This is a genomic window from Streptomyces sp. NPDC026589 (assembly GCF_040638385.1).
In the GTDB taxonomy this organism is placed as follows: Bacteria; Actinomycetota; Actinomycetes; order Streptomycetales; family Streptomycetaceae; genus Streptomyces.
In genome coordinates, this window is the sequence record NZ_JBEZYG010000029.1 from 1 (window position 1) to 115,343 (window position 115,343).

95 protein-coding genes, 1 rRNA gene, 5 pseudogenes and 1 riboswitch (1 of these 102 running past the window's edge) are annotated in these 115,343 nt (G+C 71.3%); of the genes and pseudogenes, 63 read left to right on the forward strand and 38 right to left on the reverse strand.

Going from position 1 to position 115,343, the window contains the following annotated elements; genetic code table 11:
* From rrf to AB0F29_RS35100, 11 genes are all read left to right on the forward strand, one after another.
* A 5S ribosomal RNA gene (gene rrf, locus AB0F29_RS35050) occupies positions 1-74 on the forward strand; the annotation flags it as partial.
* A gap of 161 nt (positions 75-235) precedes the next feature.
* Complete coding sequence (locus AB0F29_RS35055) at positions 236-844, forward strand: CDP-alcohol phosphatidyltransferase family protein (protein WP_018957757.1); 609 nt, start codon at positions 236-238, stop codon at positions 842-844.
* 112 nt (positions 845-956) lie between these two features.
* Complete coding sequence (locus AB0F29_RS35060) at positions 957-3,452, forward strand: mannose-1-phosphate guanyltransferase (RefSeq protein WP_361881041.1); 2,496 nt, start codon at positions 957-959, stop codon at positions 3,450-3,452.
* Positions 3,453-3,549: 97 nt separating this feature from the next.
* Positions 3,550-4,464 carry a DUF881 domain-containing protein gene (locus tag AB0F29_RS35065; protein WP_361881044.1) on the forward strand — a complete coding sequence of 305 codons (915 nt, stop codon included), beginning with the start codon at positions 3,550-3,552 and terminating at the stop codon, positions 4,462-4,464.
* The gene (locus tag AB0F29_RS35070) at positions 4,461-4,793 is read left to right on the forward strand and encodes a small basic family protein (protein WP_003970459.1); all 333 of its coding nucleotides are present in this window, start codon (positions 4,461-4,463) and stop codon (positions 4,791-4,793) included. The genes AB0F29_RS35065 and AB0F29_RS35070 overlap by 4 nt, the downstream gene beginning before the upstream one ends.
* Before the next feature lie 5 nt (positions 4,794-4,798).
* Complete coding sequence (locus AB0F29_RS35075) at positions 4,799-5,611, forward strand: DUF881 domain-containing protein (protein WP_361881047.1); 813 nt, start codon at positions 4,799-4,801, stop codon at positions 5,609-5,611.
* 190 nt (positions 5,612-5,801) lie between these two features.
* Positions 5,802-6,581, forward strand: a complete 780-nt coding sequence (locus AB0F29_RS35080; RefSeq protein WP_078625830.1) for an FHA domain-containing protein — start codon at positions 5,802-5,804, stop codon at positions 6,579-6,581.
* Positions 6,582-6,623: 42 nt separating this feature from the next.
* Entirely contained in the window at positions 6,624-7,367 is a 744-nt protein-coding gene (locus AB0F29_RS35085) for a MerR family transcriptional regulator (protein WP_361881050.1), read from the forward strand.
* Between the two features lie 53 nt (positions 7,368-7,420).
* Positions 7,421-7,894, forward strand: a complete 474-nt coding sequence (locus AB0F29_RS35090) for a bifunctional nuclease family protein (RefSeq protein WP_003970463.1) — start codon at positions 7,421-7,423, stop codon at positions 7,892-7,894.
* A 168-nt stretch (positions 7,895-8,062) separates the two neighbouring features.
* Entirely contained in the window at positions 8,063-8,689 is a 627-nt protein-coding gene (locus AB0F29_RS35095; RefSeq protein ID WP_361881053.1) for a MerR family transcriptional regulator, read from the forward strand.
* 112 nt (positions 8,690-8,801) lie between these two features.
* Entirely contained in the window at positions 8,802-10,259 is a 1,458-nt protein-coding gene (locus tag AB0F29_RS35100) for a DNA polymerase IV (RefSeq protein ID WP_361881055.1), read from the forward strand.
* Here AB0F29_RS35100 and AB0F29_RS35105 read toward each other — a convergent pair.
* On the reverse strand, positions 10,181-10,552 hold the full coding sequence (locus tag AB0F29_RS35105) for a PRC-barrel domain-containing protein (RefSeq protein ID WP_361881058.1): 372 nt from the start codon (positions 10,550-10,552) through the stop codon (positions 10,181-10,183). The two genes, AB0F29_RS35100 and AB0F29_RS35105, sit on opposite strands and share 79 nt — an antisense overlap.
* Before the next feature lie 132 nt (positions 10,553-10,684).
* A riboswitch (glycine riboswitch) is annotated at positions 10,685-10,782 on the forward strand.
* A 192-nt stretch (positions 10,783-10,974) separates the two neighbouring features.
* Between AB0F29_RS35105 and gcvP the strand changes: the two genes are divergently transcribed.
* Complete coding sequence (gcvP, locus tag AB0F29_RS35110; RefSeq protein WP_361881061.1) at positions 10,975-13,860, forward strand: aminomethyl-transferring glycine dehydrogenase; 2,886 nt, start codon at positions 10,975-10,977, stop codon at positions 13,858-13,860.
* 103 nt (positions 13,861-13,963) lie between these two features.
* On the opposite strand, the gene AB0F29_RS35115 is transcribed toward gcvP, so the two are convergent.
* On the reverse strand, positions 13,964-14,170 hold the full coding sequence (locus AB0F29_RS35115) for a DUF5999 family protein (RefSeq protein WP_361881281.1): 207 nt from the start codon (positions 14,168-14,170) through the stop codon (positions 13,964-13,966).
* A 331-nt stretch (positions 14,171-14,501) separates the two neighbouring features.
* Positions 14,502-15,086 (reverse strand): hypothetical protein, encoded by a 585-nt coding sequence (locus AB0F29_RS35120; RefSeq protein ID WP_361881065.1) that lies wholly within the window; start codon positions 15,084-15,086, stop codon positions 14,502-14,504.
* Positions 15,087-15,570: 484 nt separating this feature from the next.
* Between AB0F29_RS35120 and AB0F29_RS35125 the strand changes: the two genes are divergently transcribed.
* Both AB0F29_RS35125 and AB0F29_RS35130 read left to right on the forward strand, forming a co-directional pair.
* Positions 15,571-17,076 carry a glutamate--cysteine ligase gene (locus AB0F29_RS35125; protein WP_361881068.1) on the forward strand — a complete coding sequence of 502 codons (1,506 nt, stop codon included), beginning with the start codon at positions 15,571-15,573 and terminating at the stop codon, positions 17,074-17,076.
* A 253-nt stretch (positions 17,077-17,329) separates the two neighbouring features.
* Positions 17,330-18,109, forward strand: coding sequence for a CPBP family intramembrane glutamic endopeptidase (locus AB0F29_RS35130; RefSeq protein WP_361881071.1), 780 nt, complete (start codon positions 17,330-17,332; stop codon positions 18,107-18,109).
* Between the two features lie 84 nt (positions 18,110-18,193).
* Here the strand turns inward: AB0F29_RS35130 and AB0F29_RS35135 are convergent, their stop codons facing one another.
* Positions 18,194-19,015 (reverse strand): PhzF family phenazine biosynthesis protein, encoded by an 822-nt coding sequence (locus tag AB0F29_RS35135; RefSeq protein WP_361881074.1) that lies wholly within the window; start codon positions 19,013-19,015, stop codon positions 18,194-18,196.
* A gap of 202 nt (positions 19,016-19,217) precedes the next feature.
* Here AB0F29_RS35135 and AB0F29_RS35140 point away from each other — a divergent pair, with 202 nt between their 5' ends.
* Positions 19,218-19,781: a dihydrofolate reductase family protein gene (locus AB0F29_RS35140; RefSeq protein ID WP_361881077.1), complete on the forward strand. Its 564-nt coding sequence runs from the start codon at positions 19,218-19,220 to the stop codon at positions 19,779-19,781.
* Here AB0F29_RS35140 and AB0F29_RS35145 read toward each other — a convergent pair.
* Positions 19,753-21,126 carry an MFS transporter gene (locus AB0F29_RS35145; protein WP_361881079.1) on the reverse strand — a complete coding sequence of 458 codons (1,374 nt, stop codon included), beginning with the start codon at positions 21,124-21,126 and terminating at the stop codon, positions 19,753-19,755. The two genes, AB0F29_RS35140 and AB0F29_RS35145, sit on opposite strands and share 29 nt — an antisense overlap.
* Positions 21,127-21,581: 455 nt before the next feature.
* Positions 21,582-21,977 carry a RidA family protein gene (locus tag AB0F29_RS35150; protein WP_361881284.1) on the reverse strand — a complete coding sequence of 132 codons (396 nt, stop codon included), beginning with the start codon at positions 21,975-21,977 and terminating at the stop codon, positions 21,582-21,584.
* Between the two features lie 136 nt (positions 21,978-22,113).
* Between AB0F29_RS35150 and AB0F29_RS35155 the strand changes: the two genes are divergently transcribed.
* Positions 22,114-23,082, forward strand: coding sequence for a WYL domain-containing protein (locus tag AB0F29_RS35155; protein WP_361881082.1), 969 nt, complete (start codon positions 22,114-22,116; stop codon positions 23,080-23,082).
* Here AB0F29_RS35155 and AB0F29_RS35160 read toward each other — a convergent pair.
* The 6 genes and pseudogenes from AB0F29_RS35160 to AB0F29_RS35185 form a co-directional block, all read right to left on the reverse strand.
* Complete coding sequence (locus AB0F29_RS35160; RefSeq protein ID WP_361881085.1) at positions 23,054-23,605, reverse strand: FBP domain-containing protein; 552 nt, start codon at positions 23,603-23,605, stop codon at positions 23,054-23,056. The two genes, AB0F29_RS35155 and AB0F29_RS35160, sit on opposite strands and share 29 nt — an antisense overlap.
* A 124-nt stretch (positions 23,606-23,729) precedes the next feature.
* Positions 23,730-24,161: an RNHCP domain-containing protein gene (locus AB0F29_RS35165; RefSeq protein WP_026290488.1), complete on the reverse strand. Its 432-nt coding sequence runs from the start codon at positions 24,159-24,161 to the stop codon at positions 23,730-23,732.
* Positions 24,162-24,187: 26 nt separating this feature from the next.
* Positions 24,188-24,574, reverse strand: a complete 387-nt coding sequence (locus AB0F29_RS35170; protein ID WP_361881088.1) for an RNHCP domain-containing protein — start codon at positions 24,572-24,574, stop codon at positions 24,188-24,190.
* Between the two features lie 400 nt (positions 24,575-24,974).
* Positions 24,975-25,655, reverse strand: a pseudogene (locus AB0F29_RS35175) (pyridoxal-phosphate dependent enzyme).
* A 224-nt stretch (positions 25,656-25,879) separates the two neighbouring features.
* A complete protein-coding gene (locus AB0F29_RS35180) occupies positions 25,880-26,311 on the reverse strand; it encodes an SRPBCC family protein (protein ID WP_361881091.1) in 432 nt (143 codons plus the stop codon).
* Positions 26,312-26,373: 62 nt separating this feature from the next.
* Positions 26,374-26,586, reverse strand: a complete 213-nt coding sequence (locus AB0F29_RS35185) for a hypothetical protein (RefSeq protein WP_361881094.1) — start codon at positions 26,584-26,586, stop codon at positions 26,374-26,376.
* A 243-nt stretch (positions 26,587-26,829) separates the two neighbouring features.
* Between AB0F29_RS35185 and AB0F29_RS35190 the strand changes: the two genes are divergently transcribed.
* From AB0F29_RS35190 to AB0F29_RS35200, 3 genes are all read left to right on the forward strand, one after another.
* Positions 26,830-27,372 carry a Clp protease N-terminal domain-containing protein gene (locus AB0F29_RS35190; RefSeq protein ID WP_361881097.1) on the forward strand — a complete coding sequence of 181 codons (543 nt, stop codon included), beginning with the start codon at positions 26,830-26,832 and terminating at the stop codon, positions 27,370-27,372.
* A 111-nt stretch (positions 27,373-27,483) separates the two neighbouring features.
* Positions 27,484-28,515: an EamA family transporter gene (locus AB0F29_RS35195; RefSeq protein ID WP_361881099.1), complete on the forward strand. Its 1,032-nt coding sequence runs from the start codon at positions 27,484-27,486 to the stop codon at positions 28,513-28,515.
* Positions 28,516-28,674: 159 nt separating this feature from the next.
* Positions 28,675-29,634, forward strand: coding sequence for an EamA family transporter (locus AB0F29_RS35200; protein WP_361881102.1), 960 nt, complete (start codon positions 28,675-28,677; stop codon positions 29,632-29,634).
* Between the two features lie 88 nt (positions 29,635-29,722).
* Here the strand turns inward: AB0F29_RS35200 and AB0F29_RS35205 are convergent, their stop codons facing one another.
* Positions 29,723-30,418, reverse strand: coding sequence for a pyridoxamine 5'-phosphate oxidase family protein (locus AB0F29_RS35205; protein ID WP_361881105.1), 696 nt, complete (start codon positions 30,416-30,418; stop codon positions 29,723-29,725).
* Between the two features lie 35 nt (positions 30,419-30,453).
* Between AB0F29_RS35205 and AB0F29_RS35210 the strand changes: the two genes are divergently transcribed.
* Positions 30,454-31,785, forward strand: coding sequence for an aminotransferase class I/II-fold pyridoxal phosphate-dependent enzyme (locus tag AB0F29_RS35210; protein WP_361881108.1), 1,332 nt, complete (start codon positions 30,454-30,456; stop codon positions 31,783-31,785).
* Here the strand turns inward: AB0F29_RS35210 and AB0F29_RS35215 are convergent.
* A complete protein-coding gene (locus AB0F29_RS35215) occupies positions 31,772-32,893 on the reverse strand; it encodes a DMT family transporter (protein ID WP_361881111.1) in 1,122 nt (373 codons plus the stop codon). The genes AB0F29_RS35210 and AB0F29_RS35215 overlap by 14 nt on opposite strands.
* Positions 32,894-32,967: 74 nt before the next feature.
* Between AB0F29_RS35215 and AB0F29_RS35220 the strand changes: the two genes are divergently transcribed.
* Entirely contained in the window at positions 32,968-33,894 is a 927-nt protein-coding gene (locus AB0F29_RS35220) for a LysR family transcriptional regulator (protein WP_361881114.1), read from the forward strand.
* Positions 33,895-33,933: 39 nt separating this feature from the next.
* On the opposite strand, the gene AB0F29_RS35225 is transcribed toward AB0F29_RS35220, so the two are convergent.
* Entirely contained in the window at positions 33,934-34,404 is a 471-nt protein-coding gene (locus tag AB0F29_RS35225; RefSeq protein WP_361881117.1) for a pyridoxamine 5'-phosphate oxidase family protein, read from the reverse strand.
* Between the two features lie 183 nt (positions 34,405-34,587).
* Between AB0F29_RS35225 and AB0F29_RS35230 the strand changes: the two genes are divergently transcribed.
* A complete protein-coding gene (locus AB0F29_RS35230) occupies positions 34,588-35,268 on the forward strand; it encodes a cysteine hydrolase (RefSeq protein ID WP_361881120.1) in 681 nt (226 codons plus the stop codon).
* Here AB0F29_RS35230 and AB0F29_RS35235 read toward each other — a convergent pair.
* Positions 35,255-35,722, reverse strand: coding sequence for a Rieske (2Fe-2S) protein (locus tag AB0F29_RS35235; RefSeq protein WP_361881123.1), 468 nt, complete (start codon positions 35,720-35,722; stop codon positions 35,255-35,257). The genes AB0F29_RS35230 and AB0F29_RS35235 overlap by 14 nt on opposite strands.
* Before the next feature lie 186 nt (positions 35,723-35,908).
* On the opposite strand from AB0F29_RS35235, the gene AB0F29_RS35240 reads away from it, so the two are divergent.
* The 3 genes and pseudogenes from AB0F29_RS35240 (at position 35,909) to AB0F29_RS35250 (ending at position 41,555) form a co-directional block, all read left to right on the forward strand.
* Entirely contained in the window at positions 35,909-38,710 is a 2,802-nt protein-coding gene (locus tag AB0F29_RS35240) for an AAA family ATPase (protein ID WP_361881125.1), read from the forward strand.
* Positions 38,711-38,951: 241 nt separating this feature from the next.
* Positions 38,952-40,574 (forward strand): annotated as a pseudogene (locus AB0F29_RS35245) (S8 family serine peptidase); the annotation flags it as partial.
* Positions 40,575-40,928: 354 nt separating this feature from the next.
* Positions 40,929-41,555, forward strand: coding sequence for a TetR/AcrR family transcriptional regulator (locus tag AB0F29_RS35250; protein WP_026290493.1), 627 nt, complete (start codon positions 40,929-40,931; stop codon positions 41,553-41,555).
* 132 nt (positions 41,556-41,687) lie between these two features.
* Here the strand turns inward: AB0F29_RS35250 and AB0F29_RS35255 are convergent, their stop codons facing one another.
* Both AB0F29_RS35255 and AB0F29_RS35260 read right to left on the reverse strand, forming a co-directional pair.
* Positions 41,688-43,433, reverse strand: coding sequence for an ABC transporter ATP-binding protein (locus tag AB0F29_RS35255; RefSeq protein ID WP_361881128.1), 1,746 nt, complete (start codon positions 43,431-43,433; stop codon positions 41,688-41,690).
* Positions 43,430-45,190, reverse strand: coding sequence for an ABC transporter ATP-binding protein (locus AB0F29_RS35260; protein ID WP_361881131.1), 1,761 nt, complete (start codon positions 45,188-45,190; stop codon positions 43,430-43,432). The genes AB0F29_RS35255 and AB0F29_RS35260 overlap by 4 nt, the downstream gene beginning before the upstream one ends.
* A 114-nt stretch (positions 45,191-45,304) precedes the next feature.
* On the opposite strand from AB0F29_RS35260, the gene AB0F29_RS35265 reads away from it, so the two are divergent.
* The 4 genes from AB0F29_RS35265 to AB0F29_RS35280 all read left to right on the forward strand — a co-directional run bounded on the left by AB0F29_RS35265 (position 45,305) and on the right by AB0F29_RS35280 (position 49,182).
* Positions 45,305-46,360: an ABC transporter substrate-binding protein gene (locus tag AB0F29_RS35265; protein WP_361881134.1), complete on the forward strand. Its 1,056-nt coding sequence runs from the start codon at positions 45,305-45,307 to the stop codon at positions 46,358-46,360.
* Between the two features lie 9 nt (positions 46,361-46,369).
* Entirely contained in the window at positions 46,370-47,473 is a 1,104-nt protein-coding gene (locus AB0F29_RS35270; protein ID WP_361881137.1) for an iron ABC transporter permease, read from the forward strand.
* Positions 47,470-48,285 carry an ABC transporter ATP-binding protein gene (locus AB0F29_RS35275; RefSeq protein ID WP_361881140.1) on the forward strand — a complete coding sequence of 272 codons (816 nt, stop codon included), beginning with the start codon at positions 47,470-47,472 and terminating at the stop codon, positions 48,283-48,285. The genes AB0F29_RS35270 and AB0F29_RS35275 overlap by 4 nt, the downstream gene beginning before the upstream one ends.
* A gap of 402 nt (positions 48,286-48,687) precedes the next feature.
* Positions 48,688-49,182, forward strand: a complete 495-nt coding sequence (locus tag AB0F29_RS35280; RefSeq protein ID WP_361881143.1) for a response regulator transcription factor — start codon at positions 48,688-48,690, stop codon at positions 49,180-49,182.
* Between the two features lie 139 nt (positions 49,183-49,321).
* Here AB0F29_RS35280 and AB0F29_RS35285 read toward each other — a convergent pair whose 3' ends face one another.
* Positions 49,322-50,380, reverse strand: coding sequence for a methyltransferase (locus AB0F29_RS35285; RefSeq protein WP_361881146.1), 1,059 nt, complete (start codon positions 50,378-50,380; stop codon positions 49,322-49,324).
* A 4-nt stretch (positions 50,381-50,384) separates the two neighbouring features.
* Positions 50,385-51,956 (reverse strand): BBE domain-containing protein, encoded by a 1,572-nt coding sequence (locus tag AB0F29_RS35290; protein WP_361881149.1) that lies wholly within the window; start codon positions 51,954-51,956, stop codon positions 50,385-50,387.
* A 280-nt stretch (positions 51,957-52,236) separates the two neighbouring features.
* On the opposite strand from AB0F29_RS35290, the gene AB0F29_RS35295 reads away from it, so the two are divergent.
* The gene (locus AB0F29_RS35295) at positions 52,237-53,817 is read left to right on the forward strand and encodes an aminotransferase class III-fold pyridoxal phosphate-dependent enzyme (protein WP_361881152.1); all 1,581 of its coding nucleotides are present in this window, start codon (positions 52,237-52,239) and stop codon (positions 53,815-53,817) included.
* A gap of 95 nt (positions 53,818-53,912) precedes the next feature.
* Positions 53,913-54,941 carry a methyltransferase gene (locus AB0F29_RS35300; RefSeq protein ID WP_361881154.1) on the forward strand — a complete coding sequence of 343 codons (1,029 nt, stop codon included), beginning with the start codon at positions 53,913-53,915 and terminating at the stop codon, positions 54,939-54,941.
* Between the two features lie 144 nt (positions 54,942-55,085).
* Here AB0F29_RS35300 and AB0F29_RS35305 read toward each other — a convergent pair whose 3' ends face one another.
* The gene (locus AB0F29_RS35305) at positions 55,086-56,474 is read right to left on the reverse strand and encodes an aldehyde dehydrogenase family protein (protein ID WP_361881157.1); all 1,389 of its coding nucleotides are present in this window, start codon (positions 56,472-56,474) and stop codon (positions 55,086-55,088) included.
* A gap of 1 nt (position 56,475) precedes the next feature.
* Positions 56,476-57,585: a phenazine antibiotic biosynthesis protein gene (locus tag AB0F29_RS35310; RefSeq protein ID WP_361881160.1), complete on the reverse strand. Its 1,110-nt coding sequence runs from the start codon at positions 57,583-57,585 to the stop codon at positions 56,476-56,478.
* Between the two features lie 318 nt (positions 57,586-57,903).
* Here AB0F29_RS35310 and AB0F29_RS35315 point away from each other — a divergent pair, with 318 nt between their 5' ends.
* Positions 57,904-59,103: an NAD(P)/FAD-dependent oxidoreductase gene (locus AB0F29_RS35315; RefSeq protein ID WP_361881161.1), complete on the forward strand. Its 1,200-nt coding sequence runs from the start codon at positions 57,904-57,906 to the stop codon at positions 59,101-59,103.
* An 80-nt stretch (positions 59,104-59,183) separates the two neighbouring features.
* On the opposite strand, the gene AB0F29_RS35320 is transcribed toward AB0F29_RS35315, so the two are convergent.
* The 3 genes from AB0F29_RS35320 to AB0F29_RS35330 are packed head-to-tail and all read right to left on the reverse strand — an operon-like array spanning position 59,184 to position 62,371.
* Positions 59,184-60,458: an amidohydrolase family protein gene (locus tag AB0F29_RS35320; RefSeq protein WP_361881164.1), complete on the reverse strand. Its 1,275-nt coding sequence runs from the start codon at positions 60,456-60,458 to the stop codon at positions 59,184-59,186.
* Positions 60,459-60,461: 3 nt separating this feature from the next.
* Positions 60,462-62,147: an AMP-binding protein gene (locus AB0F29_RS35325; RefSeq protein WP_361881167.1), complete on the reverse strand. Its 1,686-nt coding sequence runs from the start codon at positions 62,145-62,147 to the stop codon at positions 60,462-60,464.
* Positions 62,144-62,371 carry an acyl carrier protein gene (locus tag AB0F29_RS35330; RefSeq protein WP_361881170.1) on the reverse strand — a complete coding sequence of 76 codons (228 nt, stop codon included), beginning with the start codon at positions 62,369-62,371 and terminating at the stop codon, positions 62,144-62,146. The genes AB0F29_RS35325 and AB0F29_RS35330 overlap by 4 nt, the downstream gene beginning before the upstream one ends.
* Positions 62,372-62,807: 436 nt before the next feature.
* Here AB0F29_RS35330 and AB0F29_RS35335 point away from each other — a divergent pair, with 436 nt between their 5' ends.
* The 14 genes from AB0F29_RS35335 to AB0F29_RS35400 all read left to right on the forward strand — a co-directional run bounded on the left by AB0F29_RS35335 (position 62,808) and on the right by AB0F29_RS35400 (position 85,121).
* A complete protein-coding gene (locus AB0F29_RS35335; RefSeq protein WP_361881173.1) occupies positions 62,808-64,082 on the forward strand; it encodes a DegT/DnrJ/EryC1/StrS family aminotransferase in 1,275 nt (424 codons plus the stop codon).
* Positions 64,079-65,260 carry an FAD-dependent oxidoreductase gene (locus AB0F29_RS35340; RefSeq protein WP_361881176.1) on the forward strand — a complete coding sequence of 394 codons (1,182 nt, stop codon included), beginning with the start codon at positions 64,079-64,081 and terminating at the stop codon, positions 65,258-65,260. The genes AB0F29_RS35335 and AB0F29_RS35340 overlap by 4 nt, the downstream gene beginning before the upstream one ends.
* 103 nt (positions 65,261-65,363) lie before the next feature.
* On the forward strand, positions 65,364-72,845 hold the full coding sequence (locus tag AB0F29_RS35345) for an amino acid adenylation domain-containing protein (protein WP_361881179.1): 7,482 nt from the start codon (positions 65,364-65,366) through the stop codon (positions 72,843-72,845).
* Positions 72,846-72,962: 117 nt separating this feature from the next.
* Complete coding sequence (locus tag AB0F29_RS35350) at positions 72,963-76,169, forward strand: amino acid adenylation domain-containing protein (RefSeq protein ID WP_361881182.1); 3,207 nt, start codon at positions 72,963-72,965, stop codon at positions 76,167-76,169.
* Positions 76,166-77,341, forward strand: coding sequence for an acyl-CoA dehydrogenase family protein (locus AB0F29_RS35355; protein WP_361881184.1), 1,176 nt, complete (start codon positions 76,166-76,168; stop codon positions 77,339-77,341). The genes AB0F29_RS35350 and AB0F29_RS35355 overlap by 4 nt, the downstream gene beginning before the upstream one ends.
* Positions 77,334-78,053: an alpha/beta fold hydrolase gene (locus AB0F29_RS35360; RefSeq protein WP_361881187.1), complete on the forward strand. Its 720-nt coding sequence runs from the start codon at positions 77,334-77,336 to the stop codon at positions 78,051-78,053. The genes AB0F29_RS35355 and AB0F29_RS35360 overlap by 8 nt, the downstream gene beginning before the upstream one ends.
* A 335-nt stretch (positions 78,054-78,388) precedes the next feature.
* Positions 78,389-78,523 (forward strand): hypothetical protein, encoded by a 135-nt coding sequence (locus AB0F29_RS35365; RefSeq protein WP_361881190.1) that lies wholly within the window; start codon positions 78,389-78,391, stop codon positions 78,521-78,523.
* A gap of 430 nt (positions 78,524-78,953) precedes the next feature.
* Positions 78,954-79,832 carry a HipA family kinase gene (locus AB0F29_RS35370; protein ID WP_361881193.1) on the forward strand — a complete coding sequence of 293 codons (879 nt, stop codon included), beginning with the start codon at positions 78,954-78,956 and terminating at the stop codon, positions 79,830-79,832.
* Complete coding sequence (locus AB0F29_RS35375) at positions 79,829-80,212, forward strand: DUF3037 domain-containing protein (protein WP_361881196.1); 384 nt, start codon at positions 79,829-79,831, stop codon at positions 80,210-80,212. The genes AB0F29_RS35370 and AB0F29_RS35375 overlap by 4 nt, the downstream gene beginning before the upstream one ends.
* 219 nt (positions 80,213-80,431) lie before the next feature.
* Entirely contained in the window at positions 80,432-81,193 is a 762-nt protein-coding gene (gene fabG / locus AB0F29_RS35380) for a 3-oxoacyl-ACP reductase FabG (protein WP_030582031.1), read from the forward strand.
* Positions 81,194-81,213: 20 nt separating this feature from the next.
* The gene (locus AB0F29_RS35385; protein ID WP_361881199.1) at positions 81,214-81,969 is read left to right on the forward strand and encodes an SDR family oxidoreductase; all 756 of its coding nucleotides are present in this window, start codon (positions 81,214-81,216) and stop codon (positions 81,967-81,969) included.
* A 118-nt stretch (positions 81,970-82,087) separates the two neighbouring features.
* Positions 82,088-83,668, forward strand: coding sequence for an ABC transporter substrate-binding protein (locus tag AB0F29_RS35390; RefSeq protein ID WP_361881201.1), 1,581 nt, complete (start codon positions 82,088-82,090; stop codon positions 83,666-83,668).
* 91 nt (positions 83,669-83,759) lie between these two features.
* Complete coding sequence (locus AB0F29_RS35395) at positions 83,760-84,443, forward strand: uracil-DNA glycosylase (protein WP_361881204.1); 684 nt, start codon at positions 83,760-83,762, stop codon at positions 84,441-84,443.
* A gap of 138 nt (positions 84,444-84,581) precedes the next feature.
* Positions 84,582-85,121 (forward strand): hypothetical protein, encoded by a 540-nt coding sequence (locus tag AB0F29_RS35400; RefSeq protein ID WP_361881206.1) that lies wholly within the window; start codon positions 84,582-84,584, stop codon positions 85,119-85,121.
* A gap of 29 nt (positions 85,122-85,150) precedes the next feature.
* On the opposite strand, the gene AB0F29_RS35405 is transcribed toward AB0F29_RS35400, so the two are convergent.
* Complete coding sequence (locus tag AB0F29_RS35405; protein ID WP_361881209.1) at positions 85,151-85,624, reverse strand: hypothetical protein; 474 nt, start codon at positions 85,622-85,624, stop codon at positions 85,151-85,153.
* A gap of 113 nt (positions 85,625-85,737) precedes the next feature.
* Positions 85,738-86,250, reverse strand: a complete 513-nt coding sequence (locus AB0F29_RS35410) for a DinB family protein (RefSeq protein WP_361881212.1) — start codon at positions 86,248-86,250, stop codon at positions 85,738-85,740.
* A 142-nt stretch (positions 86,251-86,392) separates the two neighbouring features.
* Here AB0F29_RS35410 and AB0F29_RS35415 point away from each other — a divergent pair, with 142 nt between their 5' ends.
* The gene (locus AB0F29_RS35415; protein ID WP_018957829.1) at positions 86,393-87,298 is read left to right on the forward strand and encodes a Gfo/Idh/MocA family oxidoreductase; all 906 of its coding nucleotides are present in this window, start codon (positions 86,393-86,395) and stop codon (positions 87,296-87,298) included.
* On the opposite strand, the gene lnt is transcribed toward AB0F29_RS35415, so the two are convergent.
* From lnt to AB0F29_RS35435, 4 genes are all read right to left on the reverse strand, one after another.
* Positions 87,222-88,985 carry an apolipoprotein N-acyltransferase gene (gene lnt / locus AB0F29_RS35420; RefSeq protein WP_361881215.1) on the reverse strand — a complete coding sequence of 588 codons (1,764 nt, stop codon included), beginning with the start codon at positions 88,983-88,985 and terminating at the stop codon, positions 87,222-87,224. The genes AB0F29_RS35415 and lnt overlap by 77 nt on opposite strands.
* 174 nt (positions 88,986-89,159) lie before the next feature.
* Entirely contained in the window at positions 89,160-89,672 is a 513-nt protein-coding gene (locus tag AB0F29_RS35425) for a nuclear transport factor 2 family protein (protein WP_361881218.1), read from the reverse strand.
* A gap of 287 nt (positions 89,673-89,959) precedes the next feature.
* Positions 89,960-90,829, reverse strand: a complete 870-nt coding sequence (locus AB0F29_RS35430; RefSeq protein ID WP_361881221.1) for a universal stress protein — start codon at positions 90,827-90,829, stop codon at positions 89,960-89,962.
* Between the two features lie 80 nt (positions 90,830-90,909).
* Positions 90,910-91,977 (reverse strand): ferric reductase-like transmembrane domain-containing protein, encoded by a 1,068-nt coding sequence (locus tag AB0F29_RS35435; RefSeq protein WP_361881224.1) that lies wholly within the window; start codon positions 91,975-91,977, stop codon positions 90,910-90,912.
* Positions 91,978-92,215: 238 nt separating this feature from the next.
* Between AB0F29_RS35435 and AB0F29_RS35440 the strand changes: the two genes are divergently transcribed.
* The gene (locus AB0F29_RS35440; protein WP_361881227.1) at positions 92,216-92,887 is read left to right on the forward strand and encodes a hypothetical protein; all 672 of its coding nucleotides are present in this window, start codon (positions 92,216-92,218) and stop codon (positions 92,885-92,887) included.
* Positions 92,888-93,171: 284 nt separating this feature from the next.
* Entirely contained in the window at positions 93,172-93,795 is a 624-nt protein-coding gene (locus AB0F29_RS35445) for a sigma-70 family RNA polymerase sigma factor (protein ID WP_361881230.1), read from the forward strand.
* Between the two features lie 31 nt (positions 93,796-93,826).
* Here AB0F29_RS35445 and AB0F29_RS35450 read toward each other — a convergent pair whose 3' ends face one another.
* From AB0F29_RS35450 to AB0F29_RS35465, 4 genes are read right to left on the reverse strand one after another with little or no spacing between them, the layout of a single operon-like run.
* Positions 93,827-95,125, reverse strand: a complete 1,299-nt coding sequence (locus tag AB0F29_RS35450; RefSeq protein WP_361881232.1) for an MFS transporter — start codon at positions 95,123-95,125, stop codon at positions 93,827-93,829.
* A 10-nt stretch (positions 95,126-95,135) separates the two neighbouring features.
* On the reverse strand, positions 95,136-96,359 hold the full coding sequence (locus AB0F29_RS35455; RefSeq protein WP_361881235.1) for an ATP-grasp domain-containing protein: 1,224 nt from the start codon (positions 96,357-96,359) through the stop codon (positions 95,136-95,138).
* Positions 96,356-97,486: a pyridoxal-phosphate dependent enzyme gene (locus AB0F29_RS35460; RefSeq protein ID WP_361881238.1), complete on the reverse strand. Its 1,131-nt coding sequence runs from the start codon at positions 97,484-97,486 to the stop codon at positions 96,356-96,358. Before AB0F29_RS35460 ends, AB0F29_RS35455 begins: the two co-directional genes overlap by 4 nt.
* Complete coding sequence (locus AB0F29_RS35465; protein ID WP_361881241.1) at positions 97,483-98,223, reverse strand: class I SAM-dependent methyltransferase; 741 nt, start codon at positions 98,221-98,223, stop codon at positions 97,483-97,485. The genes AB0F29_RS35460 and AB0F29_RS35465 overlap by 4 nt, the downstream gene beginning before the upstream one ends.
* Positions 98,224-98,622: 399 nt before the next feature.
* Between AB0F29_RS35465 and AB0F29_RS35470 the strand changes: the two genes are divergently transcribed.
* The 10 genes and pseudogenes from AB0F29_RS35470 to AB0F29_RS35515 form a co-directional block, all read left to right on the forward strand.
* Positions 98,623-102,873, forward strand: a complete 4,251-nt coding sequence (locus tag AB0F29_RS35470) for a bifunctional nitrate reductase/sulfite reductase flavoprotein subunit alpha (RefSeq protein ID WP_361881244.1) — start codon at positions 98,623-98,625, stop codon at positions 102,871-102,873.
* Positions 102,874-102,890: 17 nt separating this feature from the next.
* Positions 102,891-103,454 (forward strand): AAA family ATPase, encoded by a 564-nt coding sequence (locus tag AB0F29_RS35475; protein WP_361881247.1) that lies wholly within the window; start codon positions 102,891-102,893, stop codon positions 103,452-103,454.
* A gap of 171 nt (positions 103,455-103,625) precedes the next feature.
* The gene (locus tag AB0F29_RS35480; protein WP_361881250.1) at positions 103,626-103,862 is read left to right on the forward strand and encodes a hypothetical protein; all 237 of its coding nucleotides are present in this window, start codon (positions 103,626-103,628) and stop codon (positions 103,860-103,862) included.
* Positions 103,859-104,434 (forward strand): sigma-70 family RNA polymerase sigma factor, encoded by a 576-nt coding sequence (locus tag AB0F29_RS35485; RefSeq protein WP_361881253.1) that lies wholly within the window; start codon positions 103,859-103,861, stop codon positions 104,432-104,434. The genes AB0F29_RS35480 and AB0F29_RS35485 overlap by 4 nt, the downstream gene beginning before the upstream one ends.
* A complete protein-coding gene (locus AB0F29_RS35490) occupies positions 104,431-105,573 on the forward strand; it encodes a hypothetical protein (RefSeq protein ID WP_361881256.1) in 1,143 nt (380 codons plus the stop codon). Before AB0F29_RS35485 ends, AB0F29_RS35490 begins: the two co-directional genes overlap by 4 nt.
* A 164-nt stretch (positions 105,574-105,737) precedes the next feature.
* Entirely contained in the window at positions 105,738-105,875 is a 138-nt protein-coding gene (locus AB0F29_RS35495; RefSeq protein ID WP_361881259.1) for a hypothetical protein, read from the forward strand.
* A 317-nt stretch (positions 105,876-106,192) separates the two neighbouring features.
* Positions 106,193-106,405, forward strand: coding sequence for a hypothetical protein (locus AB0F29_RS35500; RefSeq protein WP_361881287.1), 213 nt, complete (start codon positions 106,193-106,195; stop codon positions 106,403-106,405).
* Positions 106,402-107,298, forward strand: a complete 897-nt coding sequence (locus AB0F29_RS35505) for a transposase (protein WP_361881262.1) — start codon at positions 106,402-106,404, stop codon at positions 107,296-107,298. Before AB0F29_RS35500 ends, AB0F29_RS35505 begins: the two co-directional genes overlap by 4 nt.
* A 213-nt stretch (positions 107,299-107,511) precedes the next feature.
* Positions 107,512-108,657: a helix-turn-helix transcriptional regulator gene (locus AB0F29_RS35510; protein ID WP_361881265.1), complete on the forward strand. Its 1,146-nt coding sequence runs from the start codon at positions 107,512-107,514 to the stop codon at positions 108,655-108,657.
* 81 nt (positions 108,658-108,738) lie between these two features.
* Positions 108,739-108,891: pseudogene (locus AB0F29_RS35515) on the forward strand (IS630 family transposase); the annotation flags it as partial.
* A 52-nt stretch (positions 108,892-108,943) separates the two neighbouring features.
* Here the strand turns inward: AB0F29_RS35515 and AB0F29_RS35520 are convergent.
* The 3 genes and pseudogenes from AB0F29_RS35520 to AB0F29_RS35530 all read right to left on the reverse strand — a co-directional run.
* A pseudogene (locus tag AB0F29_RS35520) lies at positions 108,944-109,090 on the reverse strand (transposase); the annotation flags it as partial.
* Between the two features lie 44 nt (positions 109,091-109,134).
* Positions 109,135-109,818: a 4'-phosphopantetheinyl transferase superfamily protein gene (locus AB0F29_RS35525; RefSeq protein ID WP_361881268.1), complete on the reverse strand. Its 684-nt coding sequence runs from the start codon at positions 109,816-109,818 to the stop codon at positions 109,135-109,137.
* Positions 109,763-110,671 (reverse strand): metallophosphoesterase, encoded by a 909-nt coding sequence (locus AB0F29_RS35530; protein ID WP_361881271.1) that lies wholly within the window; start codon positions 110,669-110,671, stop codon positions 109,763-109,765. Before AB0F29_RS35530 ends, AB0F29_RS35525 begins: the two co-directional genes overlap by 56 nt.
* 362 nt (positions 110,672-111,033) lie before the next feature.
* Between AB0F29_RS35530 and AB0F29_RS35535 the strand changes: the two genes are divergently transcribed.
* The 4 genes and pseudogenes from AB0F29_RS35535 to AB0F29_RS35550 form a co-directional block, all read left to right on the forward strand.
* Positions 111,034-111,666 (forward strand): NAD(P)H-dependent oxidoreductase, encoded by a 633-nt coding sequence (locus AB0F29_RS35535; RefSeq protein ID WP_361881274.1) that lies wholly within the window; start codon positions 111,034-111,036, stop codon positions 111,664-111,666.
* Between the two features lie 120 nt (positions 111,667-111,786).
* Positions 111,787-111,992, forward strand: a pseudogene (locus tag AB0F29_RS35540) (crotonyl-CoA carboxylase/reductase); the annotation flags it as partial.
* Between the two features lie 53 nt (positions 111,993-112,045).
* On the forward strand, positions 112,046-112,267 hold the full coding sequence (locus tag AB0F29_RS35545) for a hypothetical protein (protein WP_361881277.1): 222 nt from the start codon (positions 112,046-112,048) through the stop codon (positions 112,265-112,267).
* 362 nt (positions 112,268-112,629) lie between these two features.
* Positions 112,630-115,343, forward strand: part of the annotated coding region (locus tag AB0F29_RS35550; RefSeq protein ID WP_361881280.1) for a beta-ketoacyl synthase N-terminal-like domain-containing protein (this coding region is incomplete at its 3' end). 2,127 nt of the annotated region lie beyond the right edge of the window; 2,714 of its 4,841 annotated nt are in view.

Consider the following 115,343-nt stretch of genomic DNA (forward strand, 5'->3'; position numbering starts at 1 on the left):
ACCCGGAAGCTAAGCCTTTCAGCGCCGATGGTACTGCAGGGGGGACCCTGTGGGAGAGTAGGACGCCGCCGAACAATTTTTCCGGGAAAGCCCCGTGCCTTGTGGCACGGGGCTTTTCTGCGTTCCAGGACCTTGGGTGTGCCTTGTTCGACCTCCACCCCCGTGCACCGGACGGGGGAAGCTGAGGGTAGGGTCAGGGGGCATCATTGGCACATTCTTCACAGGAGGCCCCCGGGTGGAGGTCCAGGAGACTCGGGTCCAGACGGACAGGGTCCTCACCATCCCCAACATCCTCAGCATGGCTCGCCTTGTCGGGGTACCGCTCTTCCTGTGGCTGATTCTTCGCCCCGTGTTCGGAGGGCCCAACAGCGACAACTGGGCGCTCCTGGTGCTGATGCTCAGCGGCATCAGCGACTACCTCGACGGGAAGCTGGCCCGCAAGTGGAACCAGATCAGCAGCCTCGGCCGGCTCCTGGACCCGGCGGCTGACCGTCTCTACATCCTTTCCACCCTTGTAGGCCTCACCTGGCGTGAGATCCTGCCCCTCTGGGTCACCGCGGCGCTTCTCGCCCGGGAACTGATGCTCCTGGTGATGGTGGCCATCCTGCGACGCCACGGGTATCCGCCTCCGCAGGTCAACTTCCTCGGGAAAGCTGCAACCTTCAACCTGATGTACGCGTTCCCCTTGTTGCTGCTCAGCGACGGGAGTGGTTGGCTGGCCACACTGGCAGCTGTCTTCGGATGGGCGTTCGCAGGATGGGGTACAACGCTCTACTGGTGGGCAGGAATCCTCTATGTGGTTCAGGTCCGCCGGATCGTGAAGGCGGACGCAGTAGCCGATTGAGCTCGTTGATGCGGTGTCGCGCAGTGTGGCCGGCCCGCGGCAGATGGTGTGAATGATGCCCCGACGGGCGAACTCGGCTGACCGTCGTCTCTTTTAGGAGGACGTTTCCGACATGAAGGCCGTCGTGATGGCTGGCGGCGAAGGCACACGCCTTCGCCCCATGACCTCGAGCATGCCCAAGCCGCTCCTCCCCGTGGCCAACAGGCCGATCATGGAGCACGTCCTGCGGCTGCTCAAGCGGCATGGGCTCAGTGAAACCGTAGTGACCGTCCAGTTCCTCGCCTCCCTCGTCAAGAATTACTTCGGGGACGGCGAAGAGCTCGGGATGGAGCTCACCTACGCCAACGAGGAGAAGCCACTCGGCACCGCAGGCAGCGTGAAGAACGCGGAAGAGGCGTTGAAGGATGACACGTTCCTCGTCATTTCCGGTGACGCGCTCACCGACTTCGACCTCACCGACCTCATCGCGTTCCACAAGGAAAAGGGCGGACTCGTCACGGTCTGCCTGACCAGGGTTCCCAATCCCCTGGAATTCGGGATCACCATCGTGGACGAGAACGGTCAGGTCGAACGGTTCCTGGAGAAGCCGACCTGGGGACAGGTCTTCTCGGACACCGTGAACACGGGCATCTACGTCATGGAGCCCGAGGTGTTCGACTACGTCCAGGCCGACACCTCGGTCGACTGGTCCGGTGACGTCTTCCCTCAGCTGATGAAGGAGGGCAAGCCCATCTACGGCTATATCGCCGAGGGCTACTGGGAAGACGTAGGCACCCACGAAAGCTATGTGAAGGCCCAGGCGGACGTCCTGGAGCGCAAGGTCGACGTGGAGCTCGACGGCTTCGAGATCTCACCCGGCGTGTGGGTCGCCGAAGGGGCTGAGGTCCACCCCGACGCCGTGCTGCGCGGACCGCTGTACATCGGCGACTACGCCAAGGTCGAGGCGGACGTCGAGATCCGCGAACACACGGTCGTGGGGTCGAACGTCGTCGTCAAGACGGGCGCCTTCCTCCACAGGGCCGTGGTGCACGACAACGTCTACATCGGACAGCACAGCAACCTCCGGGGCTGCGTGGTCGGCAAGAACACCGACATCATGCGCGCGGCCCGGATCGAGGACGGCGCCGTCATCGGGGACGAATGCCTGGTCGGCGAGGAGTCGATCATCCAGGGCAACGTCCGGGTGTACCCGTTCAAGACGATCGAGGCCGGCGCGTTCGTCAACACCTCGGTGATCTGGGAGTCCCGAGGGCAGGCGCATCTCTTCGGGGCGCGCGGGGTCTCCGGTATCCTGAACGTCGAGATCACCCCCGAACTCGCCGTACGGCTGGCCGGCGCCTACGCCACGACCCTCAAGAAGGGCTCGACGGTCACGACCGCACGTGACCACTCCCGAGGCGCCCGCGCCCTCAAGCGAGCCGTCATCTCGGCCCTCCAGGCCAGCGCCATCGACGTCCGGGACCTGGAGAACGTCCCCCTGCCCGTGGCGCGCCAGCAGACCGCCCGGGGCAGCGCCGGCGGCATCATGATCCGTACGTCGCCCGGGGTGCCCGACTCGGTGGACATCATGTTCATCGACGAGCGGGGCGCGGACCTCTCGCAGGCGCAGCAGCGCAAGCTCGACCGGGTCTACGCGCGCCAGGAGTACCGCAGGGCCTTCCCCGGCGAGATCGGGGACCTGCACTTCCCGTCCAGCGTGTTCGACTCGTACACCGGGTCCCTCCTGCGGAACGTCGACGTCACAGGCATCGCGGACTCCGGACTCAAGGTCGTCGTCGACGCCTCCAACGGCAGCGCCGGGCTCGTCCTGCCCAGCCTGCTCGGGCGGCTCGGCGTGGACGCGCTGACGATCAACCCCGGACTCGACGAGGCGCGGCCCACCGAGTCCGTCGAGACCCGGCGGGCCGGTCTCGTGCGGCTCGGGGAGATCGTGTCCTCCGCACGGGCGGCCTTCGGCGTGCGGTTCGACCCGGTGGGCGAGAGGCTCTCCCTCGTCGATGAACTGGGCCGGATCATCGAGGACGACAGGGCGCTACTGGTCCTCCTGGATCTCGTCGCCGCCGAGCGGCGCAGCGGTCGTGTCGCCCTGCCCGTGACGACCACGCGCGTCGCCGAGCAGGTGGCGGCCTACCACGGCACCCAGGTGGAGTGGACGACCACCTCGCCCGACGATCTGACCCGGGTGGGCCGTGAAGAGGACACCATCTTCGGAGGAGACGGGCGCGGCGGGTTCATCGTTCCCGAATTCAGCAGCGTGTTCGACGGAAGCGCCGCCTTCGTCCGGCTCATCGGGCTCGTCGCGCGCACCCAGCTCACGCTGAGCCAGATCGATGCCCGGATTCCCCGGGCGCATGTTCTGCGCCGCGACCTGGCGACCCCGTGGGCCGTCAAGGGGCTCGTCATGCGCCGGGTCGTCGAAGCGGCCGGTGACCGCAGCGTGGACACCACGGACGGGGTCCGTGTGGTCGAGGCGGACGGGCGGTGGATCATGGTCCTTCCCGACCGGGCGGAGGCCGTCACCCATCTGTGGGCCGAAGGCCCGGACGACGCCTCGGCGCAGGCACTGCTCGACGAGTGGGCCGCGGTGGTGGACAGCGCCGGGGAGTGACGCGCTTGCGGTGCGCCGCGACGCCCCGGGCAGGGGGTCGCGGCGCACCGGTGGGGCCATTCGGCGGCAGCCGCGATGACGTGCGACGATGTGCGGCATGTCGCAGCAGTCCCCCGATCGGAGCACCGCCCCGCCGCCCGCACGCCCCGACGCCTCCATGTCGCTGCTGAACAACGTGATGGACCACAGCCTCGACGACGGGTACGCGGAGGCCTCCGCACGGCGCAGGGCCGACGGGAGCGCCGGCCTGCCCCGAACGCTCAAGTCGAAGCTCGGCCTGGCCGCCGGACTGGTGGTGGCCGCCCTGGTGGTCACCCTCGGCGCCGCCGAGGCGCGGATCTCCGCGCCGGTCGTCGCCAAGGAGCGCGAGGAGCTGATCGACCGCATCGACGCGGAGACAGAGGCAGCGGACACGTTGGAGTCCGAAGTCGACGCCCTCCGCCGCGATGTGAGCGAACGTCAGCGCAAGGCACTTGAGCAGCACGGTGGGGACCAGGGGCAGCTGGTGGCGCTGTTGGCCGGAGCGACGCCGGTCGAGGGCCCCGGCGTGAAACTGGTCGTCGACGACGCGAAGGACACCGACCAGGGCGGCGGCGGTCCGCGCGAGTCGACGGGCTTCGCCGACACCGGGCGGCTGCGCGACCGGGACATGCAGCGGGTCGTCAACGGCCTGTGGGAATCCGGGGCCGAGGCGATCGCCATCAACGGGCAGAGGCTGACGGCCCTGTCGGCGATCCGGGCCGCCGGCGACGCCATACTGGTCGACAACAGACCGCTCGTACCGCCGTACACGGTGCTCGCGGTGGGGGACGGCAAGAAGCTCGCGACCGCCTTCCAGGACACCGCCGACGGCCAGTACCTTCAGGCGCTCAAGGAGAGCTTCGACATCCGCACCAGCATCTCCGATCAGGCGAAGGTGCGGCTTCCGGCCGCGCCGAGCCTGATCGTCCGTACAGCAGAGCCGAAGGCCGCCGGCAGTGGTGCGGCAGACACAGGGAAGGGCACATCGTGATCGCCGTACTGGGCCTCGTCGTGGGAGTCGTGGTCGGACTGTTGGTCCGGCCCGAGGTGCCGGCGGTGGTCGAGCCCTATCTGCCGATCGCGGTGGTCGCCGCGCTCGACGCCGTCTTCGGCGGTCTGCGGGCCATGCTCGACGGCATCTTCGTCGACAAGGTCTTTGTGGTCTCCTTCCTCTCGAACGTCGTGGTGGCCGCGCTGATCGTCTTCCTCGGCGACAAACTGGGTGTCGGCGCTCAGCTCTCCACCGGTGTGGTGGTCGTGCTGGGCATTCGGATCTTCTCCAACGCCGCCGCGATCCGCCGGCACGTTTTCCGGGCTTGAGGCCGATGAACAACGACGAGAATCCCCGCAGCGAGCAGTCCGAGAGCGGCGCGTCCGCCGCCGTCCCCGACCCTCCCGCGCCGCCGCCCGCCACGGAGGTGTCCGGTCGGCAGAGGCTCAAGGCGGGCCTGTGGCCGCCGCGGTTGAGCCGGGCCCAACTGATCGTCGCGTTGCTGCTGTTCGGGCTCGGGCTGGGGCTCGCCATCCAGGTGCGGTCCACCAGCGACGACAGCGCGCTGCGCGGAGCCCGGCAGGAGGACCTGGTCCGCATCCTGGACGAGGTCGACGACCGGACCCAGCGTCTGGAGGACGAGAAGCAGCGTCTGGACGATCAGCGCACCGAGCTGGAGAACAGCTCCGACCAGGCCGAGGAGGCCCGGAAGCAGACCCTGGAGAAGGAGCGCCAGCTCGGCATCCTCGCGGGCACCGCGGCGGCGCAGGGCCCCGGCATCACGCTGACGATCACCGACCCCTCGGGGGCGGTCGCGCCCGACATGCTGCTCGACGCCATTCAGGAACTGCGAGCGGCGGGGGCCGAGGCGATCCAGGTCAACGGGGTGCGGGTGGTGGCCAACACCTATTTCTCCGGTGATGCCGGAAACGTCCAGGTGGACGGGGAGAAGATCGAGGCGCCGTACGAGTTCACGGTGATCGGCAAACCGCAGGATCTGGAGCCCGCCCTCAACATTCCCGGCGGTGTGGTCCAGACGCTGGAGAAGGAGCAGGCCACCGTGCTCGTGGAGCGGTCCGACGACATCGTCGTCGATGCCTTGCGACCGGCGCAGCGGCCTGACTACGCTCGGTCGTCATCCCCGTGAGCCGGGCGAGCGTGGGGGCCGGTGCAGCGGGTCGGACGGTTGCGGGGGGTCGGCGCACCGGATTGGTGGTGCGTGGTGGAAACTGTCGGGTGGATACGGACGTTGTGAAGATGTCCGGGTCGGCAGGTGTGTTCAATCAGGGTTCGTCCTGCCCCACGGGCGGGTCTATGTCGGTCAAGGGGAATCGCCCGTGAAGTTGTTTGCGAAGTTGTTCGGGAAGAGTGCACGCGAGGACAGCAACAGTGCTGCCCGCCACCGCGCGCCGCGCCACGGTCAGGGCGAGGAGCAGGAGGCGGAGCGTCCGCTCTTCCGCGACGAGGTGTCCGGCGCCCCGGGGGGTGACGGCGTGTCGTCTGTTGACCCTGCCGGTGCCGGACGCATAGGTTTCGGCGCACCATCAGCCTCGAGTACGGGTGGAGGGTTCACCCCGGAGGGCTCGTCGATGCCGGTCTGTACGAGGTGCGGTCACCGCAACGCGGAGGCCAGCAGGTTCTGTTCCAACTGCGGCGCGCCGCTGCGGGGCGGTGTTCCCGAGCGTCCCTCGGAGACGACGTCCACCATCTCCATCTCCGGCCTGGAGGCGTACGAGGCGGAGGCGACGGGTCAGACCGCTCTGCCCTCGCTCTCCCCGGAGGCCCAGGCCGCGGTCGACGCGCTGCCCGGGGGCTCGGCGCTGCTGGTCGTGCGGAGGGGCCCGAACTCCGGGAGCCGCTTCCTGCTCGACAGTGACCTGACCACGGCCGGCCGTCACCCGCAGAGCGACATCTTTCTCGATGACGTGACCGTGTCGCGGCGTCATGTGGAGTTCCGCAGGAGCCCGGACGGTAGCTTCACCGTGGGTGATGTCGGCAGCCTCAACGGCACCTACGTCAACCGTGAGCGCATCGATTCGGTCCAGCTGTCCAACGGCGACGAAGTCCAGATCGGAAAGTACCGCCTGGTCTTCTATGCGAGCCCGCGGGGCGTGTGACCAGCCCCCGGACTCCGTCCGGGGGGACCCCGAGGAAGGCCCATGCTGCGAACACCGACAGGCGGTGCCGGACACGGCACCGCCACCGCGGAAGCGCGCCCGATGAGCATCGGTACGGTGCTCATCCAGCTGCGCGACGAGTTTCCCGAAGTCACCATCTCCAAGATCCGGTTCCTGGAGGCCGAGGGGCTCGTCGAGCCGCAGCGCACTCCTTCCGGATACCGGAAGTTCGCCCCGCGTGATGTGGAGCGCCTGGCCCAGGTGCTCCGCATGCAGCGGGACCACTACCTGCCGCTGAAGGTCATCCGGGAGCACCTGGACGCCCTGGCCAGGGGGGAGCAGCCCGTGCTGCCCTCGCCCGGCGAGCGGCGGGACCTGGCCGACGGGGTGTGGGAGACCGGCCCCGGGACGGCGACCGCCGCCCGGGTCGGACGGGCCGAGCTGCTCGCGGCGGCCGAGGTCGACGAGGACCGGCTGGCCGAGTGGGAGTCCTACGGGCTGATCGTGCCCGCCCCCGAGGGCGGCTACGACGCCGAGATGGTGACGGTTGCCAAGCTGGTGGCGGACCTGGGGCGTTTCGGCCTGGAGCCGCGTCATCTTCGGGCCATGCGGGCCTCCGCCGACCGGGAGGCGGGGCTGGTGGAGCAGCTGGTCGCGCCCTTGCGCCGGCACCGTAATCCGCAGACCAGAGCCCATGCCGAGACCACCGCGAACGAGCTCGCCGAGCTGTCCGTACGGCTGCACGCCGCCCTCGTGCAGAGCGCTCTGCGCAGCCGTCTGCACTGACCTCGGCGGAGCCCGACTACCCAAACATGGCGAGCACGTCCTAGGGTTGCTGTGTGAACGAGCTCGACGTTGTCGGTGTCCGGGTGGAAATGCCCTCCAACCAACCGATCGTTCTCCTGCGTGAAGTGGGAGGCGACCGGTACCTCCCCATTTGGATCGGTCCTGGGGAGGCGACCGCGATTGCCTTCGCCCAGCAGGGCATGGCTCCCGCCAGGCCGCTGACCCATGACCTGTTCAAGGATGTGCTCGAGGCCTTGGGCCAGGAGCTCACCGAGGTCCGCATCACGGACCTCCGCGAAGGGGTCTTCTATGCGGAGCTCGTCTTCGCCAGCGGAGTCGAGGTGAGCGCCCGGCCCTCCGACGCCATAGCGCTCGCTCTGCGGACCGGCACGCCGATCTACGGCAGTGACGGCGTGCTGGACGATGCGGGTATCGCGATCCCCGACGAGCAGGAGGACGAGGTGGAGAAGTTCCGCGAGTTCCTCGATCAGATCTCTCCGGAGGACTTCGGTACGAACAGTCAGTGACCGTCCCGCAGGGGTGCTGTCAGCGCATCCGACAAGCCTTTCCCGGAAACGAGACACGGGAAACCACCCTCAGGGTGATTATCACTCGGCGTGCCGAGTGTGGCGATCGTTGACGCACCCCGAGTGACTGCCTACCTTCGAGTGGGCAGGTCAAGGACGGAGGTCGGCGTGAGAAGCAGCGGCGACGGTACGGCGGCGGGTGGGCCGTATCCGCAGCACGGCAGTGGAGCCGACCACGCCATCAGGCAGCCGGTTCAACCGGCAGCGGTGGCAGCGGGCGGCGTGGCAGCGGCGAGCGATGCCGGCGACATCGGCTATCGCGGACCGACGGCGTGCGCGGCGGCGGGAATCACCTACCGCCAGTTGGACTACTGGGCCCGTACGGGGCTGGTCGAGCCCAGTGTGCGCCCGGCCTACGGGTCGGGGACCCAGCGTCTCTACAGTTTCCGGGACGTGGTTCTCCTCAAGATCGTCAAGCGCTTCCTGGACACTGGGGTCGCTCTGCAGAACATCCGCACCACGGTCCAGCACCTGCGGGCCCGTGGTTTCCAGGATCTTGAGCGCATGACGCTGATGAGCGACGGAGCCACGGTCTACGAGTGCTCCTCGCCCGACGAGGTCGTCAGTCTGCTCCAGGGCGGCCAGGGTGTCTTCGGGATCGCCGTCGGCGTCGTCTGGCGGGACGTGGACGTGGCGCTCTCGCAGCTGCACGGCGAACGGGTCGACACCGGCGAGACGCTCGTCGGCCACAACCCCGCCGACGAGCTGGCGCGGCGCCGCAACCGCGCCGTCTGAGCACCCCGGAAGCGCAGCGGGGCGGGCAGCGCGAAGAGAACGACGGGACGGTCCGGCACCCACGGGGTGCCGGACCGTCCCGTTGTCAGTGCCGTAGGGCAGCATCGACGGTGTGAGACCCGCGCCCACCATCCTTCACCTGGACATGGACGCCTTCTACGCGTCGGCGGAGCAGGCGGCCAAGCCGAGCCTGCGCGGCAAGGCGGTCGTGGTGGGTGGCCTCGGACCGCGCGGAGTGGTCGCCACCGCCTCGTACGAGGCCCGGCGCCTGGGCGTGCACTCGGCGATGCCCACCGCACAGGCCCGGCGGCTCGCGCCGAACGCCGCCTACCTGGTGCCCCGCTTCTCGCTGTACCGGACGGTGAGCGACCAGGTGATGGAGCTCCTGGGGCGGCTGTCGCCCCTGGTGGAGCCGCTCAGCCTGGACGAGGCCTTCGTGGACCTGGAGGCCGGTGGGACGGCCGATGACGCGGCGTCGGCCCGTGCGACGGGTGAGGGGTTGCGGACGGCGATCCGCGCGGTGACCGGCCTCAGTGGATCCGTCGGGCTGGCCGGTTCCAAGATGCTCGCCAAGATCGCTTCCGAGGAGGCCAAGCCCGACGGGCTGCTGCTCATCGAGCCGGGCACCGAGCGCGAGCTGCTCGCCCCCATGTCCGTGCGCATCCTGCCGGGGGTAGGGCCGGCCACCGGCGACCACCTCAGACGCGCCGGGATGACCACCGTCCACGATCTGGCCGAGGCGGGCGAGGCGGAGCTCGTACGGCTGGTCGGCAAGGCCCACGGCCACGGGCTCTACCGGATGGCGCTGGGGCGCGACGACCGGCCGGTGGTCGCCGAGCGGGACGCCAAGTCCGTATCGGTGGAGGACACCTTCGACGTGGACCTGCACGACCGGGTGCGGGTGCGGGCCGAGGTGGAGCGGCTGGCCGTCCGGTGCGTGGAGCGGCTGCGCGCCGCCGACCGGTCGGGCCGCACGGTGGTGCTGAAGGTGCGCCGCTACGACTTCTCCACCCTGACCCGCTCCGAGACGCTCAGAGGCCCCACGGACGACCCCACAGTGGTCCGTGAGGCGGCGGGGCGGCTGCTGGAGTCCGTCGACACCACGGGGGGCGTACGGCTGCTGGGGGTCGGTGTGACGGGGCTGGCCGACTACACCCAGGAGGACCTGTTCGCCCAGGCCGCCGACGCCCGGGAGCTCGCTCAGCGGGCCCAGGAGGGGCACCGGGCGCCGGTGGAGGGCGACGAGGAGAACGTGGCGGCCGAGCCCGAGCCGGAGGGCGCGGAGCTGCTCGCCGCGCGGCGCTGGCCCGCCGGGCACGACGTGCACCACGAGGAGCACGGGCACGGCTGGGTGCAGGGGAGCGGCGTGGGCCGGGTCACCGTCCGGTTCGAGGAACCGTGGAGCGCACCCGGCCGGGTGCTGACGTTCCGCGTCGACGATCCGCTGCTGCGGCCCGCCGACCCGCTGCCGCTCGTCCGTGAAGCGGCCGACTACTCCTCCTGGCCCGCCAGCCTGCCGAAGTCCCGGTCGGGCGCCGACTCCGCCGGGGGCGGGGAGTCCAGCCCGTAATGGCGGTAGAGCTGCAGTTCCTGCTCGGGCGAGAGATGCCGGCCGACCCCGAAGTCCGGCGCGCCCTTGATCAACGCGCGGTCGAACGGGACGCGCAGCGCGTCCTCGACGAATTCGCTGGGTTCCAGGGGGACGAAGGCGTCCCTGCTGAACAGGCCGGTGCGGACGGCCGCCCATTCGGGCACCCCCGTCGCGTCGTCGAGATAGACCTCATCCACCGTTCCGATCTTGGCGCCCTGGCGATCGAATGCCTTGCGGCCGATCAGGCGGCGCGGATCGATATCGGTCTGCACAGTGCCTCCCACTGGTCGCAGCTGCTCAGGGTGGACGCTGTCGCTCCACCAGCACCACACAAGTGCAGATCCGTGGCGTCGGCCACTCGAGAACTCCGGCGCGGGGGCCGCTGGTAGGCTGACAGTGGCTGCTGACCCCGTGCGGGAGAGTCCTCCGGTGCAGAATCCGGAGGCGCCGAAGGAGCAACTCCTCCCCGGAATCTCTCAGGCCCCCGTACCGCACGGACGAGGTCACTCTGGAAAGCAGGGCGATTCCGTGCGGGCGCAGGCCCAGGCGGACTCGACCCTCACCGACGGTGAAAGTCGGCACGCCCCGGGCGCGCCGGTGAAGCTCTCAGGTTGAGATGACAGAGGGGGAGGCCGTACGGGCACCCGCGCCGTGGTGCCCCTCGCAGGTCGTGACAGACCAGGAGGCCTCCACCATGACCCCCCGTCGCACTTCGCTCTCCCAGCTGGAGCAGGGCATTCCGTTCGAGCAGCGTCACATAGGGCCCGACGCCGGAGCCCAGGCGAAGATGCTCGCCCAGGTCGGCTACGGCTCCCTCGACGAGCTCACCGCCGCCGCGGTGCCCGACGTGATCAAGAGCGCGGAGGCACTGAACCTTCCCTCGGCGCGCACCGAGGCGGAGGTCCTGGCCGAGCTGCGGTCGCTGGCCGACCGCAACGAGGTGCTGGCCCCGATGATCGGCCTCGGCTACTACGGCACCTTCACGCCGCCCGTCATCCTGCGCAACGTCATGGAGAACCCCGCCTGGTACACGGCCTACACGCCGTACCAGCCGGAGATCTCGCAGGGCCGCCTGGAGGCCCTCCTCAACTTCCAGACGATGGTCGCCGAGCTGACCGGGCTGCCCACCTCCGGCGCCTCGCTGCTCGACGAGGGCACCGCGGCCGCCGAGGCGATGGCCCTCGCCCGGCGCGTCGGCAAGGTCAAGAAGGGCGTCTTCCTGGTCGACGCCGACACCCTGCCGCAGACCGTCGCGGTGATCGAGACCCGCGCCGAGCCCACCGGCGTCGAGGTCGTCGTCGCGGACCTGAGCGACGGCATCCCCACCGAGATCGCCGAGCGCGGCGTCTTCGGCGTCCTGCTCCAGTACCCGGGCGCTTCCGGTGCCGTGCGCGCCGTCGAGCCCGTCATCGAGCAGGCCCACGAGCTCGGCGCGATCGTCACCGTCGCCGCCGACCTGCTGGCCCTCACGCTGCTCACCTCGCCCGGGGCGCTCGGCGCCGACATCGCGGTCGGCACGACCCAGCGCTTCGGCGTCCCGATGGGCTTCGGCGGTCCGCACGCCGGCTTCATGGCGGTCCGCGAGAAGTTCGCCCGCTCCCTGCCCGGCCGCCTCGTCGGCGTCTCCGTCGACGCCGACGGCAACAAGGCCTACCGCCTGGCCCTCCAGACCCGCGAGCAGCACATCCGCCGCGAGAAGGCCACCAGCAACATCTGTACCGCGCAGGTCCTGCTCGCCGTCATGGCCGGGATGTACGCGGTCTACCACGGCCCCGACGGGCTGCGGACGATCGCCCGGCGCACCCACCGCTTCGCCGCGATCCTGGCCGACGGCCTGCGGAGTGCCGGTGTCGACGTCGTGCACGGCGCGTTCTTCGACACCCTGACCGTGCGCGTCCCCGGCAGGGCCGCGGCCGTTGTCGCGGACGCCCGGGAGCGCGGGGTCAACCTCCGCCTCGTCGACGCGGACCAGGTCTCCATCGCCTGCGACGAGACCACCACCCGCGCGCAGATCTCCGCCGTCTGGGCCGCCTTCGGCGCCGAGGGCGACATCGAGGCGCTGGACGCGACGGTCGCCGACGCGCTGCCCGAGGGGCTGCTGCGCTCCGACGACATCCTGACCCACCCGGTCTTCCACCAGCACCGCTCCGAGACCGCGATGCTGCGCTACCTCCGTAAGCTCGCCGACCGCGACTACGCGCTGGACCGCGGCATGATCCCGCTCGGCTCCTGCACCATGAAGCTGAACGCGACCGCCGAGATGGAGTCGATCACCTGGCCCGAGTTCGGCGCGCTGCACCCGTTCGCCCCCGCGGACCAGGCGCAGGGCTTCCTCTCCCTCATCCGTGAGCTGGAGGAGCGCCTCGCCGAGGTCACCGGCTACGACGCGGTGTCCATCCAGCCCAACGCCGGCTCCCAGGGCGAGTTCGCGGGTCTGCTGGCCGTTCGCGCGTACCACCGGGCCAACGGGGACGACCAGCGCACCGTCTGCCTCATCCCTTCCTCCGCGCACGGCACCAACGCCGCCAGCGCCGTCATGGCCGGCATGAAGGTCGTCGTGGTGAAGACCGCCGACGACGGCGAGGTCGACATCGCGGACCTGCGCGCCAAGATCGAGCAGCACCGCGACGAGCTGGCCGTGCTCATGATCACCTACCCGTCCACGCACGGAGTGTTCGAGGAGCACGTCGCCGAGATCTGCGGCGAGGTGCACGACGCGGGCGGTCAGGTCTACGTCGACGGCGCCAACCTCAACGCGCTGGTCGGGCTCGCCAAGCCCGGCAAGTTCGGCGGCGACGTCTCGCACCTGAACCTGCACAAGACCTTCTGCATCCCGCACGGCGGCGGCGGCCCCGGCGTCGGCCCGGTCGGTGTCCGCGCGCACCTCGCCCCGTACCTCCCCAACCACCCCCTCCAGCCCGCCGCGGGCCCGGAGACCGGTGTGGGCCCGATCTCGGCCGCCCCGTGGGGTTCGGCGGGCATTCTGCCGATCTCGTGGGCGTACGTCCGTCTGATGGGCGGCGAGGGGCTCAAGCGGGCCACGCAGGTCGCCGTGCTGGCCGCGAACTACATCGCCAAGCGGCTGGAGCCGCACTTCCCGATCCTGTACAACGGTCCGGCCGGTCTGGTCGCGCACGAGTGCATCGTGGACCTGCGCCCGATCTCCAAGGCGACCGGCGTCTCCATCGACGACGTGGCCAAGCGTCTGATCGACTACGGCTTCCACTCGCCCACCATGTCGTTCCCGGTGGCCGGCACGTTGATGATCGAGCCGACCGAGAGCGAGAACCTCGCGGAGCTCGACCGGTTCTGCGACACCATGATCGCGATCCGGGCCGAGATCGAGAAGGTCGCCTCGGGGGAGTGGAGCCAGGACGACAACCCGCTGAGCAACGCCCCGCACACCGCGGCCGCGCTCGGTGGCGACTGGGACCACGGTTACAGCCGCGAGGAGGCCGTCTTCCCGGCCGGAGTGTCCGCCGCGGACAAGTACTGGCCGCCGGTGCGGCGCATCGACGGCGCCTTCGGCGACCGGAACCTGGTCTGCTCCTGCCCCCCGCTGGACGCGTACGACGACTGAGTCAGGCTGCGGTACGGCGTGCGCCGTGAGCGGTGCACGCCGGACATGCGTCGGGGCCGGTGCGGAGATCTCTCCGGGCCGGCCCCTGTTCGTCGGCCCGTCCTCAGGCGGCCTTCACCGCGCGGCCGGTTGCCAGGGTCCGGTGCGGGGCGATGATCTGTCCGTCGGGCAGCAGTTCGCCGGTGTCCTCGAAGAGCAGGACGCCGTTGCACAAGAGGCTCCACCCCTGTTCGGGGTGGTGGGCCGTCAGGCGGGCGGCCTCCCGGTCGGGTGAATCGGCGGTGGGGCAGGGTGGCTGGTGCTGGCACATGGATGGGTTCTTTCGCTGCGTCGAGTCGAGTGTCCTGCGGCTGGATGAGATGTTCATGGCCGCCCCCGTATCAGTCGGTCCGGTCCCAGTGTTGCCCTACGGGGAAGATTCCGCAGGGATTTGGTCGCAGCACCCGTACTCCTCTCATGACGCATCACCCGCGTGGACGGTTCACCGCAACCGCACTGTCCCTTTGGGTGGTTCGGGGTGGCCGGATGGGGCTAGTCCTTGGTGGGCAGCACAGCGCCCCCGCAGTGACCCCTGCCCCGCCCGGTGTTCGGGCGGGGCAGGGTGGGGTCGCTACGGGGGCGCTGTGCCGGGGTGGCGCCGGTCAGGCAGACCTGAGGAGCGGGCCGGGGGCCACGCGCAGCGAGATGACGGGCAGCAGATCGGCGACCCGGTGCGGGCGGTGGGCGGCGATGCCCGGCGGGGCCGGCGCCAGGGGCACCAGGACGTCCGTCGGCGCGAGCATCCCGCCCGCAGGATCGGCCTCGGTGTCGCCGTGCAGCCAGAGGGTGAGCATGTACAGCTCCGGGATGGACAGCAGCCGGGCCTGGCAGGCGGTGGACGACCCCTCCGCCTGCCGGAGGGCCAGCTCGGTCGAGGCGAGGTAGGGCCCCTCGAAGAAGTGTGAGAAGGCCCAGCCGTCGGGTGTGAGCACGGTGTCCGCCGCGGCGACCGCGCGGCCCTCGCTCCGGATCAGGAAACGCCAGGCCGCGAGGCGTGTCAGAGGTGCTGTCCTGGTGGGCGCGATCCGGTCCAGCACATGCACGGGAAGCGGTAGTTCGGGGCTCAGCGGTCCCTGGACGGACCGGAGAGCGGATGTTCGGGCCTCGCGGACGGCGGTGGGAGAACCGAGGGCCGCGAGAACACTGCGCAGCGCGGGCGCGGGAGCTGGGGGAACATGCAGCGGCATAGTGGGTCGCCTCTCACTTCGGAGACACGGTGGCGCTTGGGCGGGTGCAGACAGCGCTGTCGGCATGAGGGCCGGAGACGGCCGGTGACGGGCGAGTCGCATCAACTCTCTGCCTCGTTGAGCGGAGTTTATATGACGCGTGTTCACACAGTGTTTCCACTAGCGGTCGGAGGTATGTCGCGCAAGGCGTCATCCGGCCTTCGAATTGTGGTATTCCTGGTGATTTGAACTGCTGCCGGCGGCCTCGACCTGGCGTTCTTCCGGTGGAGCGGTCGGCTGGAACTCGTCGGTGTTTTCACCGCGCATACCCCGGCCGAAAATATGGGGAACCACATGCCTCCGGAATGTGCCCCCGGTCTCCTTCCATCAGACTATCGGGTATCGGAGGCCCGTGGGGGCGTTACGGATCACTCCCGCTGGGCATTATCGATCGTGACGCGAGCGGCCTGGGCCGCGGGCCGCCCACTGGAGGAGGGACCCCTCGATGGGGGAGAAGGTCGTGGCGGAAGCCTTTGACCTGTCCGATCGACAGGCGTACCGCGCCAAGCTCAACCAGTGCCTGGAGGGGCTGGGCAGACTCCTGGCGGAGCGGAGGTTCGACCGTCCACGGAACCTGATGGGGCTGGAGATAGAGCTGAATCTCGCGGGTTCCGACGGCATGCCCCGGATGATGAATCAGCAAGTGCTCCAGCGCATCGCGAGCCGGGATTTCCAGACCGAACTGGGGATGTTCAATCTCGAAGTGAATATCGTCCCGCACCGACTCGGCGGCCGGGTTTTCGATCAGCTCGCGGAGGAGTTGCGGACCGGCCTCGCCTATGCGCACCGCAAGGCGGGGGAGGTGGACGCGGGCATCGTGATGATCGGAATCCTGCCCACCCTGGGCGAGCATGACGTGGTGTCCGCCAATCTTTCGGACGTGGACCGTTACACCCTGCTCAACGATCAAATGGCGGCCGCCCGGGGGGAGGATTTCCTCCTGGATATCGAAGGCGTCGAGCGATTGGTCTGCACCTCGCCCTCCATTGCCCCCGAATCGGCCTGCACCTCGGTACAGCTGCACCTCCAGGTGACGCCCGCCCGGTTCGCCGACGTGTGGAACGCCGCCCAGGCGATCACCGGCGTCCAGATCGCGCTGGGCGCCAACTCTCCCTTCCTCTTCGGCAAGGAGCTGTGGCGGGAGTCCCGGCCGCCCCTGTTCCAGCAGGCCACCGACGTGCGGCCGCCGGAGCTCGCCAACCAGGGAGTGCGTCCCAGGACCTGGTTCGGGGAGCGGTGGATCGGCTCCGCCCACGAGCTCTTCGAGGAGAACCTGCGCTACTTCCCGCCGCTGCTGCCGATCTGCGCCGACGAGGCCCCCCTGAAGGTGCTGGACGAGGGCGGGGTGCCCGAGCTGGCCGAGCTGGTGCTGCACAACGGCACCGTCTACCGCTGGAACCGTCCGGTGTACGGGATCGCCGACGGCGTCCCCCATCTGCGGGTGGAGAACCGGGTGCTGCCCGCCGGGCCGACGGTCACCGATGTGATCGCCAACGCCGCCTTCTACTACGGGCTCGTACGGGCGCTCGCCGAGGAGTCCCGGCCGGTGTGGAGCAGGCTGCCGTTCGAGGCCGCCGAGGAGAATTTCACCGAGGCCTGTCGGCACGGCATCGAGGCCGAACTGCTCTGGCCGCGGTCGGGCCGCTCCGGCGGGCCGGCGAGGATCCCCGCCGTACAGCTGGTGCTGGAGGAACTGCTGCCGCTGGCCGCCGCGGGGCTGGACGCCTGGCACATCGAACCCGCCGACCGGGACCGCTACCTCGGGGTGATCGAGGAGCGCTGCAAGCGGCGCGTCAACGGGGCCTCCTGGCAGGTGGCCACGTACCGCCGGGCCCTGGGCGCCGGGCTGGGTCGGGACGCGGCGCTCGCGGCCACCACTCGCCGCTATGCCGAGCTGATGCACGCGGGGGAGCCGGTCCACACCTGGCCGGTGGGTTTCCCGGCGCCCTGAGACCCCCGGGAAGCCGGCGCCGCTGGCCCCGGTGCCCTTCCGCCGCGTGGCTGTCGGGCAAGCTCCCATGCCGGTGGCGCCCCTCGTTGAGGACGAAACAAGGAAAAGGGGACCGCACCATCAGCGAGGGTGGTCGTCCCCCGGCCTGTCGCGCATGATCTTCGTACCTCTATTCGAGACCCTGGTGCGGCGGTCGATGGGATGAGACGTGATTGCGGAACACAAGGCAGGTGTACAGGTGGAGGCCGGGCGAGTGGCTGATTCTTTTCCCCGAGAGGCCGTGTCGCGAAGGATCTCGCGGTCCGAGGTGCTGCTGGTCCTGGCGCTCTCGCTGGGCGCCAGCGCGGTGTCCTCCCTTATCAGTTTTGTCGGATCCCTGACGAAACCGGGGGGTTTGAAGGATCAGGCGGCGACGCTCAACGGCTCGTACGCTCCGGACCGCCCATGGCTTGATCTGTCATGGCAAATGTTCGGGATCGCCACGGCTCTGGTGCCGGTCGCGCTGGTCGCGCACCTGCTGATCCGGGAAGGAGCGGGGCTGCGGGCCATCGGATTCGACGTGACGAAACCCTGGTTCGACCTCGGCCGCGGAACCCTCGTCGCGGCCGGCATCGGCAGCGCCGGCCTCGCCTTCTACCTGGTGGCCCGCGCCACCGGATTCAACCTGACGGTCGTTCCCGAGTCCCTGCCCGAGGTCTGGTGGAAGTTCCCCGTACTGATCCTCTCGGCGATCCAGAACTCCGTGGTGGAGGAGGTCATCGTCGTCGGCTACCTGCTGCGCAGACTCGGACAGCTGGGCTGGACGCCGATGGCCGCGCTGGTGGCCAGCTCCGTGCTGCGCGGGTCGTACCACCTGTATCAGGGGATCGGCGGCTTCATCGGCAACGTGGTGATGGGCGTCGTGTTCGTGCTGCTGTACCGACGCTGGGGCCGGGTGGGCCCGCTGGTCGTCGCGCACGCACTCCTGGACATCGGGGCGTTCGTCGGATACGCCCTGCTTGCCGGCCGGGTCGACTGGCTGCCGACGCCGTGAGGACGGTGCCGTCAGGGCGGTGAGGGCTGGGCCGTCAGGGCGGTGAAGGGGTGCGCCGGAAGTGTCGGCGCACCCCGACGGCCGTCAGAGCGTGGTGAGCAGTTCGCCGTCGATCACCGTGACCGCCGTGCCGGTCAGCAGGGTGCGCTCGCCGCGCAACGCGGTGCGGACCAGCCCCGAGCGGGCGGACGCCTGGAGACCGGTGAGGTCGTCGCGGCCGAGGCGGGCCGACCAGAAGGGGGCCAGCGCGGTGTGGGCGCTGCCGGTGACCGGGTCCTCGTCGATGCCGACGCCCGGGAAGAAGCCGCGCGAGACGTAGTCGTATCCCCGGGCGGGGTCCTCGGCGGCGGCGGTGGCGATCACTCCGCGCCGGGAGTGGGCCGCCAGCGCGGCGAAGTCCGGGGCGAGCGCCCGTACGGCCGCCTCGTCGCGGAGCTCGATGAGCAGATCGCCGATGTGCTCGCCGGTGTCGTGCACCGAGACGGGGTCCGCCCCGAGGGCGTCGGCGAGGCCGTACGGCACCGGCTCCTCGGTCAGCGGGGAGGTGGGGAAGTCGAGGGTGAGGGCGCCGTCCTGCCGGGCGGTCGCGGTCAGGATCCCGCAGCGCGCGGCGAAGCGCACCGGGCCCGTGGCCAGACCCGTGGTGTGCAGGACGTGGGCGGTGGCGAGCGTCGCGTGCCCGCACATGTCCACCTCGGTGGCCGGAGTGAACCAGCGCAGCGCCCAGTCGGCCGTGCCGCCCGGCGGCAGCGGGTGGGCGAAGGCCGTCTCGGAGAGGTTGACCTCGGCGGCGATCTCTTGCAGACGTGCGTCGGCCGGGAACGTACCGCTGTCCAGCAGGAGTACGCCGGCGGGGTTTCCGGAGAAGGGGCGGTCGGTGAACGCGTCGACGATGCGAATCCTCATGCGACGACCGTAGATCGCCGGGGCGGAGGCGGGCCAAGGCCAATTCCGGGTGGCCGGCCCCTGACCGCCGTGTCGGAGCGTCCGTGCCGCCGACGGTTCTCGGCTCACCGATGACTCCCCGGGCCCGACGGAGTCACCAGAAGGAGAACGTGCGCGTCCAGCGCCGCAGCGTAAGCCTCCAGTGCACGGCAGAGAGAGTGGCATGCGCACCCTTGCGATCACGCAGAACATCACCGTCGACGGCTCGATCGAGATGATCACGGACTGGTTCGATCCCCAGGGGCAGGCGGGCGTGGACATGAGCGACGTCCTGGAGGAGAGCCATCGGCAGGACGACCGCGCCGACGCGCTGCTCCTGGGACGGCGGACGTTCGAGGACTTCCGCGGCTACTGGCCGCAGCAGACCGATGACTCCACGGGCATCACCGCCTACCTCGATCAGGTGCCCAAGTACGTCGTCTCCGGCACGCTCACCGACCCCGGGTGGCAGAACTCCACGGTGCTGACGGGCGACCCCGTCGAGGAGGTCCGCCGGCTCAAGGCCGAGGAGGGCGGCAAGGACATCGTCCTCACCGGCAGCATCATGCTGGCCCATGCGCTGATCGCGGCCGGATCGGTCGACGAGTACCGCCTCTTCGTCTACCCGGCCGTCCAGGGCCGCGGCCGGCGTCTCTTCCCCGAGGGTTACGAAGTCCCCCGGCTGCGGCTCCTGGAATCGAGGGCGTTCCGCAGCGGGATCACCCTGCAGCGGTACGCCCCGGCCTGACCCGGCCGGGAGCACCGCACGCCTGCGGGACCGGAAGCACCCGTCCCAGGCGAGCGAGCGGGGACACGGCCATCAGGACCGGCGACAGCATCATGCCCCCGGCCGACACCAGGAGGCCGGTGCGCAGACCCCACACCTGGGCGAGGAGGCCGCCGAGCAGCGAGCCGAGCGGGGCGAACCCCATCCCTGCGAAGGTGATCGTCGCGGCCGCGCGCCCCTGCATCCCGTCCGGTGTGACGGCCTGCCGCACCGACATGACCGTGACGTTCACCAGCTGGCTGAACGTCCCGAACACGAAGTTGACGGCAAGGAGCGCGAGCACCGTCGCGATCGAGGAGCCGTGCAGGGCCGGTACGCACAGCAACGCACCGTTGCCGAGCACCGCCGCGGACACGAGCACGGCACCGTGACCGAACCGGCCCGGCAGCCGTGCGGCCAGGACGGAGCCCAGGAGCGCGCCCGGACCGGTCGCCGCGAGGGCGAGGCCGACGGTGACGCCCGTCAGCCGAAGTTCGTGCGGGAGGAAGAGCAGGTAGACGGTCATCGTGGCCGCGAAGGAGAGCTGGAAGGCGGCAGAGGCGAGGCACACGGCCCGCAGCCAGGCGTTTTTGGCGACGAAGCGCAGGCCTTCCCCGATCCGGCGCCGGGCCGGGGAGGCGCGCTCCGGTACCGGTGCCAGACGCCCGGGTACGGCTTCGGGGCGGCGGATCCGCCGCAAGGACCCGAACGAAGCCACGAAGAACAGCGCGCCGGCGGCCGCGGCGGCCGGGGCCGACAACAGCGACACCAACGCGCCGCCGAGCGCGGGGCCGCCGATCTGCGCCGCAGACCGGCTGCCCTCCAACGCACTGTTGCCCCGCACGAGTTGATCGCGCCGCACCATCCGTACGAGGGACGCCTGGTACGCCACGTCGAAGAGGACCGACAGGGCTCCGACGGTGAACGCCACCATGAACAGCGCGGGCAGGCCGAGCAGTCCGAGGAGACCGGCCACGGCCGCCGCCCCCAGGGCCACGGCTCGGCCGGCGTCGGTGAGCACCATCACCGTACGAGCCAGCCACCGGTCCACCCAGGCACCCGCGAGGAGGGAGAGCAGCAGGATCGGCGCCTGCCCCACGGCGCGGAGGGCGCCCAACTGGCCCGCGCCCGCGTCGAGCGTCAGGACGGCGAAGAGCGGCAGCACGACGAGCGTCGTGTGTTCGCCGAGCTGGGAGGCCGTCTGACCTGCCCAGAGCCTGCGGAAGTCGGCGTCCCGCCAGGGACCGGACGGGCCGGCCCGGTCGGAATCCGGTACGCCGGAGGAAGGGGTGGGGGAGGAAGGAGAGGGGGAGGAGAGGGGCCGCACAGGAACCTCTGGGGTCGCCGGGCACGAGACCCGCGGCCCGGTGTACGGAAGCGTGCCCGGGCATCGGGCGGGAAAAGGGCTCGCTGTGCCGCGACCTCAAGGGCAGCACGCGATGACAGGCCGGTCCGGCTGTGACGTCAGCGCGCGCTCGGACGACCGACCATGTCTCTCCGCTCCTGGTGGGATCACTCCTGGCGAGTCATTCGCCGCCCGGAACGCTAGTGCTTGCCGAGCGGGGGCGAAAGGCAATTACGGGGGGCACGGGAGGCGGGTCCGGCCTCGGACGGGTGCGACCGGGCGGTGCCCCGCGGCGTCCGCGACGCAGAGCACCGGAGATCGGATCACCGCCCTGCCGTTCTCACCGCCCGTAACGCTCCCACCACCCTGCCGTTCTCACCGCCCGTAACGCTCCCGCCGGTTCGGGCGACGGAAACCGTGCGGGCGGTGAGGCCGCGTCATGCGACGGCGGTGCCCTCGAGCTCGACCAGCTGGCCGGGGACCGCCAGTCGCGTCACCCCGAGCAGAGTGCTGGCCGGCGCCACTTCGGCCGCGCCGAGCCGCCCCGCCAGCGCGCCGTAGTGCCGGAGGAGCAGATCGACGTCGGTCGTATAGACATTGAGGCGGACGAGGTTCGCGAGAGACATGCCCGCCTCGCTCAGCACGGCCTCCAGGTTGTCGATGCTCAGCGTCAACTGCGCCGCCATGTCACCGTCGTGCTGGGGCTTGCCGTCGTCGCTCATCGAGGTCTGCCCCGAGACGTACAGGGTCCGGGTCTGCCCGGAAACGACTTCACCCTGGTTGAACCCCAGCTCCACCGACCAGGTCACCGGGTTCACGGCCGTTCGTTCCAGTGCCACTTGAGCTCCATTCGATTCATGGGAGTACGGAGGCCCGTCGGCCCGGCGGTCGCCGGCCTCGACGTCGTACGGGGGGAGCCTTCCAACAAATGACGACACCCTTGGTCATGTATTTCGCTACCGTTCCCGTATGCGCGCCGACCGATTGGTCTCGTTGGTACTGCTGTTGCGTCAGCGCGGTCGGCTGACCGCCGACACGCTGGCCCGTGAGCTGGAGGTGTCCACCCGTACCGTGCTGCGCGACATCGAGGCACTGTCCGCGGCCGGAGTCCCGGTCTACGCCGAACGCGGCAGGCACGGCGGGTTCGCCCTGCTGCCCGGTTTCCGGACCGAGCTCACCGGGCTGAACCACGACGAGACCCTCGCCCTGCTGGCCGCCGGATCGGGACGCGGGGAGCAGATGTTCGGCCTCGGACCAGCGCTCGCCTCTGCCATGCGGAAGGTGGTCGACGCGCTGCCGGAAAGCCATCAGGCCGCCGCGAGCGACGCGGCCCAGCGGTTTCTCGTCGACCCGGAGTCCGACCTGCTCTCGCGTCGGCCGGTCGTTGACCAGGTACCGGGCACCACCATGGTCGAGGTCCGCCGGGCCGTGCTCTCCGGCCGCAAGCTGCGCATCCACTACGCGGCCACGGGCCGGGCGCCGCAGTGGCGCACGGTGGACCCGATCGGCCTGGTGACCGTACGGGACCGGGGCTACCTGCTGGCCACCAGATCAGGCGCGGACCGCACCTACCGGCTGTCACGGGTGCTGGCCGCCGAGGAACTGCCCGAACCGGCCCAGCGGCCGAACCGGGTCGACCTGGATCGGATCTGGCGGGACCGTTCCGCGCGATTCCTCGCCGGCGGCGACCACGTCACCGCGCTGGTGCGGGTGCATCCGGCGCGGCGGGAGGAACTGCTGGGAACCGTGCTGGCCGTCCGCGCGGAAGATCCCGAAACGGACGGCTGGCCGCGGCTGGAAGTCACCTTTCAGGACGCCCGGCACGCCGAATGGGCACTGTGGCGTCTCGGTACGGATGCGGAGGCCCTGGCTCCGCAGTCCCTGCGCAGCGCGCTGCGCGACGTCGCCGTCACGCTCGCCGGCCGCTACGGGACCTAGTCGGTGTCAGGCCGATCGAGGCCTGCCGCGGTTCAGCGACCGAACGGACGAAGGTGATCGTGCGTGAGCGCAAGCCTTCCCGGCGCGAGGCGATGATCTCGTCGACCGGACGGTCGAAGGCTTCGCGGACCGGCTTGCCGTGCACCTTCACCGCGCAGTCGAGGTCGGTGCACAGGAGGAGCCCGATCGCGTCGAGGCGTTCACGTTTGTCACGTGAGGGGCGTTGGGCGGTGAACAGCGAGACCTCGTTGAAGCGGCGGGCGAACCGGCACAGGTCGCACATCACCGCGCGCGAACCGCGCGCCGAGTCGTTCGGGGCCTGGCGCAGCAGCACTCCCCGCGCGCTGCCGTCGACCTCGGTGACGAGGTAGGCGAGGGTCGGGGCGCGCAGGTCTCTCCAGCCGAGGTAGTCGATCCGGTGCCATCGGACGTCGTCGAACCGGGCCGGCAGGCGGATCTTCTTCGCAGCCGGGTCCAGGTTCACGAGCGCGCCGCGCACCTCTTCCCTGGTCATGGGGCGCATGGCTTCTCCTTGCGGGTCGCACACGGGTGCGATCTGTAGCGGGACGGGGGGCGGGGGAACCCAGAGCGTCAAGGCGTGGGGGTGGTGGGCGCCGTGTGCCACGGCATCGCGCGGGACGGCCGGGTCACGGCGCGAGGCGCATGCGATGGGCGACGCCGGGGTCCCGCAGGGGTTTGAGCGCCAGGCGCACCAAGGCCAGCGCGTTGTCGTCACCGGCGATGCGATTGGCGCTGAGCTCGCCGCAGGACACGCACTGGTGGATGATCATCCACTCGCCGTCGGGCCTGACCGACATGCCCAGGGCTTCCATCCGGGCGCGGCAGTCCGCGGCCCGGTCGCCCGGCACCCGCCGGTCGACGTGCAGGCTGACCAGGCAGTTCGGGCAGTGATTGCGGTGCGTGGTGCCGGGGGCTTCCAGGGACACGTCCAGTCGGCAGCCCGCGCACCGGAAAGCGTCTCCCCGGTGCCCTCCCTGGCTGTGCAGGACGTCCTTGTACCGCTGCGGCCGCCGTGCGGCCCGGGCACGGCGACGGGTGTTCTTCGCTCGTCTCGGCATGGCCGGTCCTCTCCTCTCCTTCCGGTTCAGAGGTCGCCGAACGCTTCGAGCGGAAAGGGAGGTTGTGCCAGTGGCCGGACGGCCAACCGCATCAGGATGAGCTGGTTGTCGTCCGTGCGGGTGGGGTGGGAGGTCAGCTCGTCGCAGCGCACGCAACGGTGGATGACCACCCAGCCGCCCGTACGCGGCACGGCGACGGCGATCGGCGACATGCGGCCCCGGCAGTCACTGGAGCTGCCGTCGGCCGGGTCGACAACATGCCGGCACTGCAGGCACGAAGGGCAGTGATGGCGCCGTGCGCCGTCGCCTTCGCCGTCGTCGGCGGACACGGTCCGGCCGCACCACGCGCAGGAGAAAGCGCTGTTCAGGGCGGTGTGTGGAATGCTGGAGAGAGTTCTGTTGGTGCTGGACACCCGGGGTGCTCCTTGCTGGGAAGTCTGTGATGACAGCAAGAGCAGGCCGAGCGGCCTCGACGAAGACGCCCCCTCGTGCGACGCGACATGCGTGCGGAGGCAGGGGCTATTCAGTGCACCGGAGAGTCACGTCCGGACGCCGTCCGAGAGGGACGGCAGCAGAAAGACGGACTACTGGCTAGACGGTGCAGCGAGGCGCGCGCGGCGCGGGCCGGAACATAAAAATCTCTCTTTTCCAGGGCGCGGAAGCCCAGAACAGACCGAGGAACGCCGTCAGCGTATCCACAGCTCGGTCGGGGGGCCAGTGATTATTCCGGGCGCCGCATCACCGGCTGCCCGCACCGCAACCGCACGCGATCGATGAGCGCCCATCGCTTCAGGCCCGTTGCCGGAGCAACCGTCAAGGCTTGTGGAGGGGAGAACCGACCCAGCGACGGTATGCGTCCATGTCGACGCTGCCGCCGCGGACAACGGTGGCTACGTGCCGGTCGGCGAAGCGGTCACGGTCTTCGAGGATCGCCGCGACGCCGAGTGCGGCCGACGGCTCGACGACGAGGCCGGCGTGGTCGAGGAGCATCCTCATGCCGGCGATGATCGACGCCTCCCGGACAAGGACGGCGTCGTCGGCGACCAGGAGGAGGTCGTCCAGGACGGCCGGGATGGGATACCGCCCGGCGACGCCGTCGGCGACGGTGTCGGTCGAGTCGGTGGTGACGACGCGCCGTTGGCGCCACGAGCGTGTCAGTGCCGGTGCGCCCAGCGGCTGGACGCAGATCACCTCGACATCGGGCGCCAAGGTTTTCATGCCACTACGGTGACGTCGAGTCCCCGGCCGCGACCGGACCGGGCGAGGGCCTCGCCGAGGTTTGCCCACGCTCGCACACCACGGCTCGCAACCACCTCGGTGCCGCGGGCCTTGAAGCTGCGGACCGGCATTCGCCGTTTCGAGCTTGACGCTCAGAGCGCGTCCGAGGTGGGGCTCCAGCGGCTCGCAGCGGTACAGCGGAGTGTCGAGAAACATCGGGTCGATCAACCGGCGAGCCGCTCGGATCCGAGCGGTGTCGAGGCGCGTCTCCTGCACGACACAACAGCCCAGCGTCGCCGGCTGACACTCCACGAGCCGCTTTCGGTCCGTTCGGGCGGTCACTTCGGTCGCGGACGCGGCCGGGGCGGCGGTGGCCGGGGACGGGCACGGCGGGCGGAGAGAGGCCGAAACCGGGGTGCCGCGCGGGGTGATCTCCCGGGGTCCTTCGCGTGCCGCGCGGAATCGTTCCGCGTGGCCTTTCACGTGCCGCGTGGGCGCGGTCAGGAGGTGACGAGCCCGGCGAGCTTGCGCAGCGACTCCTGGAGCGCCGCCGTCGCGGAGTCCTTGAGCTTGCCGCCCATCAGTGAGACCGCCGCACCGGTGAACTCCCCGTCGATGCGCATCGTCGTGGCGTCGCCCTCCGGGGTCAGGGAGTACCGCATAGCCAGGTTGACCCCCATCGGGCCCTTGCCCCGGGTCGCCAGAAGGCGGCCCTCCTCCAGGCCGTCGACCGTCCAGATCACCTCGGCGGGGAAGCCCATGAGCTTCATGTTCTCCTCGTAGGTGGCCGCGAGTTCCAGCTCGGCCGGGCCGCCCCGGGGGAAGCTGGTGTGGGTGGCGTTCCACTCCCCGTACGACGAGAAGTCCGTCAGGCGGCCCCAGACCTTCTCGGCGGGCGCCTCGATGCGTGCCTCGGCGCTGACTTCAGCCATGCGACCACCCCTGGTTCGTCCGGTTTCGGTGTCGCGGAAGGTAGCGGGGGCCGCGTCAACATTCAATACTGATGAGTCGTCAAATCCGTATGGGGCTGACTGTTCCGCCAGATCACCGCGGAGTCGAACCTGTCCGAAGCGCGGGGGTGGGGGCCCTCGTCGTGACAGTGGAAGGCCGCCCAGAAGAGATCGGCGGGCAGGGCGTCGTCGGGTGCGTACACGCGGTAGACGTACTCCAGCCCGTCCTGGGCGAGCAGCGCGACCATCCAGAACACCCGTTCCTCCCCTCCCGCCCCCGCCGCGTCCGTGTGGCGTGAGGGACGTGCGCGCGGGGCCTGTGGTTGCCGCGGGGACGTGAGACGCAAGGCGGCGCGCGCTCCGGGCCGTCATGGTTGTGCCGTTCGGCACGATCTCATCCGCAAGGATGACGGACGGCCGCGGTGTCCCCAACTTCGGTGGGATGCCCAATGGGTCGCTCCGGGGATGTCTTTCGGCCGTGGGACTGATGGGGTAGAGGTGTGCAAAACCGGACGCCGCGCATGCCTGACCAGCCCGCACCGAACCACGACGAGAACGATGCCCGCTTCACCGTGGAACTGGCATCGGTGCTCAACGGTGCGCGCAGGCGCGCGCTGCGCGACGGTGACCGGCAGATCGACACCGCCCACCTCCTGCATTCGCTGATCGAAACGGACCCCGAGGTCCGCGAGGCCTTCGACGGTGGGCCCCCGTTGGCCAAGGTGCTCGGTTATCTCGTCCAGCGCAGCATCGGCTACGGGCTCCGCTGGCAGGGCTCCGTCGAGGACTCCGGCGCCGTTCCGGTGGTGCGCGACCCGGCGGTCGACGGCTGGTCGCCCTCGGCCCTCGCCGCGATGGAGGGCGCGCTGCACCGTGCGGCGTCGCGCGGCGAAGCACGCGCCGCCGGCCTCGATCTGCTCGCCGCCCTGGCGGCCGACACCGAGTGCCGTGCGGTGGAGGTGCTCGCCCGAGGGGGCGTGGACGCGCGGTGGCTGGCGGACCGGGTGGTCGTGCTCACGGCCGGGGCGGCGCGACACGCTTGAGCCGGCCCGTGACGGTGATCTCTCGCCCCCTTCCCGCGGCCGCGGCCGGAGGGCCGTCTCGACAGGTGTCATGGGGATGACGGTGCTGTCGACTGCTGCCATGATGTGCCGATGCAAGCGTCTTCGGGATTTCAGGGCAGAAGTGCCGGGCTGGGCCTCGCACTGGTCTCGGCCTTCGCCTTCGGCGGTTCGGGAGTGGCGGCCAAGCCGCTGATCGAGGCGGGGCTCGACCCGCTGCACGTGGTCTGGCTGCGTGTCGCGGGCGCCGCCGTCATCATGCTCCCGGTCGCCTGGCGACACCGGAATCTCGTACGGGAACGCCCCGCGCTGCTGGCCGGGTTCGGCCTGTTCGCGGTGGCCGGGGTCCAGGCCTTCTACTTCGCCTCCATCTCCCGTATCCCGGTCGGTGTGGCGCTCCTGGTGGAATACCTGGCGCCCGCGCTGGTCCTCGGCTGGGTCCGCTTCGTGCAGCGCAGGCCCGTCACCCGGGCCGCCGCGGTCGGTGTGGTGCTGGCGGTCGGCGGCCTGGCGTGTGTCGTCGAGGTCTGGTCCGGGCTCAAGTTCGACCTGCTCGGCCTGTTGCTCGCCCTCGGCGCGGCCTGCTGTCAGGTCGGCTACTTCGTTCTCTCCGACCACGGCGGGCAGGACGGCCGGGACGGCGAGGGCAACCACGCCGAGCCTCCGCACCCCGTCGGGGTCATCGCGTACGGACTGATCGTCGGCGCTGCCGTCCTCACCGTCGTCGCCCGCCCCTGGGGCATGGACTGGTCGCTGCTCGGCGGCAGCGCGGGCATGAACGGCAACGAGGTCCCCGCCTGGCTGCTGCTCGGCTGGATCGTGCTGCTCGCCACCGTGCTCGCGTACGTCACCGGGGTCGTCTCGGTCCGGCTGCTCTCGCCCCAGGTGGCCGGAGTCGTCGCCTGCCTCGAAGCGGTCATCGCGACCGGACTGGCCTGGGTGCTGCTCGGCGAGCACCTCTCCGCACCGCAGCTCATCGGCGGATGCGTGGTCCTGACCGGCGCGTTCATCGCCCAGTCCGCCGCACCGAAGCCCCCGACGGGTCCCGTCGCCTCCGGCGCCGGTGCCGGAGCGGTGGCCGGCGTCGCCGCGGGTGAGTTGTCCGGCGGCCGGGCCCCGCATTAGTGTGACGGCCATGCATCTGACTGTGCTGCCGCCCCCTGCCGCCTAGCGCGGGCGGCCACTCCTGACGAAGACCGGGCTCGGGCAGTCCCCGAGCGGTTCGTCGCTGCCCGCGTGCGGAGCCGAGCGACCTGCCACCCTGTCCTCCTCTGGAGAAGTCATATGTCCATCCCTGTTGCTTCCGCGCTGCCCGTCGGGCGGAGCATGCTGTATCTGGTCGTCGCCGGAGTCGCCTGGGGCACCGCCGGTGCGGCGGCGTCCCTGATCTTCCGGGTCAGCGATCTCGGCCCCCTCGCCCTGTCCTTCTGGCGCTGCGTGGGCGGTCTCCTCCTGCTGGCCGGGGCGCTCGCACTGCGCCCCCGCCGGACGCCCCGGAAGGCCGAACCCCGGCGTCGTCGGCTGCTGCGGATCCTCGGTACCGGCATCGGTCTCACCGTGTTCCAGACCGCGTACTTCGCGGCGGTCGAGGTCACCGGCCTTGCCGTCGGCACCGTCGTCACGCTCGGGGCCGGGCCCGTCCTGATCGCCGTCGGGGCGCGTCTGCTGCTGGGCGAACGCCTCGGCCGGGGCGGCCTCGTCGCCGTGACCGGCGCGCTGACCGGGCTCGTCGTGCTGGTGCTGGGCGGCGAGGGCGGCGACGTCGTGCCGGCCGGGGTGCTGCTCGCGCTCCTGTCCGCCTCCGGGTACGCGTTCATCACGCTGCTCACCCGCTGGCTCGGGCGGGACGGCGGCGGCGGTGACGCGCTGACCACCAGCGCCTGGGCATTCGGCATCGGAGCAGCGGGCCTGCTGCCCATGGCCATGGCCGAGGGGCTGGTGCCGCACACCGCCGAGACGGGGCAGGTGCTCTGGCTGCTGGTCTATGTCGCGGCGGTCCCCACGGCGCTCGCCTACGCGCTGTACTTCGCCGGGGCGGCCGCCGTCCGATCGGCCACCGTCTCCGTGATCATGCTCCTGGAGCCGGTGAGCGCGGCCGTCATCGCGGTGACCGTCCTGCGGGAGCGGCTGACGGCGGCCACGGTCCTCGGCACGCTGCTCCTGCTGACCGCCGTGGCCGGACTGGCCCTCGCGGAGGCGCGCGGCGCGGCGGCGGCCCGTCGGAGGGAGGGCCTGGCCGTGTGACGACCCTGCGCGGCGGCGCGGCGGGTGCAGGTCGCGGCGGCCGGGGCCGCCGCGACCTCGGTCGGCCGGCGTGCCGCCGCGGCCTCCGTCAGAGTGCGGACAGGTACTCCGGTACGGCGATGGCCGGATCCATGTCGTCCGCGGGGACCGGCGCCGCATAGCCCCGGGTGAGCGGCACGATGCCGGTCCAGTGGGGGAGGACGCTGTCCTCGGGCTCGTCGTTGGGCCCGCCGGTGCGGACCTTCGCGGACACTTCGTCCAGATCCAGCCGGATCACCGCTGTCGCGGCGAGTTCCTTGGCGTCGGCCGGCCGGGAGTCGCGGGAGCGGCCGGGCACGACCTGGTCCACGATCGCGTCCAGGGCGAGCCGACGCTCCTCGGGGTCGGTCACCGTCACGGCCGTGCCGTGCACCACCACCGAGCGGTAGTTCATCGAGTGGTGGAAGGCGGACCTGGCCAGCACGAGGGCGTCGACATGGGTGACCGTCAGGCAGACCGGCAGCCCCGGGTCGGCGCTCCTCGCCGACCGCAGCGGTCGTGAGCCCGTCGAACCGTGGACGTACAGCCGCTCTCCTATCCTGCCGAAGAGGGTCGGCAGGACGACCGGGGCGCCGTCACGCACGAAGCCCAGGTGACAGAGGCAGGCCTCGTCGAGGATGGAGTGGACCAGCTCGCGGTCGTAGGAGGCGCGCTCCTTGGACCGGGTGGGCACCGTGCGGTCGGTGGGCAGGTAGGGGGCGGCGACGCCGGAGCCCGTGTCGTCGGGCGTTGCGGTGTGCTGCATTGCTTACTCCATTGCACTAGTGCATACTGTTGTTTGTGCTAGGAGAGTATCGGATCAGTGGGCGGCGCGCAGCGGAGATCGCCGCCAGTGTGGAGCGCGGGGTCGGCTCCGGAGACCTTCCGCCGGGCCATGTGCTGCCCCCCATGCGGGAGTTGGCCGCGCGTCTGGAGGTCAACCCCAACACCGTGGCCGCCGCCTACCGGACGCTGCGCGAGCGCGGCGTGATCGAGACGGCGGGCCGGCGGGGGAGCCGGGTGCGTCCGGCCCCTGCCAACACGTCGCGCGGATCGCTGCGGATCGAAGCGCCCCCGGGCGTCCGGGACCTCGGCGAGGGCAACCCCGATCCGGAGCTGCTGCCCGACCTCGGGCCGGCGCTCGCGGCGGCCGCCGTGGCAGACGCGGAGAGCCATGGTCTGTACGGGCAGGCCGCGGTGGTCGCCGAGTTCGCCGCGTACGCCCGCGCCGATCTGGACGCCGACGGGGTGCCCGCCGGGCCGGTCGCCGTGACGTCCGGGGCGCTGGACGCGATCGAGCGGGTCCTCGCGGCGCACCTGAAACCGGGTGACGCGGTGGCGGTGGAGGACCCCGGCTGGGGCAGCGTGCTCGACCTCGTACCGGCGCTAGGGCTGCGCGCCGTGCCGGTCGGCGTGGACGACTCCGGTCCGCTGCCCGCGGATGTGGAGCGGGCGCTGCGGGCCGGGGCGCGGGCCCTGGTCGTCACCGACCGGGCGCAGAACCCGACCGGCGCGTCCCTGGACGCGCCGCGCGCCCGGGAGTTGCGCGCGGTCCTCGGACGCCACCCGGACGTGCTGCTGATCGAGGACGACCACGGGCACGCCATCGTCGACCTGCCGCTGCACCCACTGGCCGGGGTTACGGCCCACTGGGCGTTCATTCGTTCGGCGGCCAAGGCGTACGGCCCCGATCTGCGGGTCGCCACGCTCACCGGGGACGCCGTCACGGTCGACCGGGTGGCGGGACGCCAGCGGCTCGGGCCCGGCTGGGTCAGCCGGCTGCTCCAGCGTGCCGTGCTCCAGCTGTGGACCTCGGGAGCCGTCGACACCCGTGCGGTGTCCCGCTCCTACGGGGACCGCCGGGACGCGCTCATCCATGCGCTGGCGGAGCGCGGCGTGAGCGCCCGGGGCCGCAGCGGTATGAACGTGTGGGTGCCCGTGAGCGACGAGACCGGGGCCGTCGCCCGGCTGCTCCACGCGGGCTGGGCGGCGGCCCCGGGCGCACGCTTCCGGCTGGACACGCCCCAGGGGGTGCGGCTCACTGTCTCCCCGCTGACCGCGCCGGACATCGGCCCCCTGGCGGACGCGGTGGCCGCGGCCGCGGGTCCCGCACGGCCGGTCAGCTACGGCTGAGACCGGCCGCGTCCGCGTCGGGCGGCACAGCTCGGTGCGCCGCGGGCTCCGGTGGGGCGGCGATCGGAACGACCGCGGGCTCCGGTATGGCGGCGACGAGAGCTTCCGCGGGCTTTGGTGGGGCGGCCGGGCGGGCCCGGCTCTGGGTGAGGGCCGCCCCGACGAGGACGATCAGCGCCCCGACCGGGGTGTTCCAGCTCAGCTGTTCGCCGAGCAGTGCGACGCCTGCCGCCGTCGCGATCACCGGGATGAAGTACGTGACCATCTGGGCCGTCGTCGGACCGACTTCCTGGACCAGGCCGTACTGGAGCAGGACGGCGAGGCCCGTGCCCAGCGCGCCCAGGGCGAGCACCGAGACCGTCGGGAGCAGCGGAAAGGACGTCGGCGCCGAGGTGAACAGCGGGGTCACCACGGCCAGTTGCAACGTACCCAGGAAGAGCTGGCTGCCCGTCAGCGCCAGCGTCGACGACCCGGTTCCGGCCAGGGTGCGGCGTACGTAGATCCAGCCGACCGGATAGCAGAACGAGGCGAGCAGCGCCATGCCCGTACCCGGCAGGTCCAGGCCGGAGAAGCCCTGCCAGGCGCCCAGCACCGTGAGGACACCGAGGAAGCCGACGCCGAGACCGCCCACCCGGCGGCGGGTCGGGCGGTCCTCCGACAGGGCGATCACCGAGAGCGCCATGCCCCACAGCGGCGAGGTCGCGTTGCAGATCCCGGCCAGCGTCGAGGGGATCGTCAGCTCCGCGTAGGAGAAGAGCGAGAACGGCAGTGCGTTGAGGAGGAGCGCCGCGACCGCGAGGTGCCCCCAGGTCCGGGCGGAGCGCGGAAGGCGCTCCCGGCGCATCGCCATGGCGGCGACCAGCACCGCCGTACCGGCCAGCAGCCGACCGAAGGTGACCTGGAACGGGGCGTAGCCCTCGGTCCCGACCTTGATCAGCAGAAAGCTGAACCCCCAGATGAGCGAGAGCCCCGCGAACCGGATCCGCCAGTCGAGGGCGGGGCGCCACACGGCGGGCGCGATCGGGGCGTGCGCGGGAGGTGGCGGGGGAGGCGGCGGGGGAGGTGCTGACGCCGGGGCCGTGGCCCCCGGCTCGCAGGGAGCGCTCATGAGGTCAACCCTGACGAAGATGACGTCGTAGGACAAGCGAATCTTTCTGTGCTCGTTCGCGTAGCATTGCTTACATGTTGAACCTGGAGCGGCTGCGTACGCTGGACGCCCTCGCCCGGCACGGCTCGGTGAGCGGGGCGGCCGACGGGCTGCACGTCACGACGTCGGCGGTCTCGCAGCAACTGGCGAAGCTGGAGCGTGAGGTCGGGCAGCGGCTGCTCGCCAGATACGGCCGAGGCGTCCGGCTCACCGACGCCGGCCGGCTGCTCGCGGACCACGCCGCGCGGATCCTGTCGCAGGTGGAGCTGGCCCAATCCGACATCGAGGCACAGCGCGGCGAGGTCGTCGGCGAGGTGCGGATCTGCGCTTTCCCGACGGCGGCTCGCGGGCTGTTCCCCGCGATGCTCACCGCCCTGCGCGCGGACCACCCCGATCTCGCCGTCCGGACCCGGGAGCTGGAGCCCGAACAAGGCCTGCGCGCGGTGCTCCGCGGAGACGTCGACCTGGCCGTCGTGCTCGACTGGAGCAACAAGCGGCTGCCCGTGCCCGGCGGTCTGGCCAAGGCCGAACTCCTCGACGACGCGCCGGACATCGCCATGCCGGCCGGGCATCCGCTGGCGGACCGTGACGAGGTGGAGCTGGAGGAATTCGCGGACGACCCGTGGGTGTCCTGGCCCGAGGGCGAATTCTGTTACGAGTGGCTGATGTTCACGCTGCGCTCCCGTGGCATCGAGCCTCGCATCGCCCATCTGGCGGGTGAGCACCACACGCAACTCGCCCTGATCGCGGCCGGGTTCGGTGTCTGCGTGGCTCCTCGGCTGGGGCGCGGCCCGGTCCCCGAAGGCGTGCGGCTGGTGCCGGTGCGGCAGACCATGCGGCGGCACGTCCACGCCGTCTGGCGCACGGACGCGGACCGTCGGCCGTCGGTCCGCGCCGCGGTGAAGGCGCTGCGGGCGGCGGGGGCAGGTGTGGGGGTGGCTGTGGCGGCGGACGGCGGATGAGCCCCGGAAGTTGGGGGCGTCGGGGCCGCGGGCGGGAGCTCAGGCGAGATCGGCGAGCTTGCTGAAGTCCCAGGAGGTGATCGTCTCCGGGGTGAGCCGCAGCCAGGCGTGCCGTCCGTCATGCGGCATCTCCGTCATGCCGAAGTACTTCACGGGGAACAACCGCTCCGGCTCGACGAGTTCGGCGCAGGGCTCGCCCATGCGGGGCGCCTCGCCGACGAACTCCGCCCGACCGGTGAGCTCCACGCCGCGCAGCTCCTCGTACCCCTCGCCGTCGTCCACGACCACGGCGATCCTGGCGTCCCCGCGCAGCTGGGACCAGCGCAGGCTGCGTGTGATGGAGTACAGCCAGAGGGAGTCGCCGTCCCAGACGAACCACAGGGCCCCGACGTGCGGGGCGCCGTCGGGGCCGAGCGTCGCCACCCGGCAGGTGCGCTGTTCGCCGAGATAGGCGTCACGCTCCCCGGGCGTCATCATGATCCGACGGCCTCGTCGCTGGGTGTCGGTCATGGTCGCCCTCCTGGAATCTGACTGGACGTCAGAATCATGAATGTTCTTCCTTCGTGACGCAATGGCCGCTACTCTCACGCGCCCGGCCCGTCCACGGAAGCCCGTCCACGGAAGTTCGTCCGCAGAAGTCCCGCGGGAGCCCGTCCTCCCGGGCGCCGGTCACAGAGAAGGAGAGAAGCGCCCGTGCCGTCGAGGTCATCACAGGATCGGCTCACCGAACTGCTCGACCCCGCCACCACCGTTCTGCTGACCGTCGAGTGCCAGCAGGGCGTCGTGGGGCCGGACAGCGCCCTGCCCGAACTCGCCGCCGCAGCCCGCTCGTCGGGCGCGCTCGACAACATCGCCCGCCTCGTCGCCGCCGCCCACGGGAGCGGAGTCCAGGTGATGCACGCGGTCGCCGAGAGCCGGCCCGACGGTCGCGGCGGCAACCACAACGCCCGGCTCTTCCGTGCCGCAGCCCGGCTGCCCGTCCAGCAGCACACCGGCAGCACCGCCGTCCGGGTCGCGGCCCCCATCGAGGTGGCCGACGAGGACCTCGTCGTCCGCCGGCTGCACGGCCTCTCGCCGCTGGCCGGCACCGACGTCGACCCGCTGCTGCGCAACCTCGGCTGCCGGACGCTCGTCGTCACCGGCGTATCGGCCAACATCGCCATCCCCAACGCCGTCTTCGACGCGGTCAACCTCGGCTACACGGCCGTCGTCCCGGCCGACGCCATCGCGGGGGTGCCCGCCGAGTACACCCCCGCGATGGTCCGCAACACGCTCGCCCTCGTCGCCACCGTCGCCACCACGGACGCCGTACTCGGCGGCTGGAAGCGACCGCGCAGGCAGGGGGCGGGGCAGGGAGCGGCTACACCAGCCTGATCGAGTCGCCCTCGACGGTGATCTCACGGGCGGGCAGCGGTCGTGTGGCGGGCCCGCCGGTCGGGCTGCCCGTGGCGGCGTCGAACGTGGAGTCGTGACAGGGGCACGTGATCGTGCCGTCCGAGACGTCCTTGACCGCGCAGCCCTGATGGGTGCACGTGGACGAGAACGCCTTGAACTCGCCCGGCTGCGGCTGGGTCACCACGACCTTCTGCGCGGCGAAGACCACCCCGCCGCCCTCCGGGATGTCCGCGGTCGCGGCGAGCACCTCTCCACCCTTCCCGCCGCCGCTCCCGGGCTGCTCGACCGTGTCCGAGCCTCCCGAGCCTCCCGAACCCCCCGAACCGTCCGATCCGCCGCAGGCGGTGAGGGCGGCGGCCGCTCCGGCCGCTCCCACCGCGGCGACGACCGTGCGGCGTCCGAGGAGGCTCCGGCGTTCCTGCGTTGCGCTCATCGCGGCATTCCCTTCGTCGGTCTTCCCGTCGGTCTTCCCGGCTCGGTCACTTCGGTCAGGGGTACGTGCCCCGGGGACACGATGTTCACGCCGGGATCCCGCGATGTCGGGATGCCGCTGGACGGCCCCGTCGGCCGGGGGTAGTTTCGCCCACATCTGCCGCCGCCATCAGGGGAGTCCGCATTGGTGCTGGTCGGACGGACCGGAGAACTGCACGCCCTGCTCGACGCGATGGCCCACCCGCCGTCGGTCGCCCTGATCGAGGGGGAGGCGGGCGTCGGCAAGACCCGGCTGATCCGGGAGGCCGTCGGACACCCGGTGCCCGGCCCCGGCCGCCCGCCCGGCGCCCGGGTTCTCGCCGGGGCCTGCCCGCCGCTGCGCGAGCCCTTCCCGTACGGTCCCGTCTTCGACGTCCTGCGCACCCTGGAGGGCGCGGTCCCCGAGCGGCTCAACCCGGTCTGCGGAGCCCTGCGCCCCTACCTCCCCGAGCTCGCAGGTCAACTCCCACCCGATCCCGCCCCGTTGCTCGATCCGCAGGCGGCTGCCCACCGTCTCTTCCGGGCTGTGCGCGCTCTGCTCGCGGCGGTGTCCCCGGTGGTCCTCGTCGTGGAGGATCTGCACTGGGCCGACGACGGCACCCGGGACCTCCTCCGCTTCCTGGCCGACGACCCGCCGCCGGGCCTGTCCACCGTCCTCAGCTACCGCCGCGAGGACCTCAGGAGCGGGGCCCTGCCCCTGGGCCGGGCCTACCGGCACCCGCCGGGCGTCACCTCGGTGGTCCTCCCGCTGAGCCCGCTCGACGTCGCCGGAGTCAGGACCCTCACGGCGGCGCTGACCGGCCGTGACGTCCCCGCCGCCGTGGCGCGCCGGCTGCACGAACGCACGGCCGGCATCCCCTTCGTCCTCGAGTTCGTCCTGGAGGAACCGGACGAACTCGACGGTTCCCAGGGGGCGGTGCCCCTCCTCCTGCGCGACGCCATGGCCGAGCGGGTGGCGGGCCTCTCGGAGCCGGCGGCGGCCGCCGTGCACGCCGCCGCCGTTCTGAGGGTGCCCGCCGCCGAGGAGCTGATCGGCGCGGTGGCGGACCAGCACGGTGAAGAGGCGGCCGACGCCCTGCGCGAGGCCCTGCGCGCGGGCGTGCTCCACGACTGCGGGGAGGACCGCTACGGGTTCCGGCACGGCCTGGCCCAACAAGCCGTCTACGAGGGGCTTCTGAGGCCGGACCGACATCGGCTCCACCGGCGCGCCACCGCCGTGCTGGCCGCCCAGGAACCCCCGCCACTGGTCCAGCTCGCCCACCACACCCGCAAGGCGGGCGACCTGACCGCCTGGCGCACGTACGCCGAACAGGCCGCCGAATCCGCCCGGAAGCTCGGTGACGCGGCGCTCGCCGTCGAGCTCTACGAGGGGGTCCTGGACGACCCCCTCCTCCCGGAGGCGGACCGGGCACGGCTCGCGGTGCGCCTCAGCCGGGCGGCCCTCTTCGGGCTGGCCCACCGGCGCTCCAGCCGGCTGCTGCGCCGCGTCGTCTCCTCGGCCGCCTCGGCCGAACTGCCGGACGCCGTACGGGGGGAGATCCGGCTCAACCTGGGGCTGCTGCTCAACAACCAGGCGGGCCGGCACGAACAGGGCCGCCTGGACACCGAGCTGGCCGTGGACGAGCTGCGGACACGCCCCGAGCTGGCCGCCCGCGCCATGGCGGGCCTCGCCATGCCGGTGTGGGGTGAGCACCCCGTCGCCGTCCACGCGCACTGGGCCGAACGGGCCGAGGAGCTCGCCGCCCGGCACGGTGACCGCGCGCTGCGGATCGCGGTGCGGGGCAACCATCTGACGCTGCGGGTCTGCCTCGGCGACGGCGACACGGTGCGCGGGGAAGCCGAGAAGCTCCTCGCCGACGGGCGGAGCGCCGCCGAGCGGGTCGAACTTGCCCGGATGTGCGCCAACGCGGCTGACGCCTTCGCCTGGGTGGGCCGGTCCGCCGACGCCGAACGCTTCCGGGACGAGGGGGTGCGACTGGCGGAAGCGGCCGGAGCGCCCTTCCTCAGCGGCATCATCGAGGGCACCGCCCTGCGCATGGCCTGGATGCGCGGCGCCTGGCGCGGCCTCGCCGACCGGGCCCGTACGGTCCTGGCCGACGCGCCCGGCGTCTCGGGCATCGCGTCCGACGCCCACCTCGTCCTCGGGCTGCTCGCCGAGACCCACGGCGAGTGGGACGCGGCGCTGGAGAACCTGGACGCGGCGGCGCTCGGGGACCCCGTCAACGCGCCGGCGCCCGTACTCGCCGCCGCGTCGGCCGCCGCCATACGGATCCGGCTGGAGCGGGGCGAGAGCGACGAGGCGTGCACGGAAGCCGTGCGGGCGCTGGACCGGGTCCGCCGCAAGGGCGTCTGGGTCTGGGCCGCGGAGCTGGTTCCGGCGGCGCTGACGGCGTACCGCCGGGCGGACCGCGCCCCCGAAGCACATGCCGTGCTCGCCGAGTTCACCGCCGGGCTCGGTGACCTGGACGTGCCCGCCGCGCGCGCCGCGCTCGCCGCCTGCCGGGGCGACCACGCCCGCGCCGCCGAACAGTACGCGGCGCTCCCGGCCCCGTACCCGGCGGCGCTGTGCGCGGAGCGGGCCGCCGCAGGAGAGGTGGAGCGACTGCGCGAGGTGGCCGCGTGCTTCGAGGCGCTGGGTGCCGTACGGGACGCCGCGCGCTGCCGCAGCTCCCTGCGGGAGCGGGGCGCGGGAAATCCGCCCGGGCCCCGGCGGGGGCGCAGGGGATACGGCAACGAACTCTCCCCTCGCGAACGGGACGTCGCGCGCCTGGTGGCGACGGGGCACACCAACCGGGAGATCGCCGACGTGTTGTTCCTGTCGCCACGCACCGTGGAACAGCACGTCGCGAAGGTGCTCCGGAAGCTGGACGTCTCCGCCCGCGGAGAGGTGCGGGAGATCCACCCGGATGGCGGTCCGGATGATTCCGGGCGTACGGGGGCCATTGAATAGGTGGCGCTACGCAGTGCCGTACGGATTGTTCCGGCCCGGGCCGGACCGGAGAGTTGCCCCCGTCGTCGCACCGGGCACACACCCTGCCCCACGCCCCAGCCCGGAGCGGCGGCTCCTGTGTCACCCGTGCCGGGCCGCCCTCCCCAACTCTCGGAGGCCCGGCACGGTTCCCCATCACACGGAGCCAAGGGAGCAACCAGATCATGCGCACAACCAGCAGACCGCGCCTCGTCGGCGCACTGTGTACCGCGGCCGCCGCGGCCATGGCGCTCGGACTCGCCGGAACGGCCCCCGCCCACGGGGCGACCGCCCAGGCCCCGCCCGCCGAGGGCCGCGTCCTCGGCGCGGACCGGGCCGAGGCCATACCCGGCCGGTACATCGTGGCCCTCGACGACGCGCCCTCGATCGCCGCGGGCACGGCCGCCGCCGACCTGGTCGCGGAGCACGGTGGCACGGTGCGCACCGTGTACTCCACCGCCTTCAAGGGCTTCGCGCTGAAGGCGACCGCCGCCCAGGCGAAGAAGCTGGCGGCGGAGCCCGGCGTCCGCTACGTCCAGGCCGACGCCGAGGTCCGGGCCACCGGAACCCAGCCCAACCCGCCCTCCTGGGGCCTGGACCGGGTCGACGGCGTCAAGGACGCCTCGTACGCCTACCCCAACGAGGGCGAGGGCGTGACCGCGTACATCGTGGACACGGGCCTCTACCGCCAGCACACCGACTTCGAGGGCCGGGCGTCCTCGGGGTACGACTTCATCGACAACGACGCCGACTCCGCCGACTGCCAGGGACACGGCACTCACGTCGCCGGCACGGTCGGCGGCAAGAGCTACGGCGTCGCCAAGAAGGCGAAGCTCGTCGGCGTCCGGGTACTCAATTGCCAGGGCACCGGATCGACTTCGCAGATCGTCGCGGGCATGGACTGGGTCGTCCGGAACGCCCAGAAGCCGGCCGTCGCCAACCTGTCGCTCGGCGGCGGCGCCGACCGGGCCATGGACGACGCGGTCCAGGGCGCGATCAACGCCGGCATCCCGGTCGCGGTCGCCGCCGGCAACGACAACCGGGACGCCTGCAACACCAGCCCCGCACGGCTGCCCGCCGCCATCACCCTCGGCTCCACCGACAGCAACGACGGCCGCTCCAGCTTCTCCAACTACGGCCGCTGCCTGGACCTGTTCGCCCCCGGAGGCTCCATCGTCTCCACGCGCATGGGCGGCGGCACCCAGACCATGAGCGGTACGTCGATGGCCACCCCGCATGCCGCGGGCGCGGCGGCGATCCACCTCTCCGCCCACCCCGACGCCACCCCGCAGCAGGTACGGGACGCCCTGGTGAACAACGCCCTCTCCGGCGTCGTCACCAACCCCGGCTCCTCCTCCCCGAACAGGCTGCTGGACGTCACCGACCTCGGCGGCGGCCCGTCCGAACCCGGCAAGCCGGTCGCCGCGTTCACCGCCCAGTGCTCCACGACCACCCCGGCCTGCTCCTTCGACGCCTCCGGCTCCAGCGACCCGGACGGTGACATCGCCTCCTACGCCTGGGACTTCGGGACGCAAGCGAGGGTGAGGGCGCGAAGCCGTCCCACACCTACACCAAGGCCGGCACCTACGCCGTCAAGCTCACCGTCACCGACGCCGGCGGCGAGAGCGGCTCCCTGACCAAGCAGGTCACCGCCGGCACCACCGAGCCCTCGCCCGGCCAGGCCCCGTCCGCCTCCTTCACCCTCTCGTGCTGGTACGGCGACTGCTCCTTCGACGCCTCCGCCTCCAGCGACCCGGACGGCGACATCGCCTCGTACGCCTGGAGGTTCGGCGACGGCACGACCGGCTCCGGCGCCACCGTCACCCACCGCTACCCGTCCGTCCAGCGCACCTACACCGTGCAGCTGACCGTCACGGACCGGGGCGGCCGCACCGGCACGACCTCCCGCCAGGTCTCCTGCTTCGCCTTCACCGGCGGCCAGCCGCTCTGCTTCGCGGGCTGACAGCCGTACGCATGGAAAGCCGTGAGCCGCGGCGGGCCCGGAAGTCTCCCGGGCCCGCCGCGGCTCCGCCGTACGCCGGCGGTCCCCCGAGAAGGCCGAGGTTCCCTCCGGCGTCCGAGCCTGCGCGGACCGCGGTCCGGCTCGGCGCGGAAACCCGGCCCGGCCGTTGGGCTGCCGGTCGTCGCAGGCCGGGCCCCAGTGGCCTGTAACCGCCGTCGAGCACGTAGACTCCGTGAAATGAGTGTGCGCCGTATCACCCCTGGACGCCCGCGAACCAAACCCGCCGAGGAGCGGCGTGCCGACCTTTTGGACTCGGCCGAGAGGGTGTTCGTCGAGCGGGGCATCGACGCTGCCCGGATCGATGAGATCGCTGAGGGCGCGGGAATCGCGATCGGCACCTTCTACCTGTACTTCAGCTCCAAGCGCGAGATCATGCTCGCGGTACAGGCCCGCTTCATCGACCGGCTGGTCGAGCGGCAGAACGCGGCGGTGCGGAGCCTTCCCGCCGACGACTGGGTCGGCCGCGTGGACGCCTGGCTCAGTGACGCGGTCCGCGTCTACCTGGAACATGCCGAACTGCACGATGTGCTGTACGGCCACACCCCGATCAACGCGTCGACGGAGATCGAGGTCAGTCCCACGAACGCCCACGTCGAAGCGTTCCGGCAGCTCATCTCCGAGCGCCCCGACCCGCCGGCGGACGCCCCGGACCCCGCCATGGCGGCGCTCTTGATCTACAGCGCCTGGTACGGCGGCACCCACGCGCTGCTGCATCACGAGGCCGAGGACATCGACCGCCTGGCCGAGGGACTCATCGCCGACATCACCGACCTCGCCCACCGCTACCTGCGCGCCGAGGTCTGAGCCACCGGGTCCGAGCACCGCGAACCGATACCCGCCGCCGACGACCCCTGTGCGGGGGCCGACGGCAGCGGTGCGGTACGGGCGACGGATGGCCGGCGGGTTGTTCTCCGGGGATCCGTCACGTGTCGCCGGTCAGCCGCTCACCGGGGCGATGCGCCAGTGACGGGCCCGCTCGTACTGTGAGCTCAGCCGTGAGAACGCCCCACCGGCGCGCAGCAGTTCGTCCCTGGTGCCGGCCTCCACGACCCGGCCGTCATCGAGCGAGACCACGTGGTCCGCTGTGGCCAGGGTGGCGGGACGATGGGCGATCACGATCACCGTGCGGTCCGGGTCGTCGCCGAGGTTGGCGATGGCCCGGGTGACCGCGGCCTCGTTCTCCGGGTCGAGGGCGGAGCTGGCCTCGTCCACCAGGACGATCCGCGCCCGCTTGAGCATCGCCCGGGCGATCGCGACGCGCTGGCGTTCGCCGCCCGACAACTGCGCGCCGCCCTCGCCCACCCGGGTCTGCCAGCCGGCGGGAAGCCGCTCGATCACCTCGTCGAGCCGTGCCGCGGCGGCGGCCTCCCGCAACTCGTCCCAGGTCGCGTCCGGGCGTGCCAGGCGCAGGTTGTCCTCGATGGTGTCGTCGAACAGGTAGACGTCCTGGAAGACGATGGCGATCTCGTCGAGCAGGGTGCTCGGGTCGAGTTCGCGCACATCGACGCCCCCCACGCACACCTGGCCCGAGTCGACGTCGAAGAACCGGGCGATGAGCCGGGTCGCCGTCGTCTTCCCGGACCCCGAAGGACCGACCAGGGCGGTGGTGGTGCCCGGTCGGCAGCGCAGGGTCACGTTCTTCAGAGCGGGGGTGTCGCCGCCCGGGTAGGTGAAGGTGACGTCCCTGAGCTCGACGCCGGCCTCGGCGATCAGACGTACCGGCTCGGCCGGAACCGGCAGAGCCGGAGTGGACAGCAGCTCCTCGATGCGTCCGATCTGGTTCCGCAACGCCCGCAGCGCGCCGATGAGGTCGATGAGATTGCCGAGCGGCTCCAGGAAGCGGGCGGCGAGCACGAGCAGTACGATCGCCGTGGCGACCTCGATACGCCCGCTGAGCATCAGCTCGGCGGTCAGGGCGAGCACCGCGACGAACCCGGCCATGATCACGCCGGTGTAGACGAAGAACGGCTGCCGCGCACGGCGCATGCCGTCGCGGTAGGTCTCGCGGTGGTCCTCCAGCGCGGCACGCATCCGGGGTGTGCCCTCGGCGTGGCCCGCGGCGCGCAGCACCGGCTGGGCCTGACCCAGCTCGATCGCCCGACTGGCCACCCCGGCCGCCGCCTGCTCCAGCTCGCTCTCGGTGATCTCGGCGATGCGCGCGGCACGCTGCAGGGCCAGGTAGGCGACCAGCGCGATCGCGCACAGCAGCAGCGCCATCCGCCAGTCGACCGTGAACGTCACGACGACGACCGTCGCGGGCAGCAGTGTCGAGGTGATCACGGGCCCGCCGATGGTGACGGCCAGATGGGCGGCGCTGCCGACGTCCGCGGTCACGCCGCGCGCGAGCCGGGCCTTGTGCTCGGCGGTGAACCAGCCCAGCGTCAGCGTGCTCACATGGTGCATCAGCCGTCGGCGCAGTTGCGCCGCGAGCGCGCCCGCCGCCGCGAAGCCCACCGGGGTGGCGATGATGCTCAATGCCGCGTACAGGGCCGCGCCGATCCCGCCGAGCACCAACCACGGGGTGGCGGCGCCGACGTCCGGTTCGGGCCGCACGACCGCGTCCAGGATCGGGATGAGCAGAGCGAGCAGCAGACCCTGGAGGACCGCCTGCGCCGCGGTGAGCAGCCACAGGCGGGCCAGCAGCTTCGGATTCGGCCAGAGTCGGTACAGGCGGCGGATCACGCGAGCACTCCTTCCTGTGCCGCCCACAGCCGGGCGTACAGCCCGTCCCGGGCGAGCAGTTCGTCGTGGCGGCCCTGTTCGACGAGCCGTCCGTTGTCGAGTACGAGGATTTGGGCCGCGCCCGCGATGGTGTGCAGCCGGTGGGCGATCACGATCACCGTCTTGCCCACCGCCAGGTTGGACAGCGCCTCCTGGACCGCGGATTCGCTGTCGGCGTCCAACGCGGCCGTCGCCTCGTCGAGGACCACGATCGGCGCCCCGGACAGGATCGCCCGCGCGATCGTCAGCCGCTGGCGTTCACCGCCGGACAGACTGCCGCCGCCCGAGTCGAGCAGGGTGTCGTACCCGTCGGGCAGGCCCGCGATCACCTCGTGGATGTGCGCGGCCTCCGCAGCCGCGCGGACCTCGGCGTCGCTCGCGCCGGGGCGGCCGATGCGGATGTTCTCCGACACGCTGTCCCGCAGCAGGGCGACGTCCTGGAAGACCAGCGACATCGACGCCAGCAGTTTCGCGGACGGGATCGAGCGCACGTCCACCCCGCCGACCCTGATCGCCCCCTCCGACACCTCGTGGAAGCGGGGCAGCAGGCCGGCCAGGGTCGACTTGCCGGCTCCCGACGGGCCCACGATGGCGGTCACCCCGCCCGGCGGACAGACGGCGCTGATGTTCTCGACCGCGTTGGTCACCCCGTCGTACGAGAAGGAGACCCGGTCGAACTCGACGCCGTGGCCCTCGGGCGTCAGCGGAGTCTCGGGCTCGGGCAGCGGTGTGCGCGACAGCAGCTGCTCGATGTTGGACGCGCCCATCCGGCCCTTGCGCACGCCTTGGGCGGCGGTGACGGCGGGCAGGATGGAGTTGGGCAGCCCGATGGCGACGACCAGGAACGTCACCAGGTCCGCGACCCCGAGAGACCCGCGGTCGACGAGGAACAGACCCACGGCCGCCACGGCGGTGAGGACGGCCATCTCCGAGCCGAACAGCCGCGAGATCGCGGAGCTGTGGCGCACCTCGGCGACCCAGGCCGCGAACGCCTGGGTGTGCTCGTCCACGGCGTCGTCGTAGCGACGCAGGACACGGCCCCCGGTGCCGAACGTCTTGACCACCTGGATCCCGTCGGCGTACTCGACGCTGGCGGCGCTGATGCGCGCGTCGGCGGCGACCAGTCGGTTCATATGGCTCGTCATGGAGCGCATCGAGATGCGGAAGAAGACGCCCATCAGCAGGAGCACACCCAGCACGACGAAGGCCATGCGGACGTCGACGAAGAGCAGATAGCCGGTCGCGACGGCCGTGACGGTGGTCGCCCCGACCAGCTGTCCCAGTGCGTGCGCGATGACCTCGTGCATCTCCTCCAGGTCACCGGTCATCGCCCGCTTGACCTTGCCCGAGCCGGCCGAACGGAACCAGCCCAGCGGCAGCCTGCCGAGATGCGTCACGATCCGCACCCGTACGTCGTGCAGGATCTTCGCGTCGGCGTAGTGCCCCACCCGGGCGGACTGCACGAACAGCACGAGCCAGAGGCCCGCACCCGCGGCCCCGATGCCGACCCAGGTCCAGATGGCGCTGTGCGACGGAGTGGGGTCGTCGAGCATGAGCCGCGCGATCTCGGCCACGGCGATGTAGGGCACGATCCCCGCCGCCGCGCTCAGGCACGAAAGCACCGCACAGATGGCGAGATGGTTGCGGATCGGGGCGAGCAGACGCATTAACGCGCCGGGCCCGGCCAGCCCCGGAGTCTGTGATGTTGGTCGTTTCATTAGGGTACCCTAACATGGCGACTGAGCCTCATTCAATAAACATGCACGTCATCCCGGACGCAGCTCCGTCCGGGCTGTCACCCTCACGGCCTTCACCGAAGGGAACGCCCCGTCATGTTCCGATCGCACGTCGACCCCCCGTCACAGAGCCGCCGCTCCCGCGCTGCTCCCCACCACCCCCGCGCCGCTGTGGTCGGCGCAGTCGTCGCTCTCACGGCGGTCGGCGCCACCGGGTGCGCGGGCGCCGGAGCGGGCCCACGCCCGGACGACAAGGCGAGCCGCATCACCTTCGAGTCCTGTAGTCGCACCGTCCGGCTCGACCGGATCCCACAGCGGGTGGTGATCACCACGGACGCCATAGCCGACACCCTGTTCGCGCTCGGCGTCGGCGACCGGATCGTCGCGAAGACCCGCGGCGAATCCGCTCCCGCGCCCGAGCTGAAGAAGCGACTCGCCGCACTGCCGAGTCTCGGGACGCGGAATCCGAGCGTCGAGGCGCTGATCGTCGCCAAGCCCGATCTCCTGATCACCGATCAGGTCGAGAAGGTCTCCGGCAAGCAGGGCAGCCCGAGCATCGCGGAACTGGAGGAACTGGGGATCGCGACCTACGTGGTCGGCGGCGGTTGCGCCGCGGACCTGCGCTCGGACACCTCCGGACTGGACGCGCTCGACGCCGACCTGCATCAGCTCGGCACGATCTTCGGCGTGGAGGACCACGCGCACAAGCTGGTCGACGAGCTGCGCGGCGAACTCGACGCCGTACGCCGGAAGACCGCGAAGGAGCCCGAGCGCAAGGTCGCCGAGCTCTCCCAGGTCGCCGGTCAGCTCTACGTGACCAGCGGCGGTCTCGCCAACGACGTGCTCGAACGGGCCGGCGGGACGAACGTCTTCGCCGACCTGCCGGGCCAGTTCGCCCCGGTCAGCCCCGAACAGATCGTCGCGCGCGACCCCGAGGCCCTGGTCGTCGACAACTTCACCGCGACGGAGAAGGGCCGGAACGAGGCACTCGCGTTCCTGAAGCGCACGTTCCCCACCGTCGAAGCGGTCAAGAAGGAGCGCGTGCTCGTCATCGACGCGGCCAAGACCGGAGCACGCGGCAGTACGCGACCGGTGTCAGGCGTCACCGAGATCGCGGCCTTCCTGCACCCGATCCCGTCCCGCTCGCAGTAGGGGCCCGCGATGCACACGCAGAGATCCAGCACGCTTCTCACCGGCGCCGACGGGAGCCCGCGGGGCGGCCCCGGGCCGACTCCGATCCGCGGCGGCCGGCCCCTCTCCCTCCCCGTCGTCGTACCCCTGCTGCTCGCCCTCCTCCTCGTCACGGTCTGCGTGGCCGTGTCCGTGGGATCCGTCGGTGTGCCGTTGGGAACCGTCACCCGGGTCATCGCCCACCACCTGACCGGGCTCGGGGCGCCCCCCGGCGTCATGGACGACCAGATCGTGTGGAACCTGCGGATGCCGCGGGTCCTGCTGGCCGCCGCGGTCGGGGCGGGGCTCGCCGTCGTCGGTGTCACCCTCCAGGCGACCGTCCGCAATCCGCTCGCCGACCCCTATGTGCTCGGCGTCTCCGCGGGCGCCGGACTGATGGCCTCCATCGCCATCACCCTCGGATCGGTGGCGGTGGCCGGGCTCTCCACGTCGGCGGCGGCCTTCGTCGGCGCGCTCGTGGCGATGGCCGCGGTCCTCGGACTGTCGCGCCGCGCCGGCCGCGTCATCCCGAGCCGCCTGATCCTCGCCGGGGTCACCCTTTCCTACCTGTTCAGCGGAGTCACCAGCTTCGTCATCTTCCGGAGCGGCAACGAGCAGGCGGCGCACTCGGTGCTGTTCTGGCTGCTGGGCTCCCTCTCGGAGTCGTCGTGGTCGAACCTCGTGCTGCCGGCGGCGGCCGTACTGGTCGTCGGCGTCCATCTGCTGGCGCAGACCCGGACGCTCAACGCCCTGGCGGCCGGTGACGACGCGGCGCTCTCGCTCGGCGTCTCCGTGCACCGCGTCCGCATCCATCTCCTGGTCGTCGCCTCGCTCCTGACCGGCGTCCTGGTCGCGGTGTCGGGCGGGATCGGCTTCGTGGGGCTCATCGTTCCCCATCTCGTACGGCTGGTCGTGGGCCCGGACCACCGCCGGCTGCTTCCCGTCGCCATGCTCGTCGGCGCGGTCTACCTCGTCGTCGTCGACCTGCTCTGCCGCGTTCTCGTCCGCCCGGAGGAACTGCCCGTCGGGATCGTCACCGCCGTGCTCGGCGCGCCGGTCTTCCTGTGGCTGCTGCGACGTTCGGAGGCATCATGAGACTCGCCCTGTCCGGCGTCGGCGTCCGGATCGGCTCCGCCCCGATCGTCATGGAGTGCGACCTCGCCGTCGCCGACGGCGAACGCGTCGGCCTCGTCGGGCCCAACGGCAGCGGCAAGACCTCGCTGCTGCGTACGGTCTACCGCGCGCTCGACCCCTTCGCCGGCCGCGTCGCCCTGTCCGGGGACGACGTCACGGATCTCAGCCAGCGCGAGGTCGCCCGACGGGCCGCGCTCGTCGCCCAGGACAGCACCCCGGACTTCGACTTCACCGTGGAGGAAGTCGTGGCCATGGGGCGCGGGCCGTGGCTCGGGGCCTTCGAGTCGGCCACCGGGGGCGGGGACGCGAAGGTCACCGCCGCACTGGAGCGGGTCCGCCTGACGGAGCATCGCGCCCGCAGGCTCTCCACGCTGTCCGGCGGTGAGCGGCAGCGGGCCCTGGTGGCGCGTGCGCTGGCCCAGGAGAGCCCGCTGCTCCTCCTCGACGAACCGACCAACCACCTCGATGTGTACGCGGCGCTCGAACTCCTGGAGCTGGTAAGGGATCTGGGGCGTGCGACGCTGTGCGTGCTGCACGACCTCAATCTCGCGGCCGCCTACTGCGACCGGCTCTACGTCCTGCACCGGGGGCGGATCGTCGCGGACGGCCCGCCGGCGGAAGTACTCAGCCCCGAGCTCGTCCGGACGGTCTTCGGAGTCGCCTGCACCCATCTGACCCACCCGGTCACCGGCGGCCTGCTCCTCGCGTTCTCACCGCACCAGGGCGCCTCGGCCGCCCCGGTCGCCGCGCTCGGTGAGGGAGTGAATCGATGAGCAGCCTATGTACGGCGTCACTCCACCGGAGTTCCGGGCGGAATGCGGCAGTGACCATCGTCATGAACACACCGTGAGGTAGCTGCATAAGCACCTTTCACGACCCGTCACAGAGATGGCCGGGCGATCTGACAACAGGTCGTCACAGCGGTCTGTTCGGGATGCGCCGGCATCATGATTCCTCCTGTTGACGGCAGTCGAAACCGTGGTAACAATTCCCTCCAGGCTCCGGATCCCCTGTCGGTGAACATCATCGGACCGGCCTTCCGGGGCGCTCTCGGATTACCTCGGATTACGCGAAGTCATCGGCATCGTGAAGTGATTCTCATGAAGCCGTAAACCTGAAGCGCTCGTTCCCATGCGTTGTCCAAACGAAAGGCGAATCACCCGATGGTTGATCGTGTGAATGTCATACCGTTAACGGAACGCCAGGATGCAGACCAAGCCCAGGCGGCCATCGTCCAGATCGACGAAGTGCTGATCCTTCTCCAGGAGCTCGGTGACGTCGCACGCCGCGCACGCAAGGATCTGGTCTCGCCGCGGCACCGGGGCTCCCATGGCGTCCTGGCCCAGGCGACGCCCCCTGGAGCGCTACGCCCTCCGACGCGGTCCGAGGGCGATTCCACCGGCGAGGCCGGGGCCCGGGACAACCGGCCCGACGCCACCCAGAAGCCCCTGACGCTCACCCGGCGTCAGGAGGAAGTGCTCAATCTGCTGGCCCAGGGCCTGTCCAACCGCCGGATCGGCCGGGCCCTGCATATCACCGAGCAGACGGTGAAGGCCCATCTGCACATGGTTTACCACAAGCTCGGCGTCGCGGACCGTACGGAGGCCGTGGTCCTGGCCATGCGCCAGGGACTGGTCCAGCACCAGCGCCGGGAGGACACGCCCACCTGACCGGCTCGCACGCGGGGGCGCTCGCCGCCTCCGGAAGTGATCCGCCGTGACCGGTGAGAAGGCACGGGCGGTGAGAAGGCACGGGCGGTGGGAGGGCGCGGTCCCGGCCGGGCGAAGGCTCGGCCGGGACCGCTCGCCGTCAGACCGCGCTGTCGGGGACGGCCTCGATCAGCGACGCGTTCAACTCCTGGGCCAGCGGCGCGACCCGCACGACACGCAGCCCCGCCCGGGCGCAGAGCGTCGTGTACTCCGCCCTGGTGCGCTGCCGGCCGCCGATGGTGACCAGCATGTGCAGATCGGTCAGATACGGGTTCTCCAGGGCGGCGTGGTTGAGGCTGTCCGCGTCGGCGACATCGGGCAGCACCGGCTCGGCGATGAGCAGCTTGCCGTGGTCGGGCATGGCGGCCCGGACCCGGCTCAGGATCGTCGAGGCCCGTTCGTCGTCCCAGTTCAGCACCACGTTCTTGATGAGGTAGAGGTCGGCGCCCTTGGGCACCTCGGCGAAGAAGTCTCCCGCGACCGCGCGGCACCGCTTCTCCAGACCGGACGCGGTGACGGTCTCCCGCGCTCGCGCGGTCCCGGCCTCGGTCTCGTACACGGTGCCGGTCAGCCGCGGGTGCCGTCCGAGGAGCGCGGCGAGCAGCGTGCCGTCGCCGCCTCCGACATCGACCACCGTGCCGAAACGGCTCAGGTCGTAGGCCCCGGAGATCGCCTCGGCCATTTCCACCGGCAGATGGCGCTTGCTCATCGCCGCGTGGAACAGGGCGGCCAGTTCCGGTTTGCCCGACAGGTAGTCGTACACCGGCTCGCCGAAGTGCGTGTCGAATGCGGGCCTGCCCGTGCCCAACGACTCCCCCAGGTTCAGCCAGTTGCGCTGGAAGACGTCGTGAGTGAGGAAGGCGGCGAAGTCGAGCAGCGACGCCGGGGTGTCCCGGCGCAGCAGTGCCCCCGCCTCGGTGAGTGCGAAGCGTCCGGGCCGGGACTCGACACACAGGCCGAGGGAGGCCAGAGCGCGCAGCAGCCTGCCCAGCTGTTCGGCGGGCACTCCGCAGGCGGGCGCCAGTTCGTCGGTCCCGGCCTCGCCGTCGCCGATACGATCGGCCAGCTCCAGCCGCGCGGCAGCTCCTACGGCCTGGGTGGCCAGCGTCCCGAAGATCGCCGATATCACGGTGCGGCGGGCGTCGGCCTCGGTCGTCATGAACTCACCGTTCCTTCTGCGTCGTTGCCTGAGGGCTCGTGATGGACAAGGCGTGGTGGAAGATGTTCAACGGATCCCATTTCGCCTTCACTTCTTGCAGCACGGGATAATTCTCGCCGTAATACAGTTCATGCCAGGGAACGTTGGACGAGTTCCACTCCGGATCCGCCAGATCGATGTCCGCGTAATTGATGTAGGCACCCGTGTTGACATCGTTCGGCACCGGGACGCCGCCCGTCGAAGCGTGTATGTCCCGGTACAGTTCGCGGATCCACCGCATATGCCGGTCGTCCTCGGCGGGATCCTTCCAGGTGACCATGTAAAAGGTCTTCACCAGGGCGCCCCGCGGTATGGCCGTGGCGGTGGAGGGCACGGCATTGACCTTGCCGCCGTACGCGATGTACTCCACCGCCGCGTACGTGCCTCGGTAGTCGTCGCGGGTGAGGTGCCCGTGAAGAGTGGCGAGCTGTTCCGGGGAGTGCGGGGCGCGCAGATCCGCCGACTTGACCTTGCACCGGAGCCCGATGGCGGCCGGGCCGGTGTCGGGGACCGCCAGATACCGGCTCGCGGCCAGCCACGGCAGGGACGTGCGCCGGATGGCCGGAGCGGTGCCGACGCCGGCACCGAGCGCTTCGAGGAACGCGTCCATGCGGGCGTGGGCGCGCGGTGATTCCACGGGCAGATGGGCGTGCAGAGTGAGGTCCCCCGCCGAGCGATGCGGGCAGTCGAGCAGGGCGTACAGGTCGGCGTCGGGCGAGTCGACCGCGCTGTTCGCCAGCTGCCAGCGAAGGAAGTTGCCGGTGAGCCGGACGAAGTCTGTCTCGGTGAGCCCGCCCCATGGCCAGCGCGCCTCCGCGATGTGCAGAGCGCTCGGCGGGCGGGGCAGCAGGCCGGCCGGATCGGTTCCGTGCGCGTCCGGGGAACGCATCCAGTACCGGGTGACCACACCGAAGTTGCCGCCGCCGCCCCCGGTGTGCGCCCACCAGAGATCTCTGTTGGGGTCGCTCTCCTCGCGGGTCGCCACCACCGTCGACACGTTCCGGTCCTGGTCGACGACGACCACTTCGACCGCGTACAGGTGGTCGACGCTGAGCCCCAGCAACCGGGAGAGCGGTCCGTAACCGCCGCCGCTGATGTGCCCGCCCGCGCCCACGCCCATGCAGAAGCCGACGGGGATCGTGACTCCCCAGTGGTGGAAGAGGGCGTCGGTCATCTTCCCCACCGAAGCGCCCGCCTCGATGACGAAGGCGTTACGCTCGCGGTCGAAATCGACGCGGGACATGGGGGAGAGGTCCAGGACGATCCGCACGTCGGGTGCGGCGACGAAGTTCTCGCCGCAGTGCCCGCCCGAGCGGACGGCGATCCGCTTCCCGGTCTCGACCGCTTCACGGACCGCGTCCTCGACCTGTCGCGGCGAATGGGCCAGCCGGAAATAGTCGGGCTTCGCCAGGAACCGGTAGTTGTAGGCGTGGCGAAGATTCTCGTAGCGAAGGTCGTCGGGTGTGACGATCGTGGAAATCGGTGTCGGATGAGATAGCACATCTTCCTCATCACCGTAACTGTCGTCGCGTTTCATGGTCCTGTCCGTCATCTCCGCCGTTCGATCCGCGCGAGGGAGCGACCGTGAACCATGATGAGCCGTCCCGGAACGCGCCTCTGGTCGTTGGGTCACCGTACTCCGGCAGAGGAGCCCGTCATGGCGAACATAAACGAAGGTTCGAGCTGATTAGACCCGGCGATCTAGACCCGTTGCCGGTGCCGGACAGTCGCCTGTAAAGTCCGGGACCACCAAAACGGACAGGTGATTGCACGATCCCTGGCAGGATTCATCGGCAGTGATACGAAAGAGGCGTGGTATGAGCAGTGCAGCCAGTGATCCCGTCTTCGCGGACCGTCGGCTGAACGACTGGCTGAGCAGCGTGGGGCTCGGAATCGAGTATTCCCGGGCCGAGGCCAACACACTGTACTTCCGGGACGAAAGCGATCAGGAAGTAGCGGTGCTCGACCACGTGTGTGGATTCGGATCGCTGATATTCGGTCATAACAACCCGGACATCACGGAGCACGCGAAGTCCGTGCTGGACCAGCAGATTCCGGTGCATGCCCAGCTGTCCCGGCAGTCGCACGCGAACAAGATAGCCACCGTGTTGAACGCGATCGTGCGGCGGGAGGTGCCGGGCGGTGACAGCGGATACGCGGCGATATTCGCCAACAGTGGTGCCGAGGCCGTCGAGATCTGCGTGAAACACGCGGAACTGGAACGCCGTGCCCGGATCGTGAAGCTCACGGACGACATCGCCCGGCACATCGAGGAGGCGCGGGAAGCCGTCGGCGCGGGGCGGGCGACCGTCGTCGAGAACCCGTACGTTCCGGTCGGCCCCGGGCGCGACGACAGGGAGAAGCTCGAAGAGCTGATCGCGGAAATCGGCCGCAGGAACGCGGAGCTGGTCGCGCGGGGGCCGGTCCATCTGGCGCTGGAGAACGCCTTTCACGGCAAGCTCGTCGCCAGCGTGCAGCTCACCCAGAATCCGCACTGGCGCCTTCCCTTCACCGCCCTGTCCTCCTCGACCCGCTTTCTCCACCCGGACCGGCCGGAGGAGATGAAGGCGGCTGTCGAGGAGCTTCGCGAGAACCTGCTGGACATCGTGGTGGACGACGGTGCGGTGAACGTGGTGGAGCGGGAATTTCCCGCCATCGGGGCGTTCTTCGTCGAACCCGTCCAGGGCGCGAACGGCATGCGCCCCTTGTCCGAGGTTTCGGCCCGCGAGATCAGGGCGGTGTGCGACGCGATCGGGTGCCCTCTGATCGTCGACGAGATACACAGCGGCATGGGCCGGACGGGCGCCTTTCTCGCCAGTTCGCACATGGGCCTGCGGGGCGACTACTACACCCTGGCGAAGAGCATCGGCGGAGGAATCGTCAAGAACGCGGTGGCCCTCTTCCGCCAGGACCGATTCCGCCCGGAATTCGAGGTCATGCACAGCTCGACCTTCGCCAAGGACGGGCTCTCCGCGTCCATCGCTCTGAAGGTGCTGGAGATGCTGGAGGCCGACGACGGCCGGGCGTACCGGGTCGCCGCCGAACGGGGGAGCCGGCTCAAGGAGATGCTCGGCTCGGTCCGGTCCGACTTCCCGGAGGTCGTGGACACGGTCGCCGGCCTCGGCCTCATGGTCGCGCTGGAGTTCACGGACCAGACCCGGGCGTCGTGCGAGGTGCTGCGGGAGAAGGCCGGCGCGGGCATGCTCGGATACGTCGTCGCGGGCTACATCCTGCGGGAACACCGGATACGCGTCCTCCCGGTCGGGCCCGTGGGCAACTCGGTGCGGTTCGAGCCCTCGATCCATCTCACGGACGCGGACATCGCCCGTACGGAGTCCGCGCTGCGTGATGTCTGCACGATCCTCCGCGACCAGGACGGCCACCGTCTCCTGCCCTGATGGGGGTATGAGGGCGGGCCCGTCGACGGCCGGCGGGCACGTCGCCCGAGCGGCTCACGTTCACGATCGGTCGAACCGGCAGAGAGGTGTCCCCCATGAGCAGTGCGGTATCCGCCGAGTCATTGATGTCGGGACTGATGGAGCACGCGCTCAGTGCGGCATGCGCGGCGTCGGTGCGGGCGGCGGTGACCCTGGGCCTGCCCGAGGCGCTCGGCGACGAGGCGGCGACGTCCGACGAACTCGCCTCGGCGGTCGGCGTGCATCCGGCGGCCCTTCGGCGGCTTCTGCGGTCGCTGACGTCCTACGGTGTGTTCACCGAGACACCGGCGGGCTCGTTCGCCCACACCGACAAGTCGCGCGTCCTGCGCGAGGATTCACCGAACAGCGTCAAATACCTGGTGCTGTGGTGCACCGAGCCGTGGCTCTGGTCGCTGTGGGGAGATCTCGACGAGGCGGTCCGGACCGGAGGCGAGGTCTTCAGCAGGGCGCACGGCCGGAAGTTCTACGAGCAACTGCACATCGAGTGGCCGGAGTCCGCGCGGACGTTCGAGCGCGCCATGACGCAGCAGACCCGGGTGTCCGCCCTCGCCATCGCCGACATGCTCCCCCTCTCCGGCGCCGGCACGATCGCCGATGTCGGCGGAGGGCAGGGACTCGTCCTCGGTACGCTGCTGGAACGCCACCCGGAGGCAAGGGGGTTCCTCCTCGACCTCCCCGACGTGGTGGCGAACGCGGACCCGCGACTGCACCCGGGCGGTGAACTGGCCGACCGCGTCCGGTTGGTGCCGGGGGACTGCCTGAGGGAGATCTCCGCCGAGGCCGACGTCTACCTCTTCAAGAACATCCTGGGGGCGGACGACGACGCCTCGGTCCGGATTCTGCGCAACGCGGTGCGGGCGGCACCGCCCGGAGCCCGGATGGTCATCGTGGAGAACTTCGTCGACGACGGTCCCGGACAGCGGCTCGCCTCCGCACTGGACCTGCGGATGCTGCTGGTCATCGGGGGACAGAAGCACACCAGGGCCGGACTGCTGGGGATCGCGGAACGGGCCGGGCTGACCGTGCGGAACGTTCGCCCGGTCGACTCCTCCCTCCACATGATCGAGGCCACCGCCCCGGTGTAGCCGCGGTCGGGCCGCACCACCCGGGCGGTGCGGCCCCGCGAACAGCACGAGCACCCGTTCGGCCTCCGGCGCCTGCCGGAGGCCGAACGGGTGGGAACGACACGGGTGCGGGGGCGGCGAAGCGTAACGACGCCCCCCTGGTGGTCAATCGACGACGACCGCCTTGGTCCGCATGAGGAATTCACCGAGGTATCCCTCGTGGGGGAGGCCGGGAAGCGTCCAGGTGGTCGGACGGTCCCCGACCTGGATCTTGTCGATGGACGGGTCGGCGACCAGTGAGGTGATGAGCTCGTCGTCGTCCGTGAACACCGTGAGCGACAAGGTGTCGCGCAAGGCCGCCAGTGCGTCGCCGTCGCGTCGCCACGGCAGCACCCAGACACACGGGAAGCCCAACTCGATCCGGGCCTGCGGGGCGTCCGGACGGTCCAGGACGAACACCGCCGGGCGCAACACCGCGGAACCGTCGCCCAGTTCGTCGACGATCGTGTCCCCACCCAGCAGCGCCCGTGCGTCGCCCGCCTGGGTCCGGAGATAGGTCTCCATGGCGAGCGCGGCGGCGACCGGGCGCACCGGGAGCCTCGCGCGCTCGTCACCGGGCGGGAGCGAGGGAAGCCTCCCCAACCGGTCGGCGAGAGCCTTCGCGACGGGCTCCGGGTCGCCCTCCACGAACACCGCGGTCGCGTTCACACAACCGGTGCCGGCGTGCCCGGCGACGGACTTCGCGATGGTGTCCAGATGGTCCAGGGCGTTCACCCCGGCGGTGATGAGGATCTTGGACCGGCCGGGCCCGAACGGCATGACCAGGGTGCTGGACCCGTACTTGCGGGCCACCTCATCGGCGCCGAACGCGATGGCGACGTCCGCCTCGGCGACCAGCCGGTCGGCCGTCTCGTGGTCCGTGGGCAACAGGGCGACCTGATCATGGTCATAGCCCGCCTGGCGCAGGGCCGAGACCAGCCGGTGGGCGGTGAACGGCTCCCGTTGCGACGGCCGGACCGCCACGCGGTAGCCGAGCGCCAGGGCGTCGAGCCACGAGGTGTGCACCGCGAGGGAGTTGGCCGGCGCCTGCACCACCAGCACCTCGCCACGACGGGTCCACACCCCGCAACCGCCTCGCGCCCGCGGGTCGCGCCAGCTGTCCACCGCGCCGAGCGGACGGGCCTGGCGCACACTCTCGTGCGCGGTCTCCGCGTACGCGCCGACCTGCCGCGCCGTTTCCCGTACGGTGGCGATCGGCAGACCGGAGACGTCGGCCACGGTCCGGTGGTAGATCTCGGGGGAGACCCCGTTGACGGAGCCGCTCGCGAAGAGCCAGCCCGCACGGGTCAGGAGCTTTTTGCGCCGCTCCACCTCCGGCGGAGTGGCCCTGCGCAGCGCCGTGATGGTCCGTTGCGCGAACAGCCAGGGCACCAGACTCAGTTCGGCCACCGGGCTGCCCCGGACGTCATGGACGACTTCCCGGTTGCGGCTCCGGAAGGGCCCTCCGGTACCGAGTGCGGGGAGGTCCACCGGTGCGGCTGGAGCGTCTCGCACGTCAGTAGACCCCTTCGACCACGGCGGAGGCGCCGAACTCCCGGACCGGCTTGAAGTCGGCCACCGCGTCGCCCGGCAGGCCAAGGCGGTGCGGATGGCGGATCCCGGTGTCCCGGTCCAGGTTGTTGGGCAGGAACAGGTTCCGGGTGACGTGATGGGTGACGACCTGGCCGCGCTCCCCGTACGGCACGTTCTTCCCGGTGTCCGGATCGATCACCGAGAACATGGCGAACGGCGACGGCGGGTCAAAGACCGGTGCGTCGTCGGCCGGCGCCCCGGGCCGCTGCGGCATCGCGCAGAAGATCATCGTGCTGCCGAAGATGCTGACGAAGTCGATCTGCGGGAAGAGTTCGGTTCGGAACAGGTGCCGGGTGTCCTCGTCCATCGAGGTGCCGCCGTAGATCACGGTGTTGACCTTCTCGTTGATCAGGTCCACCAGGTGATCGCGGCGGCAGACGGCCTCCAGGAGCGGCGGCGTGATGACCATGACGCGGATGTCCTGGCTCCGCAGGATCCAGTCGATCTGGTCGACCAGGTGGGAGATGTAGGCCTTCGCCTCGTCGGCGGCGCCGCGGCCCATGACACGCTTCGCCCACCGGGGGTCGAAGTCCAGGGTGAAGAAGATGCTCCCGAAGCGGTGGGCGGTGTCCTGGGCGAGGACACCGGCCATGTGCGGACCGCCCGGCATGATCCCGAGCCAGTTGTCGCCCGCCGCGATGCCGTGCTCCACCAGTCTGTTGTAGTACCAGGCCCAGGACTGCTCCCGCACGTCGGGCAGCATGAACACCCGCTTCGGCGCCCCGGTCGTTCCCCCGCTCTCGGCCACCACGGGCGGTGCGGGCAGCTCCGCGATGTCTCCGTACCCCCTGGGGACCAGATCCTCGACGCGCGCGTCGCGCAGCTCGTCGACGACGTTGGGGAACAGGGAGAGATCCTCCACGGTCCGCACGTCCTTGCGCGGATCGAAGTCCAGCCTTTTACTCTGTTCCCGCCAGAAAGGCGATCCCGTCGCGGGATCGAAATGCCATGCCATGGCTTCCTGAATGAGTTCCTGGGTATCTGGCGGGCTGTCCCACGGAGTGTCGAGTGCGGATGCGGCACGTGAGGTCATCGTCCTGCTCCTCGGCATTTGTCTTTCGACGGTCGGCTGAGTGGAGGGGAAGAGTGCGTCCGCTCGAACTCGGGCACCCGGACCGCTGGTCGGGGCGCAGCCTCCGGAATCTCTTGTGAAGGTACAAGGCCGATACCCCTCCCGCCAGCCCCTTTTCCTCGTCCGATGGATCACCTGGTTTTACAACCGTGGATCTAGACTCATTGCCGCTCGCCCGGTGGCGTGATTAGTCTGCGGGGTGCTGTTCCGATTTCCGTAAAGATTGGCGAACAGCCTCCATCCGACGGGCCGTCACATGAGTGCGGGCAGGAGTGGAAGATGAGCGAGAGCCGCTACGACGTGATTGTCGTGGGTGCGCGGTGCGCGGGGTCGCCGACCGCGATGCTGTTGGCGAGGAGGGGGTACCGGGTCCTGGTCGTGGACCGGGCGACCTTTCCCAGCGACACGTTGTCGACTCACCTCGTGCACCCACCGGGCGTCGCCGCGCTGCGCAGGTGGGGCCTGCTCGACCGACTGGTGGCCACGGGCTGTCCGCCCATCCACACCTACGAGTTCGACTTCGGCCCGCTCGTCCTCCCCGGCGCTCCGGGTACGGCGGCCGACCCGTACGCGTACGCGCCGCGCAGGACCGTCCTGGACGCGATGCTGGTGGACGCGGCGGTGGAGGCGGGGGCCGAGGTGCGCGTGGGGTTCACCGTCTCCGGGCTGGTCTTCGACGACGCCGGCCGGGTGGTGGGCGTACGGGGGCGGGGGCCCCGGGGTCCGGAGGTGACCGAGCGCGCGCGGGTGGTGCTGGGGGCCGACGGTCTGCATTCGCTGGTCGCGCGCGCGGTGGACGCGCCGCGCTACGACGAGCATCCGAAACTGATGGTCGGTTACTACAGCTATTTCAGCGGGCTGGAGATGGAGGGGGTCTTCAAGGCCCATTCCCGTCCCTACCGGAGTTTCGGCGCATGGCCGACCCATGACGGCCTGACGCTGGTCGGCGGCTGCTGGCCGTTCGCGGAATTCGACGCCGTCCGGAAGGACATCGAGGGGAATTACTTCAAGAACTTCACGCTGGCACCGGCGTGGGCGGACCGTATACGCGAAGCGAAGCGTGAGGACCGGATCGTCGGTGCGGCGCTGCCGAACTTCTTCCGCAAGCCTTTCGGCCCCGGCTGGGCGCTGGTCGGCGACTCCGGCTACTGCAAGGACTTCTTCACCGCCCAGGGCATCAGCGACGCGTTCATCTCCGCCGAGCTGTGCGCCGCGTCCCTGGACGACGCGCTGTCCGGGCGAGTGTCGTTCGACGCGTCGATGGCCGCCTATCAATCCGCCCGCGACCGGCATGCGCGACCCGCCTACGACTTCACGCTCCAGGTCTCCACGCTGGACCCCCCCTCCGCGGACTTCGAGAAGGTCCTGGAGGGCATCGACGGAAACCGGCAGGGCATGGACGCCTTCGCCCGGGTGAACGCGGGGGTGACGTCGATGGAGCGGTTCTTCGCCGACTGGGGCCCTTCCCCCGCTGCCTGAGACGCGTACGCCGACGCACGGAAACCGTCCGCTGGATCGCGGACGGTTTCCGTGCGTCGGCGGGGCGGACGCCGGGCCGTTCAGGCGGCCCGTGCGGTGGCCGCGCCCGCGGCGGCGTTCCGGTACACCGGCTCCCCGGCCTTCCACACCCGCGCGATGCGGTCCGGATCGGCCAGCACGGTCATGTCGGCCAGGGGATCTCCGTCCACCGCCAGGAGATCGGCGTCGTGACCGGCGGCCAGCCGGCCGGACCGGGGCGCCCGGGGTCCCAGCGTGCCGGGGCCGTGGGCGGTGGCCGCCGTGATGGCCTCCAGCGGGCTCAGGCCCGCGGCGGTCAGATGGGCGAACTCGCTCGCGTGTCCGCCCCAGGAGAGCGGACCGCCGCGGTCGCTGGTGCCCAGATCGGTGCCGAGCGCGATGGTGACGCCGGCCCGGTGCGCGACAGCGATCGCCGCGAGGTGCCGATCGGCCATCACCGCGAAGCGGTCCCGCCAGGCGGGCGGCAGCGCGCCGGCGTTCTGCCGCAAGGCCTCGTAGATCGTGCGCGTCGGCACGAGCGTCATGCCCCGCTCGGCCATCAGGTCCGCGGTCTCCTCGTCGATCTCCGTACCGTGCTCGATCGTGTGGCATCCGGCGTTGATCGCGGCCAGGATGCCGGCCCGCCCGTGGCAGTGCGCCGCCACGACCCGGTCGGCCCGTGCCGCCTCGGTGACGATCGCGGTCAACTCCTCGTCCCGGTACTGTTGGTGCACCGGGTTGTCCACCTCGCTCAGGACGCCGCCCGAGGTACAGATCTTGATCAGTTCGGCTCCTGCCCGCAGTTGCAGACGCACCGCGCGCACGCACTCGTCCACCCCGTCGGCGATGCGCAGCGTGCCGCCGCTCCGGCAGGGGTCGGTCACCCATGGGTAGGGCAGGCGGTGTGCGTCGCTGTGGCCACCCGTCTGCCCGATGACCTGGTTGGCGCTGTAGATGTTCGGCCCGGTGAAGGTGCCTTCCCGGACGGCCTCGGCGAGGACGCAGCCATGGCCGCCCATGTCCCGCAGACTGGTGAAGCCCGCGCGCAGCGCCGTCTCGGCGTCCTTGACGCTGCGCGCGACGGCCAACGCCTGGGGAGTGAGCATCAGCTCCTCGGTGCTGACCCGGCCGCGGATCCCGGCGAAGTGCACATGGCAGTCCCACAGTCCGGGCAGCAGGGTCGCCACCCGGGTCGGTTGCAACGACCGGTACTCGTCGCCAAGTTGGGCTGTCGGCCCGGCGAAGCGGATACGGCCTTCCGTGTGCACGACGCTGCCGTGTGCGACGGGTGCGCCGGCGCCGGGGATGAGCAGGTCCGCGTCGATGCGCTCTGTCATGGGCTATGCCTCCAAGGCCGTACGCCGTGCGAGATCGGCGCGGAGCGCCTTCTTGTCGATCTTGCCGATGGCGGTGGTCGGCAGCTGGGCCACGACCTCCACCCGTTCGGGCAGTTTCCAGACGGCCAGCCCGAGCCCGCGCAGGAACCGGCGGAGCTCCAGCAGCGTGGGTTCCCGACCCGTCTCAGGGACGACGTACAGGCAGACGGTCTCGCCGTACAGCTCGTGAGGAGCGCCGACGGCGGCACTGGCGCGCACGCCGGGATGGCGCGCCACCGCCATCTCCAAGTCCTCGGCGGGGATCTTCTCGCCGCCGCGGTTGATGATGTCGCGCACCCGGCCGTTGACGACGAGGGCGCCCCCGGGCGTCCGGGTCGCCAGATCGCCGGTGCGGTAGAAGCCGTCCGGGGTGAACGCCTTCGCGGTGGCGGCCGGGTCCCGGTAGTACCCCGCGACGGTGTAGGGGCCCCGGGTGAGGAGTTCCCCCGTCCCGCCGTCCGGCACCGGGCGGCCGTGCTCGTCCACGATGAGCACCTCGTCCATCGGGGAGGCGGGGCGGCCCTGGGTCTCGACGATCACCGTCTCGCGGTCGTCGAGCGCCGTGTAGCAGAGCAGCCCCTCGCTCATGCCGTAGCACTGCTGCAGCGTCGCTCCCAGGACGGGGCCGATCCGGCGCGCCAGCTCGGGGGTCGGGCGGGCGCCCCCGGTCTGGAGCACTCGCAGGCTGCTGAGATCGGCGGCCGCCCGGTCGGCGGCTGCCAGCCACTGCATGGCCACCGTCGGTACGAGAGCGCAGTGCGTCACCCGTTCGCGTTCGATCTGGGCGAGGGCCTGCCGCGGGTCGGTGGTGTCGCCGAGTACGACCGTGCCGCCCTGGGCCAACGTACCGAGTACTCCCGGGCAGTTGAGGACGAAGCCGTGCGCGGCGGGCATCACCGCCAGGTAGACCGTGTCGTGCGAGACCCCCGCGATCCCGCAGGCCGTCCGCACCATGTACGCGTACCCCGCGTCGCCCCGGGGGATCACCTTCGGCGGGCCCGTGGTGCCGCCGGACAGCAGGAAGACGGCGGCGTCGGTCAGGGCGGACGGACGCGGAGGCCGGGCGCTCACGACGGCGGGGCCGACCGGTCCGTCCCAGGGCCCTGCCGGATCGCACAGGGCGGCGAGGTCGACGTCGTCGGCGCCGATGTCGCCGAGGGAGAGGACATGCCCGAGGAACTCGTGTTCCGTCCGCAGCCGCCGGGCCGACTCCACGGGGTTGGCCGCCCTGCCGCCGGCGCTCACCGCGATGGCCACCGGCCGGGCGGCGCGCACCACATGGCCCAGCTCGTAGTCGCCGAACCCGGGCAGGACCAGGACCGGCGGCGCTCCGATGTCGAGCAGGGCCAGGACCAGGACCACGAACTCCGCGCGGTTCGGCAGTTGCACCACCACCCGGTCCCCGGCACGGACGCCGAGCCCCTCCAGCCGCCGGCCGGCCGCGGTGACTGCCGTGTGCAGTTCGCCGTGGGTCAGCCGTGTCGTACCGCTCACCACGGCAAGCCGGTCGGGGTGGCGCAGCCGCGCCTCGCGCAGCAGATCGGCGATCCGCTCCTCGCGCCACAGCCCGGCCCGCAGATAGGCCTCGGCCCGTCGCCGGTCGATCACCGGGACGTCCTCGTCCAGCGGCCGCGCCCCGAGCGGGCTCATCGGGGGGCCTCCGCTATTCCGCGGGTCAATTGCTCCACCGTGTAGTCGTCCTTGTCCCACAGATCCATCCTGACTCCGAACCGTTCGCGCAATTGAATCTCCAGGTCGGTGGTCTCGACAGAGTTGAGACCGATGTCAGCGCGGATCCGGGTATACGGTTCGACCTCGCTCAACGTCTGCTCCGAAATTCCGATATCGAGCAGCAACTGCTTGATGACGTCCACGGACACGGCGGCCCCCTGATTTTCGATGCCGAGGATGAGAGGCGGTGGTGTTCCGCCGTTTGCGCGAAACTCCGTATGGAGCGCAGGCCGAGGCTAATCGACGCCCGTCGGCCTGACAACGGACTAGTACGCCGGTACTAGCGCCTCGTTCCGTTCCCGGCCCGGGCCACGGAGGTTGCCCATCGTTGGGGGAGAACCGGGGTGTGGAAGGCGTAGACCGGCCTTACATCAAGCGGTGTATTTCCGATTCCGGTGAGATTTGAGAGTGTTGCGCTTGTGCCGGACGAATATCGCAAGCCTGCGGTCCGATCTGGAGAGTGACCGCGGGAAATTCGACCCGTTGATCGGCGTACTGCCGATCCGGACTGGAGCCTATCGATGCCCGAATTCTCGGGTGACACGTGTTCAGGCAGTCGGGAAGTCATGGGGGTAGACGGTGCAACAGTCGTACGAAATTCCTTACCCGGAGCTGGGGTCCGTACTAGGGGAGCAGGAAATCGGCGTTCTGGCCCGTTTGCTCGAATCCGGTGAGAACCTGTCGGGGGGAAGATGCCGAGAGGAGTTCGAGCGGTGTTTCCGCGAGTACCTCGGAGTGCCGCACGCGCTCTCGGTGACCAGTGGGACCGTGGCGCTGGAGATCGGGATACGGCTGCTCGACCTGAATGAGGGCGACGAGGTCATCGCGACCCCGCAGACGTACAAGGCCAGTGTGCAACCGCTGTTGAACTACCCGGTGAAAGTGCGCTTCTGCGATGTCGAGCCGGACACCCTCAATATCGACCCCGACCACTTCGCATCGCTGATCACCGACCGGACCAAGGCACTGATCCTCGTGCACTACGGCGGGCTGCCCTGCGACATGGACGCCGTCATGGAGATCGCCCGCCGGCACGGGATCACCGTCATCGAGGACTGCGCGCACGCGCTCGGCGCGGAGTACCGGGGTCGCAAGCCGGGTGCGCTGGCCGACATCGGCTGCTTCAGCTTCCACTCCAGCAAGAACATCACCACCCTCGGAGAGGGCGGGATGATCACGCTGTTCGACCGGACGCTGGCGGAGCGGGCGGACCGCATCCGGTCCAACGACGCCGACGCCGTCTACCGCGAGCAGGCACGCGCCATCGGAGAGTCCACCAGCGCCCATCCATGGATGATGCACCCCGGTTTCGCCTTCACCCACGACTGCTCGAAGATCCGCTACGGCGGCACGAACGCCACCCTCGCGGAGCCGAACGCGGCGGTGGGCACCGTACAGCTGGCCAAACTCGACCAACTGGTCAGCAGACGGGCGGAGATCGCGGCCGCCTACGGCAAGGTCCTCGAACGGTACTCCGGGGTACGGGCGCACCGGGGGCCCGAGCCCGTGCGGCACGGACACCATCTGTACACGTTCTTCGCCGACCCGGCCGACGGCATCCTGCGCAACCGGCTGGTCTCCCGGCTCGACGCACTCGGTGTGCAGATGCAGCTGCGCTACTTCCCCCTCCACCTGCTCGCCGAATGGCGGGCCAGGGGGCACGCCGCCGGGGAGTGCCCGGTCGCCGAGCGCATGTGGTTCGAGCAGCAGGTCAACCTGCCCTGCCACCCGGGCATGACCGACCGGCAGGTCGAGCAGGTCGTGGCCCGGCTCGACACCGTCCTCGGCCAGGAGGCCCGGGGCATACCCATCGCGGAGCGAACGCCGCGGACGACGGAGGGCCGGACCCGGTGACCGAAGCAGAGCACTACGACATCGTCGTCATCGGCGGCGGCCCGGTCGGGCTCGCCTCCGCCTGGCACGCCGCCCGCCGCGGCGCGCGGGTCGCGGTCTTCGAGCAGTACGCGTTCGGCAACGAACAGTGCGGCACGAGCGGGGCGGAGCGGCACTGGCGGTTGCAGTACACCGAGCCGGATCTGTGCCGGCTGACCGGGGAGGCCCTGCCGCTCTGGCGCGAACTCGAACGGGCCACCGGGAGCCGGCTCCTGCACGCGTTCGGCAGCCTCTGGTTCGGTGACGTCGACGTCGCCACCAACGAGGGCAAGATCTCGGCGACCGCGCGGACCATGGACGACCTGTCCATCCCGTACGAGTGGCTCACCGCGGCCGACATCGAGCGCCGCTACGGCTTCACCCGCCTCCCCGGCCACTTCGAGGGGTTCGTCCAGCCCGACGGCGGAGCCGTCGACGTACGCGCCACGGTGGAGGGCCTGCTGCGGCTGACCGAGGCCGCGGGGTGTGTGCTGCGGGCACACGAGCCGGTGCTGGAACTGGTCCCCGACGGCGAGGGGGTGCGGTTGCGTACGTCACGGGGCTGGTGCAGGGCGGGCAAGGTGGTGGTGGCCAACGGCGCCTACGCCAACGACCTGCTCGAACCGCTGGGCGCCCGGCTCGATCTCAACGTGTTCGAGATGGCCCTGGTGACCCTGCGCCAGCGCGACCCCGGCGCGCGCTACCCGTTCTGGTTCGTCTTCCAGGAGCCGACCGAGGAGGACACCAACCTGTTCTACGGCTTCCCGCCCAACGTGTGGCAGGACACGGACAGGGTTCGCGTAGGCCCGGTGTTCGAGGTCAACGCGCTGGCCGATCCCGGGCAGGCGACCGGCGTCCCCGACCCGCGCCACGTGGCCCGGATGTGTGAGTGGGTCGAACGGCATCTGCCCTCGGTGGACCCGCGCCCCCTGGCGCGCGAGACCTGTCTCGCCGTGCTGCCCGCCGACCCCGAGCGGCAGTTCTTCCTCGGCACCGCCGAGGGCCGGTTCGACGGCGGGGAGAACGTGGTGGTGGCCACCGGCGGGTGGGGGTTCAAGTTCGTGCCGTTGCTGGGCCGAATCTGCGCCGACCTGTGCCTCGACGGCGCGACCGACTACCGCGTCGACCGCCTGATGCTGCCGGACGCCACCCGTCTTTAGGTCCTCCCGCTCTTCGAGCGATGGCGCGAACGCGACGGGGCGCCCCTGGGCGCGTCCGGCGATCCCGCATGGCCGATCCTTCCTCTGCAAAGGAGATTCCCCGGTGGTTTCCGAAGTTTTCGCCACGGGTGCCCATCACGACAGGACGTCCGTCGACATCGCCGTCGTCGGCATGGCGGGCCGCTTCCCCGGCGCCCCCGACATCGACGCCTACTGGCACAACCTGCGCTCCGGCGTCGAGTCGATCGAGCAGCTGACCGAGGACGACCTGCTGGCCGAGGGGCTCGCCAGGGAGGTCTTCGACGCGCCGGGCTATGTACCGACCGCACCGACGCTGGAGGGCATCGAGCTCTTCGACGCCGGGTTCTTCGGCTTCACGGCCCGGGAGGCCGCCCTGCTGGACCCACAGCAGAGGCTCTTCCTGGAGAGCGCGTGGCACGCGATGGAGCACGCCGGGATCGACCCCGCCCGGTGCGGGAGGGCCGCGGTGTTCGCGGGCGGCAACATGCCTGCCTACCTGATGTCCAACCTGCTGGGCGGGGCCCGGATCGTGCTCGACTCGGCCATGTTCGAGCTGCAGATCCACAACGACAAGGACTACCTGGCCAGCCGGACCGCCTACAAGCTCGGCCTGACCGGCCCCGCGGTGAACGTGCAGACGGCGTGCTCCACCTCACTGGTCGCGGTGCACCAGGCCACCGCGGCACTGCGCTCCGGCGACTGCGAGCTCGCGCTCGCCGGCGGGGTGTGCGTCCGGGTGCCCCACCGGGTCGGCTACCGCTACGAACAGCAGATGATCTACTCGCCGGACGGGCGGTGCCGCCCGTTCGACGCCGACGGCGCGGGCACGGTCTTCGGCAACGGGGCCGGCGTGGTCGTGCTCAAGCGGCTGGCCGACGCCCGCCGCGACGGCGACCGGGTCCTCGCCGTGCTCAAGGGATCCGCGGTGAACAACGACGGTGCGGACAAGGTCGGTTACACCTCACCGAGCGTACGCGGGCAGGAGGCGGTGGTCGCCGCCGCGATCGCCGACAGCGGGGTGCCCGCCCGGTCGATCACCGCGATCGAGGCGCACGGAACGGGTACCCACGTCGGCGACCCCATCGAGATCACGGCGCTCACCAGGGCGTTCGGACGGCACACCGAGGACAGGCAGTTCTGCGCCGTCGGTTCCGTCAAGTCGAACATCGGGCACCTGGAGTCGGCGGCGGGCATCGCCAGTTTCATCAAGGCCGTGCTGCAACTGCACCACCGGACGCTGGTTCCGAGCCTGCACTACGAACGGCCCAACCCGCGCATCGACTTCGCCGCCACTCCGTTCTTCGTCAACACGGAACTGCGCGACTGGCCCGAGGGGGAGTCCCCCCGCCGGATCGGGGTGAGCTCGTTCGGCATCGGCGGCACCAACGCCCACGTGGTGCTGGAGCAGGCGCCCGAACCGAGCCCCGGCCACCCCTCCGGCCGGCCCGAGCTGGTGGTGGTCTCGGCCAGGACCCCGGCAGCCCTGGACACGGCCGCCGAGGCACTCGCGCAGAAGCTCGCCGGACTCGACCGGCACCCGCTCGCCGATATCGCCCACACCCTCCAGACCGGTCGCGCGGCCATGCGCTACCGCCGGGCCGTGGTGGCCGCCGACACGGCCGAGGCGGCGGCCTTGCTCTCCGGGGCCGACCCGGGCAGGGTGCGGGGCGCGGACGCGGGCAACACCCCGGCGAAGACGGTCTTCCTCTTCCCCGGCCAAGGCTCCCAGTACGCCGGCATGAGCCGAGGGCTGTACGAGAGCGAACCGGTCTTCGCCGAGGCGATGGACGCCTGCGCCGCACTGCTGGCCGAGCCGCTCGGCATCGACCTGCGGACCGTGCTCTACCCCGACACACCCGGCGAGGACGGGCTCACCCACACCACCCTCGCGCAGCCGGCCCTCTTCGCCACCGAGTACGCGCTGGCCGTGCTCCTGCGGTCCTGGGGGGTCGAACCCGACGTCATGGTCGGGCACAGCATCGGCGAGTTCACCGCGGCGGTGCTCGCCGGAGTGCTGTCCCTGGCCGACGCGGCACATCTGGTCGCCCTGCGGGGCCGCCTCATGCAGGACCTGCCGACCGGGGCCATGGTCTCCATCGCCGCCGCCGCGGCCGACATCGAGCCGTTCCTGCCGACCGGGGTGTCCATCGCCGCCCTCAACGCACCCACGCTCTGTGTGGCCTCCGGCCCCCACGAAGCGGTGGCGGAGCTCGGCGTGATCCTGGCGGGCAAGGAGATCACGGTCCGCCCGCTCCACACCTCGCACGCCTTCCACTCCTCGATGATGGACCCGGTCGTGGAGCCGTTCACCCGGGCCGTGGCCGGCACGGCGCTCGCCGCACCCCGCCTGCCGTTCGTCTCCTGCGTCACCGGGGAGGCCATCAGCGCCGAGCAGGCCACGGACCCCGCGTACTGGGGCACACATCTGCGCCGCCCCGTGCGCTTCGCCGACGCGGTGCGCACCGCGATCGGCGACGGCCCCGCCGTCCTGGTCGAGGTGGGCCCGGGCAACACCCTGAGCGTCCTGGCCCGCGCCGGCACGGGGGCCGCGGGGCCCCGGGCCGCGGCCGTCACCACGATGCGCAGGCCCGACGAGACCGCCGACGACGGCCAGGTCCTGCGGACCGCGGTCGGGGACGTGTGGCTCTTCGGCGGCGCGGTGGACTGGCCCGCCCAGCACGAGGGACCGCGCACCCGGGTGGAGTTGCCCGGCTACCCCTTCCAGCGCGACCGCCACTGGATCGAGCCGCGCGGCACGGCGACGGGCGCGCCCCTCGCCCTGGGCATCGCCGACCACGAGGAGCCCGAGGCGGAGCAGCCCGCCAGGGCGAATCGGCCGAGCACCCTGGTGACCCCCTACGTGGAGCCGGCGGACGAACTGGAGCGCACCATCGCCGGGATCTGGGAGGAGATGTTCGGCATCGCGCCGATCGGCACCACGGACGACTTCTTCGAACTCGGCGGCCACTCGCTCCTCGCCATCCAGGTGCTCAACCGGCTCCACGCCACCTCCGGGGCGACGGTGGAGCTGGGCAAGCTGCTGGCCACCCCCACCATCGGAGGCATGGCCGAACAACTGCGCGAGGCCGGTGCGGTCGGGGCAGAGGACCGGCTCGCCACCGTCGTCCCCCGGCCGGACCGGCGGTACGAGCCGTTCCCGCTCACCGAGATGCAGCAGGCCCAGTGGATCGGCCGGCTGTCCAGCTTCGACATGGGCGGCGTGGCCCCCCATCTCTACTTCGAGTTCGACAGCCGCACCATCGAGACCGACCGGCTGGAGCAGGCCTGGCAGCGGGTCGTGGAGCGGCACGACATGCTGCGCATGGTGGTCCTGCCCGACGGCCGGCAACAGGTCCTGGCGGACACGGCGCCGTACCGCTTCGAGGTGCTCGACCTGCGTGAGGCCGAGCCGTCGGAGACCGAGCGCCAACTGGCCTCGATACGCGACCGGATGAGCGCCGAGGTGCGCCCCGCGGACGTCTGGCCGCTCTGGGAGGTACGCGTCAGCCTGCTGCCCGACCACCAGGTCCGGGTCCACATCGGCTTCGACCTGCTGGTCGCCGACGTCTCCTCGTTCTTCTACCAACTTCTCCCGCAGTGGCGCGAGTTCTACAACGAGCCCGGACAGGACCCCGCCCCGCTCACCCTCTCCTTCCGGGACTACGTGCTCGCGGAGGAGGAGCTGCGGCGGACACCGAGGTACGAGCGTTCGCTGGAGTACTGGCGCAAGCGGGTCCGCGAGCTCCCCGCCGCACCCGAACTCCCCACGGTGCAGGCCGCCGGGGACGGCGAACGCCTGGGATTCGTCCGCCGGCACGCCCGGCTGGACGCCGAGCTGTGGGGCCGGATCAAGGCGAAGGCCGGCGAGTTCGGCGTCACCCCGTCCAGCGCGATGCTCGCGGCGTTCGCCGTCACCATCGGCACCTGGAGCAAGACCCAGCGCTTCACCCTGAACTTCACGGCCGTCAACCGGCTCCCCGTCCACGAGGACGTCGACGACCTGGTGGGCGAGTTCGCCTCCTTCGACCTGCTGGAGGTGGACGCGGTCTCGGCACCCGACTTCGCCGAGCTGGTGCGCGAACTGCAACGGCAGAGCTGGGCGGACTTCGACCACCGCTACGTCAGCGGCGTACGCATCCTGCGCGAGCGGGCCCGGGCGCGCGGCGGCGCGGGCGACGTCATGCCCGTCGTGTTCACCAGTGCGCTCGGCGGCGACGTCGACGGCAAGCCCGCGCCGTCGCCGGTGGACTGGCTCGGTGAGCAGAGCTACTTCATCTCGCAGACCCCGCAGGTGACGATCGACCACTTCCTGCTGGAGTTCGGGGGCAATCTGGAGCTGGCGTGGCACGCCGTCGACGGGATCTTCCCTGAGGGGCTCATGGAGGAGATGTTCCAGGCCTACCAGGACTTCGTGGTGGGACTGGCGGAGAGCGACGGCTGGCAGCGTCCCCCGGTGCTCGACCTGCCCGCCGGGCAGCTCGCGGCCCGGAACGCGGCCAACGACACCGCCGGCGAGCTGCCCGCCGACGTCCTGCCCGCCCGGGTCCTGGCCCGCGCCGACTCCACCGAACCGGCCGTGATCACCGGGGACCGTACGCTCGACTTCGCCGAACTCGCGGGCCGTGCCGTCGCGTTGGCCCAGGAGCTGACCGAGGGCGGTTTCGGCCAGGGAGCCGTGGTCGGCATCGGACTGGCCAAGGGATGGCGGCAGATCGTGGCGGCACTCGCGGCCTCCGCGGCCGGCTGTACGTATGTACCCCTCGACCCCGGCCTCCCGGAGCCCCGACGCCGCTGGCTGGTCGAGCAGGCCGGAATCGGCTGTGTACTGGCCGAACCGGACACGGCCGCGCACTGGCCGAACGCGCCCCGGGTGCTGCCGGTTCCTGAGGACGCGCCGTGGGACCCGGCGGCCGCGTCGGCGTGGACCTGCCCCGCCCGGCCGGACGACACCGCCTACGTCATCTACACCTCGGGCTCCACCGGAACACCCAAGGGCGTGGCGGTCAGCCACCGCGCCGCCCTGAACACCCTGGTGGACATCGAGGAGCGGTACGGCATCCGGCCGGGCGACCGCGTCCTGGCGCTGTCCTCGCTCAGCTTCGACCTCTCCGTCTTCGACGTCTTCGGGATGCTCGCGGCAGGCGGTGCCGTCGTGCTGCCCGCGGATGCGGACCGCCGCGCCCCGGACCGCTGGACCGAGTTGTGCCGGCTCCACGGGGTCACGGTGTGGAACTCGGTGCCCGCCCTGATGCAGATGCTCGTCGAGCACCTGGAGAGCCGGGGCCCGGCCGACGGCCCGGGCCACCTCCCCGACCTGCGGCTGACCCTGCTCAGCGGCGACTGGATACCGCTGTCCCTGCCGGACCGGCTCCGGGCGGTGGCTCCCGCGACCGAGGTGATCAGCCTGGGCGGCGCGACCGAGGCCGCCGTCTGGTCCATCGCCCACCCGATCGGCGAGGTCGCGCCCGACTGGCCGTCCATCCCCTACGGCCGTCCCCTGCGCAACCAGCGCTTCCACGTCCTCAACGACCGGCTGCGGCCCGCGCCGGTGTGGGTGCCGGGCCAACTGCACATCGCCGGGGCCGGACTGGCCGAAGGGTACTGGCGGGACGAGCGGCGCACCGCCGAGTCGTTCATCGTCCACCCGGAGACGGGGGAACGGCTGTACCGCACCGGCGACCTCGGGCGGTATCTGCCCGACGGCACCATCGAGTTCCTCGGCCGCGACGACTTCCAGGTCAAGATCGGCGGCTACCGCATCGAACTGGGCGAGATCGAGCACGCTCTGAGCGGCCACCCCGACGTCCTCAGCGCCGTCGTGTCCGCACCCGGGGAACGCACCCGGCAACGGCTGGTCGCCCATGTCGTCCCGGCCCACCCCGGGCTGCGGGACGCCCCGGACTTCGCCGACCGGTTGCGGGCCCACCTCGCCGCGACCCTGCCCTCCTACCTGACCCCGTCCGACATCGTCCTCATCGACGCGATGCCGCTGAGCGCCAACGGCAAGGTCGACCGCTCGGCCCTGCCCGACCCCCGGCACCCGGGCGAGGCGACCGCGAGCACTCCGGAGGACGAGGAGGAGCCGGCGACAGGGGCGCTGGGCACCCTGCTGGTCCTGGCCGCCGATCTCCTCGGCGTGGAGCGGCCCCGGGCGCGGGACAACTTCTTCGAGCTCGGCGGCGACTCCATCATGGGGGTGCAACTCGTGGGGAGGGCCAACGCCGAGGGCATCCCGATCACCCCGCAGAACCTCTTCGAGACCTCCAGCTTCATCGAACTTGCCGGGGCCGTACCCGCCGGGACGGGCGTCGGCGACATGGGCGCGGCCGTGCCGCTCACCCCGCACCAGGCAGTGGCACGGGCCCAGGCCGGATCGGTGCTGCTGGACGTACCGGACGCGTTCGACCCCGTGCTGGCCGGCCGCGCGCTGACCGCGCTGGCCGACCGCCATCCGGCCCTCGGCGCCCGGGTGCGGACCGAGGACGGCCGGCCGTTCGTGGTACGGGCCGACCGGGGCGAGGACCAAGAGGTCCCGGAGATCGACCTCGGCGCACTGCCCGACGACGTACGGGCCGAGGCGGTGACGCAGATGCTCGACGAGATGGCCGGGGAGCTGGACATCGAGGCCGGGCCGACGGTCAAGCCCGCGGTGTTCCGCCTCGGCGAACGGGGCAGCGTGTTGGCCTGCACGGTGGCGCAGGGGCTGATGGACGACGCCTCCGTCCTCCTGCTCTGCCGCGAACTGATCCAGGCGTACGACCGGTTGGCCGCCGATCAGCCCGTGGTGTGGAGCGCGGGCGCGGGTTCTCCGCAGGCGTGGAACCAGGGCCTGCGCCGGGAGCCGGCGCACCCGGCGGGGCTCGACGCGCTCCCCGGGGCGCCGCGGGCGCTGCCCCGGCAACGGACCGTCGAACTGGACGCCGCACGTACGGCGGAGCTGTTCACCGCCGCCGCGGCCAGTTACCACCTGGACCCGACCGAGGTGCTGGTGGCGGCGGCGTCCGCCGCACTGGGCAGGGCCCTGGACGAACCGCCGCAGCTGCTGGTCGAGCGTTCGCTGCGGGCCGACCTGGCCGCCAGCGACGAACCGGCCGGCCGCCTGGTCGGCCGGGTGACCGAGCTGCGGACCATGGAGCCGACGGCGGCTCGGACCCCCCTCGCCGAAGTCCTCACCTCGGTGAAGAGGCGGCTGCGGACGACGGACCCGCTCCCGGTCCGGGGGGCGACGGTCGCGGTCAGGGAGGTGGTGACCTGGGATCGCGGCGATGAAGCGATCACGGTCCCCGCGGACTTCACCGGGGTGTCCGGGCTCGCCGGCTGGCACGAGGGGGCGGAAGGGCAGCTGAGCGCGGCCGTGGTGGACGGCGCCCTGCGCGTCCGCTGGCTCCTGGGCGCCTCCGTGTCCGAGGACGGGGCGACCCGCCTGGCCGAGGCCTTCGAGACGGTGCTCGGGGAGATCGCCGAGCACTGCGGCGCGGCGGCGGGGACCTACGAACCGTCCGACTTCCCGCTGTCCGGCCTCTCCGAGGACGAACTGGACGCGTTCCTCGACGAACTGCGGTGACCGGTGACCGGTGACGGCGGCAAACAGCCTGGCACGCCTGACGACGGCGAACGGGCCGAGGAAGCCGCGACGGCGGGCAGAGGGCTGCGATGACTGACGACTGCGGACGGGGCTGTGATGACTGACAACGGTGAACGGGGCGGCGAGATGACGGACAACGGTGCTACCGAGCGACCTGCGCGCGATATCGCGGACATCTACGAACTCTCACCGATCCAGCAGGGCCTGCTCTACGAGCAACTGGCCCAGCCGGGACTCGGCGTCTACGTGGAACAGCTGCAACTGGAGTTCGCCGGGACGCTGCACCCCGAGAGCTTCGAGCGGGCCTGGCAGCTGGTGGTCGACCGGCACCCGATCCTGCGCACCTCCTTCCACTGGCGCAGGAACGGAAAAGTGGTGCAGGTCGTGCACGGCTCCGCCCGGCTGCCGCTGGAGACGCTGGACTGGCGCGATCTCGACGAACCCGCGCAACAGGAGCGGCTGCGGGCGTCGCTGGAGGCCGAGCGGAAGGAAGGGTTCGACCTCGGCGACGCGCCGTTGATGCGCGGCACACTGATCCGGCGCGGCGCGGAACGGTGGACGTTCTCCTGGCGGTTCTCGCACCTGCTGATGGACGGCTGGTCGTTCACACTGGCCATTCAGGACTTCCTCGGCCACTACCGGGCGCTGTGCCGCGGCGGGCGGCCGACCGTCTCCCCGGGGCGGCCGTACCGCGACTACCTCTCCTGGTGGCGCGACCGGGACCCCGAGGCGGCGCGGGAATTCTGGCGCAAGAAGCTGGCCGGCCACCAGCCGGTGGAGGACGTGCACCTGGGCGGGACCGAGGTGCCCGCCGGGGAGCCGGTCCACGCCCACGTCGAACGGATCCTGGGCGACCTGGCGCCGCGGCTCACCGCACTGGCCCGCGCGGAACAGCTGACACTCGCCACGCTCGCCCAGGGAGCCTGGTTCGTGGTCCTCGGCCGCTTCCTCGGCGTCACGGACCTCACCTGTGGCATCACCATGGCGCACCGGCCCCCCGACCTGGTCGGCTCGCAGGACATTCTCGGACCGATGATCGCCACCCTTCCGCTCCGCAGGACGCTGGACCCCACGGCCCGTCTGCGGCCCTGGCTGCGGGAGTTCGGCCGAAACGTCGTCGAGGCGAGCGGGCACAGTGCCGTGCCCCTGTCCGAGATGCCGGAGCTGCTCGGCCGGGACCCCGCGATCCCGGTCCTGCAGAGCAGCGTCTCGTACGAGAACGTACCGATGCCGGACTTCGACCTGGCCGACGTCGGCGCGCGGATGACCGAACTGGTCTACGACGGCAGGCCCCACTTCCCGATCACCATGGTGATCATGCCCGGCGATGCCATGCCGCTGCGGATCGTCCACGACCGCCGGAAGGTGTCCGACGCGGTGGCGGAGCGTTTCGCCGACGACGTCGTCGCGGTGCTGACCCAGCTGACCGAACGTCCCGACGTCACGCTGGGGGAGCTGGCCCTCCCCAGCACTCCGGAACCCGTGACCACCCCCCTCACCGAACCGGACGACGTCACCCTGCACGAGACGTTCCGGCGCCATGCCCGGCTGCGCCCGGACGCGGTCGCCGTACGCGACGGGAGCCGCACGCTCACCTACCGGGAGCTGGACACCTACTCCGACCGGGTCGCCGCCGCCCTGCGCGAGCGGTGCCCGGACGTGAGCCGTGTGGGCCTGTGTCTGACCCGCTCCACCGAGCTGGTGGCCGCCATGATCGGCGTGCTCAAGGCGGGCGCCGCCTACGTCCCCCTGGACCCGGAGTACCCGGCGGACCGGCTGGCCGAGGTCCTGGCCGACTCGGCCGCGGAACTGGTCCTCACCGACGGCGCGACGGACCACGCGCTCACCGTGGCCGAGGCCCGGACGGTCACCCTCGCCGAAGTGGACCGGCAGGCGGCCGGCAGCGCCCCGCCGACAGCCGCGGACCCGGACGCACCGGCCTACCTCCTCCACACCTCGGGATCGACCGGACGGCCCAAGGGCGTCCCCATCACCCACCGCAACGTGCAGAGCCTGCTGGCGGCCGGCCGTGAGGTCTTCGGCTTCACGGCCGAGGACGTGTGGACCTTCGCCCACTCCTTCGCCTTCGACTACTCGGTGTGGGAGATCTGGGGCGCCCTGGGCAACGGCGCCACGCTGGTCGTGGTGGACCGCGAGACCGGACGCGACCCGCGCGCCCTGGCCCGGCTGATCGCCGAGGAGCGGGTGACGGTGCTCAGCGAGACGCCCTCGCTCTTCGAGCACCTGGTGCCCGAGCTGGCCGGGGACACCGCGCTACGCAGGGTCTTCCTCGGCGGCGACCGGCTGGAACCCGCGATCCTGCGGCCCTGGTTCGCCCGGTTCGGCGACCGGGACATCGAGTTGTACAACCTCTACGGGGTCACCGAGGCCACCGTGGTCTCCACCTACCACCTGGTGCGCGAGGAAGAGGCGGACGCCGGCCAGCCGATCCCGATCGGCCGCGCGCTGCCCAACCAGCGGGTGTACCTGCTCGACGCCTACGACCGCCCGGTACCGGTGGGCGCCACCGGCCAGTTGTGCGTGGCCGGGCACGCGGTCGCCTCCGGATACCACGACCGGGACCGGCTCACCGCGGAGCGCTTCGGCGTGGACGCAGCGACGGCCCTGCCCTCGACCGGCCCCCTGTACCGCACCGGCGACCTCGCCACCGCCACCTCCGAGGGCGAGTTCCGCTTCCTCGGCCGCGCCGACGCACAGGTCAAGGTGCGCGGCTTCCGGGTCGAACCGGGCGAGATCGAGGCCGCGCTGCGCGGGGTGCCGGGAGTCGGATCGGCAACCGTGTCCGTGTCCGGCTCCGGTGCGGCACAGCGCCTCGTGGCGTACGCCGTGCCCGAGCGCCCGGACGAGGCCCTCGCCGCCGGGCCCCTGCTCACCGACGTGGTACGGGAGACGCTGCGCGCCCGACTGCCCGAGCACATGGTCCCGGCCGCCGTGTACTGGATGGACCGGATTCCCACCACCCCCGGCGGCAAGGTGGACGCCGCCGCCCTCCCCGTACCGGACACCGGGGGGCGCGACCGGCACACCGCTCCGGGGACCGACGCCGAGCGGCTGGTCGCCGGGCTGCTCTCCGAACTGCTCCAGGTCCCCGACGTGGGCGCGGACGACGAGCTGGGCGACCTGGGCCTGCACTCGCTCGGAGCGATGCGGCTGGTCGCCCGGCTGCGCGGTGAGTACGCGCTCGACCTGGCGGTGAGCGAGCTGCTGGCCGCCCGTACGGTGGCGGAGCTGGCGAGCACGGTGGACGTCGCCCGCGGGGCCGTGCCCGGGGAGGAGCGGTGAAAGCGACACCCGTGCCGCACGCCGCGGACCACCCCGACAGCCCGGAGAACCAGCGGTGGCGGGAGAAGGTCCGGCGGTTCGCCGAGGAGGAGATCGCCCCGCTCTCCGCCACGATGGACAGGAAGGCGGCCCTGGACGCCACCCTGCGCGAGCGCCTCTTCGCCGAAGGCCTGATGGCGGTGGAGATCCCGCGCGGCTACGGCGGCGCGGGCGGCACCCTCTGCCGCCTGATCCTCACCATCGAGGAGGTGGCGCGAGTGGACCCGGGAGTCGCCGTCGGGATCCACGTGCACAACGTCCTCGTCGCGGGAACGCTGCTGCGCCACGCCACGGGCGATCAACGCAGGCAGTATCTGCCGCAGTTGGCCACCGGAAGGATCGGGGCCTTCGCCCTGTCCGAGGAGCGGGCGGGCAGCGACGCGTTCGCCCTGAGCACGGTCGCCGTCAAGGAGGGCGCGGGCTATCTGCTGAGCGGACGCAAGCGGTGGACCAGTAACGCGCGCAACGCCGATCTGCTGCTTGTCTTCGCCCTGGTCGACGGCAGCGGCCCCACGGCGTTCCTGGTCCCCGCCGACGCACCAGGGGTGTCCCTGGACGCCCGGGTGGAGCAGCTGGGGGTGCGGGCGGCGGCCACCTCGGACGTGATCCTCGACCGGGTCCCGGTCCGTGCCGCCCAGCGCGTCGGCCCGCCCGGCGGCGGCCAGACGGTGGCGATGGCCGGCCTGGACCTCGGGCGGCTCGGCATCGCCGCACAGATGGTCGGGCTCGCCCAGGGAGCCCTGGACGTGGCTGTCGGCTACAGCCTGTCGCGCGAGCAGTTCGGCAGCCGGATCGCCGACTACCAGGGCGTTCAGTTCCCGCTGGCCGACGTGGCCAGCAGGCTGGCGGCGGCCCGGGCCCTGCTGTACCACGCGGCCGACCACCAGGGTCGGGGCGCCGACCCGGTAGAGACGATGCGGCTGTCGGCCATGGCGAAGTACGTCGCGTCCGAGGTGGCCGAAAAAGCGGCCTCGGTTGCCCTGGAGACCCTCGGCGGGAACGGGTACACCGACGCGTACCCCGTCGAACGTCTCTACCGGGACGCCAAGGCGGGCAAGATCTACGAGGGCACCTCCAACGTGCTGCTCCGAACCATCGCCTCGATCATGATCGGGGTGAGCGCGGGTGACTGAACCGCTGCGCCTGTTGTGCTTCCCCTACGCGGGCGGCAACGCCCGGACGTACATCCGATGGCAACGGCACCTGGGACCGGACATCGAGGTCTGCCCCATGCAACTGCCCGGTCACGGCGAGCGGATCGGCGAGACTCCCCGCCACCGGTGGGAAGACCTGCTGGCGGATCTCCGGACTCGTCTCCCCGGCCTGGCGGACCGTCCGATCGCCTTGTTCGGACACAGCCTCGGCGCCCTGCTCGCGTTCGAGTGCGCCCGCATCCTCGTGGCCGAGCACGGCGTCCAGCCGGTCCGGCTGCTGGTGTCGGGACACCGGGCTCCCCACCTTCCCCTTCGTGAGAAGGCGTTGCGCCACCTGCCGGACCCGGAGTTCCTGGCGAGGCTCGGCGAACGCTCCCGCACGCTGCGCGCGCTGACCGACCCCGAGTTCCGCAAGCTCCTTCTGCCGGTGCTGCGGGCCGACTTCACCGCTTCCGAAACCTACGCGTATGCGGAGGGACAACGGCTGACCTGCCCGGTGACCGCGCTGGGCGGCGACCGGGACGAGGACGCGAGCCTTCCGGAGATCGCCGACTGGCGCCGCCACACCACGGGCCCGTTCGACCTGGCCGTCCTCGGGGGCGACCACTTCTTCATAGACGACGCCTGGCAGGAAGCGGTGGCCACGGTCGGCGACCGGCTGCGCCCACCCCTCGGCGGTACGCGGGGGTGAGGCCCGGAGGCGTCCGGCTCGGTCACCGCCGGGCCGGCGATAAGGCGCCCGTCTCGGCAGCAGGACACAGCCATGCCGGGCCCGGCGGCCCTCTTGCAGGACCGCGAAAAGGATGACGGGGGCTGGTCGGGCGGCCTCCTGACTGTGCGAATGTGGCAAGGTGCCGGGGGTTTCGTGTGCCGGATCTTGGTCGGCACGGAGTGCACCTCTGACCGTCGGCCCGTGGCGGCGGCGAGTCGGCGGGGCTCCGGGACCGGCTTGCCGCCGCGTCGGCGGGAAGAACGGCAAGGGCTGGGACGACTACCTCCCGCGCAGCGGACACTACGGTTGCCCGCATGCCTGTCGAAGAGAACGCCGGCCCCGCCCGCGTCGAGGCGGCCTGGCGGAACATCACCGCATGGCTCGCCGAACACGCTCCCCTCTCGCACGCCTCACTCCTGCCGCCCGCGTCCGAGTGCCCGGCGTCGTAGCGGGTGTCATCGAGCAGGTGTTCACTGCCGTCGTCGGTCTGGGCCGCAACGGTCTGGATCCACTCGCCGCCACCGTTCGCACCAGCGGGGTTCATCCCCCCGTTCACCTTGGGCGTGCCGGGGGAGGGGTAAGGGGAAGAAAACGGGAACTCGTCGCAGGAGAGCGCTTCAGGGGAGCCTTCGGTGATCTCCGGGTGCAGGGCCGTCCAGGGGTGGCGATCACTCTCGGTTACTATGCTCACTTCATGCCGGAGGTCGGCAGTAAGGGGCGGGGCGCCATCGACGGTCTGCTGGGGAAGGGCGGGGTATCGGCTCGCCAGCCGAAACCCCCCAGATTCTCCCCAGCGCCGTCGACCGGCGACTCCCGCCTCTACGCCCCACAGTGACCCTCCGTTGTTTGTAAGGCTGAAGAGATGGGTGGCCTGGGAAAGTGTTGCAAGAAGTCGTAGCGACCCGCTATGTCACACCCCTGCGGGAGGGTGGATCACTCCCAGGGATCGTCGAGGCCGACGACCTGGGCACGTACGTCATGAAGTTCACCGGGGCGGGGCAGGGCCGCAAGACGCTCGTCGCGGAGATCATCTGCGGGGAACTGGGCCGCCGGCTGGGGCTGCGGGTGCCGGAGCTGGTGACCATCGAGCTCGACCCCGTCATCGGACTCGCCGAGCCCGACGAGGAGGTGCAGGAGCTGCTCCGCGCGAGCGGCGGACTGAACCTCGGGATGGACTACCTGCCGGGCTCGTTCGGGTTCGATCCGCTCGCCTACGAGGTCGGGGCTGCCGAGGCCGGCCGGATCGTCTGGTTCGACGCGCTGATCAACAACGTCGACCGCTCCTGGCGCAACCCGAACCTGCTCGTCTGGCACGGTGACCTCTGGCTCATCGACCACGGCGCGACCATGATCTGGCACCACAACTGGCCCGGCGCCCAGGCCTCCGCGGGCAAGCCGTACAACGCCTCGGACCATGTCCTGGCGCCCTTCGGGCCGGACATCGCGGCCGCGTCCGCCGAGCTCGCCCCGCTGGTCACCGAGGAGCTGCTCACCGAGGTGGCCGCCGACGTGCCGGACGTCTGGCTGGCCGACGAGCCCGGCTTCGCCTCCGCCGACGAGGTGCGCCGGGCCTACATCGCACCGCTGCTCGCGCGGGCCGCCGGCATCCACGGGCGGATCACGCTGGACGCGCCGGCCTCGACCCGGCCCTCCCAGGCGCCGGGCTGGCTCACCGAGCGGCTGCCGCCCCGGCCGAAGCGGGCCGCCGACGACCGCGCCGCGGCGTCCGCCCGTGCCGGCGAGGAGGGTGGCCGATGACGCGTCGCGATGTCTTCGAGTACGCGCTCCTGCGCGTCGTGCCCCGCGTCGAGCGGGGGGAGTGCTTCAACGCCGGGGTGCTCGTCTACTGCCGGGCACACTCGTTCGTGGCCGCCCGTACGCACCTCGACGAGGCGAAGCTGAAGGCTCTGGACCCGGGCGCCGACGTCATCGGGGTGCGGGCCGCCCTGCGCGCCGTCGAGGGAGTCTGCGGCGGCGGTGAGGGGGCCGGTCAGGCGGCGGGCGACGACGCCGGGCGACGGTTCCGCTGGCTGATCGCCCCGCGCTCCACGGTCGTCCAGCCCGGCGCCGTGCACAGCGGCCTGACCACCGACCCGGCCGGTGAGGTGGAACGGCTGCTCGACCTCCTCGTGCGCTGATCCACGCCCCGGTGGGACCCTGACGGCACAGCGGCGGGCGCTTCCGCCCGGTGTGACGTACGGCCCGCCGGGGCGTGCGCCGTTGACACCGGGTGCCAGGGCTTCTAGCGTCTCGTCTGCTGAAGGTACTAAGCGGTTGCTCAGCAATCGGGGGCCTTACTGTCAGGGAAACGCCCCGATCCCCGCTGAGCCCCGATCCAAGGGCGAGGAGAGCCAAGCATGTCCACCACCGAGCAGCGCGTCGCCATCGTGACGGGAGCGGCGCGGGGCATCGGCGCCGCCACCGCCGTACGTCTCGCGGCCGAGGGCCGTTCCGTCGCCGTACTCGACCTCGACGAGGCGGCCTGCAAGGACACCGTCGAGAAGATCACCGCCGCCGGGGGCACCGCGCTCGCCGTCGGCTGCGACGTGTCGGACGCCGGTCAGGTGGAAGCCGCCGTCGCGCGGGTCGCCGCCGAGCTGGGCGCGCCGACGATCCTCGTGAACAACGCGGGCGTGCTCCGCGACAACCTGCTGTTCAAGATGAGCGAGTCCGACTGGGACCTCGTGATGAACGTGCACCTCAAGGGTGCGTTCCTGATGGCGAAGGCCGTCCAGGCCCACATGGTCGAGGCCAAGTTCGGCCGGATCGTCTCGCTCTCCTCCTCCTCGGCCCTCGGTAACCGGGGCCAGGCCAACTACTCCGCGGTCAAGGCGGGGCTCCAGGGCCTCACCAAGACGCTCGCCAAGGAGCTCGGCAAGTTCGGCGTCACCGCCAACGCCGTCGCGCCCGGCTTCATCGTCACGGAGATGACCGCGCAGACGGCCGCCCGCGTCGGCATGGGCTTCGAGGAGTTCCAGGCGGCGGCCGCCACCCAGATCCCGGTCCAGCGCGTCGGCCGTCCCGAGGACGTCGCGAACGCCATCGCCTTCTTCGCGGGCGACGACGCGGGCTTCGTCTCCGGCCAGGTCATGTACGTGGCCGGCGGACCCCTCAACTGACCCGAAGGGCAGCGGACATCATGACGGTGCAGGACAGCGGAAAGGTCGCCCTCATCACGGGCGCGAGCCGGGGCATCGGCTACGGGATCGCCGAGGCGCTCGTCGCCCGCGGCGACCGGGTGGCCATCACCGGGCGGGGTGAGGACGCCCTGAAGGAGGCCGTCGAGCGGCTCGGCTCCGACCGGGCGATCGGCATCGCGGGCAAGGCGCACGACGAGGCGCACCAGGCCGTCGCGGTCGAGCGCACGATGGAGGCCTTCGGCCGCGTCGACTACCTGGTGAACAACGCCGGGACGAATCCGGTCTTCGGCCCCATGGCGGAGCTCGACCTGAACGTCGCCCGCAAGGTCTACGAGACCAATGTGATCTCGGCGCTGGGCTTCGCCCAGCAGACCTGGAAGGCCTGGCAGAAGGAGAACGGCGGGGCGATCGTGAACATCGCCTCGGTCGCCGGGGTCTCCGCCTCGCCGTTCATCGGCGCGTACGGCATGAGCAAGGCGGCGATGGTCAACCTGACCCTCCAGCTCGCCCACGAGTTCGCCCCGGTCGTCCGCGTCAACGCCATCGCCCCGGCCGTGGTCAAGACCAGGTTCGCCGAGGCCCTCTACGAGGGCCGCGAAGCGGAGGCGGCCGCCGCCTACCCGCTGGGCCGGCTCGGCGTACCCGAGGACATCGGGGGCGCGGCGGCCTTCCTGACCTCCGCCCAGTCCGACTGGATCACCGGCCAGACCCTCGTGGTCGACGGGGGAATTTTCCTCAACGCCGGCGTGGGCTGAGAGCGGCCTGGGACGGTTTGGCCCTGATTGGGTCAAGTGCCCCGCCGGGCCAGCGGATTGACCCGGTGGGGCGCTGCGGTATGGTCTGCCGACCCATGGCTGATCGAGGAGCGTGCACGTGTTCTACCGGGCCAGTCTGCAGGCTGCTGCAGCCCTAGCTTCCCTTTCTCTGCTGGCCGGCTGCGGTCTCCTTTCCGACAGTGGATCGGAAGCCGACCAGAAGATAACCGTCGGGACGACCAGCTCCCCGTCCACACTGGATCCCGCGGCAGCCTGGGACGGGTCCTGGGAGCTGATGCGGAACGTCTACCAGACTCTGGTGAGCTTCCCCTCCGGCAGCACGATGCCGGAGCCGGACGCGGCGGACTCCTGCAAGTTCACCGACGCCACGAGCATGGCGTACCGGTGCACGCTCAGGAAGAACCTCACGTTCTCCAATGGCGAGAAGCTCGACGCCGAGGCCGTGAAGTACTCCATCGACCGCATCGTGGACATCCACTTCAAGGGCGGCCCGGCCGGGATGCTCGACTCCCTGGACCGGATCGAGACCAAGGGCGACGACACGGTCATCTTCCACCTGAACAAGTCCGACGCCACGTTCCCGTTCATCCTGGCCACGCCCGCCATGTCCCTCGTCGCCCCCGGCGACTACCGCAAGGACAAGATCCGCGACGACGGCAAGGTCACCGGTTCCGGCCCCTACCTCCTGGAGTCCTACAAGGGCCGGGCCACCGCCGAGCTGAAGAAGAACCCGGACTACAAGGGCTTCGCCGACCGGAAGAACGACGCGGTCACCATCCGCTACTTCGAGAAGTCCGCCGACATGGTGAGCGCGCTCAAGGCGGACGAGATCGACGCCACCTACCGGGGCCTGACCGCCGAGGAGGTCGTCAGCCTGGAGGACAACAAGGACGACAACGCCGGCCTCCAGATCGTCGAGAGCACCGGCTCGGACATCCGCTTCCTGGTCTTCAACCCGAAGGACCCGGCCGCCGCGAACCCCGCCGTCCGCAAGGCCATCGCCCACGTCGTGGACCGCGACGCCCTGGTCGCCAAGGTCTACCGGGGAACCGCCGAGCCCCTCTACTCCATGGTCCCCAAGGGTATCGCCGGACACACCACGAGCTTCTTCGACACCTTCGGCGACCCGGACGTCAAGAAGGCGAAGAACATCCTCACCGAGGCCGGTATCACCGAGCCCGTGAAGATGAAGTTCTGGTACACCACCGACCGGTACGGCTCGTCCACGGAGCCCGAGTTCGAGGAGCTCAAGCGGCAGCTGGAGGCCTCCGGGCTGTTCGAGATCACGCTGCAGGGCGAGCCCTGGACGACCTTCCAGGAAGGCTTCAACAAGGGCGACTACCCGGTCTTCGGCCGCGGCTGGTACCCGGACTTCCCGGACCCCGACAACTTCATCGCGCCCTTCGTGGGCAAGGAGAGCGTCACCGGCACCCCGTACATCAACAAGGAGATCACCCAGCAGCTGATCCCCGCCTCACGGCAGGAGAGCGACCGGGGCGCGGTCAGCAAGCAGTTCGAGCGGGCCCAGGAGATCCTCGTCGAGGACGTCCGGCTGCTGCCGCTGTGGCAGGCCAAGCTGTACGTCGCCTCGGGCGAGGACATCGGCGGCACCGAGCGCGCACTCGACCCGCAGACCGTGATGCAGCTGTGGGAGCTGTACCGCAAGGCCAGCTGGTAGGCGCTGTCCGGAGGGGCTTCCGGGACCGGATGTCAGTGGCGCCCGGTAGGTTCTGGGATCAAGAACCTGTTGCTCACCGGAGGTTGTGGACGTGACCGATATCGACCTGCTGCCCGAGTCCTGGCGCGCCGTCCTCGGCGAAGAACTTGAGAAGCCGTACGTCAAGGAACTGGCGGACTTCGTCGAGGAGGAGCGGGCCAAGGGTCCCGTGTATCCGCCGCGCGAGCAGGTCTTCGCCGCACTGGACGCCACTCCGTACGAGAAGGTGAAGGTCCTCGTCCTCGGCCAGGACCCGTATCACGGCGAGGGCCAGGGACACGGGCTCTGCTTCTCCGTGCGCCCCGGTGTCAGGACGCCGCCGTCCCTGCGCAACATCTACAAGGAGATGCAGCAGGAGCTCGGCCTGCCGATTCCGGACAACGGCTATCTGATGCCCTGGGCGGAGCAGGGCGTCCTCCTGCTCAACGCCGTGCTCACCGTCCGGGGCGGCGAGGCCAACTCCCACAAGAACAAGGGCTGGGAGAAGATCACCGACGCGGTGATCCGCGCCGTCGCCGACCGGCCCGACCCGGCGGTCTTCGTGCTCTGGGGCAACTACGCGCAGAAGAAGCTGCCCCTGATCGACGAGGAGCGCCACGTGGTGGTGAAGGGCGCGCACCCCTCGCCGCTCTCCGCCAAGAAGTTCTTCGGCTCCCGCCCCTTCACGCGGATAAACGAGGCGGTGGCCGCCCAGGGGCACCAGCCGATCGACTGGCGGATCCCCGAACTCGGCTGACGGGCCCCGACCGACGGGCCCCGGCTGACGGGCCCCGTCCGACGGGCGTTGACGCCCGTGTCTGACCGGTTATGCGGAAGCCCGGCGTTAGCGTCGGACCGACGGCAACCGGCTGGACCGGCGACGGAGGAGACCGCAGTGGTGGAGCAGCAGGAGGCGTCCGACGACGCCGTCATGACCAGGATCGGCCAGGCGATCATGCTGCTCCACGGAGGTGACCGGGAGGAGGCCCGCAACCGCTTCGGCGCGCTCTGGTCGGAGCTCGGAGCGGACGGCGACGCCCTGCACCGCTGCACCCTCGCGCACTACATGGCCGACACCCAGGACGACCCCGGCGACGAGCTGGCCTGGGATCTCCGCGCTCTGACGGCCGCCGATGGGCTGAGAACCGCCGAGGGGCCGGGCGACCAGCCGGGTGGAGGGGCCGGGCCGGGCGGCGGCGAGGGGCGTGGCGGGGCCCGGCCATCCGAACACCGCGACACCCCGGCCGTCCGGGCGTTCTACCCCTCGCTGCACCTCAACCTCGCGGCGGACTACCTCAAACTCCAGCGCCCCGACTCGGCCCGCATCCACCTCCAGCGGGCCCGCGCCGCGGCCGATTCGCTCCCGGACGACGGGTACGGCGGCGGAGTCCGCGCCGCCATCCACCGCCTGGAGCTGCGCATGCGGGAGCAGTGACCCCGGGCGCCCGCGCTGAGGCGGGAGCGTCAGCGGCCGTACGTCTCCGAGCAGCTGCGGGACTCCGGACTGCCCGCGGGCCAGCCGCCGTACCCCCGGCCGAGCGCGCAGACGTCCGCCCCGACGCCGGGGACGCGCGGCAGGGCGGGCACGGTGACGGACGGGACGCCCGGGACCCGGCGCGGCGTCCGGGACTCCGGCGGCTCCGGGCGCTCCCGAGGACGGGAGATCCCCGTCGGTGCGGTGCGCCGGGCCCGCGGTGGGGAGCCGGCGGCCGGGGGCGCGGGGGAGGACGGCAGGGCCGCCGAGGGGCTTGGATCCGGCACCGCCTCCAACGCCTCACGGGCGGGCGGCTGCATGATCTGCGGGGCCACGTCCTGGACCGGCCCGGTGGCGCCGGGAGTCGGCGGGGGAACGGCCCGGGGCTCCACCGAGACGCAGCCGGAGACGGCCGCGACCGTCAGTCCGACCAGGAGCTTCGTGGCGATTCTGGTTCTCTGCACGGGACAACTCTGCGGTCCCCCGGGGCATCAGGGGGCCCGGTGCACGGGGAATGGCCCGCACGAGTGACCCGGTCAGCACGGTGCCCGGACCGCGCTCGCCGGGGACGCGGCCGTCAGTCGCCGGTGGCGCCGTCCACGCGCTCGCGCACCAGGTCGGCGTGGCCGTTGTGCCGTGCGTACTCCTCGATCATGTGCGTGTAGATCCAGCGCAGGTTGAACGGCTTGCCCGCCGAGCCGACGCCCTTGGAGAAGTCGTCCAGGTCGTACGCGGCGGCGTTCTTACGGGCCGCCGCGACCTCCGCCCGCCAGGCGGCATCCGCCTCGGCCCAGGTGTCCGACTCCGTCACATGCCACTCACCGTCGGGGTCCTCCTCGGTGCAGAAGAGGTCCGGCAGCTCCTCGCCGGCCAGCACCGCACGGAACCAGCCGCGCTCCACCTCGGCCATGTGCCGCAGGAGCCCGAGCAACGTGAAGGCGGACGGCGGCACCGAGGCCTCGCGCACCTGGGCGTCGGTCAGCCCCGCACACTTCATGGCCATGGTCGCGCGGTGGTAGTCGAGCCAGCCCTCCAGCATGGGGCGTTCGGCGGCGTCGAGAGCGGGTTCGGAGCGTTCCGGAAAAGTCATGGGGGCCATAGTGACTCATGATCATGGCCCTGGCCAGGGAATTCGCGAGCGGACCGGAAGGAGGGCGAAGGGCGGCGGCGACGTATGCTGCCGGGGCGCGAACTGCCGCGCACCGCGGCGCGACACGGCGACAGGAGACCTCGTGAAGATCGGTTGCATCGGGCTCGGCGACATCGCGCGGAAGGCGTACCTGCCGGTGCTCAGCGCCGTACCGGGGGTCGAACTGCATTTGCAGACCCGCACCCCCGCCACGCTCCACGCGGTCGGCGACACCCACCGCGTTCCGGCCGGGGGACGCCACACGACCCTCGACTCCCTCCTCGCCGCCGGGCTGGACGCGGCGTTCGTGCACGCCCCGACCGCCGTGCACCCGCAGATCGTGGAACGGCTCCTCGAAGCCGGTGTCGCCACCTATGTCGACAAGCCGATCGCCTATGAGTACGCCGACTCCGAGCGGCTGGTGAACCTCGCCGAGGAACGCGGCGTCAGCCTCGCCGTCGGTTTCAACCGCCGCCTCGCCCCGGGCTACGCGCAGTGCGCGGAGCACCCGCGCGAGCTGATCCTCATGCAGAAGAACCGGGTCGGACTGCCCGAGGACCCCCGGACGATGGTCCTCGACGACTTCATCCACGTCGTCGACACCCTGCGCTTCCTGGTCCCGGGCACCGTCGACCACACCACCGTGCGGGCCCGGATCGTGGACGGGCTGATGCACCACGTGGTGCTCCAGCTGTCCGGCGACGGATTCACCGCGATCGGCATGATGAACCGGCTGAACGGGTCCACCGAGGAGATCCTCGAAGTCTCCGGCCAGGACTCCAAGCGACAGGTCCTCAACCTCGCGGACATCGTCGACCACAAGGGGCAGCCCAGCGTGCGGCGGCGCGGCGACTGGGTCCCCGTGGCCCGGCAGCGCGGCATCGAAGCCTGCGTGCACGCCTTCCTCGACGCCGTGCGCCGGGGCGAAACGCTCAGTGCCCGGGACGCCCTGGCGACCCATGAGCTGTGCGAGCGGGTGGTCCGGGAGGCCCTGGAGCAGGCCTCCTGAGCGCCCGCAGCCCCTCGACGGCGCACAGCACGGCCAGCGCCGCCAGCGCCCCGTACACCGGCCAGTCGCCGAGCCGGACGTAGAGTGTGCTCCCGCGCGCCAGCGGCAGGTCGAACACTTCCGCCGCGCTCGCGTCCGTGCCGAGCGGGCGGCCCACCCGCTCCCCCCGGGGCCCGTACGCCGCACTGATCCCGGTGAGCGTCGAGTGGACCATCGGGCGGCCGTTCTCGGCGGCCCGCAGCGCCCCCAGCGAGGCGTGCTGGGCCGGGGCCCAACTGTCCTGGAACGTCGAGGTGGCGGACTGGGCGACGATCACCTGCGCCCCGTCGCGCACCAGCCCGCGGCTCATGTCGGGGAACGCCGTCTCGAAGCAGACCAGGGGGCCGATCCGCAGCCCCCGCGCCCCTTCCGGCAGGGTCATCACCACTTGGCGGTCGCCGCGCAGCCGGTCCTCGCCCGCCGCCTTGCCCACGGAGGTCGCCCACCCCAGCAGGGAGCGGGCCGGAACGTACTCGCCGAAGGGGACCAGACGCATCTTGTCGTAGCGGTCCCCGGTCGGCCCGTCCGGGCCCACGAGCACCGCCGACTTGAAGATTCCCGACCGCCCCGAGCCGTCCGTCTGCCGCGCGTCCACATTGACCAGCAGATCCGCGCCGACCAGGCGGGACAGCCCGGCCAGCCGCCGCGCGGTCTCCGGGCGCTCCCAGGCGCCCGCCCCGATGCTGCTCTCGCCCCACACGACCAGGTCGACGTTCCGGCCCCGCAGCGAACGGGTCAGCTCCTCGCCCCGGTCGAAGCGGCGCGCGACGCTTCCCGGTCCCTCCACGACGCCCGGCTGCACGACGGCGATCCTGACCGTGCCCGTGCCCGTGCCCGTGTTCGTGGGCCGCGGCGCCCAGGCCCACATCGCCGCGACGGACAGGGCGCACACCACCAGCAGGACGCCGGCGGCCGTACGGGCCGCGCGGTCGGCGACCAGCAGGGCCGCGCCGGTGTTCACCGCGAGCACCAGCAGACTCACGAGCCATACCCCGCCCACCGAGGCGACCCGCAGGGCGGGGGCGACCTCCCACTGGCTCGCACCGAGGAGCCCCCAGGGCCCGCCGAGCCCCTCCCAGGACCGGACCAGCTCGATCGTCAGCCACCCGGAGGGCAAGACGACCACGGCGGCGACCGCACGCGACACGGAAGGGGACCCGCCGAGCAGCCGGGACACCAGCAGCCCCCAGGGCGCCCAGAGCAGCCCCAGCAGGGCCGCCAGCAGCACGATGAAGACGTGGAGGCTCGGGATCAGCCAGTGGTGCACCGCGATGACGAAGCCGATGCCGCCGATCCAGCCGTCCAGCGCGGCCCTGCGGGGTGAGGGCGCGGTGCGGATCAGCAGCAGCCAGGGGACCAGCGCCCCGTAGGCGAACCACCAGAGTCCGGGCGCGGGAAAGGCGAGCGCGGGCAGTGCCCCGGCGAGCAGCGCCGCCGCGCCCCGGACCCAGGGGGACGAGAGCGCCCCCGCACCGGTGGAGCCCCGGCCGCCGGCCGCCGGACCGTCACCGGAGGCGCCGTCCGCGCCGGTACCGCCTTCGGCAGCCGCGCCCGCACCGGACGCGCCCGCACCGGACGCGCCCGCACCGGACGCGCCCTCGCCGGCCGCGTTCCGGCCGGCCGGGAGACGCCCGCCCCGGATTCGCATGCCGTGCCCTCCTCGGTCGTGCGCGGGCGGGCGGTCGCCGTCACCGCGTCAACCCCTGGATACCCAGTGTGGGGGAGGTGATCCCCGCCGGACACAGGACGCGGGCCGAGCGGGGGCACGGCGGGCGGGCCCGGCGCCCTTCGGGCGGCGGCGACGGCAGTGCGACGGCGAGGCCTACGCGCCCGGCGCCCGGCGCCACTTCTCATGGACGGTGACCGTACGGATCAGCCAGCCCGGTTCGGCGCGGTGCAGCTCGAAGGTGTAGCGGCCGCCGGTCACGAAGTCGGGCGTGGCGACCCCGGACTGCCCGGAATCCGTCCGGCCCGGCGCGCCCGCCTCCGGCCCGCCCGACGTCTTCGGGGCCAGGCACATCGGGTTGAGGTAGTCGGCCCGCACCTCGGCCCGGTCGCCCGTGTAGCCGCCCAGGTCCTCCAGGTCGATCCGGCGGTTGACGATCAGGTGCTGACGTACGGGGAAGAGGCGCATCGTCTCCTCCAGCCACCGGGCGATCTCGTCGGCCGGGCCCTCCACGCCCCCGGCGCTCCGGTAGTCGGCGCGGCCGTCCGGGGCGAACAGGGCGCCGTAGTCCGACCAGGCCCCGTCGTCGACGGCCACCGCGTACCCGGTGATCACCGCATCGATGGCAAGCCGGTCCAGCACGGTCGCGAGTGCCACACGCTGTGTCATCGGGCAAGTCTCGGTCACGCCGCCCGCCAGGCCAAGGGGCCCGCGCCGACGGGCCGGGTCCGGCGACCCGTCGGGGCCACGCCCCGTAGTCACACTTCCGTCTGCCCCACGGGGCCATGCGCGCACTCTCGCCGCACCGTGCACCCGCCTGCGTACGTCCAGTACGAGGACCCGCCCCCGGCGCGCCGGGAGCACGCACCTGACCCCGCAGGGCCGTCCTCCGGGCGACGACGGGAGTTCGACGACAGGACCTGGGGAGAACGGCTGGACCGAGCAGGGGAACCGGCTCAGCAGGGCACGACGGCGACCGGTCCCAGCGCGTGCGTGACCGCCGTCTGCGCCACCGGGGACAGCCCAAGACCGAGCGACTCGCCGCCCTTGCGACGGCCGACCACCGTCAGAGCCGCCGTCGCCGACGCGGTCACCAGGGTGCGCGAGGCCGAACCGTTGACCGGCTCCCGGACGATCTCCACCTGCGGGTACTTCTCGTGCCACCCCGAGGTCAGCTCGGCCAGGGTCCGCGCGGCCGAGCCGGCCGCCTCCTGCCGGTCCAGGACGGGGCCGCCCGCGAGCATCGAGGAGAACATCGTCCACCCGTGCACGATCCGCAGCCGGGCGCCCGGCCGGGAGGCCGCGGTGGCGAAGGCGAACTCCAGGACGGCCTCGCTGCTCTCGTCGGCCGCCACCCCCGCCACGATGTCGGTGAAGGCCCCCGCGTCCCCGGGTCGGCTCTCGTCCCCCTCCGGGCGGTCCTCCTGCACGACCACGACGGGACAGCTCGCCATCGAAGCGGTGGCGAGGCTGTTGGAACCGACCATCAGCGAGCGGAAGCCGCCGAGCCCGCGCGAGCCGACCACGATCATCGACGCGTCCCGGCCGAGCGAGACCAGGGCCGCCGACGGGAAGTCCAGCGGGGCCAGCGTCGAGGGCCGCAGCTCCGGAGCGATGAGCGCGCTCCGGCGCACGGACTCGGCCAGGAGGGCCTCCGCCTCGCGCCGTCCGGTCTCCTCGTCGACCTGCCGGGTGAGCGGGCGGACGTGGACGATCAGCAGGGGCAGCTCCCGCCGCACGGCTTCGTGGGTGGCCCAGTCGAGCGCCTGCCGACTGTGCGCGGAGCCGTCGACTGCGGCGATCACGGGAAGATCGTTGGTGGTCATGCCTCCGAGCGTACGTCGCCGGGCGGACGGCTCTCACCCGTGGTGGCGGACAGCGCGCACGCCCGGCGGCGGACGGCCTCTCAGTCGTGGTTGTGAGTGGAGGTGGCGTCTTTCGGGGGCGTGCTGCGCCCGCCGTCGCTGCCGCTGGCCACGACGGCGACGAGAGCCGCCAGGACCGCCACCACGGCGAGCCGGCCACCCACGCGCAGGGCCCACCCGGTGCGGGCCGCGGTGGTCGCTCCCGGCCGGCCGGGCAGCTTCTCGGAGCGGCGGGCGGGCCGCATCAGACGCAGGAGCAGCAGCGCGGCGATCGGGAGCTGGAGCAGCCAGACACTCGTGCGGAACCAGCCGTCGTACCAGACGTTGGTCCCGTACAGGAGGGTGTGCCAGACGCTGAGGACGTAGACGACGATCACGCAGCGGTGCAGTACCCGCCAGGTCTTCTGGCCGATGCGGTGGCGTACGTAGAAGATCAGGCCGAGGGGGATCGCGAGGTAGAGGGCCGCCTGGCCGATGGGGATGGCGATCTTGCCGGTCCCCGAGTCGTAGCCGCCGGGGACGAGGGCCTCCACGAAGGCGGTGGCGACCGCCGAGTTCCAGGACGCGGTGTCGTGCCGGACCAGCTCGGCCCCGAACAGCAGGGCGTGGGCCGCGATCAGGGCGATGGTGTTGAGACTCGTGGTGCGGTGCAGACGTTCCAGTCGGGGGCCCGACAGCGGCAGGCGGCCCGGTCGCGGCCCGGACAGCATCAGCCCGAGGATGACGGTCCCCCAGGCCCAGAGCAGGGCGGACCAGCCGAACGCCTGGCTGAGGAAGTACATCCAGAAGCCGCCCGCGTCGGCCATGAACGGCATCACGGTGACCGTGGACGAGGTCTTGTTGCGGATGCGTATGTAGAGCAGGACGAAGATCGCCGCGGTGATGAGGAGCGCCACCAGACCGTCGGGCCACGAGGCCCGCAGGTCGGAGCGGAGCGTCGGCCGTCTCAGCTCTCCCGGCCGTCGGGCGGCGGGGACCCGGCCGTCGTCCGGTGCGGCGCTTCCGGTCGCCGCGGCCGCGGTTACAGGTCGGTCCTCGGTGGCCGGCGCGGTGCTTCCGGGCGTCTCGGCGGCCGCTGCCGGTTCGGGGGTGGGGGGCGGGTTCATCATGCGGCCTCTTCGGGGCGGGGGGCATTGGGCGGCGGGGGCGGATGCGGTGGCCCCGGGCCACGAGGCTTACGCAGACGCGTTGTTGGAGCAGTCGGACGCTCGGAGGGGAAAGTTCCCGTCCTTCGTGTGTGATATGGATCACGTGCGGTGGCTGGTGGGGCAAACGCGGCGAACTCCCGTTGTTTCGGCATCTGGTGCTCTTCTCTCCGGGGCGGGTGCGACTGGCACGATGGCTGCCATGGGAGCCGGAACCGCACTCCGACTCGGACGCACCGCGCTGTTCGCGGTGGTGTGCGTCGCCGTGTCCGGACTCGGCCACGCGCTGATGTCCGGCGCGCCCCTGCCCCTGCTCGTCCAGGCCGCCGCGCTGCTGCCGGTGTGCGGTGCGGGGTGGTGGCTCGCCGCACGCGAGCGGAGCGCCCCGGTGACCGTGACGGCCCATGTGCTGGGCCAGTTGGGGCTGCACGCACTCTTCGCCCGCGCCGGATCCTGGCTGCCGTCCGGCCTCGGCGCGCACCACTCGGGCGGCGGGCGCCGTGCGTCGGACGCGATGAACCACGCCGCTCACGAGGTCCCGATCGGCGGCCCGTCGGACCTGATGGGGCTTCTGGCCGCCTTCGACGGGGCGGCGTTCACCCTCGGCATGGCCGCCGCCCACGCGATGGCCGGGCTGATCTGCGGCTGGTGGCTGTGGCGCGGCGAGGTGGCCCTCGCCCGGCTGGGCCGCTGTCTGGTGCTGTTCGTCCGGGCACCGCTGCGGACGGCCTGGCGTCTGTGGTCCGCGACGCCCCCCGCGCCCGCGCCGCCCGCCCGACGGCGCGTCCGCCGCCGGCCCCGCCGCCCCCGGGACCTTCTCGCCCTGCACGCCATCTCCCGACGCGGGCCACCGCACTCCCTCCCCTTCCTCTGACCTCCATCCGCCCTCCGGCCGCTGAGCGCCGGAGGCGGTACGGGTGTGCGCCGCGCACACCCGTGACAGGCATGCCGGTTCACCGGGCCGCCCCCGACGGGGCCCGGGACCGGTCGCCGGAGCCGGGCGACCGCTGCCGCGGCTCCGCAAGGACGCGAAGGACTGCTGTGACACTTCCTGCTCCCGCGCTACCGGCCACCGTGCTACCGGCCCCCGCGCCACCGGCCGTCGCAAGGCTCGCTGCCGCCGCGCCGCCGCCCGCATCCCGGCCGCCGGTCATCCGGGTGTCCGCCACCCGCCCGCCCCGCTCCCGGGTCCCGGCCGCCCGGCAGAACGACGGGCAGATCACCGACTGGGCGCTCGCCGCGGGCGGCGGGGACCGGGAGGCCGCCGACCTCTTCGTCCGGGCCACCTACGAGGACGTCCGCAGATTCGTCGCCTATCTCAGCTCCGACGTCCCCGGGGCCGACGACCTGGCTCAGGAGACCTACCTCCGGGCGATGAGCGGACTGGCCCGGTTCGGAGGGCGTTCCTGCGCCCGGACCTGGCTGATGTCGATCGCGCGACGCGTCGTCATCGACCGGCACCGCGCCGCCGCCGTACGCCCCCGGACCGCCGACACCGCGGACTGGCAGACCGCCGCGGAGCGCGCCCAGCCCCGTCACCCCGCCGGATTCGAGGAGTCCGTCGCGGTGCTGGACGCCCTGCGCCGACTGGAACCGGCACGCCGTCAGGCCTTCGTCCTCACCCAACTGCTGGGCGCGTCCTACGAGGAGGCGGCCGCCGCCGCAGGCTGCCCGATCGGCACGGTGCGCTCCCGCGTGGCCCGGGCACGCCGCGAACTCGCCGGGCAGTGGCGCGAGGCGTCGGCCCCGGAGCACCGGCGACCGCTCCCCGCAACGGCCTGACCGTCCCGGCACCGGGCCTCCGCAACGCGCTTCAGCCGACGCCCGCCCGCGATCCCTCGGGGGCCCGGGCGGTGCGCCGCCGGCGGAGCAGGAACACCGGCAGCAGCAGGCACTGGAGGCAGACCACCGCCCAGAACCCCCGCGCCGAGCCCGCCGACTCCGCCGCCCCGTACAACTGTCCGCCCAACACCCCGCTGGCGAACGCGCCGATGCCCGCCGCCAGCCGCTGACGCCCGAACACGCTCGCCGGAGCCGCCGACGAACGGGCCAGCGCCTCCAGGTCGTTCTTGAGGAAGAGCACGATCTCCCCGAGACACAGCAGCGCCCCGCCCACCGCGATCCCCGCGTGCCCGCCGGCCCCGATCGCCGCCATGCCCGCCGCCATCGCGCCGAACCCCCACCGCACGGCGGCCGGGTAGCTCAGTGCGGCGACCCGCTCCGCCAGCAACGGCTGGCCGACGACGAGGAGGGCCGCGTACCCCGTCAGGACGGCCCCGTAGAAGGCGGCCGACGTCCGGGGGACCGCGTACAGCGCCAGATAGTGCTGGAAGAACATGAACGCGTACACGCTCAGCACGGTCACCAGGAACGGGGAAGGCCCGGGGTGCGGTGCACCGGACTCCGGGGCCCGACCGGCGGCGGGCGCCGCGGAGGACCCGTCGGACGACCCGTCCTCGGAGGGCCGGTCCGCCGCGCCCGCCGGCAGCAGCGCGTGCCCGGCCCCCACGAGCGCGAACAGCACGGTGACGCAGGAGAACAGCACCCCGGGGGAGCCCATGACGAGCGGCGCGGCGGCCGGAGGGCCCAGTGCCATCCCCGCGTTGAACGCCGAACCGCTCGCCGACAGCAGCCGGGGACGCCGCGCCGTCGACGCCCCCTCCACCAGATACGCCTTGTTCGCCGGGAGGTACAGCGCCGCGCCCGCCGATACCAGCAGCAGCGCCCCGACCGCCAGGACCGGACTCGTCAGCCCGGGGACGAACGCGGCGAACCCCGCCGTACGCAGCCCCAGCGCCAGCAGCATCGCGCGCCGCAGTCCGATCCGCCCGGTCACCGGCCCCGCCACCACGCCACCGGCGAACTGGATCAACGAGGCGACGGCCAGCACGATGCCGACCGTGCCGAGTCCGAGGCCGAGTCGCTGGTGCAGCAGCACCGACATGTAGGGCAGGACGGCGAAGCTGCCCAGCGTGATCAGGAACGAGCCCCCCAGCAGGAACCGCTGCGGGCCGGTGAGCGGAAGGCGCCCCCTCCGCCCGGGGGCGGCCCGGCCCGGCCGCCCCCGGTCCGCGCCGACCCCCGGAACCCCGTCCGTCCGGCGGCGGCTCACCTTCCCGGGCTCACGGCGCCCCGGCGACGACCGGGCGGACCCGGACGGCCGCGCTCCACGCCCGGTGCTGGGCCAGCTCCGCCGTCCGCGCCTTCGCCAGCACCATGCCCGTACAGCCCCGCTGATCGCCGACGTGGAGCACGCTCTCGCCGGGCTCGCGGACCGGGAACCACTCCACCGCCCCGGGGAACGCCCCGAGTTCGTCGAGGCCGTGCCAGCCCTTCAGCACGCCGGGCCGCTCCGCGTACACCAGGACGAAGCCGTACGCGGGCCCTGCGACGTCGAGCGGGGCGTCCAGCAGCGCCGGGCGACGGCCGAGCGCCTCGTCCATCATGGCCGTGTAGACGTTGGTCCGCAGTGTCCGGCACAGCACCTCGCCGACCAGCGCGCCGCCGATCCTGCGGTTGATCTCCACCAGTTCGGGCCCGTCGGCCGTCAGGACGAACTCCACATGGGCGAAGCCGCGGGTGTGTCCCGCCGCCGCGAGGACCCGGCCCACCCACGCCTCGATCCCGGCCCGCTCCTCCTCCGGCAGCGCCACCGGGAACGCCGCCGCCTCCTCCCGTACCACCGCCGCCCGGGACGTCTGGCGGCTCAGCACCCCGAGCAGCCGGGTGGTCCCGTCCCAGCCGACGGTCTCCGCGCTGTACAGCGGACCGGCGAGGAACGCCTCGGCGAAGAGCTCGCCGGTCAGAGGCTGTCGCGCCGCCTCCGCCAGCGCCCGGTGCAGGGCCTCCTCGTCGTGCACGATCCACACGGAGCGCGAGGAGGTGCCCGCCGAGTCCTTCAGGACCGCGGGCAGCCCCACTGCCCGCAGCACCTCCCCGGCGCCTTCGGGACCCGGCGGGACGGATACGGCCGTACTCCGGCTCAGCCCGCGCGCGTGCAGCGTCTCCCGGACCCGGCGCTTGTCCCGCAGCAGCCGTACGGCCCCGGGGTCGGCGCCCGGGAGCCCCAGTTCGGCGGCCAGTTCGGCGGCCGGCAGGCTCCAGGTGTCCGTCGTGTTGATCAGCCCGGCAAGGCCGGGCACGGCGGCCAGAGCCCGGCGGGTGGCCTCCGGATCCATCGTGTCGACGTCCACGACGTCCAGCGCGTCCGGCGGCAGGACCGCCAGCTCGTGCCGGTAGACCGAACGGTCGCCGGTCAGCAGGCACAGCCGGTGCCCCGCTCCGGCTGCGGCCTCCGCCATCCTGCCCAGGCCGAAGGACAGGGACTCCAGTGCGGCGATCGTCATGGCAGCAGCTCCACGGTCGGTACGGGGGAGGGGGCGTCGCCCTCGACGGTCCTGGCGGCCTCCGGCGCGGCGCGCCCGGCCCACTCCATCACCGACCACGGCGGTCGCAGGTCGGCCGGCGACGCGATGGTCCGGGGCCGCAGCCCGGCCGGGTCCAGGGCCTCGGCATGCCGGGTGAACACCCGCTCCGCGTACCGGTGCCCGGTGTCGGCGCCCAGCACCAGATGCAGCCGGCCGGGATCGCGGGCTGCCTCCCAGGACGCGGCCAGATGGGCCGCCCCGGTGGACAGGCCGGCGAACACCGCGTGCTCCCGCAGCAGCCCGACCGCGCCCGCCATCGCATGGCGGAAGTCCAGCCAGTGAACGGTGTCGTACAGCTCGTGGCGGACGTTCCCGAACGGTATCGAGCTGCCGATGCCCGCGATGATCGCCTCCGGATCCTCGAACTGCTCGCTCCCGAACGTCACGCTGCCGAACGGCTGGATGCCCACCAGCCGCACCGGCCGCCCCGACTCCTGCAGCGCGCGGGCCAGTCCACCGGTCGACGCACCCGTGCCCACCGCGCCGACCACGGTCAGCGGACCCTCGGGCAGCGCCCCGGTGAGCAGCTCCGCGAACTCCCGGTACCCCTCGTGGTGGACCTGGTCGTGGTACTGCCGCATCCAGTGGAAGTCCGGCCGCTCGGCCAGCAGCCGGCGCACATGGCGCACCCGCAGCTCCTGGTCCAGGCGCAGGCTCCGCGAGGGCGGCATCGCGTCGACCGTCGCGCCGAGGATCTCCAACTGCGCCCGCATGGTGGCGTCCACGGTGGTGGACGCGACGATGTGGCAGCGCAGCCCGTAGCGGTGGCAGGCCATGGCGAGCGCCAGCGCGTAGATCCCGCTGGAGCTGTCGACCAGGGTCTGCCCGGGGACCACCCGGCCCCGGCGCAGCAGCGAGCGGACCGCGCCGAGCGCCGCGTACACCTTCATCGTCTCGAAGCGGGCGAGGACGACGTCGCCGGTCAGCCGGATCAGGTCCGGGGTCTTCACCGCGTCGGTGATGTGCTCGTGGACCGTCGCGACGGCCGGGCGCGTGGAGGCGTCCGGCCCCGCGGCGCGCGGACGGGCGTCCGCCCCGGCCCTCACTTGCGCCGCCCGCGCACGATCAGCCGGTCCGAGCGCTGGTCGTAGCCGGACGCGTCGAACCCGCCGAAGCACTCCACGTCGGTGAAGCCCGCGCTCTCGAAGAGGGCGTGCAGCTCGGCCGCCGAGTAGAGCCAGGAGGTGATGGACGCCGTCCGCGCGGTCGTGCCGCGCACCAGCGTCCAGTCCGTGCGCAGCCGCCGCCAGCTGTCGAGCACGGTGTCACGCTGGACGACATAGGCGCCGTCGGGCAGGTCGACCGCCTTCGGCCGCCCGATCCAGCCCGCCAGCACCTCCTTGCCCATCACGTCCACCAGGAGCTGCCCGCCCGGGGCGAGGCTCTCGTGGGCGTTGCGCAGCACCCGGAGGTTGTCCTCCGCCTCGTCGAAGTAGCCGAAGGACGTGAAGACGTTGAGCACGACGTCGAAGGCGCCCGGCTGCCGGTACGCGAGCATGTCGGCGCGCTCCAGCCGGACCTCGGCGCCCGCCGCGTCGCAGGCGGCCCGTGCGCTCTCCAGCATGGAGGGCGACAGATCGACCCCCGTCACCTCGTACCCGCGCTCCGCAAGCGGCACCACGAAGAGACCCGGCCCGCAGCACAGGTCCAGGACTCTCGTGCCCGGCGGGAAGTCCAGCAGGGGAGAGGACGCGACCAGGGCGGCAGCGGAATCGGCCCGCGCCGCCGGGAACATCGTCGGGGCGAAATCGGACCAGAGCGCGTCGTCCTCGTACCAGTGCATGCCTCGCGGCCTCCTCCCGGGCCCGGGGCCCGTGGGTGTCCTGCTGCCGTCGCCCCGGCAGCCGTGTCACGTCACCGGCCGCCGCTTCCGTCACCGGGCGGGCCTCCCGCGCCCGGCGTCTCTCCAGTAGTCGGCCGCCCCGGCCGGGAAGTTCCCCGCGATCACCGGGCGAGGTCGCCGGGACCACCGCCCGGCACCGCCCGACCCACACCGCCCGCCACCGTGCGACGCCGGGGCCGCGGCCCCGGGCCTCACCGGCGGCCCCCGGGCGGTGTGCAGGGGACGTAACCGCCGTTGTTCGCCCGGTGTCATCCCCGGGTAACGGGCCCTTCCTAGATTCGGGGGTGACCGCAGCCCGCCCCCGCGTCCCTCCGGGAACGCCGCCCCCGAAGGGCCCCCATGACCGTGCCGCCCCCGCCGCCGGACGCTCCCGCCACCGACCGGGTGCGCACGGTCTGCTCGTACTGCGGTGTCGGCTGCGGGATCGTCCTCGACATCGCCGCAGGCCCCGACGGCCGCCGCACCGTCGTGAAGGCCTCGGGGGACAAGGAGCACCCGTCGAACGCCGGCCGGCTGTGCACCAAGGGCGCCACCGGCGCGGACCTCCTCGCCGCCCCCGGACGGCTGACCACCGCCCTGGCCCGCCCCGACCGCAGCGAGCAGCCCGCCCCGCTCGGCCGGGACGCCGCCATCGAGGAGACGGCGCGCCGGCTGCGGTCCGTGCTGGACACCCACGGCCCCGACGCGGTGGCCCTCTACGTCTCCGGCCAGATGACGCTGGAGGCGCAGTACCTCGCCAACAAGCTGGCCAAGGGCTTCATCGGGACCAACACCATCGAGTCCAACTCCCGGCTCTGCATGGCGAGCGCGGGCAGCGGCTACAAGCTGTCCCTCGGCGCGGACGGGCCGCCCGGCTCCTACGAGGACTTCGCCCACGCCGACGTCTTCCTCGTCACCGGCGCCAACATGGCCGACTGCCACCCGATCCTCTTCCTGCGGATGATGGAGCGCGTCAAGGCGGGCGCGAAGCTGATCGTCGTCGACCCCCGGCGCAACGCCACCGCCGCCAAGGCCGACCTGTACCTCCGGATCAGACCCGGCACCGACCTGGCCCTCCTCAACGGGCTGCTGCACCTCCTCGTCGAGAACGGGCACACCGACCCCGATTTCATCGCCGAGCACACCGAGGGCTGGGAGACGATGCCCGCCTTCCTCCGCGACTACCCGCCCGCCGCCGTGGCGGAGATCACCGGCATCCCCGAGGACGACATCCGGCAGGCGGCCCGCTGGATCGGCGAGGCGGGCGACTGGATGAGCTGCTGGACGATGGGCCTCAACCAGTCCACGCACGGCACCTGGAACACCAACGCGATCGTCAACCTGCACCTGGCGACCGGAGCGATCTGCCGCCCCGGCAGCGGCCCGTTCTCGCTCACCGGCCAGCCCAACGCCATGGGCGGGCGCGAGATGGGCTACATGGGCCCCGGACTGCCCGGCCAGCGATCGGTCCTGGTCGACGAGGAGCGCGCCTTCACGGAGGATCTGTGGGGCGTTCCGCCCGGCACCCTGCGCGCGGACGGCGCGGGCAGCGGCACGATCGACATGTTCCGGCGCATGGCCGAGGGAGAGATCAAGGCCTGCTGGATCATCTGCACCAACCCGGTCGCCTCGGTCGCCAACCGCCGGACCGTCATCGAGGGTCTGGAGGCCGCCGAATTCGTGGTCACCCAGGACGTGTTCGCCGACACCGAGACCAACGCGTACGCCGATGTCGTCCTGCCCGCCGCCCTCTGGGCCGAGTCCGAGGGGGTGATGATCAACTCGGAGCGCACCCTCACCCTCTCCCGCCGCGCCACCGACCCGCCCGGAGAGGCCTGGCCGGACTGGCGGATCATCGCCGCGGTGGCCTGCGCCATGGGGTACGAGGACGCTTTCGGCTACACGAGCGCCGAGGAGGTCTTCGCCGAGATCACCCGGGCGTCGAACCCGCGCACCGGCTACGACCTGCGCGGAGTGACGTACGAGCGGCTGCGCGGGACGCCCGTGCAGTGGCCCAGCGCCGATGCCGACGGCCCGGCCCGCAACCCCGTGCGCTACGTCAACGACGGCGTCAGCCAGGAGCTGACCGTGCGGCCCGACGGAACCGTGCCGAGGCTCGCCTTCCCCACACCGAGCGGCCGCGCCGTCTTCCACGCCCGCCCGCACCTGCCGCCGGCCGAGATGCCCGACGAGGACTACCCGTTCGTCCTCAACACCGGGCGGCTCCAGCATCAGTGGCACACCCTCACCAAGACCGCGAAGATCACCAAGCTGAACCGGCTGGACCCCGGCCCGTTCGTGGAGATCCACCCCGACGACGCCGCCGCCCTGGGCCTCGGCGAGGCCGACGGAGTCGAGGTCGCCTCGCGGCGCGGCCGCGCGGTGCTCCCGGCCCGGATCACCGACCGGGTGCGGGCGGGGGAGTGCTTCGCCCCGTTCCACTGGAACGACCTGTTCGGCGAGTACCTCGGTGTGAACGCCGTGACCAACGACGCGGTCGACCCGATCTCGTTCCAGCCCGAGCTGAAGGTGTGCGCGGTCCGGCTGGCGAAGGTCGCCGCACCCGCGCCGCGCCGCGAACCCGCCACGGCGCGACGGCCCTCGCCCACCGGTGGCCCCGGTCTCCAGTTCGTGGGCGGCGCGCCGGGCCCGGTAAACACCTCGGCCCCGGAGAACACCTCGGGCCTGGTGGGCGCGCTGGGCCTGGTGGACACCGCCCCACCCGTCCTCACGGAGACGGAGCGCCGCTATCTGGCCGGATTCCTCGCGGGCCTCGGCGCCCGGCCGGAGGGCACCCCGGTGCTTCCGGCGGGCGCTCCGTTCGCCCCGGACCACGCGCTGTGGGTCAACGGAGTGCTGGCCGGCACGTACTCCCGGCTCGCGGGGACGCCGGAGCCCGCCCCGGACGAGCCGGGCCGGCCGGTCGTCGTGCTGTGGGCCTCGCAGACCGGCAACGCCGAGGAGGCCGCCGCGACGGCCGCCCGGACCCTGGCCGCCGAGGGGTACCGCACCACGCTCCTCGGCATGGACGACGGGACGCCCGACGCCCTGCGGAGCCCGGCCGACCTCCTCGTCGTCACCAGCACCTTCGGCGACGGCGACGCCCCCGACAACGGCTCCGGCTTCTGGGAGGCGCTGAACGCCCCCGGGGCCCCGGGCCTGCCGGGCGTCCGTTACGCCGTACTCGCGCTCGGCGACTCCAGCTACGACGACTTCTGCGGCCACGGCCGCCGCCTGGACGAACGCCTCGGGGAACTGGGCGCGGAGCGGCTGGTCCCGCGCACCGACTGCGAACCGGAGTACGAACAGCCCTTCGGCCAGTGGCTCAAGGAGGTCCGGGCCGCGCTGGAGGCGACGACGACACCGGAAGGGACGGCGGAGCCGGCGGCGGCCGCACCGCCCGTCTCCGCCGCACCGCCCGCCGTCTCCGCCGCACCGCCCGCCTCCGCGGCGGCGGAGGCGCCGGCCGGGGCGGCCCCCGCCCGTCCCTCCAGGCCCGCGCCCGTCACCGCCCTCCTCACCGGGAACCGCCTCCTGAGCCTGCCCGGCGCGACGAAGGAGGTCCGTGCCTTCACGATCGACACGCGCGGCGCCGACACCCCCCTGACGTACACGGCCGGGGACGCGCTGGGCGTACAGCCCCTCAACTCGCCGGACCTGGTGGCCGAATGGCTCGCCGTCACCGGACTCGACCCCGCCGCCGATGTGGATGTCCCCGGGCACGGCCCGGTCGCCCTGGAGACGGCCCTGCACCGCCACCTGGACATCGCCCGCATCACCCCGGGCCTGCTGCGCCTGGTCGCCGACCACACGGGGGACCGGTCGCTGAAGAAGCTGCTGCGCCCCGACAACAAGGGCGAGAGGGACCGGTGGATCTGGGGGAGGCAGGCCGTCGACGTCCTCGCCGAACACCCGGTACGCGCCACGGCCGCCGCCTGGGCCGAGGTGCTCGGGCCGCTGAGGCCCCGGCTGTACTCCATCGCCTCCAGCCCGCTCGTGGACCCCCACCGGATGCGGCTGACCGTCTCGGTGATCCGCTACGAGAGCCACCGCGGCCGGATGCGCAAGGGCGTGGCCTCCACGTTCCTCGCCGACGCCGCACCGGAGAGCCCGCTGTCCGTGTTCGTCCAGCGCAACGAACGCTTCCGCCCGCCCGCCGATCCGGCCACCCCGATGATCATGGTCGGACCCGGTACCGGAGTCGCCCCGTTCCTGGGCTTCCTGGAGGAACGCCGGGCGCTCGGCCACCCCGGCCCCAACTGGCTGTTCTTCGGCGAGCAGCACCGCGCCACGGACTTCTACTACCGCGACGAACTCGACGGGCTGAGCCGCTCGGGCACCCTGACCCGGCTGGACACCGCCTTCTCCCGCGACCAGCGGGCCAAGGTCTACGTCCAGGACCGGATGCGCGAGCACGGAGCCCAGCTCTGGTCCTGGCTCCGCGACGGCGCCCACCTCTATGTCTGCGGCGACGCCTCCCGCATGGCCAAGGACGTCGACCGGGCCCTGCGCGACATCGCCGTCGCCCACGGGGGACTCGAACCCGAAGGGGCGGCCGCGCAGGTCAAGCAGCTAGCCTCGGACCGCAGATACGTGCGTGACGTGTACTGAACGAGGGAGCGCGGCCCATGGGGTGGACAGAAGTACCGGTGGACACCGAGCCGGCGGCGGGCGCCGTCCTGCTGATCGGCATTCCCGGCAGCGGCAAGAGCACCGTGGCCGCGGCTCTCGCCGCCCGCTTCGCCGCCTCCGCCCACATCGAGGTGGACGCCCTCCAGGCACTCATCGTCTCCGGCGGCCGGTGGCCCTCGCCCGACCGGGACGAGGAGGCGGACCGCCAGATCTTCCTCCGGGCCCGCAACGCCTGCCTGCTGGCGGACAGTTTCGTCGCCGCGGGCTTCCTCCCGGTCATCGACGACGTCGTCGTACGCCGTGCCCACCTCGACTTCTACCGCGCCACGCTCACCGGCGCACCGCTCCACTGCGTGATCCTGGCACCCGGCGCCGCGAAGGCCATGGAGCGCAACCTCGCCCGGGACAAGACGCTGACGACGGACTGGTCCCCGCTGGACGACGTCATGCGCGCAGAACTGGCCGGGGAGAAGATCTGGATCGACAGCGCGGAGCTGACCGTGGACGGGACGGTCGACGCGGTCCTGTCCGCCACCGGCCTGACGCCGCCGGGGCCCTGACACCTCAGCGGCCCGGCCCACCGTCCAGGCACCGAGGAGTGCCGACCCCGCTCCGCTCCCGAAAGAACTCCGGCCGGAAAGTTCACGATCACGAGCCTGATCGCCCCTCAGCTCATGACGGCCTCGCGGCCGGTACCCATGAAGAAGAGGAGGCCCCGAATGGAATCGGCCATGACAGTGATCGTATCGATCGTCATCGTCAAAACCTTCGCGCTGACGGCGCTCTGGCTACGGCTGCGCCGACGGGCGCAGAGTGAACGGGAACGGCACCACTATCTGCTGGAGATGACCGGCAAGTTGCCCACGGGGGGAACGGTGGAACTGGGCGACCGCGGCGACACCGGGCACTACCTGTGCGTGCGGGTCGACGGCTCCCCGGTCGACGGCGAGAAGGGCCGTACGGCATGAGCACCCAGGACCCGGCCGAGGGGGCTGACCGGTCGGCGGCCGTACCCGCTCCGCCTACCCCGTTCGATCGGGGCGACCTCGACCGGCTGCGGACGGACGCGGAGTTCGCCTCCTTCTATCGCGACGTACTGAGCTCGCTGGTCGGCTTCCTGATCAACCAAGGGGCGTGCGTGCGGGACGCCGCGGACATCGCACAGGAGAGCATGACCGACGCCTACCGGTGCTGGGGCGACATCGAGTATCCGAAGGCGTGGGTCCACAAGGCCGCCTCCCGTGCGCTGGTGCGCAAGGTCGCCCAGATCGAAGAGCTCGTCGAGGATGTTCCCGAGCCCACCTCGCTGCTGCCCCGTCCCGACGCCATCGCCGAGTGGGAAGTGCGGCATGACGCGCTGCTCATCCTGCGCGGCCTTCCCCCGAGACAACGCCAGGTCATGGCCTGGACCTTGAACGGCTTCACGCCCACCGACATCGCGCACCATCTCGGCCTGTCGGCCGAGACGGTGCGCGCCAACCTCAAGAAGGCCCGTCGAGCGGCAGTCGCCCGTATCAAGGAACGTGAGGAGGGCCAGTGACCCGCCACCCCGCACACGACCCTGACGGGCAGGAACCGCACCAGCGGCTCGACCGGGTCCAGGCCGCTCTGACCCGTGCTCTCGACGGCGTCCTCGATATCGAAGCCGGTCTACGGGAGATCCTCATTCTCTCCCACCACGACACCGCCGTCGACGGCCTCGACGGCGTGCTGGACGCCGAGGCCGGACTCGCCGCCATCCTGCCTCCCGCCGCAGCTGCCAGCCCCTCCCGCGGACCACACGACGGTATGCGGACGGAGGCGCTTCTGCGCACGATCGGGCCGGAGGACCGCATGGTCCTGCGCAACGAGTCCGAGGTCAGGACGGTCAGCCAAGCCCTTGCCCGCACCCGCAGGGTCGCGCTGGCGCTGGAGGACAACCCGCCCTACGACACCTACCTCGCTCGCACGCTCGCTCTCGACCTCGCTCGCGCCATCACCGACGACCTCGCCCATGATCTCGTCCTGGCCCGTGGCCTGGCTCGCGACCTCAGCATCACCGCCGCCGGCGACCTCGATCTCAGCCGTGCCACCGCTGTCGTCGCCTGCCTCGGGGAAGCCTGCGGACTCGGCTCCCGTGCGGACTGCCTCGTCGCTCGCACCAGCGCCGGGGACCTGACCTCCGCCCTGGACCTCGCTCACCTCCGTGCCGCCGGCCTCGTCCGCGCCCTGGACCGCCACCGAGGAATCTCCCTGACCTTCCGTCTCAACGTCGCCGGCGACCTCGATCTGGCCCTGGACATCGCCCATGGTCGCGCCATCGACCTGGTCCGTCTCCTCAGCTTCGAACCCGGCACCGACCGGAGCCCCGCCCACCGTGAGCTCGTCGCCCAGGTCGTGGGCATCCACACCGCTGAGATGTGCCGAACCATCGGCCGGGTGCTCGGCCGCAAGCCTCCCACGCTCGACGGGGACTCTCTGCACGCGCTGCTGGACGACTTTGTCACCGCTGACCTCAGAGGCGCCGACCTGGCCGGTATCGACCTCACAGGGGTGCACTGGTCGGAACTCGGCACCCGGTGGCCCGCGGGCCTGGACGTCCAAGCCCTCAAAGCGCGCTCGGAGGAAACGTTCCCCGGCAGCGGTATCTGGGTCGTCCGCTCCGGCACCGCGACCCTTCACGACCTCGCCGACCGGTAGCCGGACGGCCCCGGCGTTGTCAGACCCCCGCCGTACGGTGGGGCCATCTATCCGCGCTGCTGGCTGCTGCGCTGCTGGATCGCCCCGCCCGGCTGCTCCCGGGCGGGGCGCACGACGCCTACGGGGTGGTGCCCGCCGACTCACCCGCGTGCGGGCCGGCCTCGATGCGTCAGCCCGTGGTCAAGGCCAACCACCCCGGCCTGCACACGAAGGTCAAGAAGCTGCCCTGGCGCGATATCCCGCTGGGTGACCGTGCTGTCGCGATCTACCTGCTGCCAGTTCAGGCCAACGCGTACCGTTAACCGACCACTTCAAGCCATGACGGCCTCAACCCCCCTGCTGTGCTTGCGCAATTGAAAGTTTAAACGGAGCCTGATCCCTGTATGCCTCGATTGTTGAGGTATCCATGCAGGCCAGGAGGGTGGGTGTGGGCTAGGAAACGGCCACCGTGATCATAAACGTTTATGACGACGATCAAGGACCAGGTGGCCGTCGAGGCCATGATGGCCGAGCGGGCCTGGACAGCGGGGCGTTCGGGTCGCTGATGGCGGCGGTGGCCGTCTGCTTCCCGCGCCGGGACTCGCGGATGCTGGGCAGGACGATGACACGGGGGATGCTGATGGAGTTGGAACGGCGTAACTGCTGGACGCTCGCACAGGCTCTGGGCCATGACGGGCCGTACCGGCTGCAGCGCTTTCTCTCGCGCGGCGCCTGGAACCATGACCTGGCCCGCGAACATTTCGCCGCCTGGACGGCAGGTAACTCGCCGGCCTTGAGGCCGTGTTGGTCGTCGACGAGACGGGCGATGAGAACTCTTCCACCGACTGCGTGAGTGCATCCCTTCAGTACTCCGGTGCGCTGGGCGGGGTGGGTCTGTGCCGGCTCGCAGTCCATCTCGTTTACGCCTCCGCGCACGGTCACGCATTCATCGACCGTCAGCTGTACCTGCCGGGGGCCTGGGCCGAAGACGAGGAACACCGGCTGCTGCGGCACGTGCCCGACGGGATCACCTTCGCCACCAAGCCGCAGCAGGCCGCCGCGATGCTGCACCGTGCCCGTGAACTGAGCCTTGCCGCCCGCTGGTTCACCGGCGACGAGGTCTACGGCAGTCTGGAGTTGCGCCGCACCGCCCGCACCCTGGGCTTCGACTACGCCCTGGCCCTCAAGGCCGAACACCGCGCCACCACCGCGGTCGGCCGCTTCGCGGCCACACAGCTGGCCGCGAAGATCCCGGCCAGGGCCTGGATGCGCCTGCGCGCGGGCAACGGCACCAAGGGCGACCGGCACGACGACTGGGCATTGATCGACGTCCTGCCCGACGACACACCCCCGGGCCAGGACGCAGCCACCACCGAACACGCCTTCCTCCTCGTACGCCGCCACCGCTACACCCGCGAACTGGCCCTCTACCGCTGCCACTCGGCCGCCCCTGTCAGCCTCACGACCCTCGTGAACATCACCTGCACGCCCGCGCCCGCACCACCGACGGAGCCGGCCACGGCCTGGAACTCGCCCCGGCCAGTGGCCGCGAACTCCTGGCCATCCTGCGGATCACCGCACTTCCGCAACCCCGACGCGACCAGGGCCACATCCTGCACTGGTCCGCCTGGCGCCGCCATCACCAGCACCAGGCCACCGAGGCCCACCGCCGGTGGAACATCATCACCGCCGCGGCAGCCACGTGACCCGAGCCCATGGATCAAGACTTACAGCTGCCGTGACTGAGAAGGATTTCACATGCTGAAAATGTCATTTCGGGCCGATTCTGCGCGCATATTTCCCAATGCTGGAACATGCGCAAAATGTCAACTCATCCGACAGGCGATAGCTCTCTGGCTGAATGGCTGGTCCGACCGCAGTCTGCATCTTGCTGAAGAGTCTGTTGCCGAGACAGCCGCTGACTCTTCATGCGACTGTGACCTGCTTGCTAGAATGTGGTTGGCTTTCCTGCTGACAACGAGGGGAGAATTCGATCGCATAACGAAACTTCTCTATCATCCAGAGAACCCGAATAGCAGTCTCTTCGGCCCGGTGATCTCCCCGGCCGGACTCTCGCTAGCTCGGTCACACCTGGCTTTCATGGCCGGAGACCTGGACGCAGGAGCGGCCCTGAGTGACCAGGTGCTAGCGCAATCCGAGGGTAACCGTGAAATTCGTATCGCGAGTCACCTCATTCTGGCATTGATCGCCTTGCGGCGTGCAGAAGTGAATGCGGCTTCATCGCACATGCAGATGATAGCCGACGACGCATTCATGGGGCGTCTCACCGTACTGGCGGGGCCGTGCGCATGGGTAAACGTGCAGATACGCGAAGCCCAAAGGGGAGCCGAGGGCGTCGTACCAGTCATCGAGGAACTCGTTGACTTCGGCCCGGTCAGCAGGAACGTACTTCTGTCGCAGTCGGCTGCCGCCCCCTGGATCGTGCGGCTGGCGCTGAAGTTCGACCAGAAGTCAACGGCGCACAAAGCAGTGAAGCTGGCTCGGAAACTGGCTGAAATGAACCCGCAGCACCATGCGTTGGCCGCTTCAGCCCTCCACGCGCAAAGTCTATTCGAGCGAAATTTGGCCGATCTGCGGCTCGCTGCGAAGACGCAGGTCCACCCCTGGGCGCGAGCTTCGACTTTAGAGGACATCGGAAAGTTCTTGGCCCGTGAGCGGTCGCAACAGGGCCAGGCCATAAGAATATTCGAGCAGAGCGCCGACGCCTATATTAAGGTGGGAGCCCCGCGCGATGCCTTGCGAATCAAGAAGAGGCTGTGGGATCTCGGGGTTAGGCACCACCAATCCCGTTGGCGCGCAACCCCACCGACGGTGATCGCGAATCTCACCGAGACGGAAGCTAAGGTGGCTCAATTGGTAGCACAAGGAATGACCAACACCCAGACGGCTAAAAACCTTTTTATATCTCCTCATACTGTGGCCTACCATCTGAAGAAAATATTCTGCAAGTTGCAGATCTCCTCACGCGTGGAATTGGCCAGGGACTGGACCAGTATTGAGGGTTTTCAGGGTGGCCTCCGGACGGGTGTCGGCGGGACCGTAGGCAACGGACAAGGCTCCTTTGCCGTCGAGAGAGGTGTCTAGTGCGGTGACCGCATAGGTGCACCGGGTTGCTCGTTGTGCTGGTTGGAAGTGACGACGCTTCCGTCCAGCAGGGGAGGCGGGATGGCACCACCGGTCAGGGTCCGGAGGCTGACGGAGCAGGAGGGACAGAAGCTCCAGCAGATCGTGCGGCGGGGCAGTACGAGCTCAGTGCGCTTCCGGCGGGCGATGATGCTGCTGGCCTCGGCCGGCGGCAGCGCGGTCCCGGTGATCGCGTTCCTCGATCGCCCAGCGCGTCCCGGCGATCCGCACCACTTCTTGAACGGTGGCAGTTCTCGGTGCGAACGGCGGTGCCGGAGTGCTGGCGCTGAACTCCAGCGGAGGTAGTGCCCTTCTTGACGAACCCGGTGTCGTCGATGACGAGGACACCGTCGTGGGCCACCGGGGCGAGAGGACCGCGTACGTAGTCGCGCATCCGGCGGCGCTGTTCCACCCGGCCAAAGCGATGGCCGATGTACTTCACAAGTGGTGTACGACGACGGCCGTCGAGAGCATGTCCTGGTTGGCGGTCCAGCGGCCGTCGAAGGCCTCGATGCGATGTCCGTCGACCAGCGGGCCCGGGACCAGAAGCCGTGCCCGGAAGGTCCCGGAAGCTTCCGCGGTGGCTGCTGGGGCGATCTCTATGCCGGCCTCCAGGAAGTCGAGCGGCTTTCCGGTCAGGGGGAACCACGCCTTGTAGACGGACTCCTTGGCGCTGAACAACAGCCGGTCCCAGTGGACAGAGGGGTGGCTGCGGGCGAGATTCCGTACTCTGGTCTGCTCAGACGGCAGCGCCACCGCTTCCAGGACACCGTCGGGGAGACGGTCGTGACGTTCAGCGTCGATGCCCAGCGAAGCCAGCTCTTCGGCGCGCGCCAGCGCGGCCGCGCAGTAGCCCTCGCAGTGCGTCATGCTGCCGACCAGCCCGTCGGGCCAGCGCGGTGCGCCACGCCGACCGGGCAGAACCGGCTGCGGCGTCGTGCCGAGCTTCTCCATGGCGAGCCGTGCGCAGCCCCGAACGGCGGTGAACTCGCGGCGCCGTTTCTCCACGGCCGGCGCTATGACCGCTTCTTCCTCGGGGTAGAGGATGACGCCGTCGCCGAGGGCGTCACCGCCCAGCGCCTCCACGACCGCGACCGACCCCGGGAGCAACTCCTCGAACACGTGCTTGGTCCTCCCTCGGAAGAATGTGACGCAGCCTTCCGGGCGGCTGTGCGCGCGGGCCCCATTCTCGGGGGTAGCCCAGCGACACCTCTTCGAAGCGGACGCCTTCGTGGTGGGTGGTCCGCGGAATGTGCAGATGGCCGTAGACCATGCATGCGACCCGGAAACGGCGGTGCCAGTCGGCGGTGAGGCGGGTGCCGCACCACATGGCGAACTCCGGGTAGCGCAGGACTCGCGTGGGATGCCGGTCCAGCGGATAGTGGTTCACCAGCACCACGGGGAGATCGCCGGGGATCTCCTCCAGCCTGCGTTGGGTCGCAGCCACCCGGGCCCGGCACCACGCCTCGCGGCTGGGATAGGGATCGGGGTGTAGCAGGTGCTCGTCGGAGCACACGACCCCGGTGCTGTGCGCGTACGCGAGTCCCTCCTCCTTGGTCGTGCAGCCATCAGGGAGGAACGAGTAGTCGTAGAGAAGGAAGAGCGGTGCGATGGCTGCGGGTCCGTCCGGGCCGGCCCAGACGGGGTAGGGGTCCTCGGGTGTGGTCACACCCATGTCCCGGCACATGGCGACAAGGTGCTCGTACCGTTCCACGCCGCGCAGGGTGATCGTGTCTCTCTGGTGGGTCCACAGCTCGTGGTTGCCGGGTGCCCAGATCACCTTGCGGAAGCGGTCGGCCAGTAGTTCAAGGGTCCAGCGGATGTCGGCGACGGTTTCGGCGACGTCACCGGCGACCAGCAGCCAGTCCTCGTCCGACGTGGGCCGCATCTTCTCCACGAGGGCGCGGTTCTCGGCGTAGCCGACATGCAGGTCGCTGATGGCGAGCAGGCGTCCATGGCCGTCCGTCGACTCCACCTTCACCCCTTCCGACAGTCGAATGGCATCACGAAAGACATTGGCCCACCGCAGGACACCCGACCCTGAGCTGTACCTGGCCGATCACTTCCCGCGGAATGCGCTGCTCGAGCCAGCCGTAGTCCAGGGGCGCCATCAATACAGCGGCGGGCTCAGGCCAAGCTCGGTACTGGGAGAGCCTGTCGAGCTGTGCATGCCAAACCTACATGCCATCTTCATGGGTCTCATGTCTTCGGTCAGGAGCTACCAGATCAGGGGATGCCTCGCGAAGACCGCACTGTCTAGCGTCGTGCAGGTCTGCTCTCAATTTCGCGGACCAACTGCGGTCTTGACGAACCGCCCAGCAAATTTCAGGGGTCATTGTGTCTTCTCTTCTTCACATCGATGCGAGCATCCGCCATGAGGGTTCCACGTCGCGTCAGCTGACCTCGGACTTTGCGATCCAGTGGCGGCAAAACCACCCTGACGCCGGCTACGTCTACCGCGACCTGGCTGCCCAGCCCATCCCCCACCTCACCCATCCCGTGCGCGAGTACCTTCTGGACCCCAGCCGCGATCACGGTCAGACGGACGAGGAGAAGGCGCTCGTCGACACGGTGGTGTCTGAGGTGCACGACGCCACCACGCTCGTGCTCGGCGTGCCGATGTACAACTACACGGTTCCGTCAAACGTCAAAGCCTGGATCGACCTGCTGGTCAGTCCGGCCCACGCGATCCTCCCGGGGGCCGATTCCGGTGCGCTCAGCGGCAAGTCGGTCATCGTGGTGACCGCGCGCGGCGGCTCCTACGCTCCGGGCACCCCGCGCGAGGGCCACGACTACCAGGAGCCCTACCTGCGGGACGTCCTGAAGTCGATCGGTCTCGCGGACAACCTCACGTTTGTGCACGCCGAGTTGACCCTGGCCGCGACAGTGCCGGCCATGGCGCAGCTCAAGCCGCTGGGGGAGAAGTCCCTGGCAACTGCCCAGGAGACGCTCAAGAAGCTCGCTGCCTGATGCCTGCACGCCCGCAGATCTCTTAGGAGTTCGCACCCGCTTGCCACAACCCGCTGGAGACCGTGGGCGGGCGGAAGCACATCGCCAGTCGGCCGAGGCCAAAGGTCTTCCGGGGGCGCCGCGCGGCTGAAGCAGGGTGGCACTGTTCTGATCTTGGGCGCGAGCGGCGGACTCGGCTCGTACGCCACCCAGTTGGCCCTCGCCGTCTGACCACCGGCGAGGACGTCGACCTTGTCTTCGAACACCCAGGCCGGGAGACGTTCGGCGCGTCGGTCCACGTGGCGAGGAGGAGTGGCACCGTGATCATCTGCGCGTCCACTTCCGGGTAAGCGCACCAGTTCGACAACCGTTTCCGCGAACAGAAAGTTCGCGGAACGCCATGACGACAGATCTGCGGCCCGTCACCGGCATCGTCGGCCTCGGCACAGTCGGCGAGGCGTTCCTGAGCTTCCTCGTCCCGCCCGGCCCCGGAGGCGCGGTGGAGCCGGTATCCACCGCGCTGACCTCCCCGGCCGCCGAGAGCGCCGCCTACGCGCTGATCAACGGGCCGGGTCTGACCCGGGTCGAGATCGGGGTCCGCAGCAGGCGGTCCCGCGGGTGATCGGCGTGGACGATTTCACCCTGCGCCGTCGCTACCGCTACACCGCGATCCCTCCGCCGTGAGTTCAAACAATCATCGAGCCGCAGCACGGGGCACCACCACGCTCTCCTACCCTCGACCGGGATCTACCAGAGCAGGGGATGCCCCGCGAAGGCCGTCCTGTCTAGTGTCATGCAGGTCAGTCCTCGACCTTCGCGCATCTGGAGTCTCTCGGCCCCGCTCAGACTGCGCCAGCCGGTCCAAGACATCGCAAGCTCGGAAGCCGACCATCACACGGTCGAGCTGACTCACCTCTCTAGACATACACGCTTGCCGAGCAGCAGTTGGCCATCCCCGATGGCCGGTTAGGAGTTCGAGTCCAGGTGCTTCCCGACCTGATCACCCCGCTACCGGTCATCCTGAGTGAGAACGCGGTCCGGTTCCCGCACAAGATCGCTTTCGAGGACGACCGGTACGCGGTCACCTACAGGGAACTCGACGTACGGACGAGGAGACTGGCCGGTCACCTGGTCGGCCTCGGTGTCCGGCGCGGCGACCGGGTGGCTCTGTGTCTCGGCAACTCGGTGGCGATGGTGGAGAGCTACCTCGCCGTGGTACGGGCCGGCGGCATCGGTGTACCGATCAACCCGCAGGCCGCCCCGGCGGAAATCACCTACCTCCTGGCCGACAGCGCAGCGGCGTTCGCCCTCACCGGCACTGCACACGCAGAAACTTTCCTTCAGTCAATTCCCCGTACAACCAGCGGGGTGTCCGTCGTCGTGGCTGGCGCCCTCGGCGCCGGTACCGGGCACATGCTGCCCCCGGGCACCGTACCGTTCGAGGAGCTCGTCGCCACCGAGCCCGTCAACGATGCCCCGGACGACCTCGGCCTTGACGAGGTGGCCTGGATGTTCTACACCTCGGGTACCACCGGCCGCCCCAAGGGCGTGCTTTCCACCCAGCGCAACTGCCTCTACTCCGTTGCCTCCTGCTACATTCCCGTGCCCGGCCTCTCCGAGCATGACCGCGTGCTGTGGCCACTGCCGCTCTTCCACAGCTTGTCTCACATTGCCTGCGTCCTGTCCGTCACCGTCTCCGGCGCCACCGCCCGGATCATGGACGGCAGTTCGGCCGATGACATTCTGACTGCCCTGCGCGAGGACCGGTCCACCTTCCTGGCCGGCGTCCCCACCACCTACCACCACCTGGTCGGCAGGGCCCGCCGCACCGGCCTCTCTCTGCCCGATCTCAGGGTCGGCCTCGTCGGCGGTGCCGTCACCGGCCCTGGACTGCGCCGCTCCTTCGAGGAGACCTTCGGCATCCCCCTCGTCGACGCCTACGGCAGCACCGAGACCTGCGGGGCCATCACCATCAACCCGCCCGACGGCCCCGTGGTCGAGGGCTCCTGTGGCCTTCCCGTGCCCGGTGTCGGAGTCCGGATCGTCGACCCCCGCACCGGACAGGACGTGCCCGCCGGGCACGAGGGCGAGGTCTGGGTCAGCGGGCCGAACGTCATGGTGGGCTACCACAACAACCCACAGGCCACAGCCGAGGCCCTACAGAACGGCTGGTTCCACACCGGCGATCTGGCCCGGCGCGACGAAGCCGGCTACTTCACCATCTGCGGCCGGCTGAAGGATGTCATCATCCGCGGCGGTGAGAACATCCACCCCGACGAGATCGAGGCCGCCTTGCGCGTGGCCGAGGGCGTGGCCGACGTCGCAGTCGCGGGCATTCCCCACGACACCCTCGGCGAGGTCCCCGTCGCCTGGGTGGTCCCTGGTCAGGCCGGCGTCGACCTCGCCCGGTTGCTCGACCACTGCCGCACCCAACTCTCCCAGTACAAGCTCCCCGAGCGCATATACGAGGCCCGGACCATCCCCAGGACCGCCTCGGGGAAGGTCGTCCGGCGCCTCCTCGCTGACTTGCCGGCCCGGCTGCGATACGCCGCCGACGGTCACCACGAGGGACTGATGCTGTGGGACTGGAGCAGGGTGGCAGTCTCCCCTGACGCGCCGGAAGAGCTGCGCTGGGCAGTGGTTGGCCGGACCGCCGTCACCGACGGCCTGGTCGCTGCTCTTCGGAAGGCCGGCGTCGCCGACGTACGGCAATACGCTGACCTTTCAACGTCACGCACCACCCCTGACGCGGCCACCGACGTGACGGTCCTCGCAGAGGCAGACGCGGACACATTGACGCCGGCCTGCGCTGGAGGGGGCAAGGAGACCGGGCCCCGGCTCGTCGTCCTTACCCGGGGCGCGATGGGCGTCACCGACCGGGACGAGACGCCAGATGGCGCCGAAGTCGCGCTGTGGGCAGCCGCACGGGCCGCCCAGGCCGATGGAGGTGACGGCGCGCCGCTGACAATCGTCGACGTCGAAGCCTGCACCCCGGAGTCCGACTACGCGGCGGCGCTGATCGCCGCCGTCTCCTCGGGCCTGCCCCAGCTCGCCGTACGGGACGGGGAACTGATGCGGCCCAGGCTCGTGCGCCTCCCCGTCGCCGACAGGCCGGATCTTGCCGCGCCGGGGATGGACGGCATCGTGGTCGTTACAGGTGCCGACACGAAGACGGGCTCAGTCCTCGCCCGCCACCTGGTCGCCGAGTACGGAACGCGACACCTCGTGCTCGTCCAGGCAACGAATACCTACGACGAGTGGAGCCAGGACGAGCCACTGCCGGAGGGGGTGGACATCGTCCGCGTCGTGGCCGACGGCTCGGATTCGCTGGAGTTGCATGAGGCGCTGACCAGGACCGGTCCGGTGACCGCGGTCGTCCACACCGTTGATGATCCCGAACTCGCCCTGAAGCTGCATGACTTCACCGCCTACGACGATCTCACCGCGTTCGTCGTGGTGACCGATGCTGCCGCACTGGTGGGCGCGCCGTCCGACGGCCTCGCCTCGACGGTGGTCACCGCCGCCCTCACCGAGGCCGTGGTCCGCAACCGCCGACTGCACGGATTGCCCGGCTCGCTGCTGGCCCTCGGCCGGCCGGACGAGGGCCCCGCCGCCTTCGACGCGCTGATCGGGACCGGATCCCCGGCCCTGCTGGCGCTTTGGCCGAGCACCGTCAACCCCGGTGACCGAGTGCAGAC

Coding starts and splice junctions, on each gene's coding strand:
- AB0F29_RS35290 (WP_361881149.1), bottom strand. CDS start 51,956: ATGAAACGCGACGACAGTTACGGTGATGAGGAAGATGTGCTATCTCAT.
- AB0F29_RS35465 (WP_361881241.1), bottom strand. CDS start 98,223: ATGCACTGGTACGAGGACGACGCGCTCTGGTCCGATTTCGCCCCGACG.
- AB0F29_RS35270 (WP_361881137.1), top strand. CDS start 46,370: ATGCACACGCAGAGATCCAGCACGCTTCTCACCGGCGCCGACGGGAGC.
- AB0F29_RS35485 (WP_361881253.1), top strand. CDS start 103,859: ATGAGCACCCAGGACCCGGCCGAGGGGGCTGACCGGTCGGCGGCCGTA.
- AB0F29_RS35500 (WP_361881287.1), top strand. CDS start 106,193: ATGGAGTTGGAACGGCGTAACTGCTGGACGCTCGCACAGGCTCTGGGC.
- fabG (WP_030582031.1), top strand. CDS start 80,432: ATGTCCACCACCGAGCAGCGCGTCGCCATCGTGACGGGAGCGGCGCGG.
- AB0F29_RS35470 (WP_361881244.1), top strand. CDS start 98,623: ATGACCGTGCCGCCCCCGCCGCCGGACGCTCCCGCCACCGACCGGGTG.
- AB0F29_RS35265 (WP_361881134.1), top strand. CDS start 45,305: ATGTTCCGATCGCACGTCGACCCCCCGTCACAGAGCCGCCGCTCCCGC.
- AB0F29_RS35195 (WP_361881099.1), top strand. CDS start 27,484: ATGCAAGCGTCTTCGGGATTTCAGGGCAGAAGTGCCGGGCTGGGCCTC.
- AB0F29_RS35430 (WP_361881221.1), bottom strand. CDS start 90,829: ATGACCACCAACGATCTTCCCGTGATCGCCGCAGTCGACGGCTCCGCG.
- gcvP (WP_361881061.1), top strand. CDS start 10,975: ATGACCCCCCGTCGCACTTCGCTCTCCCAGCTGGAGCAGGGCATTCCG.
- AB0F29_RS35205 (WP_361881105.1), bottom strand. CDS start 30,418: ATGCAGCACACCGCAACGCCCGACGACACGGGCTCCGGCGTCGCCGCC.
- AB0F29_RS35135 (WP_361881074.1), bottom strand. CDS start 19,015: ATGAGGATTCGCATCGTCGACGCGTTCACCGACCGCCCCTTCTCCGGA.
- AB0F29_RS35115 (WP_361881281.1), bottom strand. CDS start 14,170: ATGTGCCAGCACCAGCCACCCTGCCCCACCGCCGATTCACCCGACCGG.
- AB0F29_RS35075 (WP_361881047.1), top strand. CDS start 4,799: ATGAACAACGACGAGAATCCCCGCAGCGAGCAGTCCGAGAGCGGCGCG.
- AB0F29_RS35120 (WP_361881065.1), bottom strand. CDS start 15,086: ATGCCGCTGCATGTTCCCCCAGCTCCCGCGCCCGCGCTGCGCAGTGTT.
- AB0F29_RS35285 (WP_361881146.1), bottom strand. CDS start 50,380: ATGACGACCGAGGCCGACGCCCGCCGCACCGTGATATCGGCGATCTTC.
- AB0F29_RS35085 (WP_361881050.1), top strand. CDS start 6,624: ATGCTGCGAACACCGACAGGCGGTGCCGGACACGGCACCGCCACCGCG.
- AB0F29_RS35065 (WP_361881044.1), top strand. CDS start 3,550: ATGTCGCAGCAGTCCCCCGATCGGAGCACCGCCCCGCCGCCCGCACGC.
- AB0F29_RS35310 (WP_361881160.1), bottom strand. CDS start 57,585: ATGACCTCACGTGCCGCATCCGCACTCGACACTCCGTGGGACAGCCCG.
- AB0F29_RS35375 (WP_361881196.1), top strand. CDS start 79,829: ATGACGCGTCGCGATGTCTTCGAGTACGCGCTCCTGCGCGTCGTGCCC.
- AB0F29_RS35385 (WP_361881199.1), top strand. CDS start 81,214: ATGACGGTGCAGGACAGCGGAAAGGTCGCCCTCATCACGGGCGCGAGC.
- AB0F29_RS35300 (WP_361881154.1), top strand. CDS start 53,913: ATGAGCAGTGCGGTATCCGCCGAGTCATTGATGTCGGGACTGATGGAG.
- AB0F29_RS35325 (WP_361881167.1), bottom strand. CDS start 62,147: ATGAGCCCGCTCGGGGCGCGGCCGCTGGACGAGGACGTCCCGGTGATC.
- AB0F29_RS35545 (WP_361881277.1), top strand. CDS start 112,046: ATGACGACAGATCTGCGGCCCGTCACCGGCATCGTCGGCCTCGGCACA.
- AB0F29_RS35165 (WP_026290488.1), bottom strand. CDS start 24,161: ATGCCGAGACGAGCGAAGAACACCCGTCGCCGTGCCCGGGCCGCACGG.
- AB0F29_RS35275 (WP_361881140.1), top strand. CDS start 47,470: ATGAGACTCGCCCTGTCCGGCGTCGGCGTCCGGATCGGCTCCGCCCCG.
- AB0F29_RS35160 (WP_361881085.1), bottom strand. CDS start 23,605: ATGCGCCCCATGACCAGGGAAGAGGTGCGCGGCGCGCTCGTGAACCTG.
- AB0F29_RS35140 (WP_361881077.1), top strand. CDS start 19,218: ATGCGCACCCTTGCGATCACGCAGAACATCACCGTCGACGGCTCGATC.
- AB0F29_RS35215 (WP_361881111.1), bottom strand. CDS start 32,893: ATGAGCGCTCCCTGCGAGCCGGGGGCCACGGCCCCGGCGTCAGCACCT.
- AB0F29_RS35200 (WP_361881102.1), top strand. CDS start 28,675: ATGTCCATCCCTGTTGCTTCCGCGCTGCCCGTCGGGCGGAGCATGCTG.
- AB0F29_RS35155 (WP_361881082.1), top strand. CDS start 22,114: ATGCGCGCCGACCGATTGGTCTCGTTGGTACTGCTGTTGCGTCAGCGC.
- AB0F29_RS35425 (WP_361881218.1), bottom strand. CDS start 89,672: ATGACACAGCGTGTGGCACTCGCGACCGTGCTGGACCGGCTTGCCATC.
- AB0F29_RS35455 (WP_361881235.1), bottom strand. CDS start 96,359: ATGACGATCGCCGCACTGGAGTCCCTGTCCTTCGGCCTGGGCAGGATG.
- AB0F29_RS35250 (WP_026290493.1), top strand. CDS start 40,929: ATGAGTGTGCGCCGTATCACCCCTGGACGCCCGCGAACCAAACCCGCC.
- AB0F29_RS35410 (WP_361881212.1), bottom strand. CDS start 86,250: ATGACTTTTCCGGAACGCTCCGAACCCGCTCTCGACGCCGCCGAACGC.
- AB0F29_RS35180 (WP_361881091.1), bottom strand. CDS start 26,311: ATGGCTGAAGTCAGCGCCGAGGCACGCATCGAGGCGCCCGCCGAGAAG.
- AB0F29_RS35125 (WP_361881068.1), top strand. CDS start 15,571: ATGGGGGAGAAGGTCGTGGCGGAAGCCTTTGACCTGTCCGATCGACAG.
- AB0F29_RS35365 (WP_361881190.1), top strand. CDS start 78,389: ATGCCTGTCGAAGAGAACGCCGGCCCCGCCCGCGTCGAGGCGGCCTGG.
- AB0F29_RS35320 (WP_361881164.1), bottom strand. CDS start 60,458: ATGACAGAGCGCATCGACGCGGACCTGCTCATCCCCGGCGCCGGCGCA.
- AB0F29_RS35260 (WP_361881131.1), bottom strand. CDS start 45,190: ATGAAACGACCAACATCACAGACTCCGGGGCTGGCCGGGCCCGGCGCG.
- lnt (WP_361881215.1), bottom strand. CDS start 88,985: ATGCGAATCCGGGGCGGGCGTCTCCCGGCCGGCCGGAACGCGGCCGGC.
- AB0F29_RS35350 (WP_361881182.1), top strand. CDS start 72,963: ATGACTGACAACGGTGAACGGGGCGGCGAGATGACGGACAACGGTGCT.
- AB0F29_RS35220 (WP_361881114.1), top strand. CDS start 32,968: ATGTTGAACCTGGAGCGGCTGCGTACGCTGGACGCCCTCGCCCGGCAC.
- AB0F29_RS35440 (WP_361881227.1), top strand. CDS start 92,216: ATGGGAGCCGGAACCGCACTCCGACTCGGACGCACCGCGCTGTTCGCG.
- AB0F29_RS35060 (WP_361881041.1), top strand. CDS start 957: ATGAAGGCCGTCGTGATGGCTGGCGGCGAAGGCACACGCCTTCGCCCC.
- AB0F29_RS35495 (WP_361881259.1), top strand. CDS start 105,738: ATGCGTCAGCCCGTGGTCAAGGCCAACCACCCCGGCCTGCACACGAAG.
- AB0F29_RS35295 (WP_361881152.1), top strand. CDS start 52,237: ATGAGCAGTGCAGCCAGTGATCCCGTCTTCGCGGACCGTCGGCTGAAC.
- AB0F29_RS35225 (WP_361881117.1), bottom strand. CDS start 34,404: ATGACCGACACCCAGCGACGAGGCCGTCGGATCATGATGACGCCCGGG.
- AB0F29_RS35480 (WP_361881250.1), top strand. CDS start 103,626: ATGACAGTGATCGTATCGATCGTCATCGTCAAAACCTTCGCGCTGACG.
- AB0F29_RS35435 (WP_361881224.1), bottom strand. CDS start 91,977: ATGATGAACCCGCCCCCCACCCCCGAACCGGCAGCGGCCGCCGAGACG.
- AB0F29_RS35235 (WP_361881123.1), bottom strand. CDS start 35,722: ATGAGCGCAACGCAGGAACGCCGGAGCCTCCTCGGACGCCGCACGGTC.
- AB0F29_RS35315 (WP_361881161.1), top strand. CDS start 57,904: ATGAGCGAGAGCCGCTACGACGTGATTGTCGTGGGTGCGCGGTGCGCG.
- AB0F29_RS35475 (WP_361881247.1), top strand. CDS start 102,891: ATGGGGTGGACAGAAGTACCGGTGGACACCGAGCCGGCGGCGGGCGCC.